This window comes from Paenibacillus sp. CCS19, assembly GCF_033239625.1.
Classification (GTDB): Bacteria; Bacillota; Bacilli; order Paenibacillales; family Paenibacillaceae; genus Paenibacillus_T.
The window spans coordinates 115,343-217,360 of the sequence record NZ_BTCK01000006.1 but is presented as its reverse complement, the minus strand read 5'-3'; the positions used below and the strand labels follow the sequence as shown (position 1 = coordinate 217,360).

Sequence of the window (102,018 nt, the reverse complement as noted above, 5' to 3'; positions counted from 1 at the left end):
AAAAAATGCACCCCCTAGAATTTCATCGGATAAACCAGGGGTTTTATCCAATGTCCATTCTAAGGGGTGCACTCCATAGGGAGCGGATGGCTTCTTTGTTGTGCTGCGAATAATGTTCGACTTATGCAGGTTACAGCTTCTTGGTCATGACTACATGCGGAATACCAGCTTCATGGAAAATATCGGATACCGTATCATAACCAAGCTTCGAATAGAATGGAGCTGCTTGTGTCTGGCCATGCAGCTTGGCCTTCTCAGCGCCAAGTCGTTTGCCTTCCAGCTCCAGCGCGGTTGTGACAGCTGCTCCGATGCCGAATTTGCGGTATTCGGGCAGCACGCAGATTCGTTCCAACTTCGCTACGTTGTCGAGCAGGCGGACACGGCCTGCACCTGCAGGTTGTCCATTATAAGTAGCGAGCACATGTGCAGAGGACTGCTCATGCTCGTCGTATTCCTCCTCTTCCGACACACCTTGCTCGTCGACGAATACTTTCTTGCGAATGTTGTATACTTCATTCAAATCGCGTTCCGATTGTGCTCTGTTTACTTCGATCATAGCGAGGCCATCCTCTCGTCGATGTTCAATTAATTGCTCGGCTTTCGTAGTTGTACCATTTTGCAACGCTGAATGCAAATCTTGATGGCTTGGACTAGTTACCTCAAGTATAGCTGCTATCCTATTCGTCATTAACGCAATAACATTTCACGTCTTTCGTGAATAGGCTTGTTTCGATACAATAGCATAGAAGAAAGGGGATATTAATCATGCAATATAGACGTCTTGGCAACAGCGGGTTGAAAGTTAGCGAAATCGGACTTGGCAGCTGGCTTACATACGGAACGGCAGCGGAACGCGATGCGGCTGACAAATGCATTCGAGCAGCTTTCGACAATGGCATTAACTTTTTTGATACTGCAAACGCATACAACCGCGGAGCAGGCGAAGAGGCAATGGGCGCTGCATTGAAGCCTTATTCGAGAAGCAGTTATGTGCTGTCGACGAAAGTGTTTTTCGCGATGGGCGACGATGTGAACGAGCGCGGGCTCTCGCGCAAACATATTATGGAGCAATGCGATGCGAGCCTGCGCCGTCTCGGAGTGGATTACATCGATATCTACTTCTGCCACCGGTACGATAATTCGGTTCCTGTTGAAGAGACGCTGAGAGCGCTTGATGACCTGACCGCACAGGGTAAAATACTGTATTCAGCAGTCAGTGAATGGTCTGCCGCACAGATCGGACAAGCAGTCGAGATCGGACGCCGAATGAATCTACGTCCGCTTATTGCGAACCAGCCGATCTACAACATGTTCGAGCGGTATATCGAACGGGAAGTTATTCCGCTCAGTCAGCGCGAAGGACTCGGACAGGTTGTCTTCTCGCCTCTGGCGCAAGGCGTGCTGACGGGCAAATATAAGCCAGGCCAGCCGGTTCCGGCAGGTACACGAGCTTCGGATTCATCGGTTAACTTCGTCATCAACAGCTATTTGAATGATGAGGTGCTTGGCGTTGTTGCACAGCTGGAGGAGCTGGCAGGCTCGCTCGACTTGAAGCTGTCGCAGCTTGCACTGGCTTGGACTCTGCGTCAGCCGAACGTAAGCTCCGCGATCATCGGGGCAACGCGTCCGGAACAGATCGAAGAGAATGTGAAGGCAGTGGATGTGAAGCTTGACGCAGCTGTGCTGACGGAGATTGATGCTTTGCTTGCGCAAGTATCACATTTTGCACCGCTTCGTTAATATTCGAAATGTTTACAATTACGCATCAGGCGCTCAGAGCCTGATGCGTTTTTTTTGTCGTCAGACTATGTTGTGTCCGATCTGGTGTGGTGCCAGCCTGCCAATCGTTAGTCATTGACGATATCCAGTCCATTCTTTTACAATAGGTCTAGTTAATAAGACCCATCGCAGCTGGTTACGGAATGATGGATGAATAGAAAGGTTGAATCATGTCTAAGACTCGTGCAATCATGGCTAGTTTGTATATGATGTTTATTTATTGGGCTTCTACTCAGTTTCCGGATGTACATACTTTGTTTTTCCCGACCCTCGGGGCTTTCTGTTTGTTATTCCTGAAACGTTCGCAAGAACGCAAGGCACAAGTGAACATTACGTTCGGCGCTATTATCGGTGCTTGCATCGGCTCGACGCTCTATGCGATTGATCATGGGCCGCTGACATTTTTCATAAATGCGCTTCTGATGATCGGCTTGATTACGAAGATGAAGTGGAATGCGCCGCCGATTATGGCGATTTCGTTTATTCCATTCTTTACGCATCCGCAGGTGTTGTGGTCGCTGCCCGTATCGGTTGCAGGCTCTTTAGTGGGACTCATTGCGATGTTGTGGCTGACGGAAGCGATTGAACAAGGCATTAACGTTCGCGTTCTCAAACGCGAGGAAATAGAAACGGGCTTATAATTCCATTTCGTGCTTACTGCGAATGGAGACGCGTATACTGTACTGTATGTAGCATCTACGGGAAAACGGAGGAGACAGGAGAGATAGGCGTGGCGATAAGCACACAAGCAAGGATTCCTAATAAGGCAGGCTGGCTGCGACTCGCGTTCGCAGCCGCGCTCGTCTTGCTGATCGGTATGCAGACGTCTGCTTCTGCTGTTGTTATGGCTGCGCCCGCCACTTCTGAAACCGTTGGCGATCAGACATCGGCGACGGAAGCAGAGGTCGTTCAGAAGCCGGAAGTAGCCGCAGAGTCTGCTGTATTGATCGACGGAAGAACAGGGACAGTTTTATATTCGAAGAATGCAACGGAACAGATGTACCCGGCGAGCATTACGAAGATCGTAACGGCGATCGTAGCGCTTGAGACTGCTGACGTTTCTGATACTGTAACCGTTTCCAAAGATGCTCGGTGGGAAGAAGGGACTCGCGTCTATCTTGAAGAAGGCGAGCAAATGTCCATGTGGCAGCTGCTGCTCGGCATGATGGTCAATTCGGGCAATGATGCGTCAACGGCGATTGCCGATCATATTGACGGGTCGAAGGAGAAATTCGCTGAGCGGATGAACGCTTTCGTTCGCGAGCATGCGGGAGCGATGAACAGCCAGTTCCGCAATCCGCACGGCCTGCCGGATCCAGACCACTACACGACGGCGGAGGACATGGCGAAGATTGCGCGTTATGCCATGCAGAATGAGCAGTTCCGCGAGCTGGTCGGAACGAAGAAGGTCAATTGGACGGGGGAAACGTGGCAGACAACGCTCGTTAATCACAACAAGCTGCTCGGCACGTATGAAGGCGCAACCGGCATTAAGAACGGCTATACGACCGCAGCTGGACAGACGCTCGTCGCATCCGCCAAACGAGGCGATATGGAAATTATCGGCGTCGTGCTGAAGTCGCCTTCGAGCGACCAGCTGTATAAGGATATGCGAGGTCTTCTCGATTACGGATTCGCAGCGTTCGAGCAGAAGCGGTTGTTCGATGAGAACGAGGTCTACCATATGGAAGGCATGCCGAACGTAGATTACGTGGCAGAGAAGCCGATCTGGACGGTCGTACCCAAGGGAGAAGAACCAGAGCTGCTTGTGGACACGACAGGCAGCGTTCGCGTCCTCACTTCGCAAGGAATGACGGAGGCTGGTCACTTCCTCGTGTCCCATCATGACAATGAGGTCAAGATGCTCGCTGCAGCGACCGCCGCAGCTGCCGAGACACCGGCTGCCGTCGAAGAGGACGGCAGCAATCCGGGCCGCGCATGGACGCTCGCCGGCGCGTGCCTCCTCGGCGTCCTGGCCGGCGCCACGATGGTCTATCGCATGCGTAAGCGCAATGGCACGTCGGTGGGCTAAGTTATATAGCTTGAACAGAAAATTCAATTCCTACGGCGATTGTTTCCCGGTGTGCTACCGGTAGGCAATTGCCTTTTTTAGTTGAGTGTAATGGATTAATTTGATTTGAATTTGATGAGCGTATTCCGATATTAGTTAATAAAGGTAATATTCTTAATTTTTTCAGAAGGGGAAGTACTCCATTGAAATGAGGCGAAGAGATGTTATGACAAAATATAAGGGAGTTGTAATCGTCCCGATCGCAGCTGTATGTTGGTATTTGTGGGGATTTTATTTGTATGCGTTTATTCCCTGGCCAGACTTTGACACTACCGACAGCAAGAGTATATACGAGATCATATATACATTAGGGTTATGGTCATTTATTGCGTTCACTTTGTTTCTACTAGGGTACATTATAAATTTCTTCTTTGTGAGCAAGGAGGTACGATGGAAAACTAAAATCTATACGTTATTATTCGGAGTTTCATTCTCTTTGGTCGTTGGTAACCTTAATCATTATTGGTGGTATGAAATCCCGCCTGTATCCGAGCTGAAAGCTATTCAAATTGCAGATGCGAAAATAGGAGTTCGTTTAGAGCGTTATGAATATAAGAGAGAAGTGTATTGGGACAGGATAAATCATGAATGGGATGTGATATACGTATGGGCTGAAGGTGGGGATTGTGATGAAGTAAATATTAATAGAGTGTACACAATGACTGGTAGTGGAACTTGTAAGGATATGTTAGCAAGAGCTGTAGCAAGTGCTAACCAAAACTAACGTTAGAGTGACTCGCATACATAATCCCGCGCGAAGCGCTATATAACAACGAAGGCTGAACAGGAGTTCTAGACCTGTTCAGCCGATATGTTTTTACCCCAGGTCGCGAAGCGACGAGCGCGTGTGAAGGAACGGAGCAGGTGTATACTTCCGAAGAAGCGTCAGCGGTCGCCTTTGTCACTCGGATTGTTACCACATCTGAATTCATATAATCAGAACAATCCGAGGACAACAGCGATCGTAGGAAGTATACCTCTGCGCAGTGATGGCCGCACGCAATGGCGAAGCCCTTTTTTATCAGAACTAGTCTTTAGATTTTCGGCTAGTCATACCACCGCAGCTCATCTTCCAAGCTCGACGTCTTCACTTCCGCTTTCTTCTTCTTCTCCGCCTCATACAGATGCAGCGCATACTCCAGTGGACGCGTGATCGCGCGTTGATACGTCTTCGTGTCCCCCGCCTCCACGAACACTTCACGTGCCGGCTTCGGATTTACTTCAAGCAGCCACACACGCCCTTGTTTATCGATAGCGAGGTCCAACGCAAGCTCGCACAGCCTTCCGTATGACTGCTCGAGATGCTGCGCGACCTGCACCCCGAAAGATTCGGCATCGCGCTTCACGGTCTCGATCTTCGACTCGTTCTTAATCCACCGCTTCAACAGCGTATCCATCGTCGCGGCGTGACCGCCGCCATGCAGGTTCGAAGTGACGCTGTTCTGCGCTCCGATGCGACCTGCGCAGCCGGTTACACGCCATGCACCTTCGCCATCTTTCTGTACGAGCATCCGATAGTCATGCACGCGGCCATTGGGCAGCTTGATCGGGATGCCCTGTTGAATGAGATAACGTTTCTCCTTCAAGTGCCACGAGGACAGCTTATCAGCCAGCTCCGCTGCCGCGATGCGCTGCGGTGCAACGATGCGTCGCTGTTGATCGCGCCCTTGAAGCAGCACCTTATCGCCATCGATCCGTTCGATTCGCAGAATGCCGCGGCCGCCTGTTCCGTTAATCGGCTTCAGGTACAGCAGCGAATGTTTGCGGAGCATGGCATTCAGATCGGCAATCGATTCATACATCCGAGAGTTGGGCAAATGGTTCGAGAACCGCTTATCGCGCGACAGCGTGCGATGCACCGTCATTTTGTTTCGAAGCGGTCGATTGAGAAATGTCAGATGGCCGTACTGCTGCCGGAATCGTTTCAGCTCATCGAAGCGGCTCGATTTCTGAATGCGGCAGCGATCGTAGATCATGTTGGGAAATGAAGTCCATCGCTTCGACCACTTTTTCGTCTCTGGGTCGTAGAACTGCGCGTTGATTCGGTTTGTTTTATAATTAACGTCGCGCGGAGTGAACACGTACACATCCAGTCCGAGCTTCTTAGCTGCGGTCGTCATGCGTTGATAAATCGGCCGCTCCTCGAGCGTGCCGCTGTCATTCAAATATAAGGTCAAGATGCCTAGCACGGGCTTTGCCATGCGGTTGCCTCCTTTATAGGCACGGAAGGCTGATGATCAGTTGGTTGGAATCGAGATCCATCGGTCTGAAATCGTAAGGTTGGTTTGCCTGTCGGCCCAGTATGAAGACCAACGGCTTTTAATCCCGCTCGGAAAAATAATTGCATGCTTGCATAATTATCGCAGGCAACCGAACAGCACAGTCCACCGCATGCTTCGATCAACTCAGCGATAAGCCTGCGTCCAACGCCGCGGCCGCGCGATTCCGGATGGACAGCGATTACACAAGCGGACTCGCCGGCATCCTGTGCGAAAGCGAAGCCGACAAGTTTGCCGGCTTCGCGTGCAATGACGATGGAGGTAGGTGCTAATGGATTCGCTTCTGCGTGCATGAGCGCATGCAGCCCTTCGGCGGTTAGCCTGCGGTCACCGTAACGCTTGGCGAATGAGACGAGGCGGCTGCGCCACTGCAGCCATTGCGATGGCTTTAACCGCACAATGTCCATTTACGCCCCTCCGATCTTCGTCTTCTTCTTGCCGTATAGATATAAGCCGTAGTGGAAAATGCGCTCCAGCGACTTTTTGCGAATATGCGGTTCGTCGAACTTCATGGGTTTCGCGTTCGCCTCGAAAAACCACACATTACCTGTTAAGTCGACCCCTAAATCCATCGACATCTCGCCGAGCTCTTGGCCGGAGCCGCGTTCAATCTGCTTGGCGATAATAAGCGACGTATTTTTGGCTTTGATCATAATTTTACGCGCTTCATCCTCGCCGAATGATTGCACGAGCAGCTTCTCCGGATCCTCGATGCTGCCGCCTCTTGGCACATGCGTCGTAATGCTCGTTGTGCCTGCAAGACGTGCGCCTACGCCGGTAATATCCCATTGTCCGCGTTGATTTTTTTGAATAAGGGCACGGAGATCAAAGCGGCGTTCATTGACGGTCGCAAGCGCGATACCTTGCTGAACGATATAAGCGTCGCCCATGCTCTGCTTGCGAATTCGCGACCACAGTTTAGGGATCGTAGCGCAGTTATACGTAACGCTCTTCTTATCCATCTGGATTCGAAGGCGATAGGGCAAGTTTTTCTCGGGCGTCACTTTAACCGTCATAATGCCTTTGCCGGCTTTGCCGCTGACCGGTTTCAAATAGAGATAGTTGTATTTCCGCATCAGCTGAGTCAGGCCGGTACGGGAGAGCATCCGCTTCGTCGTTGGGATGAACGGCTTCGTCGACTTCGACAAGCGGAGCCATTCGAACAGGCTCCATTTGTTGAAGAAGGTTGGATTGAACAGCTGCGTTCTAGGATGCTTCATGCAGGCGTTGATTTTGCCGCGGACGGAAGGCAGCAGCTCATCTTCGCGAAGCGGGATCCGATTATAGATAACGTCGGGGAACGGGAAGAGCTGATTGTACCACAGCTCCTCGCGATCGTTGAACGTGTAGCCTACAAGCTGATTCTTGGACAGGTTTAAGTTCTTCGTCGTCAGCACGTAGACGATAAATCCCATGTCGCGTCCAGTCCGTATGATATCGGCGAAGTTCTCGCGATTTCCGCGAAACAGCAGCAAATCGTCTTCCATCGTCAGGATGGCCATGACGGGACGACGGGACTGAACTTCTGCCGTCTTCTCTTCTATAACCGACTCAAGATCCATCTGTTTTACCCCCCTGGAACCGGCTCAGGTATAGACAGTGGTCCAGAATATACGAGAGTGAGGCACGGCCTTGCTCCTTTAATGCCGGATGCTTGAAGATCGACCGACCAGGCTTCGAGTTCGCTTCGAACATCCAGACATCGCCGTCTTTGTCGATGCCCAAATCAAGGCCCAATTCACCCAGACGATGCGGATAGTTGCGTTCGATCGCTTCGGACAGCTTCACTGCGACCTTTTTTGCCTTATCCAGAACCTCGTCGGCATTGTCGCCGAATACACGGGACAACGCTTGCTCCGGCGTCATCAGCGATCCGCCGTTCTTCACGTGCGTCGTTACGCTGCCGCGTCCGGCCTTCTTCGCTCCGATGCCCGCAGGAACCCATTCGTTATTGATGTTCTTGTGCATGTGGAAGCGGAAGTCGATCGGACAGCCGTCGATCTCGATCAAGCGGATGCCCTGCTGGCTGACGTAATTGTTAAGCGATACGCCATGATTGTTTTGCAGCATGCGCATCATCGAGTTGAAGTTCGAGAAGCGGAGCAGCACGTTGCTGCCGCCTTTGCGATAGCGGGCGAAGTAGCCGCGCTTCGGATGGTAGGTGAGTCGGTAGATCCCGATGCCAAGACTGCCGCCTGTCGGCTTGAAGTAAAGGAATTGGTGCTTCTCGAGCATTTCTTTGATTTTGTCGGGACTTGGTCTCGACGCAGAATCCGGGAGATGCTTGAGCGCCTCAACATCGTTGTCGAGCAATTTGTACACATCGGATTTATTGAAGAACGTCCAGTTAAAGAACGGGATATTGCGCTTAACGAAACGTTCACGGAAATTCACGATGGCCGAAGTCGTTTCGGCTCTTCTGCTAGGCAGACGGTTGTATACGACGTCCGGCAGCGGAACAACGCGGCGCACCCAGCCGCCCGATCCATTCAAGAAATAGCCATTGATCGTTTCTTGCTGCCAATTAACATCGCGAGGCGTGAAGGCGAACAAATACGCCTTCTTCTCTCCTGCGCGGAGCAGCTGCCGGATATAACCGGTGCGTGAGCCGAACGGCATCGTATCGGAACGGAATGCCGAATCGCATAATACGCCAATGAGAGGTCCCAGCTGGAGCTCATTGCCGCTTCCTTGCAGCAAATACACATTGCCTGACTTCGGCACCCGAATCGATTGGCGAACGCCTGCTGACAGATACATATAGTTGCCGGAACGTTTGAGCGGCTTAACCGCTGCCGTAATGGATTCTTTGCCGAGCTTGATGTGAACCGTTTTTTGACCAGCAAGACTCTTCAGCACCGGATTCGATAAATAGACGACACGATCGGATTGTTGCGAGAATTGCACGTTACATAATGTCAAACTCATGGATGAACCTCCTGAACGTAGTCCGATGGGAACGGGGCATTGAGATGATGGCCGCTGGAAGCTCTCGACTGGAGCCGCATTCCGCCCTGCAGCTTGCGTGCATAGGACAGGAGACGACTAGCGGAAAGTTGCTCAGCCCGCTCATCTCCCGTGAGCTTAAGAGACTGACGGCCTGGCTTCGAGTTCGCCTCCAGCAGCCACAGTGTGCCGCCTTGCGAAAGTCCGAAGTCAAATCCAAATTCAGCGAATCGTCCGTAATGCTGCTCGATTAAAGGAGCAGCCTGCTGCCCTGCGTTAATGATGGTTCGCATCAGAACTTCGGCTTTGTCACCGCCATACAGACGGGACAGTCTTTCCTTCGCGGACTGTGCGGTGCCGCCGCCATGCAGATTGGATGTTACGCTGCCGCTCTGACCTACACGGCTTACGGTACATGTGCTGACCCAGCGGCCGCGGCCGTCCTTCTGCATGAGAAGCCGGACATCATGGGGCTGGTCATCAGCATCGTTCAGCGGCAGCAACGGCTGAATCAGGTAGCGGCTGGTTCCGACGAACCGATCCACCCGGTCGGCTGCTTCCTGTGCACTTGCATATCGGAAAGAGAACATCCGATTGGCTCTCGTGCGTCCTTCTACGATAACGGCTTCGCTCGTTTGGCGAATGCGCAGCGCACCACGACCTTGCGAACCGGCAGCCGGCTTCAGGAACAGTCCTTCGGGTCTGCGCCTCAGAAGCCGGAGCAGCTGATATTTGCCTCGATAAGGCCATGTAGGCGGCAGCAGCGGCACGAGCTCCGGATCGCTTACCAGCGCATGCTGCACTAGCAGCTTATCGGGAAGCTCGCTGCTGAGCGGCCGAGCGCCAGCATGGATAAGTGTCTGCAGCGCCTTCCGAATCCGAACGCGATCTTCGGCGTTCCTCGCAAAACTTCGGTCATAGACAAGATCAGGCAGCGGACAGGAGCAAGGCTCCCACCTTCCGTTTGTTCGCTCGAAGCCTTGCATGGTTCCATCCTGCACGGAACCAAAGTCGGCATCGATGACAACGACGCGAATGCGCTGCTGAGCGCCTGCGGCAGCAAGCATTCGGAGGAACCGATCCTCTGGCATTCGGATGCGAGCTGTGGATTCGGTATCCTTGCAGCCTGCTCCGACGAGCGATGCGGGAAGACGTGTGATGAAGACGGCCAGCAGCAGCCACAACCGATCCATAGTCGACCTCCGAATTAAAAGCCGGACAAATACCGGCTGTATTGAATCATTCTTAACACTGACGGACGAATTTTGAGTTCGGTCAGCGGCGTATTATCATTCTTGGAAGGCTTAGAGTTCACTTCGAGCAGCCAGACGCGTCCGGATGTATCGACGGCGAGGTCGATGCCAAGCTCGCCGAAGTGAGCCGGGATATGCTGATCGATTCCTTCTGCGATCTCAAGCGCGGCCCGCTGCAATCGTTCAGGCGCTTCCTGTCTTGCAGCGAGCAGATTCGACTTCCCGATCGCTTCTTTCACGGTGCTCAGCGTACCGCCGCGCGCAAGATTGGATACGAAATGCGCGCCGCCCGCAGTCCGTGCGACAATGGAAGTCACCGTCCATTTGCCAGAGGCGTTCTTCTGTACGAGCGCACGGAAATCGACGGGGCGCTTCGCGATGTCGATAAGCGTTAGACCTTGCTGAACCTGGTAACGGACCGTTTTCATTTTGACATTAATAGAGGAGAACAGCTTCACCAGAGATGCGAATTGCTGCTTGCGTGTGCCCGCTGTCGTTGTGAACATCGCTTGATAGCCGCCGTTATCCGTGCGCGTAATCTTGATGATGCCTTTGCCGAGGCTGCCCCTGACCGGCTTCAGAAAGACCGAATCATATTTGGAACACATCGCCTTCAGCATCGTATAATTGCGCAGCAGGTGGGACTCAGGCAAATACCGGATCAGCTTGTGATCACTCTTGAGCGCATCGAATACCTCGTGCTTGTCGAGAAACTTCTCATTGAAGACGTGAGCGGAATGGCGCATTTTGATTTCCTTCAGAAACTGCTGCACATTCGGTTTGTTCTCGAGCTTGCGCGACGTAAGCCGATTGTTGACGATGTCCGGGTACGGCATCGATATTCGCTTCCAAGCATTGTTGAATACCCAGCCTTCAACCGTTTCCGAGTCTTCGGTAATTCCGTTAGGGGTGAAAAAAAAGACATGTGCGCCTTCATTCGCGCAGCCGTCAACGAGCTCCTTACAGAACATCGTAATAGAGCCGAACGGCCGATCCGGAAGGTTCGGGTAATCACGGCTAATGAGTACGCCGATGATCGGACCAAGCGAGAGAGTCGACGTTTTCTCGGAATAGTGCAGGCGCAGTGTAGCGCTGCTCGAGAGACCGATTCGCCGGGCAAGGCTTTGATTGATGCGCATGCCGTCATAGCGGGCGACAGATACGACCTTGATTGGCTGGCGATAAGCGCCAAGCCGGAGTGTAATCGGCTGGGCTGTCGGGATTTTCCACTGCTTCAGATAAGATTCGCCCAGCATGATCGCATCGTCCGGCAGAAGGCCGAAGCTGACCGCATGGACGGCGACTTTGGATTTGAGCATCGTAAATCTCCTTCCAAGCGGGAGCGTTGACGTTGAATAGAAGGGCTATAGGTGTTTTGCACGAATTAGTTCATCATATGAGGACATCTATCCCTTGGTGATTGGCCACATTGCGACTTTCGTAAGTAGGACGACTGATTACGAGCCCAACGTTTGGCGAAACAGCGTGTTCAAACGTACGGTTGTCAGCACCAACAAAATTTTGACCAACCTCTTAAACAATTGCTTACAATATCTTGGCTGAGCAGCATGCAGAGTGGTATGATCGATGTAGTATGATGCAATTCGCGGTCATTAGGAGTGGATAAAGATGAACGTATACGATAAAGCCTATGAATTGGCGAAGTCGCTTCGCGAATCGGCAGAGGCGCAGGCGCTTCAAGCAGCTAAGCGTGCGGTTGATGGCGATGCAGACGCCAAGCGCTCGCTGGAAGGCTTCATGGAACGGCAGCATATGCTGCAGCATCAGATGATGAGCGGAGAAGAGCCATCGCCTGTTGAGCTAGAACAAATGAATAAGTTGTATGAGGTACTGACGCTTAATCCGCTGATCAGTCGTTATTTTGAAGCGGAACGGCGGTTTTCTGTCCTGTTCGAGGACGTGAATCGGATTCTAGGCGAAGGCTTGAAGTCGCTGCTCGATTAACCGCAAGCAGGGCGGCGGACGAACGGTCTAATGCGTGAATCGCTCGCATACGTTAATAGGGACAAGCGCATCGATACGTCTTATATGGCGAATGGAATGTGCTTACGCCTATTAGGGTAATGCGAGGAGGATTCTCAATGTCTGGAACAATCCGCAACGTCATTTATCTGGCTGTCGCGATTGCGATGGTGCTGTACGCGCTGCCTCGTATAGAGTTTGGGCAGAGCTGGACGCTTAGTACGGTATTCGGAATTGTATGGCTTGGCTTTGCTCTCATTGTGATTAGCGCGCAGCTGTATCTATTGTTCGGGGTCAAGGAACGGCAGAAGCAGCGGCTTGCGCAGATCAAGCGTGAACGCAACGCGATGTGGGAACGTCGTCTGCAGCAGCCCGTTCAAGCGCAGATGCGCTATCGTCGTTCGAAACAATGAGCAAAGCCCGATGCCCGGCAGGGTACCGGGCTTTTGTTGTGCATGAAGCGTTCGCGGTGAGCAGCAGGATAGATCATAACAGGGGGCTGTCAGCATGACGAAGAACGGGGGCACAGGCATCGACGGCGATGCAGCTCTAACGAAGCACGAGCAAATCTTGGCGGCCATTGAACAGCTGGAGATCGGCTCCAAAATATCGGTGCGCGCCATCGCCAAATCGCTCGGCGTCAGCGAAGGTACAGCCTACAAGGCGATCAAGGAAGCGGAAGCTTCCGGTATCGTCAGCACGCGCGAGAGGATCGGAACGGTTCGAATCGAGAAGCGCAGCAGAGGCAATTCGATTCAGCTTACCTTCCGCGAGGTAGCGGAGATGGTCGAAGGGCGCGTGCATGGCGGCGAGAACGGTTTGGACAAAACGTTGAACAAATTCGCCATCGGCGCCATGGAGCTTGAAGCGATGCTTCGCTATATCGATGAGGGCAGCCTGCTTATCGTCGGCAACCGCGAGAATGCGCATCGCGTTGCGCTGGAGCAGGGAGCTGGCGTGCTTGTCACCGGCGGCTTCGCACCAGGCGAAGAGATGAAGCGGCTCGCAGACGAACGGGAGCTGCCGATCATCGTATCTCGTTATGATACGTTCACCGTTGCGTCGATGATCAACCGCGCGATGTACGACCGTCTCATCAAGCGCAAAATCATGCTCGTCGAAGACATTGTCGCGATGAGCAAGCCGGCGCAGGTGCTTCGGCCAACGGATGTTGCGTCGGACTATCATCGGCTGTCTGCCGACTCCGGCATGTTCCGCTTCCCCGTCATTGATGAACGGGGCCGCGTTATCGGCATGATCGCAAGCAAAGATGTGATCGGCGCACAGGATGACACGCTTGTTGACCGATTGATGACGAAACATCCGATTACGATCGCGCCGAACATTGCCGTTATATCGGCAGCCCATACAATGGCTAACGAAGGTATCGATCTGCTGCCTGTCGTTGACCGTCATCGGAAGCTGCTGGGCGTCGTCAGCCGCAAGGACGTACTGGATGCGATGCGATATGCAGGCAAACATCGGGAGACGGGCCAGACATTCGATGATCTCATGTGGGATGGCTTCGTCCAGGAAGAAGTGGAAGTTGGCGTCGATCAGTACGAATATCATTATACTGGCAAAATAATGCCGCAAATGTCAGGGCCGCTCGGCACGGTGTCCGAAGGCGTGCTTGCCGCGCTCATGATGGAGGCGGCAAGGCGGTTCGTGCGCATTGTCGGCAAACACGATTACGTCATCGAAAGCTTGACGACCTATTTCATGCGTCCGGTGCAAATCGACAGCGACATTCGTCTGACCCCTCGCGCGCTAGAGATCGGACGCAAGTTGTCCAAGCTGGAGGTTGAGGTTGCGGACAGCCGCGGATTAGCGGCTAAGGCGATGCTGACGGTACAGACCATTGAGCCATAGTCGAATAGAAGAGGAGGCAGAATGATGCCATCAGGAGCGGAAATGGACAGTAAAGAAAGGTTCTCGAATCGGGTGGATGCTTATGTGAAATACCGGCCTAGTTACCCGGTTGAGGCGATTGCACATCTTTATAAAGGAATTGGCTTGAGCGAGACCAGCATCATTGCCGATGTTGGGGCAGGTACGGGCAAGTTCTCCGAGCTGCTCCTGAATCAAGGCAGTCAAGTGATTGCCGTAGAGCCGAACAAAGAAATGCGCGAGGCAGCGGAGCAGAAGCTTGGCGCCAATCCGAAGTTTCAAGCGGTTTCGGGTTCTGCAGAAGCAACCGGCCTTCCGGACAGTTCCGTTGATTTCATCGTATGTGCGCAAGCGTTCCACTGGTTTGACCGCGCTGCAGCGCGTCAAGAGTTTGCACGTATCCTGAGGCCAGGCGGACAAGTCGTTCTGATCTGGAATTCGCGCATCATTAGCGGCACGCCGTTTCGCGAAGCTTATGATCGGCTGCTCCATACGTATGGCATCGATTATGCGAAGCTGATGCATAAGAATATATCGCCTTCGGATCTCGCTGCTTTCTATGCGCCGAAGCCGATGGAAGAGGCAAGATTCATTTATAGCCAGTCGTTTGATTATGAAGGATTAAGCGGCCGTATGCACTCGTCTTCTTATATTCCTACGCCAGAGCATCCACAGTATGCACCGATGATGAAGGAGCTCCGTTCGATCTTCGATCAGAATGAGCAGGACGGACTCGTGCCTTTCGAATACGAGACCGAGATTTATTGGGGCGAGCTGTAAGGACATTCATTGATTGCAGAAAAAAGGGTTGAGCAGAAGTAACACGACTGCTCAACCCTTTTATTGTCCAACTAGAAATCCTTATCCTCGCTTCGCAAGCTGGCGATACGTGCTCTGATTGCGCAGTCCGGCGAAGATGTTGAATACGCCTAGAACGAGCAGTACAGCGCCGATTACGACCTTCAGCGTAGAACCGGAGAAAGCAAGCATCTGGAACAGTGCGATCATAATCAGCATCGCGCCCATGCTGATGTTCGTGCGTGCTCCATTCAGTCCGCGAACGATCGGATCGGGAGAACGTCTAGCTTTGAAGCTGTAAGTTACAGATACAACCGAAGTGACAATAATGGCTATGGTCAACAGCCAGTGCAGTATGTACATGGTGTTAGCTCCTTCATTCTTAATAGACTTATTGTAGCATAAAAAGGGGCAAGCCCCGCAATGTGCGTAAAGAGCGACGTTGCAACCCGGTACATCAGAATAAAGTGCCTATTAGCGGTCTGTTAACTTGGTGAGTCAAGCAGCTTGCGCAGCTTGCTCTCCGTTGGTGTATCCGGTGCTGGCGTATACACGCTGAGCCGGAGGTCGGTGTCGCCATGCTGCTGCAGCGAGCTGAGCTGGAATTGCATTTTGCCCGCCTTCGCGTGGCGGAATTCGATAATCACTTCAGGAGCCGTGCTCACATGGCTGCGCTCCCATAACGGCTGAAAGTCGGGATGCTGTTCGGACATGTCGCGAAGAAACTGCTCATACCAGCTGTCCTCCACATACTGGCCGTAGTACGAACGGAAGATGGCTAGAAAGCCGCTGGCGAAATGTTCCCAGTTGATCGCAAGCCGCTTCAATTCCTGGCGGGAGAACAGCAGCGAGATCATATTGCGCTCTTCTGCCGGTATAAGACCGAAATCCAGAAACACATGTGCAGCCGCTTCATTCCAGCCTACGATTCGGCATCGTCGATCCGAAACGATCGTCGGGCAATATCTCAGTTCCTTCAGAATGCGCAGCAGCGAATGCGATAACTCGGGTGTTGGCTCAGGCTGAGAGGCTGCGGTCCCGCTGCTGCTTCCTGCATCCAGTGCCAGCGAGAATAAGTAGCTGCGCTCATCCCGCGTCAACCGAAGCGCGCCTGCCACCGCGTCCAGCACTTGCGGGGAGGCTTGAATATCTCTCCCTTGTTCCAGCCATGTATACCAAGTCGTGCTGACGCCCGCCAGCTGCGCCACTTCTTCTCTTCTAAGTCCCGCTGTCCTTCTCCGAATGCCCGCAGGCAATCCGACCGTCTCCGGCGATAACTTCGAGCGCTGGTTCTTTAAGAAAGCGGATAGAGCTGCCAGCCGCGCCGCATGATTCATTGTCGGTCATCCTTTCGAATTGGAATCGAACAATCCCCTTATTAAATCAACATCTCATTTGCTGAACGGATTCATATCAGAGATTTCTTGTTTCGGATTAGAAGTAGTAATAGTACTCATTATACTAGGATAACCAACAACTTGTAATAGGATAATCCCTGTGACATGATACTTAATACCAGGTACTAAGTCAATCATAAGAGATGAAACGATGAAGGGAATGATTGCAATGGAAAGAGCGGTCGTAACAGGGATGGGAGTCATTTCACCGTTAGGTCAAAATACAGGTTCCATGTGGGAGCGGCTTATTCGAGGCGAGTCGGGCATCCAGGCAATCGAAGGGATCGATGCGAGCAGGCTGCGCAGTAGAATCGCAGGTGTTGTAACGGGATTCGATGCGGAAGGCCGCTTCGGCCGGAAGGATGCTCGGAAGATGGACCGTTTCGTTCAATTCGCACTGGCAGCTGCGGAAGAAGCTGTTGCAGACGCGGGATTAAACATGGAACAAGCGGATCGAGAGAGAGTAGGCGTATATGTCGGTTCTGGTATAGGCGGGCTTACTACGATGCTCGAACAAGATGGGACATTGAGAGAGCGTGGACCGGAGCGGGTATCGCCACTACTCGTGCCGATGATGATCTCGAACATGGCGGCAGCGACGATCAGCATCCGGTATGGAGCGCTTGGTCCAACGCTCTCTCCTGTTACAGCCTGCTCCATCGGCAATACCGCGATCGGTGAAGCGCTGCGGCTTATCCGGCTTGGTCTTGTAGATATCGTAATTGCAGGTGGGGCGGAGGCGGCGATTACGGAGCTGTCGCTTGCCAGCTTCGGCAATGCAACAGCATTGTCTACCCGCAACGAGGAACCGGCGTTGGCAAGTCGTCCGTTCGATGAACAGCGGGACGGGTTCGTTATGTCCGAAGGCGCGGGCATAGTCGTTCTCGAATCGTTGTCCCATGCGAAGCGGCGCGATGCGCGAATCTATGGTGAAATCATCGGTTATGGCGCAAGCTCGGATGCCTATCATATGGTTGCCTCGCATCCGGAGGGAGCGGGCGCTCAGCTTGCCATGCGCCATGCGCTTGCAGACGCCGCCATTACACCTGAGGATGTAGATGTAATCAGCGCACATGCGACAAGCACAGGCGTCGGCGACCATTCGGAAGGACAGGCGATCAGCCGATTGTTCGGGGAGCGGGCGGATCACATTCCAGTCACAGCGAATAAATCGATGCTCGGCCATATGCTAGGCGCAGCAGGCGGCGTAGAAGCCGTCGCGCTTATTCAGAGCCTGCGCGAAGGCATCGTCCCGCCAACTGCCAATCTGGAGAAGCTTGATGCGTCATGCGGGTTGACGAACGTACCCAATCAGGCGATCAAGCGTCCGCTCGCCATCGGATTGTCCAACTCATTCGGCTTCGGCGGGCATAACGCGGTCATCGTTGCCAAACGATATGACGAATAGAGGCAGCGGACTGTAGGTGCAAATCTGCACCTATGAGAGGTCGATTGGCTATAGGAGCTGAATGTAGGTGCAGATCTGCACCTATGAGGAGCCGATCGGCTTTGAGGGCTGAATGTAGGGGCATATCTGCACCTTCTTGGGCAGGCCTAGTGACGAAGACTGACGTTGGCGTCCTGTCGAAAGAAGAAAAAGCGTGCTTAGCTAAGGCTAAGTCACGCTTTTTCTGCATATGAGTCAATTACTTATAGACTTTGGCTTTGACCTATTGTTATCACTCGGCTCCTAAGCCGGCGGCCGCTCGTAAATAGTGGCACGCACCCACACCTGCAGCACGTTATCTACGACGAGCACCGTGCGAATGCTGACCTGGTAATCGGCGCCGCGAATGCCGGCGTACAGCTTGTTCTTCAACAACGTCCGCGCCATGTCGGCGTTCTCATCGATCGAGTAGATGCTTTTGCCAATGAATACGGACAAATCTTCCTTCAGCCGCTTCTTCAGCTCGGTTTCCACGAGCACGTTGAGCGGCTTTTCGTCATCCTCAATGATAGGGACAATGCTCTTGATGACGGTGTGCTTTTTCTGCAGCTTCTGAAGCTCGTAGATGTCCCGCCCGCTTTGTTCAAGCTGCTCCTTCAACTGACCATTTAATTTAGCAACGGTATTGAAATTGTTCATGAAGATCGAATGGTAGACCGCCGCCCCTATGACGCTGCCGAGCAGCAGTACGACGCTGTAACGGACATAACGGTAATACCGCTCAAACGGGGGGATACGCATGCTAGTAAGCCCCTTTGCATATTGCCTTGATCAGCTCCGTTCCCATATGCGCACCTAGGAAGGAGCAGAGGATGTAGAAAATTTGAACGACCACCGGGGACAAATGTCCATCCAGCATGTTGCTCTCGATGAGACGCATCGGATCGACTGAGCCGCCGATTGCTGCGACGATCGCCCATATTTTGAGCTTCGTGGCTGTTTCTACCATGATTACTGCAGGGGGAGCTAGCACGAATACAGAGCCAATACCTGCGAGTATAGAACCGCCAACGACGACGCCGAAGGCGATCATCATATCTACAATAGCTTTAGCCAGAACACTGTTCAGCATCTCATGCAACCTCCTGTTCCGCTCAGCCGCCATTTCTGCGCAAGGACGACTCTCTTGGCCTGTCCGGCCTCTGCTTCATTGTATGGGCTCCTAGCGCTGCAATATGATGAGAACTTTTAGAGGTCGTGCAAAAAGTCCGTTTTTTGATTACGAAGCAAGTCAGTTGCTGAGGTAGAGCGTCGAGGGCCAGTCCAGCTCGTCAATAAGAATTTGATCTTTTCCTGTTGACTAGGAAACTTATAAATTCTTATGTGGTAAAATAGAATCATATTCGATCCATTGCACGGCAAGGGAGGTATGAGGCGTCATGAACGCTGCGGAACAAGAACGGAATCGATTCGTGCATTTGCACGTTCATAGCGAATACAGTCTGCTTGACGGCGCTGCGCGCATTCGCGAGCTGGCAGCAAGAGCGGCGGAGCTTGGGATGGATGCGCTTGCGCTCACCGACCACGGAGTGATGTACGGTGCCATACCGTTCTACAAAGCATGCCGAGAGCATGGTATCCGGCCGATTATCGGCTGCGAGGTTTATACGACGGCAGGGTCGAGGTTCGACAAAGGAACGAGAAAAGAAAACCCGATCTATCATCTTATTCTGCTAGCGAAGAACGAGATTGGTTACCGCAACCTGATGAAGCTCGTTTCGATCGGCCATTTGGAAGGGATGCACTATAAGCCGCGCATCGATATGGATGCGCTTGCGAGCCATGCAGAAGGACTTATTTGCTTAAGCTCATGCCTTGGCGGCGAGGTGCCGCAGCATTTGCTCCACGGCAGAAGCGATGAGGCGAAGGCGGCCGCGCAGCGGCACCAAGCGATTTTCGGCGACGATTATTATATTGAGCTTCAAGATCACGGCCTGCTTGAGCAGCGCAAAGTGATGCCGGAGCTTATCGCACTTGCCCGTGAACTTGGAATCAAGCTGGCGGCAACGAACGACGCGCATTATTTGCAGCCAGAAGATGCAGCTATGCAGGATGTGCTGATTTGCATCGGAACGGGCAAAACCGTCGACGACGAAGATCGTCTGAAGATGGCTACGGACCAGCTCTATCTCAAGAGCGGCGACGAGATGGCGGCGCTGTTCCGGCATGTGCCTGAGGCGATTGCGAACACGCTGGAGATTGCGGACAAATGCCATTTGGAGCTGACGCTCGGACGAGCTGCTCTGCCTACCTTCCGGCCGGTGCCGGAGGGAATGACGAGCGCTGATTATCTCGAGGAGCTGTGTCTCAGCGGGCTGGAAGAAAGATACGAGGGGATGCCGAGCGCGGAAGCGAAGGAGCGTCTTCAGTATGAGCTTGCCGTCATTGAGCGGATGGGATACAGCGATTATTTTCTCATCGTATGGGATTTCATTCGGTTCTCGCATGAGCGGGGCATTCGAACGGGCCCTGGACGGGGCTCGTCGGCAGGAAGTCTCGTTGCTTATGTGCTGCATATTACGGATGTCGATCCTCTCAAATACAAGCTGCTCTTCGAGCGTTTCCTGAACCCGGAACGGATCTCGATGCCCGATATCGATATCGATTTCAACGACGAGCGTCGGGATGAAGTTATTGCTTATGTGAGCGCCAAATATGGCGAGGAGCATGTGGCGCAAATCATTACTTTCGGTACGATGGCTGCGAAGGCGGCGGTACGCGACGTGGGACGTGCCATGAATGTGCCTTACGGAGAAGTCGACCGCGCGGCGAAGCTGATTCCGAATCAGCTCGGCATTACGCTGGAAGAGGCGCTGCGCACGAGCAGCGAGCTGCGGGACGCATGCGCGAAGCAGCCTCGCACGGATGCGCTTCTGAAGATGGCGATGAAGGTGGAGGGGATGCCCCGCCATGCTTCCACCCACGCGGCAGGCGTCGTTATTTCGCAGGAGCCGCTGACGCATTATGTGCCTTTGCAGGCAGGTACGGAGCGGACAGCTCTTACCCAATACTCGATGGAAAATTTGGAAGCAGTCGGTCTGCTGAAGATGGACTTTCTCGGTCTCCGAACGCTATCGATCGTCGAGCGTACGCTTGGTTGGGTGAAGGAACTCTATGGCCGCGACATTGACTTCCGTCATGTGCGGGATGACGATCCGTTGACCTATGCGATGCTTGGCCGCGGAGAGACGACGGGCATTTTCCAGCTTGAGTCGGCTGGCGTTCGCCGCGTGCTGAAAGAGATGAAGCCTTCGGCCTTCGAGGATATCATCTCCGTGCTCGCGTTGTATCGTCCAGGTCCGATGGAGTTTATTCCGAAGTATATACAAGGCAAGCATGGAATTGCCGAAGTCAGTTATCCGCATCCTTCGCTTGAGCCGATTCTGTCCGATACGTATGGCATTATCGTCTACCAGGAGCAGATCATGCAGATCGCCTCGTCAATGGCAGGCTTCTCGCTCGGCGAAGCGGATTTGCTCCGCCGAGCGGTCTCGAAGAAGAAGCGTGAAATACTGGACGAGGAGCGGGCGCATTTTGTCGCGGGCAGCTTGAAACAAGGCTACGCAGCTGATGATGCGAACCTTGTCTATGACATGATTGTAAGGTTCGCCGATTACGGTTTCCCGCGTGCGCATGCCGCAGCTTATGGCGTGCTGGCGTTCCAGACCGCTTATCTGAAGGCGCATTATCCGGTGCCTTTCATGGCGTCCATGCTTGCCTCCGTGACGGGCAATCAGCGCAAGACAGCGGAGTATGTGGACGAATGCCGGCGGATGGGCATCGCGGTGCTGCCGCCTGATGTCAACGAGAGCGGCATTACGTTCACGCCTGTGAATGGAACGGTTGGTGCAGTCCAACAAGAGCAGGAGAATGGCGCGGATGAATCGGAACGATTAGCCGTGTCGCAGGATAATTCGGATCTGGATGCAGAGCGTCATAAAGGCGCCATTCGATTCGGTCTTGCGTCCGTGAAGAACGTAGGTACGCAAGCGATCGATTCTATTATGAAAGAACGGGTGGAGCGTCCATACGACAGCTTAGCCGATCTGTGCCGACGCGTTGATCTGCGGGTCGTGAACAAGCGTGTTATGGAGTCGTTGGTCATGTCCGGCGCGACGGATTCGCTGCCTGGGCATCGCGCGCAGCTGCTTGGCGCTCTGGATGAGGTGGTCGAAGCGGCATCCAAATGGCGGAAGGACCGAGAGGAGCTGCAGCTCGATCTGTTTGGCTTTGAAGAGGTCATCAACTGGGAGGTAGAGCTTCCTGAAGTACGTCCGTACACGACGGGGCAGAAGCTCGAGCTTGAACGGGAACTGCTTGGCTTGTACTTGTCCGGCCATCCGATCGATGCGGCGGAGGAATCGCTTGCGCCGCATGGCGTCGATCGGCTTGTCGATCTCGCCGAACAACCGGATGGTGCGCTGGCCGTTCTGCCGGTGATGGTCGTATCGATGAAGCCGATGATGACGCGCAAAGGCCAGGCCATGGCGTTCCTCGAGGTCGAGGATCGGATCATGCGCGTCGAAGCGGTCGCGTTCCCGGCGTTCTGGAAGCGGCACGCGGACAAGCTGGAGAAAGGCGGCATCGTGCTTGCCCTCGCCGCCGTCCAGCATCAGGACGACGACTTCAAGCTGCTGCTCGAAGACGTCGTCCCCCTGGGCGGCCCTGACCCTAATCTAGCGGGTCAGGTACGCCGCCTGCGGCAGCAAGCGCGCGTGCGATCGCCGCGCGCCGCTGCCGAGGCCCCGGCGCGCACAGGCGGACCCGCGCCGGGCCCGGCTGGCGCCACGCCGCGAAGCGGCGGCACCGCCTGCGGGGGCGAAGCCCGCAGGCGAGCGGCCCCCGCAGGGGGCCGGCGGCGGGGCGGCTGTGCAGCCCCGCCAGGCGCCACCCGCTAAGCGTGCGCAGCGGGTGTACGTCAAGATCGCAGCCGGACGCGAGCATTCGTCCGTGCTGGAGAAGCTCAAGCAGCTGCTCGTATCCCATCCCGGGCCGCTGGCCACGGTATTGTTCTACGAGCTTGACCAACGTATGCTCGCCCTAAGCGAACAATACAGCGTCAAGCCTTCGCCAGAGCTGTTCAACGCCGTAGAAGAGCTGCTAGGCAAAGGCGCAATAGCTGTCAAATAGGGGCTTCCCCTATTGATCCCCTTTTACTTTTTATAAAACCAAACAAAATGAAGGTTTCTACCCACCTAAATCCTCCCTGCTAGGGAGGACCCCCGGGGTTAAAGCGTATGCTCTCGATGTGGTTTCCTAACGGAAACCTTTACCCCGGAACGGGGCGTGGGATAAGTGACTTCCTGCTGGCAGCCGCGTGCGTATCAGGCACAGCTCAAATGTTCGGCGGTTTCTTGAATAGTGTGTTGTCGTACGAGAATAAGCGCTGCATGCAACGCTTATTTTTTTGTTTAATCCCTTATCCCGCAACACATTTTCAACCCGCAAAAAGTAAGCTGTGCCTAAAGGGCACGCGAGTCCCACCACACCGTACGCGATTCCGCCTCTGTTATTCCAACGTTCCTCATCCGGGGTCCAGGCGTTGGAATCCCATGGGGTCCTCACTTGCAGGGAGGAGTTAGGCGGGTAGAAAAATTGGGTCCAAAAGGGGCGCAGCCCCTGATCTGCTCGAACAAGAGTTGTACCCCGCAGGGGTACACGACTCTTAGCACAAAGTAACTCAGCAGCGCCGTAAGCCGGTCACACGCTTATTCCGGGGTCCAGGGGACGGGAGTCCCATGGGGTCCTCCCTAGCAGGGAGGATTTTATGTGGGTAGATCAATTGGGTTATATAAGCGACGCAGTCATGATTAGAGAAATAATGGGTCTCAGGGGCAAAGCCCCTGAATCCTCCCTAGCAGGGAGGATCAGCCGGGTAGATTTTTATGCACAATTTGTCAGCCTCCTGCATACATTTATGAGACACCGGGCATCCGCCGAGGATCAGCTGAAGCGGGACTTGCCTGTATAGCGGCTTAAAGCCGTAAGCGACTTGCCGGCAGCATCCAGACATTGACGAAGCTCCGGCTACGGAGGGATGACGATTGGCGAGCGAAAGCGGAATCGAAGCGTGGTTGTTGAAACGAGGCGTATCGATCGGAGATGTTGCCGAAATCGTGTTTGCGCTGCAGCACCCTTATAATGCCGATCTGACGATGGTGCAGTGCGAAGAAAGCGTACGAGCTGTACTGGTGAAGCGCGAAGTTCAGTATGTCATGTACACCGGCATTGCACTGGATGAATTGGCGGAGCGCAAGCTGCTGCCACAGCCGCTGCAGGCCATCATGGAGACAGACGAATCGTTATACGGCGTCGACGAGACGCTTGCGCTCGGAATTACGAACGTCTATGGCATGATTGGATTGACGAGCTTTGGCTATCTTGATAAAGTAAAGCCTGGCATTATCCGCAAGCTTAACTTGAAAGGCCCTCATATTCATGTTTTTCTAGATGATCTTGTCGCAGGTCTTGCGGCAGCTGCATCCGCGCGGATCGCTCATCAGGATCCGAAGGCGACACGTTACGAACTGCCTTAGATATTTCCCCTTATGAATAGGGTGATTGCATCCCCTGGAAACATCGGCTCATACCGCTTTGTTGCGGCCTTAAGAGAAGTTATGCTATCATAAGTTCATTATAGGGCCTGGAAACCGATGTTTTTAGGGGGTACAACCTTTCATGTGGACGGTCATCTATATCGCGCCTACAACTAGAATTGCAGAGAATATCAAGAACCGGCTGACAGAGGAAGGATTCCTCGTCCAGGTCAGGCCGATCAACCTTTCGAAACAGCAATATGAGATTTTGGTTCCGTCCGGCGAGCTCGAGGAAGTGCAGGAAGTGCTTAATTCCATCCTTCATCCGTGACTCGACCTAATAACTGCGCCGTGAGAGGTGTCATTCGTGTTTAAGGACTTATTCCATAAGAAGAAATATGCGACTGTTCCTTCCGTGCCCGCACCTGCGGAGCGACCGAAGAAGGATATTCCCGAAGGGCTTATGAACAAATGCCCGAAGTGCGGGAATATCGCATTCTCTAAAGAACTTGAAAAAAACTTGAAAGTATGTCCGTCATGCGGGCATCATTTCCGCTTGTCCGCTTGGGAACGTATCGGAATGACGCTTGATGACGGACGTTTGCTTGAAATCGACGCTCATCTGGAATCCGGCGATCCGCTGTCGTTCCCGGACTACAAGAACAAGCTGCGCAAACAGCAGGAGAAGTCTGGCCTTACCGAGGCTGTCGTTACGGGCGAAGGTACAATCGGCGGCGTTCCGGTTGTTGTCGCTGTGATGAGCTTCGACTTCTTCACAGGCAGCATGGGTTCGGTTGTAGGGGAGAAAATTACGCGGGCGATCGAATACGCAGACGCGAAGAAACTGCCTATCATTATTTTCTCGACTTCGGGCGGCGCTCGTATGCAAGAGAGCATATTGAGTCTGATGCAGATGGCGAAGACGAGTGCAGCACTGGCCAAGCTTCACAACAATGGCGGTCTGTTCATCTCCGTCTTCACAGATCCTACGACAGGCGGCGTGTCGGCGAGCTTCGCAAGCCTTGGCGACATTAATTTGGCCGAGCCTGGCGCATTGATCGGCTTCGCAGGTCGTATCGTCATCGAACAGACGATTCGTCAGAAGCTGCCTGACAACTTCCAGACGGCGGAGTTCAATCTGCAGCATGGCCAATTGGATAAGGTTGTCCATCGCAAGGACATGAGATCGATGCTGACTAAGCTGCTGGAACTGCACACCGTAAGGGGGGATTGGTCCGATGGCGAATGAGCTTCCATTCGAGAAACCACTAGTTGATTATCGCAAGAAGGTCGAAGAACTGAAGCGGTTCGGTCAAATGCAAGGGATCGATTTCTCGGAAGAAATAGCACGTCTCGAAGAGAAATGCAAGCAACTAGAAGACGAAATGTACAGCGAGCTGTCGGCTGCGCAGAAGATGCATCTGGCGAGACATCATCAGCGTCCGACTTCGCTTGACTATATCCAGACGATTTTCACTGATTTCGTGGAGCTTCACGGCGACCGCTTGTTCGCTGACGATCTGGCGATCGTCGGCGGCATCGCGCGTCTTAACGGAGTGCCTGTGACGGTTATCGGCCATCAGCGGGGCAAAGATACGCGCGACAACATCGCTCGCTTCTTCGGCAGCCCGCATCCGGAAGGCTTCCGCAAGGCGCTTCGTTTCATGCAGCAAGCAGTCAAATTCAATCGTCCGATCGTAACGTTCATCGATACGAAGGGCGCTTACCCAGGCAACACTGCGGAAGAACGCGGTCAGTCAGAGGCAATCGCACGCAACCTGCGCGAGATGGCTGCTTTTGGCGTTCCGATCGTCTGTGTCGTTATCGGCGAAGGCGGAAGCGGCGGCGCATTGGCGCTTGGCGTCGGCAACCGTGTCCTTATGCTTGAGAACGCGATCTACTCGGCGATTTCGCCGAACGGAGCCGCGTCGATTCTGTGGAAGGATGCATCCCGTGCCGACGAGGCTGCAGAAGCGATGAAGATTACAGCGAAGGACCTGCTCGCGTTCCAGATTATCGAAGAGATCATTCCAGAACCGCAGGGCGGTGCGCACCGCGACCTGGCGGAGCAGGCTCAATCGATTCAAGAAGCGCTGGTTCGCCACTTGAAAGAATTGTCGGCCATGTCCGCTGATCAGCTGATCGAAGACCGTTATAACAAATTCCGTAAGATAGGCGAGTTTTATGAGCGCCAAGAAGCGGAAACAATGAATGATAAGAAGCAAGAACTTGACAGCAGCTCAATGAATGATCAACAACCAGAACTTGATCTTGTTAAAAGTGTAAACCCAATTGTGTAGTTACGTACCCCAAACGGAGGTTAGAACCAATTTATGCGTAAAACCAAGATTGTTTGTACGATCGGCCCGTCGAGCGAATCGCTCGAGAACACGAAGAAGCTGATCGAAGCTGGTATGAATGTTGCGCGTCTCAACTTCTCCCATGGCGATTTTGAGGAGCACGGCAATCGTATCAAAAACCTGAAGCAAGCTCGTCAAGAGCTGGGCAAGACCGTTGCCATCCTGCTTGATACGAAGGGCCCTGAGATTCGTCTCGGCAAATTGAAAGAAGAGCCTATCGAACTCGAAGCAGGCAAAGCGATCACGCTGACGACGGAAGAAATTCTCGGCGATATTAACCGTATTCCGGTTACATATAAGAACTTGCCGAACGATATTTCCGAAGGCTCGACCGTACTGATCGACGACGGCCTTATCGGCTTGACGGTTGAACGCGTAGAAGGTACGGAAATTCACTGCCGTATCGTAAACAGCGGTCAAATCAAGAGCAAGAAAGGCGTTAACGTACCAGGCGTGCACATCTCGCTGCCAGGCATTACGGAGAAGGACGCGGCCGATATCGTATTCGGTATCGAGCAAGGCATCGACTTCATCGCAGCATCGTTCGTTCGCAAAGCTAGCGACGTGCTCGAAATCCGTGAACTGCTTGAGAAGCATAATGCGAGCCACATTCAAATTATTTCGAAAATCGAGAACCAACAAGGCGTTGACAACCTCGATGAAATTCTTGAAGTATCCGACGGCCTGATGGTTGCCCGCGGCGACCTCGGCGTTGAAATTCCAGCTGAAGAAGTTCCACTTGTTCAGAAGCGGATGATCGAGAAATGTAACCGCGTAGGCAAGCCGGTTATTACGGCTACGCAAATGCTCGACTCGATGCAGCGCAACCCGCGTCCAACGCGCGCTGAAGCAAGCGACGTTGCGAATGCGATTTTCGACGGTACAAGCGCAATCATGCTATCCGGCGAGACGGCTGCTGGCAAATATCCAGTGGAGTCGGTACAAACGATGTCCCGCATCGCTGAACGTGCCGAAGCGGCTCTGGAATACCGCGAGCTGTTCGTGAAACAAGCGAATGCACAACAAACGTCAGTAACGGAAGCGATCAGCCAAGCTGTTGCGAACTCAGCGCTTGATCTGGAAGCTGGTGCAATCGTAACGTCGACGGAGAGCGGCTACACGGCACGCATGGTGTCGAAGTACCGTCCGAAGTCGCCGATTATCGCTGTGACGCCTAACGAGTCTGTTATGCGCCGCCTGGCACTCGTATGGGGCGTTGTCCCTGCGTATGGTGCTGAAGCAGAAACGACGGACGGTATGTTCGAGACGGCTGTCAAAGGCGCGCTTGCAACGGGTATCGTAGGTCTGGGTGACACGGTCGTTATTACGGCTGGCGTTCCAGTTGGCCGAGCAGGCACGACAAACCTGATCAAAATTCACCATATCGGTGAGCTTGTAGCCAAAGGCCAAGGCATTGGCACGCAATCGGCTAAAGGTAAAGTCGTTGTTGCGCGTACGGCTGAAGAAGCAATTGCGAAGACGACGGAAGGATCGATTCTTGTAGTCGTCGCTTCCGATAAAGAATATATGCCGGCCATTGAGAAGGCTGCCGCTATCGTAACCGAGCAAGGCGGTATTACGAGCCATGCAGCAATCATTGGTCTCAACCTCGGTATCCCGGTTGTGCTCGGTATTGAGCGCGCAACGGAGCTGCTGCATGACGGTATGGAAATAACGCTGTACGGTGAGACAGGCGTTATCTATACGGGACAATCCAAAGTACTGTAATACGTGATGTTATTCAAGCGACGGTCTATTAGCCGTCGCTTTTGTTCTACCAGATAACCATTTATTCGATTGTTTCAATAAATCATTAAATCAAGAAATGCAGGGATGAAAATGAACGAGCAGCAACAATGGCATGTTCATCCGCTCAGGGTTCGTTATGAGGAGACCGATCAGATGAGCGTCGTCTTTCACGGCAACTATCTGACTTGGTTCGAGATCGGACGCACCGAGTGGATCCGGCATGCAGGTTATGCCTATCGCGATATCGAGGCGGCGGGTTTGCTGCTGCCTGTAATCGATATCGATTGCAAATATATAAAGTCGGCTCGCTATGACGATGTTGTGTTAGTGTGCACACGAATTGCGGATTATTCACCGGTACGGTTAGCCTTTGAGTCGCAAATTCGGCTCGGCGACGCTTCCGATCTGGCCGCTGGCGGCGATCTTCAAGATAGTCGAGCTTTAGAGACGCGAGAATTGCTCGCAGCAGGCGGCACGCGGCATATGTGGGTGAACGGTTCGTTCAAGCCGGCAAGACTGGATCGGGCAATGCCGGAGCTCTACGCAATGCTGAAGCAGCTTACGCAAGGGGATTAATAGCATTAATTAGCATCTAATAATTTGCACCGAATGATCAGTTACCTACGTAGTAACAAGAAACAAGCATATTACTGACTGACAATAGTAATGAAGAGCAGGCAAATTGCTGCTCACAGGTTGTCGTAGCGAGAAGCAAGCAAATTGCTAAGTATATGCTTACGAAGTAAGCAATTTCCTTACAGGCAGTATTTCATGAAGTAAGCAAATTGCTTTTAGGAGGTTATGTCATCATGCGCAAATGGCTTCTTATCGTAATTGTCGGCTTATTAATTGATTGGTGGACTATTAGCGCGGTTGGGGCTTGGCTCGGCGGGGGAATTTCGTTCCTGCTGCTGCTCTTGTCGGCCTTTGCCGGGTTTTACTTAATGCGATTCGAGGGGCGCAAATCGTGGCTGGAAATGCAGCAGCAGCTTCAACAAGGCTTGCCGCCGGGACATGCGATGCTCGATGGCTTCTGCGTGCTCCTAGGCTCGATTCTGCTCATGCTTCCAGGCTTCCTGTCCGACATAATCGGCTTGACGCTGCTCTTTCCTTTCACGCGGCCGCTCTATAAGGTTTATATGCTCACCTTTATCGAGAGAAAGCTTCGCAACGGCGGCTCTTTCACGATTCGACGCTGGTAAAATCGTGGAAGGTAATGCTTCGCTGCGATGTCTCCTCAAGTCGCGCTTTGCGAAGCAGGGGGAGGGGGAAAATAAAAAAAGGTTGAGCAGATGCTCGACCTTTTTTGAATCTGAATATCAATCTTGGTAGAATGGAAGAAGTAAGAACTTCCATTTACTAAATTTTAATAAAAAGAAGTAGCCGCTAAACGGAGCATGCAAATGATTCTGGAGAAACGAAGTGGTCGCCTTTGTCACTCGGATTGTTACCGCATCTGAATTTATATAATCAGAACAATCCGAGGACAACAGCGATCGTAAGAACATTTGCATGCGCAGTGCATTCGGCTCTACAAGCCAGCTCCGTTTTACCAGGCTACTTCGCTCCGCGCATGATGAATTGGTACAGGTCTCGGAACACATTGGCTCGTTGGAAGGCGAACAAGATGACGAGCGATACCGGGCCTATGATGAGACCGAGCACGCCGAACAGCTTCAGACCAACGAACATTGCGATGAGCGTAGGCAGCGGGTCTAGACCAACGCTGCTGGCGAGCACTTTCGGCTCGATCATCTGACGAGCGACGAGGATGACGCCGTACAGGATCGAAAGGCCGATGCCGAGCTGCACATCGCCGTAGATGAACGTGTAGGCGATCCAAGGCACCATGACAGCGCCGACGCCGAGGTAGGGCAGCAGGTCGACGAGGCCGATCAGCAGGCCGATCGTAATGGCGTAATTTACGCCGAGCAGGAGAAGACCGATAATAACGACAACCGCTGTAATCGAGATCATAATAAACTGTGAGCGCAGATAGCCGAACAGCGCCTTTTGCAGGTCGACCCATACGGTTGTGATGGACTTCATGAGGCCGCTAGGCACCCAGCCGGTAAGTACATTGGCATGTTTCTGCCAGTCCTTGCCGATGAAGAATGAAGCGAGCAATACGACAACGGTAATGGTCAGGACGTTCGGCAGCGAGATCAGAATCGATGTCAGCCCATTGAAGAAATGGGTGACGATGTTCGTGCTCGCTTCTGCCAGCAGGCCTGCGGTATCTTCGATCTTGTTGTTGATCGGCTGCTGATACTTCGGATTATCGTTATAGAAGGTGCTGATTTTATTAATGAGATCCTGCATTTCGGGGGTGTTTATAAACTTATCGAACTCATCGCGCCACCAATTGATCGTACCGTTAATGGACTGGGAGAGATGAATGACTTCCGTTACAATTCGGGTTATGAGGGCAGAAACAATCGTTACGGCAACAATAACGAATAGGAATAAGGAGAAGGTAACTGCGAGCCATCTTGGAAAACGGGCTCTCTTCTGTAGGAAGCGGACGAGAGGATTAAGCGCATAAGCGAGAATCCAGCCGATCAAGAATGGATAAACGAGCGGTGTTACATACACAACGGCTAGCACAAGCAGAGCGAGCATGACTGCGACGAATAGGCCACGCCATAAGCGCATGGCAACGATTTTGTTCAAGCTGCCGCACCTCCTAAGGATGAGTTCCAAATAAGTACGTTCGAAAGTCAAGCTGTACTAGAAAGTTTATCATGAATCAGAAGCTTTTTCCAAAGCTCGATGAGACATCTTGTCCGTTATGTACAATGCTGGACCCCCTTTTTGAACGATCTCTTTAACAATAGGTTTACAAATCTTTAACATTGTACAAATATTCGACAAGCATAATGAGGACAAGAATGGAGGCGCTCGTCCGTATGAGCAAGCAAATAATGTCCCACTATGTCAACCGCGATCTAAGCTGGATCGAATTCAATCGCCGCGTACTGCGCGAGGCGCAGGATGCTACAACACCGCTGCTGGAACGAGCGAAATTTCTTGCTATCGTATCCAGTAATCTGGACGAATTCATAAGCGTCAGAGGAGCAGGCGTTCAGAGTCAATTGAAAGCCGGTCTGACGAAGATGGATTTCACCGGATACACGCCGGCAGGACTATGGAAACGATTGATCAAACGTACGTCGCAAATGGTTACGGAACAATATCGCACATTCCGTGAAGTTGTACGCGGCATGGCGAAGGAAGGCATCGTCTTCCGCAGCATCGATGAGCTGAACGTGACGCAGACGACGGCAATGGAACGATATTTTCACGATATCGTCTTCCCTGTTCTGACGCCGATGGCCGTCGACCAGAGCCGTCCTTTCCCGCTCGTACATACGAAGGAGCTGTACATGTCCGTCCTGCTTCGCAAAGACGACGATGCGCCGGATGAAGAGCCCTATTTTGCAATTATCCAAATCCCGTCCATACTGCCTCGCCATATCCCGCTGCCTGTGCGTTCCGGTACGAAACGTTCCGAATTCGTGCTGCTCGAGGATCTGATCGAGAAGTATATCGACACGCTATTCAAAGGGTATACGCCATATGCGGTGCATCCGTTTCGGATTACGCGCAACTCCGACTTGACGTTGAACGAGGAGAATGCGGAGGACCTGCTGGAGGAGATCGAGAAGGAGCTTCGCCGCCGGCGCTGGGGGATGACGGTACGGCTGGAGGTGGATAAGGAAATTGACCCTTATGCGCTTGCCGTACTGAAGGATGAGCTGGAGATTAACGATAATATCGTCGAGATCGACGGGCCGCTTGATTTGAGCTTCCTGATGAAGTTCGCGGTGACGCTGCCCAATTACGATAATTTGCGATATGAGCGAATGGATCCGGTCTATCCGCGTGAATTCGACGATACAGAGGATATGTTCGAGGTGCTGCGCGAGCGCGATGTGCTTGTTTATCACCCGTATGAATCTTTCGAGGCGGTAACCGATTTTCTCGTACAGGCAGCCTATGATCCTGAGGTTCTCGCGATCAAAATGACATTGTATCGGGTCAGCGGTCAATCGGAGCTTGTCCAAGCGCTTGCCAAAGCAGCCGAATCCGGCAAGCAGGTTACGGTCGTCGTGGAGCTCAAGGCGCGTTTCGATGAAGAACGTAATATCGCGTGGGCGCGCCAGCTTGAGAAAGCAGGCTGTCACGTTGTATATGGCCTGATCGGCTTGAAGACTCATGCCAAGATTTTGCTGGTCGTTCGACGTGAACTGGATGGATTACGTCGTTATGTGCATGTCGGCACAGGAAACTATAACGATAGTACCGCCAAGTTATATACCGATATCGGGTTATTCACTTCGCATCCTGTAATTGGCGAGGACGCTTCTGCATTATTCAATGAGATGACAGGTTATTCGGCTCCCTATGATTGGCGGGCTTTCGGTGTCGCACCGACGTCGCTTAAGGATAAGCTGTTTGCCTTAATCGATCGGGAGAAGGAGCATGCAATAGAGGGGCGTCCCGCGCGCATTATTGCGAAGATGAACTCGTTGTCCAATCAGGAGATGATCGATAAGTTGTACTCCGCTTCGCAAGCTGGGGTTAAGATCGATCTGATCGTGCGCGGCGTATGCTGTCTTCGCCCAGGCGTAGAAGGGCTCAGCGAGAACATTCGTGTCATCAGCATCGTGGACCGTTATTTGGAGCATTCACGTTTGACGCTGTTCGCTAATGGCGGCGAAGAGGAAGTCTATCTATCGAGCGCCGATTGGATGACGCGCAACTTGAACCGTCGCATCGAACTGATGTGCCCGGTATTCGACGGCAATCTTCGCCGAATGATTCGGAACATTCTGTTCATGAACCTGGAAGACAATGTGAAGGCGCATGAGCTGCAATCGACCGGCGTATACCAGCGTGTAACGAACGAACTGGCTCCGATGCGGAGCCAGTTCGAGGCGAAGCGGATAAAGCGTTGGAAGTCGCATCAATAGTTAGGCACCACAAGAACAGGCGTCAGATGCCATGCTTTATGAAAATCTTTGCTTAACTCTTCTACTTCGGCCCGCTCGACATCGAGCGGGCTTCCGCTTGTCAACGCTTCAAGTTTAAGTGTTCCTTGTACGGTTGCTATGGATAGACGTCCAATTGACTGCGTCTCAGTACGATCCAGCGCGATTGCTAGCTGCAGCAGCGTGCCGAGCAGTGTGATATAGTCGAGATCCTTGTCCTCAAGCAGCTCGCGGAATTCGGCGATTTGCTGGCGCAGCCGGCTTTTTCCTTTGAAGGAGGCAATCGCAGCGACCAGAACCATCTCACGATGAGAGAGCCCGTTCAAATGCGAATTGACGATGAGATAAAAGGAATGCTTCGCGTATTGATAATAATCGATGGATGCACCGATTCGGAACAGCGACGAGGCGGTATCCATCAAGCGGTATGCACGTTCCGGCAACTCTGTCTTAGGGCTCAAGTGTTCGAACAGCTGCATCGCAAGTCGATTCACCTGCATGACGTGAGGCTGCGGTGCTTCAGGGTGCAGTAAGCTTAGGTTGCGCACGCTGTAGCCGAGCACATCGTCCATCCGCGGCTGATTCGGGAACCGGGTATCGTAGAACAAGCCATCTCTTAGACCAGCGCCACAGACGAGGTAGTGGGTCGCCTGCAGCTTGCGGAACAGGCAGCGAAGGATCGCAAGACCCGATACGATTACATCGGCGCGGTCTTTGGACAAGCCCGGAAATTTATTCCGTTTATCCGTAGGGATTGGACGGAGCTGTTCGAACAGCTCGTCCGTTCGTTCGCTTGTCATCTTATAATTGTGTGTAAGTGGGAAAGCATACTTGCTATCCGCTTGGTCGACCTTGCTCAGCGCTCGAACGGTGCCGCCCACGCCGATCAGCGGCATTCCCGGCGTCCAGCTTAGCCACGCTTCATGGCGAATTGTGCGCTCGACTGCTTCCTCAAGCTCTTGAAGCCCTTGATTGGACAAGGTGCCGTCTTTGGCGAGAAATTGGGACATATTTACGCAACCGATAGGGAACGATACGCTCTGTACGAGTGTCCGGTCGCGAAACAATGATATTTCGGTGCTCCCGCCGCCGATATCGATCAAGAAGCCTTCACGGACATCGAGGGTGTTGATCATGCCAAGGAAGCCGAACCGAGCCTCCTCTTCGCCGGAGAGTACCTCGATGGTAAGTCCTGCCTCTTCCTGCACGCGTTCCACAATCTCGTCTCGATTAGCGGCATTGCGAATCGCTGCAGTGGCGACAGCGCGTATATAGCCCGTGCGATGATGGGCGCAAATGAGTCGGTAATGGTTCATTATGTCAATAAGTTCATCGATTTTCTCTGGCCGCAGACGACCGTGATCATCGATACTGCCGCTTAGCCTCGCGGGTCGTTTGCTGCCGTCAATGACGCGGTGAGCTCCATTAGCGGTACGTTCATAGACGGCAAGTCGAATAGAGTTGGAGCCGATGTCGATAATGCCTAGGCGTTGTTCCTTCATAATTGCTTCCTCCGAATACGATTAGACTGCCGCTGCCCAAGTTTCAATGACGGCTAATGTCACCAGTTTACCATTTTCTAGTCTCGAATCCTAACAACATTGCCGATGATAAGGGAAATATGTTATTTTTTTTAACTGTGGCAAAAATACTTTATTAAGTCGATAAAGGAATTCTATTCGGCGTTTTGTGCGGTTTTGTTCACTTCATGGGCAAAATTCGGTATGATTAGATAGTTGAACATACGACGAGATTCCTTTTTCATTGGATAATTCCGAAACCGAAGGAGAGAAAAACATGACAGCAACCAAAGGTCTGGAAGGAATTGTCGCTACGACTTCCTCCATCAGTTCCATCATCGACGGCGTACTTACGTACCGTGGCATTAATATCGATGAACTGGCAGAAAACGCCTCGTTCGAAGAGGTTGCTTACTTACTCTGGTTCGGCAAGCTGCCTACCCAAGCTGAGCTTGACGATTTGAATCGTCAATTCAGTGAATATGCTGCACTGCCTAAACAAACCATTGAGCATCTCAAGCTGCTGCCAAGCAACAGCAACTCCATGGCTTCTCTGCGCACAGCAGTTTCGAGCCTCGCTCTGTATGATGCAGAAGCGAACGATATGTCGCGCGAAGCGAATATTCGCAAAGCGATCCGTCTGCAAGCTCAACTGCCAGCAGTTGTAGCTGCATACTCGCGCATCCGTCAAGGACTTGAGCCGATCGCGCCGAAGCAAGGCGTATCCATCGCTCATAACTTCCTTTACATGCTGACTGGCGAAGAGCCAAGCGAAGTCGCTGTTAAAGCACTTGACCAAGCGCTTGTTCTTCATGCAGACCATGAGCTCAACGCTTCGACCTTCGCAGCACGCGTAACGGTTGCAACGTTGTCCGACATCTATTCGGGCGTAACGTCGGCAATCGGCGCACTGAAAGGACCGCTGCATGGCGGCGCTAACGAAGCGGTTATGGTTATGCTCGAAGAAATCGGTTCGCTTGCAAACGTTGAGTCCTACATCAACGACAAGCTGAACAATAAAGTTAAGATCATGGGCTTCGGACACCGCGTCTACAAGAACGGCGATCCGCGCGCGAAGCATCTCATGAAGATGTCCCGTGAGCTTGGCAAACAAAAGGGCACGTTGGAGCTTTACGAAATGTCTGTTAAAATTGAAGAGCTCGTAACAGGTCAAAAGGGTCTGAAGCCGAACGTTGACTTCTACTCGGCATCCGTTTACACGACGCTTGGCATTCCGCGCGACCTGTTCACACCAATCTTCGCAATCAGCCGTCTGTCTGGCTGGACAGCCCATATCCTTGAGCAGTATGAGGACAACCGCCTCATTCGTCCACGCGCAGAATATACGGGACCGACGAATGCGAAGTACGTACCGATCGCTCAACGTTAAGCTGAGCTATAAGTGCGAGTTCAAAAAGTTCGGTTGTCAGCACCGAGAAGATTGCGAGAACCTGAAGGAGGAGGAACGGAGTGTAGGCAACCCCTACATGAGTACCGGACGCCGAAGGTGAACGCAAGCTTCGACGTCGAACACACTTCCTGACTCACTTCGTGATCACAAGCGGACTTTTTTGAACAACCTCTATAAGCTTCATCAGCATCATCATTTATTATTTTCTAGGAGGAACCAAAGACCATGCCACAATTCGAGAAATTCGCTCTTCCAACGGAAGGCCAACCAATCACGATTCAAGACAGCAAACTTCAAGTGCCTAACAATCCAATCATCCCTTTCATCGAGGGTGACGGCACGGGCCGCGACATCTGGCGCGCATCCGTACGCGTTCTGGACGCTGCTGTAGAGAAAGCATACAAAGGCGAGAAGAAAATCGCTTGGTACGAAGTATTCGCAGGCGAGAAAGCATTCAACCAATACGGCGAATGGCTGCCGGCTGACACGCTGACGGCTATCCGTGAATATATCGTTGCGATCAAAGGTCCACTGACGACGCCAATCGGCGGCGGCATCCGTTCCCTGAACGTTGCGCTTCGTCAAGAGCTCGACCTGTACACTTGCCTCCGCCCAGTACGTTACTTCGACGGCGTGCCTTCGCCAGTTAAACGTCCTGAGCTCGTGGACATGGTTATCTTCCGTGAGAACACAGAAGACATCTATGCAGGTATCGAGTATCAATCCGGTTCCGAAGCGGTTAAGAAAGTGCTGACGTTCCTTCAACAAGAAATGGGCGTTAACAAAATCCGCTTCCCAGAAACTTCCGGTATCGGCATCAAGCCAGTATCGTCCGAAGGTTCGAAACGTCTCGTTCGCGCAGCGATCGAATACGCAATCAAGCATGGCCGCAAATCGGTTACGCTCGTGCACAAAGGCAACATCATGAAATACACGGAAGGCGCGTTCAAGAACTGGGGCTACGAAGTAGCTGAGCAAGAGTTCGCTGAACAAACGTTCACGTGGGGCCAATACGACGCAATCAAAGCAGAGCAAGGCGAAGAAGCGGCTAACGCTGCTCAGAAGGCTGCTCTTGATTCCGGCAAAATCCTCGTTAAAGACGCAATCGCAGACATCGCGCTGCAACAAGTTCTGACGCGTCCAACGGACTTCGACGTAATCGCAACGCTCAACCTGAACGGCGACTACCTGTCCGACGCACTGGCTGCACAAGTTGGCGGTATCGGCATCGCTCCAGGCGCTAATATCAACTACCTGACGGGCCATGCTATCTTCGAAGCTACGCACGGCACGGCTCCTAAATATGCTGACAAAGACGTTGTTAACCCAGGTTCGGTTATCCTGTCCGGCGTAATGCTCCTCGAGCACCTCGGCTGGCAAGAAGCTGCAGACCTGATCTACAAAGGTCTGGAAACGTCGATCAACAACAAAACGGTTACTTACGACTTCGCTCGCCTGATGGAAGGCGCGACAGAAGTGAAGTGCTCGGTGTTCGCGGATAAAGTTATCGAGAACATGTAGTTTGTAAGGGGAGACCCTTACGAACCCTGACTTTCAATTATCCCGCAACCCCCTAAATCCCCCTTCCCCAAGGAAGGGGGACCCCAAAGGGCTCCCGCCCTCTGGACACCGGAAGGTATTCGCATGTGCGCGCCTGGGTGACTGGAGAGTAGGGAGCCGCTTTTGTCCAATCCCCCAAAGTCCTATTCTGTGGAATAGGACTGTGGGGGATTGGACACGCTCTACTGTGGCGGATGTGAGTGGCGCTAGTGGTTGGCGAGTTCGAACGTTTGGTGTGGGTGCGTGCTGACGTGTTTGCTCAAGATTGGGATTCGGCACTCGCGAGGCTCGTGCAATGCGTGGCGTGGGTAACGCTTCGAAGACGACGATGGTTCCCTGCGGGAACGGCCCTCGTCGAAAGGCGATGAGGGTAATGCTCCGAAGGGGCGATGGTTCCCTGTGGGAACATCCATCGCCTATGAGGGCGAAGGCATGGAGCATTTTGAAAACAAGAGCAGGTGGTGATTGCATGGTTATTTGGGTGGTTAAGGTTGTTGTGGTGCACGCATTGATCCATGCGATCATGACGTCCGTCATTGGTGGTTAGTTGCGCGGAGTGAGCTAATTCAAGGAGGAATCCGAGATGGCGATTAAACGGAACAAGATTACGGTTGTTGGGGCTGGCTTCACGGGGGCAACGACGGCGCTGATGCTTGCGCAGAAGGAATTGGGCGACATCGTGCTTGTCGATATTCCGCAGTTGGAGAATCCGACCAAGGGCAAAGCGCTTGATATGTTGGAATCGACCCCGGTGCAGGGCATTGATGCGAGAATTACGGGGACGTCGAATTACGAAGATACGCGGGATTCGGATGTAGTAATTATCACGGCGGGTATCGCGCGCAAGCCTGGGATGAGCCGGGATGATCTTGTGAACACGAACGCGGGCATCGTCCGTTCGGTGTGCGAGAACATCAAGGCGACGAGTCCGAACAGCTATGTGATCATTTTGTCCAACCCCGTTGATGCAATGACGTATGCGGCTTTTCATGCGCTTGGTTTTCCGAAGAACCGTGTTATCGGCCAATCCGGTGTACTGGATACGGCTCGTTACTGCACCTTTATCGCGCAGGAGCTGAACGTGTCGGTTGAGGACGTTCGCGGCTTTGTGCTTGGCGGGCATGGCGACGATATGGTGCCGCTCGTTCGTTATTCGAACGTTGGCGGCATTCCGATTGAGAAGCTTATTCCGGCTGACCGCATCGAAGCGATTGTTCAGCGGACTCGCGTCGGCGGCGGCGAAATCGTTAATCTGCTTGGCAACGGCAGTGCTTATTACGCGCCTGCGGCTTCACTTGTTCAGATGACCGAAGCGATCCTCAAGGATAAGAAACGGGTTCTGCCCGTTATCGCGCTGCTGCAAGGCGAGTACGGCTATCGCGATCTGTTCATGGGCGTCCCGACGATTATCGGCGGCGACGGCATTGAGAAGATTTTCGAGCTGGATCTAACGTCTGAAGAGAAAGCAGCCCTTGATCAGTCCGCAGAGTCTGTACGCAGCGTCATCAAGATCGTTCAAGGCTAATCAGAGCTTTATCGATTACTGTTCATAAAGTATAATTATAGCTACAGGAAGACCCTGACGAGCTGCACTACGGTCAGGGTCTTATTTTGTGTCGAGAAAGGTAAGGAAGGAGGGACTTCGTCATGCAAGAAGCAAGACAACTGCTAAAGCAGGTATACGGCTACGATACGTTTCGCAAAGGGCAAGAAGCGATTATCGGCGGCATTATTGACGGCCGAGACACGCTGGCGATTTTGCCGACAGGCGGGGGCAAGTCGGTCTGTTACCAAATCCCCGCACTGCTGATGGACGGGACGACGCTTGTCGTATCGCCGCTTATTTCACTTATGAAGGACCAGGTGGACGCGCTCAATCGGTTGGGCGTGAAGGCTGCCTATCTGAACAGCTCCATGAGTGCCACCGAGTATCGCGATGTCATGCGCCAAGCATTCATGGGTGAATATAAGCTGCTTTATGTAGCGCCAGAGCGACTTGATGCACCGATGTTCGCTTCACTATCGGAGCAAATGCATATCCCATTGATTGCGATCGATGAGGCGCACTGCGTATCGCAGTGGGGGCATGATTTCCGACCGAGCTATCGACAGCTCGCAGGCTGGATTGCACGAATGAACAATCGGCCGCTGGTCGCTGCGTTCACGGCTACGGCAACGGAAGAAGTGGCTCGCGATATCGCGAGCATGCTCGGCCTGCACGATCCAAGCATTCATGTCAGCGGCTTTGCCCGGGATAATTTATCGTTATCGGTCGTGAGCGGGGCGGACAAGCCAGCTTTTCTACGAAAGTTCATAGCGGAGCGCAAGGATCAATCCGGCATTATATATGCAGCTACTCGTAAGGAAACGGAACAGGTACATGCTGTTCTTGAGAAAATGGGCATTCCCGCAGGCAAATACCATGGCGGGCTTGGCGATGCAGAACGTGCGGAGATGCAGGAAAAATTCCGTTTCGACGATGTCCGTGTCATGGTGGCGACCAACGCATTCGGTATGGGCATCGATAAGCCGAACGTCAGATTCGTCCTGCACTGGCAGATGCCCGGCGACATCGAATCGTACTATCAAGAGGCGGGCCGGGCAGGCCGTGACGGCGAAGAGAGCGAATGCATTCTGCTGTTCGAGCCGCAGGACGTCCAGGTGCAGCGTTTTCTGATCGATCAAGGTGCAGGCGACGGAGACCGGAAGTCGATTCAGATGGCGAAGCTGCATACGATGATGAATTATTCGCGGACGCAGCGCTGCTTGCAGCAGTTTATCGTCGAATACTTCGGCGAAGCGGATGTTCCGCCATGCGGCAAATGCAGCAGCTGTCTCGATAAGAGCGAGCTGATTGACCGCACGGACGATGCGCTTAAGGCTTTGTCATGCGTCGCACGTCTCAAAGGAAAGTTTGGCGTCACGACGGCAGCGAAGGTATTGAAAGGTTCTCGCGATAAGCGGGTGTTGGAGTGGGGGCTTGATAAGCTTTCTACATACGGGCTGTTCTCCCGCTGGCCCGAGAAGGAAATTTCGGATTGGCTGTACTGGCTCGTTGCGGAGGGGTATCTCGTCATGAGCGATGGACAGTATCCGACCGTGTCGCTCTCTTCGGGCTCGCTGCCTGTACTGGAGGGCAAGGAGCGGGTCATGCAGCGAAAACGGACGACCATTCGTCAAGCTTCTTCTCAGGCGGTCAGCTCGCCGCTCTTCGATGCTCTGCGCGAATGGCGGCGGACGGCGGCGGCGCGCGAGAAGGTGCCTCCGTTCATGCTGTTCTTCGATGCAACGCTGCGAGAGCTTGCGGACGCAGCGCCAACAACGCGCGAGGAACTGCTGTCTGTCAAAGGGATCGGTGCAGCGAAGGCGGATAAGTACGGCAGCGATATTTTGACCATCATCGGTTCCTTCTCCTCGGGAGGCACTGCAGCAGAAGGGACGTCATCAACGCCTGAGCAATCTGTATTCATAAGTGCGGCTGCCCTGTCTCATCCGGAAAGCGGATCGAGCACGAAGACGGAGACCAGCAAGAAGACTGCTGCAATCGCAGAAGCGGATGGAGCAAGCCACTTCCAATCACTCGAGCAGTTCGAATCAGGTGTGAGCGTGAAGGAGATTGCCGCGGCTAGAGGGTTGAGCGAGGTGACGATCGAAGGACATCTGATCCGCTGTGCGTTGGAAGGGCACCCGGTAGATTGGGAACGGATGCTGCCTGCTGCTTATGAGGCTCAGATCCTGGACGTTGTCGAACAAGTCGGAGCGGATAAACTGAAGCCGATCAAGGAAGCATTGCCTGCTGATATCAGCTATTTCATGATTAAAGCCGCTCTTGCGAAGCGCAGTCTCCAATAAAACGGCAATATCGTGACAATGTGCGATGTTCTTTGAGTAATGGGACAGATTTTAGTATACTAAAGAAGATACAAAGGCAACGCTTTCTATTCCTACTTTCGAAGCGAGCGATTTGCTCTAAGGGAGTAGATCGAAGAGGAGAGCAGCCATTTGCTTACAGGAGGAATCGACGTGTTGGACATTATGATTTGGCTGCACGTAATCGGTGCGGCAGGCATGGGCATTTACTTGTTGATGCCAGTGCTTGTTGGACAAGCAACGAAGCTTACAGGCGCAGGCCAAGAAGGTCTGGCGGCAGGCCTGTATACGGCTAACCGGATTGCACAGTATGCACTTATCCTGCAGCTGCTGACTGGCGGATACCTGATGTCGCAAGGCGAGTACCCGACGCTGTGGATGATCATCATTACGCTTATTTTCGTAGCGATCGGCGCACTTTCCGGCATTATGGGCAAACCGCTGAAGCGGATCGGCACATCGATTCGCGAAGGACAAAGCGCAACGGCGCATATCGCGAAAGCGCGCGTTCTGAGCATCATCGTTCTTGTGCTTTATGCTGTTATTATGTATTTGATGACCAATCCTTTCAGCTAAAATGTACGTGTTCAAAAAGTCGGGTTTTCAGCATCGAGAAGATTGCGAGAAAGTCGACTTTTTGAACAACCTCTAAAAGGTAAAGCTATCATGGGAGGTAGTTCCGCATGACGCAAGCATCGCCCGATTTGATTACATTCGGCGAATCGATGGCCTTGTTCATGCCGCCGGAGCACCGAGCGCTCGAACGTGCATCCACGCTCGAGCAGGGATTCGGCGGGGCAGAGAGCAATGTGGCAGTAGGGGCCGCACGACTAGGCGTGTCGGTAGGCTGGTTCGGAACATTGGGCAACGATCCGTTCGGCCATATGATCGTGAAGACCCTTCGCGGCGAAGGCGTAGACGTCTCGCGCGTGAAGCTGAGCAGCGAAGCGCCAACAGGTCTTATGTTCCGTGAGACGGTCGCTGGCCGATTGGCCGTTCACTACTATAGGAAGCATTCGGCAGCAAGCCGTGTGCAGCCTGAAGATTTAGATGAAGCCTACATACGGGGAAGCAAGCTGCTCCACGTCACCGGCATTTCGATGGCGATCAGCGAGAGCAGCCGTCGCACGGTTGAGCGGGCGGTCGACATTGCGCTCGATGCCGGCGTACCGGTTAGTTTCGATCCGAACCTGCGTTTGAAGCTGTGGTCGATCGAGGAAGCGCGTGATGCACTTCTGCCGCTCGCGGCGAAGGCGGACTACTTCCTGCCAGGCTGGGACGAGCTTCAGCTGCTGTACGAGACGAGCGATTGGGATCATGTCGTAGAGCGTCTGTCGGCGCTTCGGGCTATTTCGATCGTCAAGAGCAAGGGAGATCAGACGGTAATCCTGAACAATGGCGCGACGGAAGAGGTTCCTTTCTACCCGGCTGACAACGTTGTCGATACGGTTGGAGCAGGCGACGGCTTCTGTGCCGGCTTCTTGGCCGGCATTGTGAAAGGGATGACACCGGTTGAAGCAGTGAAGCTTGCAAGCGTTACAGGCTCGCTGGCTGTCCAAATGCGCGGCGACTGGGAAGCGCTCCCAACATGGGCGGTTGCCTCCTCGCGGCTTGGCGGCCAAGCTTGGGTTGAACGATAAGAAGAGAGGCTCTCGTCTACTGTTTATCAGCATAGACGGAGCCTTTTTTTGTCGGCGCATTAAACAGTTCGGGGGTTGGACCTCCTGCTGCTTCCCCGATTAGGGAGGATTTAGGAGGGGAAAACTCATCGATTTGCTCTACTACATCTAGCTGCGCTATCATGTACGGTAGGTTGTTGTGAAACAGGGGGAATTGAACCGTGACGAATAGATCGCGAGAGTCGGCGGAACAAGCCGCGTTAACCGCGAAGCGCAAAGGGGAGCATATCCGAATCTGCCTTCAAGAGGATGTGGAAGGAGAGGGGATCTCGTCAGGCTTTGAACGTTACCGCTTCGAGCATAACGCGTTGCCGGAGCTTCGATTCGAATCCATATCGCTGGAAACATCGTTCTTGGGCAAAAAGCTTCGTGCGCCGCTTCTTGTCAGTTCAATGACGGGCGGCACGGAAGAAGCATCGGCAATCAATATACGGCTGGCTGAAGCAGCGGAAGCAAGGGGCTGGGCGATTGGGTTGGGCTCGATGCGCGCCGCAATCGAAAGCGAAGAGCTCGCGGACTCATTCCGCGTTCGTCATGCCGCGCCAACTGCGCCGGTAATTGCGAATCTCGGCGCTGTCCAGCTAGCGTTAGGCTATGGCGTCGACCAATGCCGCCGTGCCGTGGAGCTTGCGGAAGCGGATGCTCTGGTGCTTCATCTGAACGGCATGCAGGAGCTGTTCCAGCCCGAAGGCGATACCGATTTCAGCGGGCTGCTGCAGCGATTCGGCGAAGTATGCAGCAAGCTCGACATGCCTGTTGGCGTGAAAGAGGTCGGCTGGGGAATCGATGGACGGACTGCCAGACAGCTGTATGATGCTGGCGTAGCTTTCATCGATATAGCGGGAGCGGGCGGAACATCGTGGAGTCAGGTCGAGAAATTCCGTACGACGGACCCGATGCGCCGTGCAGCGGCGGAAGCGTTCGCGGATTGGGGCATCCCTACGGCGGATTGCATTAGCGATGTGAGAAGACATTTGCCGTATGAAGCGGTCGTTATCGGCAGCGGCGGTCTGAAGAACGGCGTCGAAGCTGCCAAGGCTATTGCACTTGGCGCGAATGTTGTCGGCTTCGGTCGTACACTGCTTCCATACGCATCACGAGCCGGAGATGCGGGTCTGCTGCTTCAGCAGTTCGAGCAGATCGAATTTGAACTCAAGGCAGCAATGTTCGGCATCGGTGCGGCATCGATTCGAGATCTAGCGATGACGGATCGTCTGCTGGTCAAGAACGGAACGGCGCAATGAACCTGCATACGATAGTAGTTGCAGGCAGCATCAATATGGACGTTGTCAGCAGAGTCGGCCAGTTTCCGCGCCCAGGCGAGACGGTGCATGGCAGCGAGGTCCAATATATGCCCGGCGGCAAAGGAGCGAATCAAGCGGTTGCTGCTGCACAAGCAGGCGCGGCTGTCAGGATGATCGGCGCTGTCGGAACAGATGGTTTCGGCCGCCAGCTGTTGAATGCAATCGAAGCAAAGGGTGCATTTGTCTCAGAGGTGAGCGTCATTGACGGGGCTTCGGGTATCGCACTTATTACGGTGAGCGAGTCAGGCGAGAATCAGATCGTGTTATGTGCGGGCGCTAACGGCAAGGTAGCGGGCGCGGAGGTTGAAGCATTGGATCGACTGCTAGGAGAAGCAGGGGCGATTTTGCTGCAAAATGAGATCCCATGGTCGGCTAACGAAGCATTCATGCGCAAGGCGGCAGCGGCGGCGATCCCCGTTATTTATAATCCGGCGCCAGCGGCGAAGCTTCCGGATGAAGCATTGCCGCACATTGATACGATCGTGCTTAATGAGACGGAGACAGAAGTGATCACCGGCATTGCGCCGATTGATGAAGCAAGCCTAGAGGCAGCAGCTAATTGGTTTCTAAGCAGAGGGACCAGAGCTGTCATTGTTACGCTGGGAGCGGAAGGATGCTTCTATCTAGATGCGAACGGGATGAACCTGCGTCTGCAGGCTTGGCCTGTTCAGCCGGTCGATACAACAGCAGCAGGGGATACCTTCATTGGTGCTTATGCGGCAGTTCGATACGGCGGTACGATCGAGGATGCATCGCCGCAGTCGGCACTGCGCTGCGCAACGGCAGCGGCAGCGCTGTCTGTGACGAAGCTGGGGGCTCAAGCGTCCATACCGACATGGCAGGAAGTGCTTGCCTTCATATCGGATCAAGAGTGAGTACGCGCTATTCGGGTTGTGGCGCGCCGGTGGAGCTTCCGATGATTAACTCATTGGACAGTACCTTGCGTCTTGGCTGTATTTCGGCTCTGCCCTCGATTCTTTCGATCAGCATCGTAATGCCGAGCTCGCCGAACTGATAAGCAGGCTGCTCCGCAGTCGTGAACAGCGGATCAATGAGATCGCGATAGCCAAGGGAATCGAAGGTGACGATGGACATCTGACCGGGCGTCTCGATGCCGCGGCGTCGGAATGCTTGAAGCAAACCTAGCGCAAGCAAGTTATTGCCGGCCAGTATAGCAGTCGGAGCCGGATTGACGGCGAGCAGCTGCTCTACCGCGTGTTCCATATCGTGCAGCCGATAGCCGGTCTCGAATACAAGCTGCTCATTGTAAGACAGACCGTTGGCTGCAAGCGCTTCGCGGTACCCTTCGTGCCGCTCGCGTGCGGTCGACACATCGAATGTGCCGCCGACCAGCGCGATGACGCGATGACCAAGTCCGACGAGATGATCGATCAGCTTGCGGGCACCGCCGACGCTGTCACCAACGACAGCGTCGCATACGATGCCTGGCACATCACGGTCAATGGCTACGAACGGCGTACCATGCCGCATGAGGGCTTCCAGCTGCTCCTTGGAATTGTCGCTTGCAGGGGTGAGCAGCACCCCATCCACGCGAGTCGACAGAATCGTTTCGATATATTCCTTCTCTTTGATCAAATCCTCATCACTGTTGCCAAGCAGCAGTTTGTAGCCATGAGCGCGTGCCGCATCTTCCGCTCCTCGAGCAAGTGTCGTATAGAATGGATTGGTAATATCCGTCACAAGCAGAGAAACGATATTCGTTTTCTGCAGGACGAGCGAGCGGGCCATGGCATTAGGGACATAGTTCAATTCCTCCATGACATGACGGACCTTGGCTCTTGTTTTATCGCTAATTCGTCCGGTATTGTTAATGACGCGCGACACTGTCATCGCGGATACATTCGCTTGCTTCGCAATATCGTAGATCGTAACCATTCGCTTAAACCAGCCTTCCTAACGAACCTATGTAGAAGTCCATTCCCTAGTCATACATTATGACTCCATCGTACTCAATTTATGGATTGACAGCAACAGCAATGCTTTGTTACTTTGCCGGGCAAGTAGATATTCTCGTCAACAACATAGGTATCGCACTGTTCGAACCGTTCAGCAGCGATTTGTACGCACATGCCAAACAGAGGGGTTATCATGTCGATACGGGCATGATAACCCTTTTTTTCTCATGCGAGCAGGTTGTATCCTCTTTGCCCCTCCGGCCCATTATAAAGTACAATGAACCTGTACGAAGGATGATCGATCGATGAAAGAATGGTACGAGCGGAGCTTCGGCGACGATTACATGGTCGTATACAGACATCGGAATTGGGAGCGGGCGATCGAAGAGGTCAGACAGCTAATAGGCTGGCTGCAACTGCCGCAGGGATCTGCACTGCTAGACGTCGGATGCGGGATGGGCCGGCATGCGGTCGCACTCGCTGAGATGGGCTACCAGGTCAGCGGCATTGATCTGTCGCAGCCGCTGCTGGAAGAAGCGCGCGAGCATGACGTGAATGAGCATGTACGCTGGCAGCAGGGGGATATGCGGTCGCTGCCATATGGAGACAACGTCTTCGATGCGACGGTGAATCTGTTCACGTCATTCGGTTACTTCAGTGATCAGGACAATAAGAGCGTATTGCTTGAGCTGCGCCGCGTGCTGCGCCCTGGCGGCTATTTCGTCATTGACTTTCTTAACGCGGATGAAGTATCGCGTAAGCTCGTTCCGTTGTCTGAACACGTAGATACGCAGACGGGCTGGTTGATACGCGAGCAACGACGGATCGAGTCCGGGGAGGTATGCAAGAAGATTACGATTGTGACGAAGTCAGGGGAAGAGCGTCACTATGAAGAATGTGTGAAGCTGTATGGACTGGATTGGTTCGAGGAGGCGCTTGCTGCGGCCGGCTTACGAATAACTCGCACTGCTGGCAGCTATGACGGCGCGAACTATATCAGATCCGAATCGAAACGGCTTATCATTAGCGGGAGAGCGGATGAATAATGACGAATGAACATCAATCAGAAGCAAATGAGATAACAGCAGCAACCAATGTGCTAGACAATGGCTGGATACAGGTAAAGGTTCCGCTGCCGTTCTCGCTTAAATATGTGAATGCGTATTTGGTGCCGGAACCTGATGGCGGATATACCGTCATTGATCCTGGGCTGCATACGCCTGAAGCCATCGCTGCGTGGGAGCTAGTGCTTGAGCGGCATGGTCTAACGTTTCGTGATATCGCGCGTATCGTGCTGACCCATCAGCATCCCGATCATTACGGGCTTGCGGGGTTGTTCCAGCAGCGTTCGGGAGCGCCGGTATGGATAAGCCGCGCCTCACATCGATACGCCGAGCGCATGTGGGGAACGAATCGTCCGCTGGCTGATCAATTAGTGGAGACGTTCCGCCTGCACGGTATGCCGGCAGAGCTGAGGCAGGGTATTAAGGACAATCTGGAAAGCTTCGTTCCGATGGTTACCCCCTATCCGGAAGTCACCTACATGGAGGCGGGGCAGCCATTCCGTCTCGGTGGAATCGATTGGACGACAATCGAAGGCAATGGCCATGCTGAGGGCCAAATCCTGTTCTATGATGAGGCAAGCCGAGTGATCGTATGCGGAGATCAGGTTATGCCGGGCATCACACCGAATGTGAGTGTCGTACCCGGTGAAACGGAGGATCCATTGGAAGCATTCATAGACAGCTTGCAGCAGTTGAGCAAGCTGGATGTAGCGCTGGCGCTGCCAGGTCATCGGGAGCCTTTCACCGATTTTGTTGGACGCTGCGAGGGGCTTATTGCGCATCACGAACGCCGTCTGGACAAAATGATTGATTTGCTGCAGGAGCAGCCGGAAGCGAAGGCGACCGGCTTCGCGATGTGCGAGCTGTTGTTTGGCAGCCGTATCACCCTTAATATGCATAACCTGCGCTTCGCGATGGCAGAGACGCTCGCTCACCTTGTTCGTCTGGAGAAGCAGGGAAGAGTGACGCTGCTAGAGCGGAACGGGCAATACATCTATCATGCCATTTAACTAAACGAAACGTCCGGCTTCTCATCGGAAGATGAGAGACCGGACGTTTTTTATTTGTTACGACGGCGTAGTCATTATGGTTTGCAGTCTCAAAGCTCTCGGTTGCGGGCGGCATAGTAATCGTATGCCTTCGTCAGCAAATCAGCGAGTTGAAGGGTCTGCTCTTCGCCGAGATGTTCAGCCAGCCCGCCTAACGATCGTTTGAAATGCTCGTCCGCTTCTTGGGCAATCTGCATCCCCTTCGGCGTCAGGATGAGATCGAAAGACCGTTTGTCCTCGGGGTCGACCGTCCGCTCGACTAGGTTATCTTCGATTAATGTTTTCATCAGCTGCGTAACGGAAGGCGGCGTCACCATCAGCCGCTTACTGATTTCCGACAGCTTCATGCCGCGATTTCCGTTCTTGGTTGCTTCCATAATGCAGAACAGCACTCTAATTTCACTTCGCTTGTATCCGCTGACGGGACGTTGTTTCCATTCGGCTTTGGAGAAGCGTAAAAACGCGTCATGCAGTGCTTGTATCAAATCATTCTTGTCCATAGATTCTCCTGTCTCTCATGCATTTGTATAAGTTAATAATACTTGAATTGTGCCCATTTGTTCATTATTATTATAGTTAGGTTACTAAACTAAATATATTATTTCATTAATGAATGTTCAAGTTAACGACGGGTCGCAATAATGCGAGTTCAAAAAGTACGGTTTTCAGCAAATGTGCCGAAATCACTTCTCGTGAAGCCTCGTGATCAAAAGCGTACTTTTTGAACTACCTCTAATAATGCGAGTTCAAAAAGTACGGTTTTCAGCACCAAGAAGGTTGGATCAAGCGGGGAATGAGGATCGGAGCGTAGTGGTTTGCTACGTGAGAACCGGAAGTCACAGCTTGATCCAAGATTCGATGCCGAAATCACTTCTCGTGAAGCCTCGTGATCAAAAGCGTACTTTTTGAACTACCTCTATCACGCAACGGGGTGGATTTTATGAACATCGGCATTATGGGGACCGGATATGTCGGATTAGTCCATGGCGCTGTTCTTGCAAGTTATGGTTTTAATGTTTCATGTATGGATGTAGACGAGCATAAAATAAATCAATTAACCGCGGGCGTGCCCTCGATCTACGAGCCAGACCTGGAGCAGCTGATCCAGCGCGGCATCGCGGGCGGCACGCTGTCGTTCACTTCGGATGCACAGCAGGTCGTACAGTCTAGCGATGTGATCTTCATAGCGGTAGGAACCCCATCGAAGAAGGATGGCAGCGCCGATCTCTCTTACGTGAAAGGCGTCGTGCAGACGATCAGCAAGTTTGTGAACGGCTATAAAGTCATCGTTTGCAAGTCGACGCTGCCCGTTGGCGCGAGCAGCCGTATAGCAGAGCAGCTCAATGGAGCGCTCCAAGCGTCCGGCGCATCGTTCCGTGTGGATGTCGCATCCAATCCAGAATTTCTTCGGCAAGGACAGGCGGTTAGCGACGCAATGTCTCCATCGAGAATTGTAATCGGGACAGATTCAGAAGCTGCTAGACAGATGCTGCAGACCATTTATGCTTCTCAGATTGCGCGCGGTGTACCGGTTCTATACACGAATCAGGAGACGGCAGAGATGGTCAAATATGCAGCGAATTCATTCCTGGCGGTCAAAATTTCATTCATCAATGAACTTGCACTATTGGCGGAGAAGGTAGGTGCTAAGATTGATGACATTGCAGTGGGAATGGGGCTCGACAGCCGAATTTCTCCCCATTTTCTACAGGCTGGACCAGGCTACGGCGGAAGCTGCTTCCCGAAAGATACAGAAGCCGTTGTCGACATAGGCAGACGGAACGGCGAGGACTTGTTCGTCGTGCAGGCAGCCATTGAAGCCAACAAGAAACAGAAACAAAAGATGGTAGCGAAGATCAGCGAGGCGCTGGCTTCGTACAATGGCACGCTGAAGGGAAGGACGATCGGCGTTTGGGGCCTTTCTTTTAAACCAGACACAGACGATATTCGCGATGCGCCTAGCCGCGATATCATTCAAGGCCTGATTGACCAAGGGGCGTCTGTCAGAGTCTATTGTCCGCAAGGGATGAGACAGGCAAGACGCATGTGGACGGAATTGAACGGAGCTATCCAGTATTGCAGCAGTGAAGCGGAATGTGCAGCGAATGCCGATGCGATCGTAATTATGACCGAATGGGCGCAATTCAGGACAGTCGACTGGAAAGCAATAGCCAGCAGTATGCGATGCGATCGAGCGCTATTTGATTTAAGAAATATGTTCGCAGCGAATGCAGACGTCCAGCGGTTATTCTCGTACTATGGCGTCGGCGCCAACGCGGAGCCTAAAGTGTATTCGCTGCAGGAGGCCAAATGACGACTTATTGTGTTACGGGAGGGGCGGGTTTCATCGGCTCCCACTTATGCGAACGGCTGCTTAATGAAGGCCACCGCGTTGTATGTATCGATAGTTTCAATGATGTCTATGATTACAGAATAAAGATCGATAATGTGCTCAAGAGCACGAATGCAGACAAAACGTTTCGCAGCGTTGACAAACGAACCGATCTGCAGCAGCTGCCTGGAATCGTGAATAGCAGCCGCTATAAGCTGATCGCAGCGGATATCCGCGATCAAGCTGCAGTCGATGCGGTCTTCGCCGATGAGCGGATTGACGTCGTCATTCACTTAGCGGCGATGGCGGGGGTAAGGCCGTCCATCGAAGATCCGATGCTTTACGAGGAAGTGAATGTGAAAGGTACGATGCATATCCTTGAAGCGATGCGCAAGCATCAAGTCCGCAAATGGCTGTGCGCTTCAAGCTCGTCCGTGTACGGCAATCAGAAGAAGCTTCCTTTCGCCGAACAAGATGTCGTGGATCGAATGATCTCGCCTTATGCTGCGACGAAGAAGTCCTGCGAGATAATGGGTCACACGTATTACCACCTGTTCGGAATCGATACGGTCATGCTGCGCTTCTTCACGGTGTACGGAGAACGCCAGCGTCCTGATCTTGCCATTCACAAGTTTATGAGAATGCTGGACAACGGGGAAGAGCTTACACTGTACGGCGACGGCTCCTCGAGACGAGACTATACGCATATCGATGATATTATTCAGGGCATACTTGGCGCGCTTCACTATGTCGAACAAGAAGAGCGAGTCTATGAGATTGTTAACCTGGGCACACATCGTACCGTCACCCTGCTTGAGCTTGTACAGACGCTGGAGCGCAACGCGGGTCGGGTTGCGAACATTCGATGGCTGCCGGATCAACCTGGCGATGTGGAGCAGACGTATGCAGATGTGAGCAAAGCGGGCCGCCTGTTCGGGTATGATCCAACAACTGATTTTGAAGAAGGCATTGCAAGATTCGTGACATGGTACAGGGGTGAACGTAAATGGTGAAGCTGTCAATTGTAGCGCCAATTTATAATGAAGAAGAAAATATTCGTCTGCTGCATGAGGCGATAACCGGCGCAGTTAAAGATCGGGTGGAGAGTTACGAGATCGTGCTCGTCAACGACGGCAGCAAGGATCGGAGCGCCAGCATTCTGAATGACCTTGCCGTTGAAGACCCCTTCGTGCAAGTTATTCATTTCGTCTCGAACTGCGGTCAGACGGCTGCGATCTATGCAGGCCTTAAGCATGCGAAGGGTGATCTCATTGCGCTCATCGATGCGGATCTTCAGACGGACCCGCGAGATATTTTTAAGCTGATGCCGTACATCCCTCAGATGGATTTCGTCAACGGCAAACGGGTCAAACGCCAAGATACGCTGGTGAAGAAAGTATCCTCTCGCGTCGGCAACGGCGTCCGCAATTGGCTGACTGGCGATCAGATTTATGATACGGGCTGCCCGATGAAGCTGATGAAGCGGGAAGTGGCGGAGAGCTACTATCTGTATGAGGGCATGCACCGCTTCCTGCCGACGCTGGCGAAGATTAATGGCTTCAAAGTGATTGAGGTTGCAGTGTCGCATCGCGAACGGCAGCATGGGGTGTCCAAGTACGGCGTCTTCAATCGTGCATTCGTCGGATTGATGGATGCGATTGTCATCGGCTGGTTAAGAAAACGGGTTATTCGATATCAGGTCAGAGGCCAATAAATGCGGGACTACTTCTTCGGCAGCCTGTCGATAACTCAAATTTGTTGGATCGTGTTCGGGTTTGCCGGGCAAATCATGTTCACGATGCGCTTCATAACCCAGTGGCTGGCCAGCGAGAAAGCGAAAGCGACCGTCATCCCGCTGTCGTTCTGGGTGTACAGCATATTGGGCAGCGCCGTCCTGTCTGCGTATGCGATTCATCGCAAAGATCCGGTCTTCCTGCTCGGTCAGCTGCCAAGCGTATTTATTTACTTCCGGAATATTATGATTAACCGGAAGGCGACTCAGAAAGCGGATAAAGATGCTGCAGTCAGCAATCATGTGCAGAACAGCAGTGTACGGTCCATTGATTCATAAACAATAGAAGAAGGCTGCCATACAGCAGGTTATAGGCCATAACCTGCTGTATGACAGCCTTTTTTTTGTGCGTAAGCGTAAGTATGCCTAATCAGTCAGTCAATTGGGAGGCCCAGCCTTCTCATGGTCGGCCTGCATCCGGTGTGCGATCCGGCTTGCCGCTGCTGCTGCGACAGCGCCGACGAGGTCATCGAGAAACGTATGCACATCGCGCCCGTTCTTCTCGTTGAGCCGCTTCACGACACCAGGCTTCAGCTTGTCGATGTAGCCGAAGTTCGTTAGACCGATGCTGCCGTAGACGTTCACGATCGATAAAGCTAACACTTCATCGCAGCCGTACAGCGGTTCATCATGGAACAACATGTCCTGCAGCGGAGGCAGCAGCATTCGCTGCTCGGCAAGCATATCGAGCTGAATGCCTGTCAGCACCGCATTGTGCACTTCTCGCTTGGACAATACCGCTTCTACATGCTCGATGCATGCTTCTTCCGTCAGTTCAGGATAGTAATCCTTCTGCAGCATGTAAGCGAGCTCTGCAATTTCTTGAATGGAGACGCCGCGCTTCGTCAGCCATTGCCTAGTCGCTTCAGCGACCGCTCGGCTGTTCAGTCTGTATGGCTCCGTGTTATACATCGTGCAATAGCCTCCTCCATGTGCTGTTGAAGATTGAAAATAATATGACGCTAGAACGCTCTGTCGGCAAGTAAGAAACTTTGTCCAATGGAATGGACAAAACTGGTCTAAAACAGCAGAGGGCTCGTATACATAGTACTACAAACCGAGCCAATGAACCAATAACGCCGTGGCGCGGCGCGAAGATGATGGGAGGAAAAAACGGATATGAATCGAAATCGTTGGATTCGCCGGGCAGCATGGACAGGAGTTATCGCACTGCCGCTATTGACAGCTGGCTGCGGAATCTTCTCGCAAAACACAGCGCAGGAGATCGATCCTCCGCCTGTTGAAACACAAAATGGGACAACGGGCAGCCTGCAGCAAAATGGAACAAGCAGTGAAACAGGGGCAAGCATTGATCTGCAAACAGGCGAAACGCAAATGACGGTGTATTTGCTCGACTCGCATGGTTACCTGGCGCCTGTTACCCTTCGGACAACCTTAGGCGACCAGGAGCAGCTGGGACAAAAAGCGCTAGAGATGATGACGGATGGAGGTGCCTATGCGGATCAGCTGCCGTCTGGATTTACCGGCGTTTTTCCGAAAGGAACTTCGGTCATTAAGTATACAGAGTCGAAGGATACGAAGCTGGCAACGATCGACTTCTCCCAAGCGTTCACGGACTATAACGCAGGCGATGAGCGGAAGATCGTAGAGGCGATTGCGTGGACGCTGACGGGGCTCCCGGATGTGTCTGGCGTAGAGCTGATGCTGGAAGGAACGAAGTTGACCGAGATGCCTGAGCGCGCGTATCCGCTGGACCGCCCGCTGGATCGTTCGGTTGGCATTAACCTCGAAGCGGCCGATGGCGTTGATTATGGACAATCGGTGCCGGTCACGCTGTACTTCTCTTCGGAGACGCCGGATGGCGATATGTATTATGTACCGGTCACGCGTCTCATTAACCGGACGGATGATCTGCTGAAGGCTTCCATTGATCAATTGATCGCTGGACCGCTTGGCCAAAGCCAGCTGATCGGCGTCATGACGCCGGATGTTCAAGTGAAGAGCGTTGTGCCGACTGATAATATGATTACGGTCAATCTGCAAGACGAGTCGTTTATGGAAGGAACGCTGGAGCCGGATGAAATGCTGCAGGCGATCATTCTCTCCGTAACGGAGAATGCGAATGCGAGCGCATCGAAAGTACAGATTACGTTGAACGGAGAAACGAATCTGTTGACAGAGCCGGTGACTCGTCCTTCCTTTGTAAATGCCCTCAAATCTTAATCGAAGAGGTAGTTCAAAAAAGTCCGCTTTTGATCACGAAGCATTACAAGTGGGGTAATCGGCATCGAATCTTGGATGAAGCTGCGACTTCCGGTTCTCACGTAGCAAATCACTACGCTCCGATCCTCATTCCCTGCTTGATCCAACCTTCTCGGTGCTGAAAACCGGATTTTTTGAACTTCAATTATACCGATCGCCAGATGGCTTCCAGGACAAAGTTCCTGCGAAGCCATCTTGTTGTGCTCAGCACATCCGGGAGCGAAGGTCGATTTTATCCAACGTGTCTGGTAAAATGGGGAAGGCAGTTAAAAGATGCTAAGCATCTATTTACGAAGCAAGCAATTTTAGGAGGACAAGCATGAGATCCGATGGGCGTCAACAAAATCAATTGCGGTCCGTTGTTATCACGACGGGCGTGAACAAATATGCAGAAGGATCAGTGGAGATTTCTTTCGGCGATACGAAGGTCATTTGCACGGCGACCGTGGAGGAGCGGGTTCCGCCTTTCATGAAGGGGCAGGGCAAAGGCTGGGTCACGGCGGAATATTCGATGCTGCCTCGCGCAACACAAACCCGCAACCAGCGTGAAGCCGCGAAGGGCAAGCTGGGCGGACGCACCATGGAAATTCAACGTCTGATCGGGCGCGCACTGCGTTCCGTCGTGGATCTCGCGGCGCTTGGCGAGCGGACGATTACATTGGACTGCGACGTTATTCAAGCGGATGGCGGTACGCGTACAACGTCGATTACCGGTGCATTCATCGCGATGGCGATTGCCATTCATAAGCTGTCGGAGAAACACAATTTCAGCCGTTACCCGATTACGGATTATCTCGCTTCTGTCAGCGTAGGGGTTATTAACGGGACACCGCTGCTCGATCTGAACTACGAGGAAGATTCGACGGCGAAGGTCGATATGAACGTCGTGATGACAGGGACTGGCCAGTTCGTTGAAGTGCAGGGCACCGGCGAAGATTCGCCATTTTCTAGACAAGAGCTCAATGATCTGCTGGCGTTGGCGGAGTCCGGTATCGGCGAGCTGATCAACAAGCAGCGCGAAGCGCTTGGAACGATCGGCGAGAAGATCGGGGGCAAAGCATGAGATTTGCGGTTGGACAAGTCGTTGTCGTCGCAACTGGCAATGCCGGCAAGGTGAAAGAATTCGCGCATGCATTCGCGGAGCTTGGCTTAGAGGTACGCAGCCTGCGTGACTACGAGGGCCTGCCGGAGATCGTGGAAGACGGGGAGACATTCCAAGCGAATGCCCGCAAGAAGGCGAAGATCATTGGCGACGCGCTCAATCTTCCTGTATTGGCCGATGATTCGGGTCTATGCGTCGATGCGCTTGACGGCGCCCCAGGTGTTTATTCCGCACGTTATGCCGGGGAAGGTGCGACGGATGCCGATAACAATGCGAAGCTTCTTCGCGAGTTGTCCAAGCTAGCAGGTGCACTAGGTGACGTGCCTGCTGCTGAAGCGCATGGCGTAACCTTATTCGGCGGTGGTCAATTCCGGTGCGCACTGGCGCTGTATGACCCGGCGGACGGGTCGTTCGTTGATGCGGAAGGCGCAGTAGAGGGCCGCATTCTTTCAAGTGCCAAAGGATCGGGCGGCTTCGGCTATGATCCGCTGTTCTGGCTGCCGGAGCTCGGCCGATCGATGGCAGAGCTCTCGACGGAAGAGAAGCAGGCAATCAGTCACCGCGGCGCAGCGCTTCGCGAGCTGTTGGCGAAGCTTCGGTAAATTAGTACATGAAAAAGGCTGTTCGATCGAGTCATTGTGAACCACATGACTTGGATCGAACAGCCTTTTTCTCAACCTATGTTATTTCACCTGCACCGCATTACCCGATAGAGACGTTATATTCACGCAGCCACAGATCGGTCTGCCACAAGTAGGCGAACAGCTGCGGTCCGCTCATCAACTGGCCGAACCATGGAATGTTCGAGCTTGCATCGGCCGACGCGGCAATCTCCCGCACCTTGTTCACATTAATGAGCTGGAGCAGCGGCGAGCTAGGATCATCCAGCACATTAAGCAGCTGGCTGCGCACTGCATCGAGATAGTTCGGATTATGCGTCTTCGGATAAGGGCTCTTCTTGCGCCAGAGCACGTCGTCGGGCAGAACGTTAGTCAGCGACTTGCGCAGGATCCCTTTCTCGCGAGCGCTTGCCGTCTTCGTCTCCCAGGGAATGTTGAACACATAATCGACAAGACGGTGATCGCAATACGGAACGCGCACCTCGAGACCAACCGCCATACTCATCCGATCCTTCCGGTCGAGCAGCGTCGGCATGAAGCGCGTAATGTTCAGATAGGACATAATACGCATCCGTTGCGCAGCCGCGTCTTCGCCATTCAGATGCGGCACCTCTGCAACTGCATCGGCGTAACGGTCGGCCAAATATTGCTGAGGCTTAAGCCAGTCGGCGATTTCCGGATTGAGCAGATCCGCTCGCATGCCGGTAGCCAGCGACCAAGGGAATGTATTGGCGTTTAACGCTTCATCGCGATGGAACCAAGGGTAGCCGCCGAAAATTTCATCTGCCGCCTCGCCTGACAGAGCGACGGTCGCTCCTTTCTTAATTTCCCTGCAGAAAAGCAGCAGGGAAGCGTCGACGTCCGCCATACCCGGCAGATCGCGTGCGAGCGTGGCCGCACGCAGAGCATCTACCAGCTCATCCGTATCGAATTGGATGTTGTGATGTATGGTGCCGAGATGCTCGCTCATTCGCTTGATCCACGGAGCATCCGCATTCGGCTGGAAAGCATGCGCCTTGAAGTGTTTATCATTATCGACATAGTCTACGGAATACGTATGGATATTGCCCTGTCCCGTGCCTTGATAATAACGGACCGCAAGCGCAGTGAGCGCGCTTGAGTCAAGTCCGCCGGACAGCAGCGTGCATACGGGCACGTCGGAGACGAGCTGGCGTTCCACCGTATCCTGCAGCAGTTCGCCTACTCGCGCTGCCGTTGCATCGACATCGTCTGTATGCGGCCGGCTTTCCAGCTTCCAATAAGTGCGAATGGAATTGCCTTCGCGTCTTACGGTCATACATTGTCCAGGACGCAGCTCGCGGAGCTGCTTGTAGACGCCGTGGCCTGGCGTTCGCGCTGGTCCGACAATGAAGATCTCGGCTAATCCTTCGGCACCTACGCGCGCAGGCACTTCGTCATGCGCAAGTATCGCTTTGGGCTCGGATCCGAACATGAACTTGCCTTCTCCCTCGCTATAGAAGAGCGGCTTGACGCCAAGCCGGTCCCGCGCAAGGAACAGATGCTGTTCTGCGGAATCCCAGATTGCGAAGGCGAATATGCCATTGAATCGTTCGATGCACGCTTTGCCCCATTCCATATAAGCGACCAGCAGCACCTCAGTATCGCAGTTCGTCGTAAACGTTCTGCCTCTGCTCTCCAGATCTGCCCGCAGCTCCAGCGCATTATACAACTCGCCGTTATAGACGATTACGCATTTCCGCTCGCCCTCATTGCGAATCATCGGCTGCGCACCATTCTCCGGATCGATGACGGACAGCCTGCGATGCCCGAGGCCGCAATGGGATGATATCCATGTACCCGCTGCATCCGGACCACGAGGGGCCAACGTTTCTGTCATCCGTTCGAGCTGCTCGCTGAATTGCGTCAGATCACGGCTCCAATCGATCCAACCGGTAATACCACACATACTAATTCATCCCTCTCTCCAGGATGTTGTTTGTTGTTGCTCGCTCGTCCGCATCCTGCGGTTCAACTGGCACAAGGGCCGGGGGGAACGGCAGTTGTCTATTTTGTCGAGATAATACCAGTTATATGCGGAAATATAGGATAAAATGTCTGTCCATAGGGGGAAGCTAGAGAAGAGTGTCCGTCATCCGGACGAGGAAGGAAGGGGGCTATTCCTGATGTCGCACAACAACCATACCCATTACAATGGCCATAATCACGATCGCAGCCATGATCACGCTGCGGGTGATGCTGGCGAACGCCGAACCTATTATGTATCCGTAGGTGCAGGGCAAGTGCTCGAGGATCAGCATGCAGCCTCTTACGAGCTTGTCATTGAGGCGAATGCGGACGAGGTGAACAAGCTGAAGGAGCTGTTCGGCGAATATTCGAGCATGGACGAAGCCGAAGCGTTCCATTTTACCCGCCATCCGTATGAGACCAACGACGATCGTGCGTTGAGCGGGGGAACCAACGCGATTATTAATCAAATTTACAATCTGCTGCATGAGTTGGGGACCGCAGAGACGCGGCAGTTTATCGAAGAGAACCATTTGGGGTAATGGAGTAATTAAGAAAGGCTACCAACCGATGCTCAGCGAACGCTGATTTCGGTTGGCAGCCTTGTTTCTTATAAGTTCGAGTTCAACGATCTCTATAAGGGGCTATTTCAATTCGAGTCCGATTCCTCTGTCTCGTGCAAGTTCGACCGTGTAGGCGGCTACGGCGATATCGAAGATCGCCATGCCCATCGGGCTGAACAAGAGTGAGCCTTCCTTCGGCATCGATAGCAGCTTGTCGCCAAATACAGCTTCCGAGAGCGCAATTGTCTGCTCCCTCTCCAAACCGGCTGTCAGATGCATCTGCTCGATATCGGTATTCTCGCGGCAAATCTCGTCCCAATCATCGACGACGATCGTTTCGATTGAGGAGAGCGCCGAAGGCTGATAGTCTCGCAAGGATACATGAAGCAGAAGGCTGCCAGGTGAAGGAGGGGCATCGATATAGCGGCTGCCGGAAACGGTGCACGTTAAGATAATGTCCGATCCGCAGTAAGCTTCTTCCCAGTTGGCAGCGACCGCTCCAGCGCTGCCTGCGGTCGACGCTGCTTGGCGTGCACGATCCGGAGACAAATCATAAGTTGTCAGTTTCCCAAGCCGCGAGCCAAGAATGACCGTCAACATTCGAGCATGCCATTGACCGATTGGACCGCAGCCGATGAGTCCTACGTTGAGCGGTCGGTCATGGTGTTGGCCCGGCAGCTCCAGCCATCGTCTTAGCATCACTGCGCTGACAGCTGCTGTTCGCATGATGCTCAGCAACGGACTATTGATGAATGCGACCGGCTGGCCTGTTGCCGCATCGTTGAGTACGACGACGCTGTGCGCGCGAGGAATGCCGAAGGATGGATTCGTTGGGAAGCTGGCAATCCATTTGATGCCGGCTGCATTGAAGGCTCCGCCGATATAGGCAGGCATTGCAATGATTCGGTTGGCAGGGTTCTTGAAACGCAAATAGGGCTTAAGCGGCTGGACATAATCGCCGGCGGACATGCTGGACAACGCATTCGTGACCGTATCGGCCAATCTGCTCCAATCTGCTCCAAGCGCGAGCAGATCCTCTTCGTTCAAATACAGCATATCAGCGCTCAGCTGCCAATCTTGCCGCTGCTTCTTCGCCGAAGCATTTCTTGACCCATTCATCGCTGTATACCGTATCGAGATAACGGTCGCCGCGATCGGCCAGAATCATGACGACATTAGCGCCTGACGGCAGTTGATCAAGTCTTCTTCCCAGTGCGGTCACGACGCCTCCGGCTGAACCGCCGACCATAATCGATTCCTTGCGAAGCAATCGTCTGCAACCGCTGACACAGTCCAGATCGCTTACGGTTTCATGTCCGTCTGCAAGACCTGGTGCGAACAATGGCGGTACAATGCCAGCTCCAAGCCCTGGCAGACGCCGGCTTCCCGGGCCGCCGAATATAACGCTGCCCGCTGCGTCGACGCCAATAACAGCTGTGCCCAGCCCGTTATTGCGAACATAGTCGGCCATGCCGCGCAGGCTGCCGCAGCTGCTTACACCGACGAGCAGCATATCGATCCGGCCGATGGCAGCTTCGATTTCTGGCATCGTCGTATCACGATGGGCAGCGGCGTTGAATTCGTTCCCATATTGATTCGGCCAGAATGCATCGCCAATCTGCCGTACCAATTCATTCACTCGAGCGATTCGAGCAGGGAGGAACTCGCCTGTTGCTGGATCCGGTTCGGTTACATAGTTGATCTCTGCGCCGTAAGAGCGAATGATGCGCAAATTCGTCTCCGCTGTGCGAGGATCGACGACACAGATGAAACGCAGGCCAAGAATGCCGCATATCATGGCAAGCGAGATGGCCATGTTGCCAGAGCTGGACTCTATAATTGTTGTACTCGGACCAACCTTGCCTGCCGCGATCGCTTCACGCATCATTCGCAGCGCTGGACGGTCTTTGGCGCTTCCGCCGGGGTTATACATTTCAAGCTTGGCATAAATGTTCGCATGTGCATCCGGATATAGTCGGCGCAGCGGCACGAGCGGCGTTCCGCCGATAAGACGAAGAACACCGGTTTCTAGCTGCTCGATTCGGAATCGGTTAGACGATGCCATTTTTTTTGCTTCACACTCCCTTGGGGCAATTCGCTCTCGCTGGTGGCTAGAACCATTTCGATTCTTGGCAGCATGCCGCCGCGAATCATGTCTCCGATCTCCGGCACTTTCCGTTGGATTTCTTCCTCTATTCGTTGTGCTGTCTCTGGCGTTGCATCAGGGCCATGCAAATAAACGACGAGCCGATTGCCATCCGATGCGGCTCGCGCTTGGATGCGGGTGGCATGTGCGAATACAGCGGCTTCGATATCGTGAATGCTGATTTTCTCGCCGTGCTTGAGCTCCGGTCCGATTCGTCTCACGATCGCCTCGAATGTTGCCGTTGTTCCATCCTCTCCGCTTCTCTTGAAACCTCTAACGACATCGCCAGTCGCGAAACGAATAGCAGGAAAGGCTGCGCGCATGGTCGAGGTCAATACGAGCGCTCCCTCATCGGGCGCCAGTGAATCATGCAAGCCTAACGCAGCAGGTTCCGCGATTTCTGCGCTAATGCCATCAACGAGCCGATAAAAGCCAGCCTCGTGATCGAACCACGCAATCGTGCCGACTTCGATCGATCCAAACGTGTCAATGACATCGGCTTCCGACAGGCCGAAGCTCGCTGCCATCGCGCTGCGCCACTGCGGCGATGCGGGTTCGCCAACGGTAACGATGCAGCGAATACCGAGTGCTGCGGGATTGTCGAGCGCGCAGACGAGCCGGTCTAGCAGTGAAGGCATCGTATAGAGCAGGTCAGGCCGAACCGTGGTCAAACGCTCGACATGTACGTCTAGCGGTTCGTTGTAGGCGACCCCTTCTGCCTCCCATCCGAGCGTACGGAACACATCGAGCGCTGTAGCGGCAGCATGTCCAGTGCCCATATCAGCAAGTGCCCGCCTAATGGGACGATTACCGGCGAGCTCGGCGAATAGACGGACTTTCACTTGCAAGTAGCGGCGTTCATCGGCATGAGAATACTGGATCGCCTTTCGAGCGCCGCCGCTCGTTCCCGAAGTGCGATAGACGAAGTGATCCTCTGGTGCTGGAGCGCTGTAGTAGTGCTTTTCTAACAGCTCTGCAGTCATATAGGGCGGCTCGCTGGCGGCTGAGCTATCGCGATCGTATTGCAATAGCTTGGCATACCAAGGAAATTGGCGCGCGTAAAAAGCGGCCAGCCTTTTAAGATGTCGATTTTTCAAGCACATTCCTCCCCGATTGGATATCTTATGCCAGTCCGATTGGACCTGCATGGGCTTGCGCACACGATGGGACCACCTATATGACATATGCTATAGAAACCATCCCTTTAGCGGAGGCGACCTACGATCATGGTGAAGTTCGACCATAACAAAATGAGAAAAACACGAATCCTGCTCGGTGATCCTCATGTACGGGCAGCGATTCCGAAGACGGTAACCTTGTCGGCCTCCAGCTTGAAACGGATGCTTGGAACGTACGGTACCGTCTATGTGAAGCCTAATGTCGGTGCATTAGGCGTTGGCGTTATGCGTGTTCGAATGCTGGCAGCGAATAAGTATGAGTGGCGTTATAAGCTGCAGCGCAAGAATGTTTCTTCTATTAGTCAACTGATTGCCTTGATTCGCTCGTATAAAAAATCGGGCAGCTACCTCGTGCAGCGCGGGATCAATCTGATGAAGTATCGCGGCAGCAGATTCGACTTGCGCGTCGTAACGCAGCGTAGAAATTCGCAAGATGCTTGGCGGGTCACAGGCGTTCTCGCTCGTGTAGCAGCGCCTGGTAGAATCGTAACGAACGGCAGCCAAGGCGCGTCGATTCACCCGTACCAGCAAGTATTTGGTGCGAATATGTCTGCGAGTAAGACCGGTATGCTCAAGGGCTCGATTGATCATCTTGCACTGCGGATCGCGAAACGTTATACCCTCACGTATACCAAATGTATCGAGCTTGGGTTGGACATTGCCGTAGACGATAAGCGTCGTATCTGGCTGCTGGAAGTGAACACGAGGCCGCAGATCAAACCATTCACGCGGCTGAATGATCTCTCCATGTATCGCACGATTATGGCTTATAGGGGCAAGAACAAGGGTAATTGATACTGGTTTCGCGAAGGCAATTGGAGCGTTGATATCGGATAGGAATTGTGTCCTAAGATATTGGCGCTCCTTTTGCTGCATAGCTTACAATATTAGGATAAAGGTTGGATGATCCATAAGCGGGAGGGGAAACGCTTGGGGAATACGTTAATACGGGATGCTAGTATCGTAACGATGAATGCCGCAGGAGCAATTATTCGTGGTGATGTTCGAATAACGGATGATCGAATCGTGGGCATAGGCAATGAGGATGAGCATTTTGTACCCGATGAGGTTGTGGAGGCGAAGGGACGCTTGCTTCTGCCTGGCTTCATCCAGACGCATGTGCATCTGTGCCAGACCTTGTTTCGCGGCAGAGCGGATGATATGGAGCTGATGGATTGGCTTCGGACTCGAATCTGGCCGCTGGAAGCTGCTCATGACGATGAATCGGTATACATATCGGCGATGCTCGGCATCGGCGAGTTGATTCAGAGCGGGACAACGACACTGCTGGATATGGAGACGGTGCATCATACCGATGCGGCATTCCGAGCGATGGCCCAGAGCGGTATTCGTGCGATCAGCGGCAAAGTGATGATGGACCGAACGAGTGACGATATTCCAATCGCTCTGCAAGAGGATACGGATCGTTCGCTGGCCGACAGCGTGGCACTGCTAGACCGATGGCACGGTTATGATGGCGGACGGCTGCAGTATGCCTTTTGCCCCCGATTCGTTGTATCTTGCACCGAACGTCTGTTAGTCGAAGTGCGTGACTTGGCTGAACGGCGCAACGTGCTTATTCATACGCATGCGTCGGAGAATAAAGGCGAAATCGAACTGGTCGAACGGGAGACGGGCATGCGGAACATCGTCTATTTGGATCATCTTGGCCTTGCTTCTCCCCGATTGGTATTAGCGCATTCGATCTGGCTTGATGACATGGAACGCGCGATTATTCGGCGGACGGGGACAAAGGTTACCCATTGCCCGGGGTCGAATCTGAAGCTTGCATCCGGCATCGCTTCCATACCGGGACTGCTGAGCAGCGGCGTGCAAGTTGGTATTGGCGCAGATGGGGCACCTTGCAACAACAACCTGGATATGTTCCAGGAGATGAAGCTGACAGCGATGATTCATAAAGTACAGCATGGCCCTACCGCAATGGATGCAAGGACCGTGCTGCGAATGGCGACGATAGGTGGAGCCGAAGTGCTTGGGCTGGAGCGGGAGATTGGTTCGATCGAGGTTGGCAAGAAGGCAGATCTGGTGCTGCTCGACTTGAACAAATTTCACGCCTTTCCTTCTTATGAAGCGGACCTTTATTCGAGAATCGTATATGCGGCTGGACGCGGCGATGTGGATACGGTGTGGATCGACGGGCGCGTTGTGATGCGAGCAAGAGTGATGAAGACAATCGATGAGTCCGCTGTCTTGCATGAGTCTGATGCTGCGATAAGCCGATTGCTTGGCAGAATGGCATAAAATAAAGCAACCCGTCTTCAATAAGGCGGGTTGCTTGTTTGGCTCACAATTGCAGAGCGGCTCTGCATCCACAATTAACATTAACCTTACGAGCGGCGAAACTTATTATTTCTACGCTTATGCAACGTCTTCCAGTGCTAACTTCAGCTATCCTTCCTTCATCTACGTTAAGGAACAGCGGCGAATATTGAAACGGAAATGGACAATTCGCTTTCAAAAAACGTTATTTTCATCAAAAACACATCCTTCCGAGTTTGTTCTGCCGTTGGCCAACGATAAACCTAATATAACAATAGATTGCATTTATGTCATTTAATTAACATAAATGCTAATTTAGAGGGTTGTTAAAGAAAAATTCGCTCACACAATTTGCTAAAAAGTTGAGAAAAGGCATTGCGCTGACGAGATCTGCTATGCTATGATAAAAGCCTCGTGTCCCGGTAGCTCAGCAGGATAGAGCAACGGCCTTCTAAGCCGTCGGTCGGGGGTTCGAATCCCTTCCGGGACGTTCTTCATTGAATGTCGGTATCCTCGGATACTTTCCTAAACGTCTGATGCCTTGATTTTTAAGGCTATCGGGCGTTTTTTGGTTTCTGAATGATTCATCAGCCAATGTTTTCGTACCCAAACTTCACTTTGATTCGTTTAAAGCACTTAAAAAACGGACAGTACTGCAATAGTGAACTTTCGGCTGCAGTGAGAGATAAGATTGGGGCTTCGTGTGTTTCACCGCACGGCATGGTATAATGAACCAAAGTTTGGCGAAGCCGACCCGTTGTTTCGGTTTTCCCCATTGCAAGGCGGTGCTATCATTACGAATAACGAAGAACCACAGGAAGGCAATCGAGATAACGTTTATTTATTTCCTAGCATGCTCGATCATTATCAGATCCAATTGACGCACATGCTGGAGGCTGAGCAGTATGGCGAGGCTAAGAAGCTGATTCGCTTTCTTCTTCAATGCAAAGGCGAAGACGAGCGGCACTATGAGGAATGGGGCAACCTGCTCTCATGGCTGGATGTCGCTTTCCCGGAAGGCGCCGGAGAGCTGTTTGTTGAGGAAGAGGATGAAGAAGAAGAGATGCGCCGCAGTGCGTTGAAGCCAAGCGAGCTGGACGAGTCCTACGTCAAGCAGGTGCTGCACATTATTCAGCATCACCCGATGCCCGATCAGCAGATGCTTGCGCTTGAGCGTGCTATTCATCTGGATCATCCAGATGTAGCTCCTGCGATTATGGAATGGCTGTCCACCGAGGCGGTTCATCCCGCGGTACAATTCAAGGCGCTGCAATGCTTGAAGCGTCATGGCGCATCGGGGACGATTACGCTTAATCGAATGGACGAACGGGTTGATCTCGACATTGAGAGCACGCCGCTGTCATTAGAAGAGTTTCCCGATCCCGTCATTCAGGCACTTGAGCGGGTGGAATCATCTGTGGATTCCGATGATCCGACGCTGCCTCATTTTGCGCGCGAGTTATGGAAAGATTTGCTTCAATATTTATATGGCACTTCGGCGTACCGTCGAATGCTGGAAAATGAAACCTATAATATTGACTGCTGGGCGGCGGCGCTGCACCTAACGCTGCTCATTACCGTATACGGTAAAGCCGATGATGACGCGACCCGCGAGGCGTACGGCATTTCTGAGCCCATGCGCTTCAGTTATGAGCAGGCGTGCCGTGCACTTCGACAAGTAATAGGGTACGGTCCATTTGGGGGCAGTTACGAGTCTTGATAATTAGCTGGATGTTGATTATAATAGAATGGTTTATTAAACGTGAGATTTTCGCATTGAGTTGCGTAATGTTGGAGGGGACTGCAAGCCATGACAGCTACTTGGGAAAAAATAGACACGAATCTGGTTTCGCTCAGCGTTGAGGTTGAAGCGGAACGAGTTAATGAGGCGCTAGATAAAGCGTTCAAGAAAGTGGTTCAGAAAGTTAACGTTCCAGGCTTCCGCAAAGGCAAAGTGCCGCGCGCGATGTTCGAGAAACGTTTTGGCGTTGAATCGCTGTATCAAGACGCAGTAGACATCCTGCTGCAAGAAGTATACCCGCAAGCAATCGAAGAAACGGGCATCATTCCTGTTGACCGTCCTGACATCGATGTACAGCAATTCGCGAAAGGCCAATCGTTCAAGTTCACTGCGAAAGTAACGGTTAAGCCGGAAGTGAAACTCGGCGAGTACAAAGGTATTGAAGTACCAGCAGCAGAAGCAGCAGTTTCCGAAGAGGAAATCGGCGAAGAACTGAACCGTCTGCAACAGCGTCACGCTGAGCTGAACGTTGTTGACGAAGGTACGGTTGAGAACGGCGATATCGCTGTTATCGACTTCGACGGTTATGTCGACGGCGTTGCATTCGAAGGCGGCAAGAGCGAGCGTTATTCGCTCGAGATCGGCTCCGGTTCGTTCATCCCAGGCTTCGAAGATCAAGTGATCGGCATGGGCACAGGCGACTTCAAGGACGTAGAAGTTACGTTCCCAGAGAGCTACCATGCGGACAACCTGGCTGGTAAAGCAGCTGTATTCAAAGTGAAACTGCACGAAATCAAACGCAAGAGCCTGCCGGCGCTTGACGATGAGTTCGCGAAGGACGTATCCGAATTCGATACGCTCGCTGAGTTCAAGCAAGATCTCGAAGGCAAACTGAAAGAGCGCAAAGTGAAAGAAGCTGAAGGCGCTCGTGAAGCAGCTGTCGTTGAGAAAGCGGCAGAAGCGGCTGAAGTTGTTATCCCTGAAGCTATGATCGGTACGGAAACGGACTACATGCTGAAGGACTTCGAGAACCGTCTGCGCATGCAAGGCATGAACCTTGAGCTGTACTTCCAATTCTCCGGCCAGAACGAAGCTATGCTTCGCGAGCAAATGAAGGGCGACGCTGAGAAACGCGTTCGCAACAACCTCGTGCTCGAAGCAATCGCGAAGGCAGAGAACATCGCAGTATCCGATGAAGAAGTTAGCGCAGAGCTCGAGACGCTTGCTAAAGCGTACAATCGCCCAGCGGAAGAGCTGCGTGAAATCTTCACGCGCAATGGCAACTTGGACAACCTGAAGGATGACATTGCAGTTCGCAACACGGTTAAATTCCTTCTTGAAAACAGCAAAGAAGCAGTTAACGCCTAAGGCATTACATGCCGGCCCTGGCTTCATATGAGAGTAAGGCACGTTCTTTGAAACGTGCCTTATTTTTCCACTAGCATACATACCTAATAAATTTAGTACATACATATCGCTGCAACTTATTGCAGCACTCGCGCGTAACATAAATAAGTGTGCGTTCATCAAGTTCGGTTAAAGAGGGGCTTGTGAACTGCCTCTATAAGGCTATTCCCCGTACATATCGGCAGTGCCACGTCGTATACTGTAGTATCGACTGTTACTTCAAAAATGACAGCCGCGCAGCGACGTGATAATATAAGGAAGTAACCATTCCGCCTAAAGAAAGAAGGTTGGTCGCATGAATTTAGTACCGATCGTAGTCGAACAGACGAATCGTGGAGAACGTTCTTACGATATTTATTCAAGGCTGTTAAAGGACAGGATCATTTTTCTCGGCAGCGCAATAGATGATGATGTTGCAAACTCTATAATCGCTCAGCTGCTATTCCTGGCGGCCGACGATCCTGAGAAGGACATTCATCTGTACATTAACTCGCCGGGCGGTTCAGTCACCGCTGGTATGGGTATATTTGATACAATGCAGTTCATTAAGCCGGACGTCTCGACGATCTGCGTCGGCATGGCTGCAAGCATGGGTTCGCTTCTGCTTACTGCAGGCGCGAAAGGCAAGCGCTTCGCGCTGCCGAACAGCGAAGTCATGATCCATCAGCCGCTTGGCGGCGTTCGCGGTCAAGCTTCGGACATTAAGATTCACGCTGATTGGATCATTAAGACGAAGCAGAAGCTGAATCAGATTTATGTAGAGCGCACAGGTCAGCCGTATGAGAAGATCGAGCGCGATACCGATCGTGACAACTTCCTGTCAGCAGAAGAAGCCGTAGCGTACGGTTTGATTGATAAGGTGGTAACGTCACTATAGAAAGGGTGATTCTATGTTTAAATTCAACGATGAGAAAGGCCAGCTGAAATGCTCGTTCTGCGGCAAATCGCAGGAGCAGGTTCGGAAGCTTGTCGCCGGTCCCGGCGTTTATATATGCGACGAATGCATCGAGCTGTGCACGGAAATCGTAGAAGAGGAGCTCGGCCATGAGGAAGAGCTCGATCTGAAAGATATTCCGAAGCCCAAAGACATTCGTGCCATTCTTGACTCCTACGTTATCGGTCAAGACAGCGCGAAGAAGTCGCTTGCTGTAGCGGTTTACAACCACTACAAACGCATCAATTCGCAGAACAAGCTGGAAGACGTAGAGCTGCAGAAGAGTAACATTCTTCTCGTAGGTCCTACCGGATCTGGTAAGACGCTGCTCGCGCAGACGATGGCGAAGATTCTGAACGTACCGTTCGCGATTGCGGATGCAACATCGCTGACGGAAGCCGGTTATGTCGGCGAAGACGTTGAGAACATTTTGCTCAAGCTGATTCAAGCGGCTGATTATGATGTGGAGAAAGCGGAACGCGGCATTATCTACATCGACGAGATTGATAAAGTAGCTCGCAAATCCGAGAACCCATCGATTACACGCGACGTTTCGGGCGAAGGCGTACAACAGGCGCTGCTGAAAATTCTCGAAGGTACGGTCGCTTCCGTACCGCCGCAAGGTGGACGCAAGCATCCGCATCAAGAGTTCATTCAGATCGATACGACGAACATTCTGTTCATCTGCGGCGGTGCGTTCGACGGTCTGGAGCAGCTGATCAAACGGAGAATCGGCAAGAAAGTTATCGGCTTCAACACGGCTGGTGACAGCAGCAAAGAGCTGAAGCCAGGCGAGTACCTGTCGATGGTGCTGCCAGAAGACTTGCTCAAATTCGGACTTATTCCCGAGTTTGTTGGTCGTCTGCCGGTTATCTCCTCGCTGGAGCCACTCGATGAGGAGACGCTCGTTCGTATTCTCTCCGAGCCTAAGAACGCGCTCGTCAAGCAGTATCAGAAGCTGCTTGAGATGGACAATGTGAAGCTTGAATTCGAGAAGGGCGCACTGGAAGCGATCGCCCGCGAAGCGATCAAGCGGAACACAGGCGCACGCGGACTTCGCGCGATTATCGAGGGCATTATGCTCGAGGTCATGTACGAAGTGCCATCCCGCGATGACGTGAGCAACTGCCTCATCACGGAGCAGGTTGTGAACGAGAAGATTATGCCGGAATTGACGCCTAAGAAGGGCAAGAAGAAAGAAGAGAGCGCCTAAACGCTAGGCGATCCATATATTACCGTCGGAGTTTCCACCCGTTATGCGGCTTTTTGGGCTGTCTGACGGGTGGACTTTGACGTTCATGGGAGAGAAGGGCTCATGTATTTACGCAAGGATACGGTGCCGGTTAAGGTTGGTCCACTGACGATCGGCGGCAGCGACGAAGTCATCATTCAAAGTATGTGTACGACGAAGACAGCAGACGTTGAAGCGACAGTTGCAGAGATTTTGCGATTGGAAGAAGCGGGCTGCCAGATCGTTCGCGTAACGGTCAACAACAAGGAAGCGGCGGAAGCGATCAAAGAAATTAAGAAGCGGATTCATATTCCGCTCGTCGCCGACATCCACTTCGACTATCGTCTTGCATTGCTTTCGATCGAGAATGGCATTGATAAAGTACGTATCAATCCGGGGAATATCGGTCGCCGCGAGAAGATTGAAGCTGTCGTGAAAGCTTGTAAGGAGAAAGGGATTCCGATTCGAATTGGCGTTAACGCTGGTTCGCTGGAGAACCATCTGCTGGAGAAGTACGGTTATCCGACGCCTGAAGCAATGGTTGAGAGCGCTCTGTTCCATATCGGTATTCTCGAGGAGCTTGATTTCCACGATATTATCGTGTCGCTCAAAGCATCTGACGTGCCGATGGCGATTGCGGCTTATTCGATGGCTGCAGAGAAAATCAAATATCCGCTTCACCTTGGCATTACGGAAGCAGGTACGCTCCATACAGGCACGATCAAGAGCTCTGCAGGTATCGGCGCATTGCTCGCAATGGGCATCGGCAACACCGTGCGTATCAGTCTGAGTGCCGATCCGGTAGAAGAAGTGAAGGTTGCACGCGAGCTGCTGAAGACGTTTGGTCTCATCACGAACGCAGCGACACTCATCTCTTGCCCAACATGCGGCCGTCTTGATATCGACCTGTTCTCCATTGCGAATGAGGTAGAAGAGTACATCTCGAAGATTAAAGTGCCGATCAAAGTATCCGTGCTCGGCTGTGCCGTTAACGGTCCAGGCGAGGCGCGCGAAGCAGATATCGGCATTGCAGGCGCTCGCGGAGAAGGCATGTTGTTCCGCTATGGCGAGATGATCCGTAAAGTGCCGGAAGCCGAGCTGCTGTCCGAACTGAAGAAAGAAATCGACGAAATCGTACGCGTCTTCGAAGCGACTGGCGAAATTCCAGGTCGCAAACAGCACGCACCGGTCAAATAGGACATAAATGCGTGTTCAAAAAGTTCGGTTTTCAGCACCGAGAAGGTTGGATCAAGCGGGGAATGAGGATCGGAGCGTAGTGTAGTGTAGTGCTGCGTGCACAGCTTCATTCAAGATTAGATGCCGAATTCCCTTCTTGTGATGCTTCGTGATCAAAAACGGACTTTTTGGACTACCGCTTTCCCCTCCGTATATTCAAACACCCGCAGGGAATACTGACAAGTATTAGTCCTGCGGGTGTTTTTTGTATTGGCAATGCGCCAACAATTTGCTTGCAGGCAGCAATATCGAAGATGAAAGCAAATTAGGAGGCAGAGTGACTTTGATGCTGGTGTCAGGCTCAAAGGTCCTTTTGTCAGGAGGGGAATTGTAATGACTTTGAGTTTTGTGTTAATGATGATTCAGGTGTTTTTTGCTGTCGTTATCGGTCTATACTTTTGGAATTTGCTTCGCAATCAGAAGACAAGCCGGTCGGCAGTGGATCGTGAATCTCGTAAGGAGCTGGACAAGCTTCGCAAGCTGCGCTCCATATCGCTGACGAAGCCGCTGGCAGAGAAAACGAGACCGCAGGCAATGCAGGACATCGTCGGTCAAGTCGATGGCCTTAAGGCGCTTAAGGCAGCGCTGTGCAGCGCCAATCCGCAGCATGTCATTATCTACGGCCCTCCGGGGGTCGGCAAAACGGCCGCTGCTCGTGTTGTACTGGAAGAGGCGAAGAAAAATCCGACATCGCCATTCCTAGCCGACGCGAAGTTTACGGAGATCGATGCCACGACGGCTCGCTTCGATGAACGGGGCATCGCGGATCCGCTTATTGGCTCCGTGCATGATCCGATTTATCAAGGCGCCGGCGCGATGGGCGTCGCCGGAATTCCGCAGCCGAAGCCAGGTGCTGTAACGAAAGCGCATGGCGGAATACTGTTTATTGATGAAATTGGGGAATTGCACCCGATCCAGTTGAATAAATTATTAAAAGTTCTTGAGGATCGCAAAGTATTTCTTGAGAGTGCTTATTACAACTCCGAGGATGCCAACATTCCGATGTATGTGCATGATGTTTTCCAGAATGGTCTGCCAGCGGACTTCCGTCTCGTTGGCGCGACGACGCGGTCTCCTCAAGAGTTGCCAGCTGCTCTGCGTTCCCGGTGCATGGAAGTTTATTTCCGTCCGCTGCTAGCGGGTGAGATTGCTCAAATTGCGACGAATGCGGTGAAAAAAATCGGCTTCGAGCCATCGCCTGAAGCGATCGAGGTTGTTACGCGTTATGCAACGAACGGCCGGGAAGCTGTCAATGTGATTCAGCTAGCCGCAGGGCTTGCGTTGTCAGAGAAGCGCAGCGAGCTTATCGCTGCTGATATTGAGTGGGTTGTTAACAGCAGCCAAATACCGCCAAGACCGGATCGCAAAGTGCCTGCAGAACCGCAGGTCGGTTTTGTGAACGGACTTGCCGTCTACGGACCGAACATGGGCACGCTGCTTGAAATCGAGGTTAGTGCCATTCCAGTCCGCACGGGTAAAGGCACCTTTACGATTACAGGCGTTGTGGATGAAGAGGAGCTTGGCGGCGGCTCGCGTACGCTGCGTCGTAAGAGTATGGCTAAGGGCTCGGTAGAGAACGTTCTGACGGTTCTGCGCCGTTATGGACTTCGTCCGCATGATTACGATCTGCACATCAACTTCCCAGGCGGTACGCCGATCGATGGTCCGTCGGCAGGCATTGCAATGGCGACGGCGATTGCATCTGCCATTAAAGGGGAGCCGGTAGACAACAAGCTGGCGATGACCGGCGAGATCGGCATTCACGGCAATGTGAAGCCGGTTGGCGGCGTACTTGCGAAGGTTGAAGCTGCTTTCCAAGCAGGCGCGCAGCGGGTCATCATTCCGCGGGAAAACTGGCAGGCGATTTTCGATGGACTCGAAGGGGTACATATTACGCCGGTTGACCGCGTGGATGAAGTGTTCGCGATCGTATTTCCGCAATCCGAGGAGAAATTCCAGATGGTCGATTCGGCTGCCGTACAGGATCGTTTTATCGCGCCGACGGTGCCGTATTTGCAGGCTGATTCGGCAGAGTGATAAAATGGGTTAGACATCACTATTGGAGGTGCTGGAATGGGGCCTGGAAAATCGAAAGGACGCAGGCTGCCCCTGCTTCCGCTTAGGGGACTGCTCGTATATCCCAGCATGGTACTCCACCTTGACGTGGGTAGGGAGAAGTCGGTACGGGCGCTGGAACGCGCGATGGTCGATGACCACATGATTCTGTTGTGCTCCCAATCAGAAGTGAACATTGAGGAGCCTACGCAGGAAGATATATACCGGATCGGTACAATCGCACGCGTCAGACAAATGCTGAAGCTGCCTAACGGTACGATTCGTGTGCTCGTCGAAGGTGTCGTTCGTGCAGAGGTATTGGACTACATGCCGAACGAAGAGTTCTACGAGGTTATGATTAAGGAACTTCCGGAGCAGGAGACGGATGATTCCGAGACAGATGCGCTTATGCGAACGGTGCTTACCCAGTTCGAGAATTATATCAATCTGTCTAAGAAAGTAACGCCAGAGACGCTTGCGGCCGTCTCTGACATTGATGAGCCAGGCCGTCTGGCTGACGTCATTACGAGCCATCTCTCGCTTAAGATCCGCGATAAGCAGGATATTCTTGAGACGATTGACGTTCGTCAGCGGTTGGAGAAGCTGCTCGACATTCTGCATAACGAGCGCGAGGTGCTGGAGCTGGAGCGCAAGATCAACCAGCGCGTGAAGAAGCAGATGGAGAAAACGCAGAAGGAGTATTACCTTCGCGAGCAGATGAAGGCGATTCAGAAGGAGCTTGGCGACAAGGAAGGGCGCGCCGGCGAGGTCGAAGAGCTGCGCAGTCAGCTGGAGGAAGCGGGACTGCCGGATAAAGTGAAAGAAAAGGTCGAGAAAGAAATTGATCGGCTGGAGAAAATGCCGTCCACCTCTGCTGAGGGGGGCGTCATCCGCAATTATATTGATTGGTTGTTGTCATTGCCTTGGCGCAAAGGGAAGGACGAAGGGATCGAGCTTGATCTCGATAAAGCGGAAGCGATCCTGAATGATGATCATTACGGTCTGGATAAGCCGAAGGAGCGTGTGCTCGAGTATTTGGCCGTACAGAAACTCGTACAGAAGCTGAAGGGGCCGATTCTCTGTCTCGTAGGACCGCCTGGCGTCGGCAAAACATCGATAGCGCGTTCCATCGCGAAGTCGCTGGGCCGCAAATTCGTGCGCATTTCGCTCGGCGGCGTGCGTGACGAAGCGGAAATTCGCGGCCACCGCCGGACTTATGTCGGCGCAATGCCCGGCCGCATCATGCAGGGCATGAAGACGGCAGGAGCGATGAATCCCGTGTTCCTGCTCGATGAGATCGACAAAATGGCGATGGATTTCCGTGGAGATCCTGCTTCCGCCCTGCTCGAGGTGCTGGATCCAGAGCAGAACTCGACGTTCAGCGACCACTTCATCGAAGTGCCGTACGATCTATCCAACGTCATGTTCGTGACGACGGCGAACTCGCTGCATAACGTGCCGCGTCCGCTGCTGGATCGGATGGAGGTGCTCTACATTCCGGGGTACACCGAAATCGAGAAGCAGCAAATCGCTGAGCGATATCTGCTGCCGAAGCAGAAGCGGGAGCATGGATTAGAAAACGATCAACTCGTCGTCGAGAACGAGGCGCTTCAAGGGATTATACGCGAATATACGCGCGAATCCGGTGTGCGTAATCTAGAGCAGCAGCTTGCAGCGCTGTGCCGCAAGGCAGCCAAGCAGATCGTGTCTAAAGACCACGAGGGACCGATAACGGTTGATCTTGCGAAAGTGAAGGAATGGCTTGGACCAGCCAAGTTCCGTTACGGACTTGCGGAGCAGGAAGATCAGATCGGCGCGGTAACCGGCCTCGCATGGACGGAGGTCGGCGGCGATACGCTCGTGATCGAAGTTACCGTGCTGCCGGGCAGCGGCAAGCTTACGCTCACAGGCAAACTTGGCGACGTCATGAAGGAATCGGCGCAGGCCGCATTCAGTTATACGCGCAGCAGAGCGGCTGAGCTTAAGATCGAGCCGGATTTTCACGAGAAGAACGATATTCATATCCATATTCCAGAAGGGGCCATTCCGAAGGATGGACCATCTGCAGGCATCACGATGGCGACGGCACTCATCAGCGCATTGACGAACCGACCTGTATCGCGCGAGGTTGCAATGACCGGCGAGATTACGCTGCGCGGCAGGGTGCTCCCGATTGGCGGACTGAAAGAGAAATCGCTCGCAGCGCATCGGGCAGGCATTCGCAGGGTGCTGCTTCCGAAGGAGAATGAGCGCGATCTCATCGACGTACCAGAGAGCATTCGCGAAGAGATGACATTCGTACCCGTTGGCCATATGGACGAAGTGCTGCAGCACGCATTGCTGCCGGCAGCCGATCATGCTGAAGGTGCCGCTTCAGCACAAGAACAGAAAGCAGGGACAACCGTTACATGAAAATCACATCAGCAGAATTCGTAATAAGCGCAGTAAGACCGGATCAATATCCGACGGACGCCTTGCCAGAGATCGCTCTGGCAGGGCGTTCGAATGTCGGGAAATCCTCACTCATTAATCGAATGATCAACCGCAAGAACCTTGCTCGGACAAGCTCCCAGCCGGGCAAGACGCAGCAACTGAACTATTATCGTATCAATGAACAAGTGTATTTCATCGACTTTCCTGGCTATGGTTATGCCAAGGTGTCGAAGACGGAGCGCGAAGCCTGGGGCCGAATGATCGAGCGGTATCTCAAAGAACGCGAAGAGCTGAAGCTCGTGCTTCTCATTATCGATATTCGTCATGCACCGTCCAAGGACGATTGCTTGATGTACGGCTGGCTCAAACATTTTGAGATTCCGACCTGCATCGTTGTAACGAAAGCGGACAAAATTCCAAAGAGTCAATGGGACAAGCAGATTAAGCTCGTCAAACAGACGTTGGAGGCTGATCCGCGTGATACGATCATCCGGTATTCATCCGAAACTGGCGAAGGCCGCGATCAGCTGTGGGGCCATATCATGCAGACGATCGGTGAAAAGGATAACTAAAGCACTTATTTGATGGAACAGCCATCCTAGAAAACGGCCATGGGTCTCCATGGTCGTTTCATTTTTTGAACTTATTTTTCCGCAGCTGGTCAACCTTTGCGAATAATGGAAGTTTCAGCTGACCACACTAGGGACAGATCGTGTTTGTTTCAAACATTTTTCATATTTGAAGACGGAAGTACCATTGAACTATGCTATAATGTTCGTGACCGATTGGATACATATTCGAATAGAAGGGAGGCAGGCTCGCATGCATATCATCGTTGTCGGTTTGAATTATCGCACGGCGCCTGTTGAAGTACGGGAACGATTCACGTTTGCCGAACAAGACTTGCCCGAAGCATTGCGGCAATTAAAACAGACCAAGAGCATCTTAGAAGGTGTCATCGTCGCGACCTGCAACCGAACGGAATTGTACGCGGTCGTCGATCGGCATCATCTGTGCGGTCATTACATTCGAAGCTTTATGGAGAAGTGGTTCGCACTGCCTAGACAGCAGTTTACGAATCATCTATATATGTACGAGGATGATCAGGCTATTGAGCATCTATTCCGCGTGACTAGCGGTCTGGACTCGATGGTGATCGGCGAAACACAGATTCTGGGTCAAGTGAAAGAAGCGTTCGCGCTTGCGCAGAAAGAGAAGGCGACGGGAACGTTGTTCAATATGCTGTTCAAGCAGGCCGTTACGATGGCGAAGCGCGCTCATTCGGAGACTTCGATCGGCGAAGCGGCTGTTTCGGTCAGTTATGCGGCTGTCGAGCTCGGCAAGCGCATATTCGGCAATTTCGGCAAGAAGACGGTCATGATCATCGGCGCTGGCAAAATGAGCGAGCTCACGGGCAAGCACCTTTCATCGAATGGTGCAGAACGTGTCATCGTGGCGAATCGCACACTCGAACGGGCCGTGGAGCTGGCGGACAAGCTGGGCGGTACGCCATGCACGATGGAAGAGGCGATCGCACGGCTGCATGAAGCAGACGTGGTCATTAGTTCGACCGGAGCCAGTAAGTATGTGCTGATGCGAGAGCAGGTTGCTGCTGCCATGCAGCGCCGCAAATCCCGTCCGCTGTTTATGATCGATATCGCAATGCCGCGGGATCTCGATCCAGCCATCGCTGCAGTCGATAATGTGTTTTTATACAATATTGACGATCTTGAAGGCATCGTCGGCAGCAATCTTGAGCAGCGCCGCAGGGAATCGCTCAAGATCGAAGCGATGATTGCCATTGAGCTTGAAGCATTCCGCAGCTGGTATAAGACGCTTGGCGTTATTCCGCTTATTCGTGCGCTTCAGACGAAGGCGGAGACGATTCATTCGGAAACGATGGACAGCTTGGAGAAGAAGCTGCCAGACCTCGACGAACGTGAGCTGAAAGTTATTCGCAAGCTGACGAAGAGCATCGTTAATCAAATGATGAGCGATCCGATCCTGCGAATCAAAGAAATGGCTGGCGAGAAGCACGCCGGCGAAGCGATGGATATGTTCGTCAAGTTGTTTGCGCTTGAGCATTCGATCGATAATGGCCGCGAGTCCGCTCCAGCGGCATCGAAGCCTTCGCAAGCAGCAGAGCCGCAGGCTGCTGCTGATTCAGCATCCGTTCCAATGCCGGCGGGCATAGCTGCTGCAACGCCATGAGAAACCTCTATCGGTGCCATCTTAAGATGAGCGACCTACAGCTTGCGGAGCAAAGCAGCTTCGTAAGCATAGAGGTAGGGTTAATCGCCAATAGCAATTGGATGGTCCGATGAATTCGGAGCTGTACATTGTTATGCGGTAAGAAGCCGCCGCTCGCAAGCGGCGGTTTTTCTCATTGTTGGGTAACAGTGAAGGATGGGGGCTGCTTATGATAACATCTCATTGGTTTTATGATGCCATGCTATACGTATACGCCCTGACCCTGCTGTTTTACTTCTCTGACTTCGTAGATGCGAATCGGAGCGCTAGACGGATTGGTACAGGGCTGCTTATGTTTGTATGGGCTCTGCAAACCGGGTATTTGGTGTATCGCATGATGTCTCACCTCGACGTTGGTTATATATCGGGGTTTGAATATTGGTTTGCTGTCTCTTGGCTGCTAGTAACGATTTCTTTAGTCATCAGTCAGTTTTTCAGAATTGAATATTTGGTCTTTATCGTCAATTTAATCGGCTTCGCCGTACTTGCGGCGCTGCTGCTGGTCAATCCGCGTCCGTCGCAAACGATCGAGCCATATGAAGCAGCTCGCAATCTGCTTATTTTACATATTAGCTTGATGATTTGCGCATTCGCTGCGTTGACCATATCGGCCGTTTTCTCCGGCATGTATTTGTTCCTCCACCGCAAGCTGAAGAAGAAGAGCTGGACGATGCCGATGAAACGGCTGCCGAGTCTCGAAGTCATCGAAATGTACGCATACCGCTTTGTTTCCGCAGGCGTGCCTCTGCTGGCCATTGCATTGTCGCTGGCAATCGTGTCGGTTGCAATTGAAGGACGCTGGGTGTACCTCGCTGATTTGAAAGTTATTATCTCACTCATTGCGCTCGTTCTGTATATTGCTAACTTCATCCGTCGCAGTACGCATGGACAAGTCGGTTACTTGGCGGCAAGGTATAACCTGCTCGCGTTTGGCATTATGATTCTTAATGTTCTGATCAATCCGATTTCAAGCTTCCATTGATTATAGAGCAGAGTGGGCAGAGTGACTTTGAACTCCGTTCAAAGATCCTGATGTAGCAGCAGAGTGACTTTGAACTCCGTTCAAAGATCCTGATGTAGCAGCGGAGTGACTTTGAACTCCGTTCAAAGATCCTGATGTAAGGAGGGAACCTCTATGCCGGAAGGCGCATTGTATCCAATCATGCTTCGGCTTACAGGCAAGCGATGCGTCGTCATTGGCGGCGGCAAAGTTGCCGAACGTAAAACAGCTGCATTATTGGAAGCAGGGGCTGATCGCGTAGAGGTTATCGCCGAGCAAGTGACAGAGACGTTGGCTGAGCTTGGGCAGTCGGGGATGATAAGCATTGTTCAGAGGATCTATGATACGAATGACATTCGGCAGGCTTCGCTTGTTATAGCCGCTACGAATGATTCGGCGCTTAATGCACGGATCGTTAGAGAGGCTGACGAGTGCGGCATCTGGGTGAATTCAGCAAGTGACGGCGATGAAGGTACTTTCGTTACTCCTGCGGTCGTGCGCAGAGGCGATCTTGTTCTTGGCATCACGACCAGCGGGGCGAGTCCGTCGTTTGCATCGAAGCTGAAGGCAGAGCTGGAGCAGCAGTATGGCGGCGAATATGCCTTCCGACTGCAAGCACTTCGGCTGCTGCGTGAGCGGCTGCTGGATCCGAACTACTCTATGAATTTGGATACAGAACCAACGTCTTCGAGGCAGCGGTTACTGCGGTCAGCAGCTTCGGATGCAAACGGTTGGCAGGAGCTGGCGCATATGCTTGAGAATGCAAAGCATACAGAGCCGGATCTCACTATAGCAATAGATAGATGGATAGATCGGCTGAGCAAGTCGGATAGGTAGGCGAATGCTTACGAAGAAAGCAATTTGCTTTCCAGTTTGTAATTTACTAAGAAGTAAGCGCAAATTGCTAAGCGTATGCTTAGGAAGAAAGTAATTTGCTTGCAGGAAGCAGTTCGAAGAAGTTAGCAAATTGCTTTTAGGAGGAGAAGCTTGTGACTAATGAGACTCATACACCAGAGCGCGTCATACGAGTAGGGACACGGCAAAGCGCGCTGGCTTTGACACAGACGGGGCAAGTCATTGATCAGCTTAAGCAGCTAAGCGAGCAGCATGGATTGCCTTATACGTTCGAAGTTGTCAAAATCGTCACCAAAGGCGATCGGATTCTGGACGTCACCTTGTCCAAGGTTGGCGGCAAAGGGCTGTTCGTCAAAGAGATCGAGCAGGCGCTCATCGACGGCGAGATTGATATGGCCGTACACAGCATGAAGGATATGCCATTCGAGCTGCCGGAAGGATTGATGAACGGTGCGGTTCCGAAGCGGGTCGATCCGCGTGATGTACTGATTACGTCGACTGGCGGCGGACTTGAGACGCTGCCGAATGGAGCAAAGATCGGTACAAGCAGTCTGCGTCGCGCCAGCCAGCTGAAGAGCCATCGCCCGGATATCGAGCTGTTGTCGATCCGCGGCAATATCGATTCGCGCATTCGCAAGCTGGAAACGGAAGAGTTCGACGCGATCGTGCTTGCTGCAGCAGGTTTGCAGCGGATGGGTTGGGAATCGCGCATTCATGAACGGCTGCCGATCGATATTTGCGTTCCAGCCGTAGGGCAAGGCGCGCTTGGTATCGAATGCCGCGAATCGGATGCTGGCGTTCGCGAGCTGCTGTCGCTCTTGAACGATCCAGTATCGGAGCTGGCAGTTCGTGCGGAGCGCAGCTTCCTTGGTGCATTAAACGGGGGATGTCAGATCCCAATTGGCGCGCATGCTGTCGTAACGCTGCCAGAGGGCGTGGAGGAGAAATCGGTTGAAGGCGCAGTTATCGAGCTGGTCGGCATTGTTGGATCGCCAGATGGTGCGGTTTTGCTGAAAGAAATAGGCAAAGATTCTGATCCGGAAGCACTGGGCTTATCCGTTGCGGATAAGCTGCGTGCATCAGGGGCAGATGATATTCTGGCGCAAGTAAGGGGCTGATGAGCGATGAAGGGGAAAGTATATCTGGTAGGTGCAGGACCTGGTGATCCGAAGCTGATCACTGTTCGCGGATTGGAATGTATTAAGCGCGCCGACGTCGTCGTTTACGACCGACTGGCGAGTCCGAGGCTGCTGGCTCATATGAAGCCTGGCGCAGAACGTGTGTATGTTGGTAAGCTTCCAGATCGTCATACGATGAAGCAGGAAGAAATCAATCAGCTTCTCGTTGATCTCGCGCTCGAGGGCAAGACGGTAACGCGCTTGAAGGGCGGCGATCCGACGATCTTCGGACGTGTCGGCGAAGAGGCGGAGCTGCTCGTCCACAATGGAGTTGAGTTTGAAATCGTACCAGGCATTACGTCGGCTATTGCAGTACCTGCTTATGCAGGCATCCCTGTCACTCACCGAGATATGGCTTCCTCGCTGTCGATCGTAACGGGACATGAGAGCCCGGAGAAGCTTGATCAGTCGATTCATTGGGATAAAGTAACGAATGCGACAGGAACGCTCATTTTCCTGATGGGCGTCGCTAAGATCGGTTATATTAGCGAACAGCTGATGTTTCATGGCAAAGCGCCATCTACACCGGTTGCTCTCGTTCGATGGGGCACGCGCGTCGAACAGGAAACCATTACAGGCACGTTAGCCGACATTGCAGAGAAGGTTGAAGCAGCAGGCTTCAAACCGCCTGCTGTTATCGTTGTGGGTGACGTCGTGAAGCAGCGCGATATGCTGCGCTGGTTCGATAAGAAGCCGTTGTTTGGCACACGCATCCTCGTGACGCGTGCGCGTGCACAAGCGAGCGAACTCGTTCAATTGATCGAGGAGCTGGGCGGCGAACCGTGTGAATACCCGGTCATTCAGACACGCGATGTATCGGAAGCCGTACAAACGCAGGCGATTGAACGTGCCTTCGATGAAGCGGAATCGTTCGACTGGCTCATGTTTACAAGCGTGAACGGCGTCGAATCGTTCTTCCGCTGGCTGCGCCGATACGGTACAGACATTCGGCGTTTCGGACGTGCGCGGGTTGCCGCAGTCGGACCGAAGACGGCCGAAGCGCTGCAGGAGCGCGGCTTAACGGTTGAAGAGCTGCCATCGAAGTTTCAACAGGAAGGCTTGCTTGATCAGTTTGGGACTGAGGTTCAGGCCGGACAGCGAGCACTGCTGGCAAGAGGCGATCTTGCGCGCGAGGTGCTGCCTCGCGAGCTAAGAGCGCTTGGCGTAGATGCTGTCGAGCTTGACGTCTATGAGACCGTGCTTGCAGATAATCAGGATGAGTTAGCGCTTGAACAGCTAAGAGATGGAGAAGTCCATGTCGTCACGTTCACGAGCTCGTCGACGGTTACGAACTTGCTGGCGCTGCTGCGGGCCAACGGTGTCGAAGACCCAGTGTCATTGCTTGCGAAGACGCAAATCGCCAGCATCGGACCGATTACGACACAGGCTGTGAAAGCAGCTGGCTTAGAGGTTGCGATCGAGCCGGAAGAGGCGACGATCGATGCATTGGTCGCTGCTATTGTAGCAAAGCGATTAGCTGATCGGACGAATGCAAACGGCGTTAACATGCTATAGGTAGTTCTCAAGATTAAGTAAGCTCTGTTTTAGCCATATTATTTTTGATTTTTCAAGCTCGAACAAAAGTTGTGACCCACAGGGTCACACGACTCCCATAACGCAGTAATTTACGCACACAATAGTTCCTCCCATCGCCAAACATCCGGGGTCCAGGGGTTAAGGTTTCCGTAAGGAAACCACTTCGGGAGCAAACGCTGAAAATCCCTGGGGCCCTCCCTTGCAGGGAGAGTTTGGGTGGGTAGAACTCCCGCAGGAGGTATTCCACATGAGTTTCCCAACAGTTCGCAATCGCCGGCTGCGCGGATCTGCTGCGCTTCGCAGCATGGTGCGTGAGACGGTGCTTACAGTGAATGATTTTATCTATCCGATCTACGTCGTTCATGGAACGAATATCAAAGAAGAGATTCGGTCGATGCCGGGCGTTTACCATTTCTCGCTCGACCTGCTGGAAGCCGAGATTCGCGAAATTGTCTCGCTGGGCATTCCATCGATTATGCTGTTCGGAATTCCGGCAACGAAGGACGCTGTCGGATCTTCTGCTTATGATCCGAATGAGATAGTACAGCAAGCTACACGTCTGATTAAACAATGGGCGCCTGAGCTTGTTGTCATCGCCGATACTTGCCTATGCCAATATACGGATCATGGCCATTGCGGCGTTGTCCATGTGAATGAGCATAACGGTACGGCAGATGTCGACAATGATGAATCGCTGCCGCTGCTCGTTCGGACGGCTGTGTCGCAGGCGGAAGCAGGAGCAGACATCATTGCCCCTTCGAATATGATGGACGGGTTCGTTACAGCCATTCGCGAAGGACTTGATGCTGCGGGCTATAGGAATGTCCCGATCATGTCCTATTCGGTCAAATATGCGTCCGCGTACTACGGCCCATTCCGCGAAGCGGCACACTCGGCGCCGCAGTTCGGTGACCGGAAGACCTATCAAATGGATCCGGCAAACGCGCGTGAAGCGCTTCGTGAAGCGGAATCGGATGTGCTCGAAGGCGCTGACTTCCTAATGGTCAAGCCTGCGCTGGCTTACCTCGACATTCTCCGGACGCTGAAGGACCAATTCGATCTGCCGCTTGTTGCTTACAACGTCAGCGGTGAATATGCGATGGTCAAAGCCGCCGCTGCGAACGGCTGGATCGACGAACAGAAGATTGTGCTGGAAACGCTCATCGGCATGAAGCGCGCCGGTGCAGACCTCATTATCTCGTACCATGCGAAGGATGCAGCACACTGGTTGAAAGGTTAATGCATTCCCATTAGATATAGGCAACAGCTATAAATGCGTGTTCAAAAAGTCGGGTTTTCAGCAAGCTTTCTGATTCACTTCGTGATGACAAGACGACTTTATTGGACAACCCCTATAAGGAGACGTAAAACGATGAGCGAAACATTCGATCGTAACCGCCAGCGCCGCGATGAGCGGTCCAAAGCTGCATTCGAGCTGGCGAAGCAGTATATTCCTGGCGGCGTTAACAGTCCCGTCCGGGCATTCAAATCGGTTGGTCTGACACCGGCTTATATCGAGCGCGGAAGCGGCTCGCGCGTGTATGACATCGACGGCAACAGCTATATCGACTATGTTGCATCGTGGGGGCCTCTCATCATGGGCCATGCTCATCCCGAGGTTGTTGAAGCGATCAAGAAGACCGCGGAGAAAGGGACAAGCTTCGGCGCGCCAACTGAAATCGAGACGTTGATGGCGCAGCTTGTTTGCGAGCGTGTACCTTCGGCCGATATCGTTCGGATGGTTAACTCCGGTACCGAAGCGACGATGAGCGCGCTTCGTCTGGCGAGAGGATATACGAAGCGGAGCAAAATTCTGAAATTCGAAGGCTCTTACCATGGTCATGCGGACAGCTTGCTGATCAAAGCGGGCTCCGGCGTCGCGACGCTTGGCCTGCCTGACAGCCCAGGCGTGCCAGAGAGCGTAGCAACCCATACGATTACGGTGCCTTACAACGATATCGAATCCGTTAAGCTCGCATTCGAGAAGTTCGGCGAACAGATTGCCTGCGTTATCGTTGAGCCGATTGCCGGCAACATGGGTGTCGTTCCACCGCTCCCGGGTTTCCTGCAAGGGCTTCGCGACGTTACAACGAAGTACGGCAGCCTGCTTATTTTTGACGAGGTCATGACGGGCTTCCGCGTAAACTATCACTGCGCACAAGGCTTGTATGGCATCACGCCTGATTTGACTTGCCTCGGCAAAGTCATCGGCGGCGGACTGCCAGTGGGCGCATACGCAGGCAGACGAGACCTGATGGAGCAGATGGCTCCCGCAGGTCCGATCTATCAAGCTGGCACGCTGTCCGGCAACCCGCTCGCAATGGCAGCCGGCTACACGACGCTGAAGCTGATGACGCCAGAGCGGTATGAACATCTGGAGCGTCTGTCGAAGCGTCTGCAGCTTGGCTTCGAGGCAAACGCTGCGAAGCATGGCATCGCATCGACGATCAATCGTGTCGGCTCGATGGTATGTCCATTCTTCACGGATAAGCATGTTATTAACTTCGAGACGGCGAAGTCGTCAAATCTCGATCAGTTCCGCGCTTACTTCGGTTCGATGTTGAATCTTGGCGTCAGCGTAGCGCCGTCCCAGTTCGAGGGGATGTTCGTCTCCGGCGTACACACCGAAGAGGATATTGACCTGACGATTGAGGCGAACGACGAAGCGCTGTCGCGTCTATAATAGCTGACATGCAGAGCGGAAACAGCAATAGCTTTAACTGGCAGATCGGCGCGCGCCGTGATGGGCGCAAGCTGATACTTCTGCCTCAAGGCATGACCGTTGCTGACAGCGAGTTGGCAGCGCGGCAATGGCCAGCTGCCGAAGTCAATCCGCATGCGGTGAAGCAGTGGTTGATTGCGTCTGGCTGGTTCCCGGTCAAATGGATCAATCTTCTATTCTCGGTAGGCGGGATTCGCATGGAAGAAGAACGTATCGTTCTGGATGCGTTCGTCCCGGTCGACCCGGCAAAGGATCCGCTGTACAAGCTTGCAGCGACCGCACTGGGCGGCGTGAGCAGCAGTCTCGCTGCGGAGCCATTGTACGAGGATGATTACGTGCTTGTCATGAATAAGCTGGCCGGCATGCCGGTGCATGCTTCTCAGCCGGGCGAACGCGGCACGTTGGACGAAGCAGCCGCCCTACATCTGTTGAGACAAGGCGATCCGCTGCCGGTTCGTCATATTCATCGGCTCGATAACGAAACGTCGGGACCGGTCCTGTACAGTAAGAATGACCTTGCTCAGCAGCGACTGGATGAAGCGATGCGCAGCAAAGCGATTGATCGGCGATACATCGCTTTCGTGCAAGGACGACTAGCTCGACGTTCGGGTGTAATAGATGCACCGATCGGTCGCGACCGTCATCATTCGGTGAAGCGTCGTGCGGGTGCAGGCGGTGACGCTGCCATTACGCATTACGAGTTGCTGGAGCAATACAGCAGCGCAGCGCTGGTCAGTGTTCGCCTCGAGACAGGCCGAACGCACCAAATTCGCGTACATATGAGTCATATCGGACATCCGTTAGTTGGCGATAGTCTATATGGCGGAAGCACGCGATTGCTTGCTCATCAAGCGCTGCACGGCGAACGACTGCTCTTCGCCCATCCGCTTCATGGCGGCCAAGTGGAGGTCCTATCCCCGCGTCCGGAGTGGTTCGATCCGCTCAGGCGTGCATTAACTTAATGAATGGAATGAACCGCGAACAAGATACCGCTCTTGTTCGCGGTTTTTTGCGCTGATAACCGTATGGATATCGTTAACTCCATTGCAGCCACAGCCGTGCAATACGAATTTCATAGTCATGCGCTATACTGCGCTGCCATATGATAGTTATTGAATGAGAAGATTGCCCAAGCTTGCAAGGCGGAAGGGAGGACTGAAGCGTGCCGGATCAAACGAGCGGTTTGCGCTTTGATGTGTACGAACGCGTCCATTTGCCGGACGATGTTGCTGCGATTGAGGAGCTGGAGGAAATCGAGCTTGTTCCTCGTATTCAAGTCGTCCAGCAGGGTGAACAGGCATTGTTGAAAGGGCAGTTGCTGCTGACTGGTGTTTATCGGTCGCATAACGATTTGCAGCAGCCGCAATCACTGGAGCATTGGATTCCGGTCGAAATTACGCTGCCGATGAATCGGGTGCACAGTCTGGATGATATATCAGTCGAAATCGATCATTTCGATGTCGATCTGCTGTCATCGCGGACGCTGAACATTACAGGCATTTTATCGCTTCATGGCATTGCCGCTCCGTATCGGGAGGAAGCAGACAACGTCTGGGATGAAGAAGAACCGATTACAGTCGTACACCGGCGGGAAGAGTCGAGGCAGGTTGAGCCATCGTTTCAATCAAGCTTCTATGACAGCCCGGAATCAGTAAGGGATCATGACTACGGACAGGCTCAATTCGCGGAGGAAGAGGAGGAGCTGCAGCCTGATTCAGAGCAGTCCGTGCAGCAGCCGCCATTTTCCGTGCCATGGGGACAGCCGCAGCCATTCGTCCGCAGCGAAGCCGCTGTACCGCAGCAGCAGCCTGAACAGGAGCCATATACGCCTGTCATCAACTGGTCTGCTTTCGCTGCGCAGTCGGTGACGGAGCAGGCGCCTGAACAGCCGATTTACAATTCATCGTACGGCAGACCGGATGATCCATGGTCGGTTCCTGCGGCTAACGAAGAATTTGCGGCTAACAATGCTGCTGATTCATTCCGAAATGCGGACGAATCATTTGGCGATATCTCGTCTTCCGCGCGTCAGGATGCAGTGGTCGAGGCAGTTGAAGTGAATGTGGATGACGGTTTTTATACGCCGCCGGAGCTTGCGCATGATCAGGCAGATCAACCTCAACAAGAGCTCGCATCGCAGCGTCCCAGTGCCGCATCGTTCTTCGAGCAGGCCCAGCAGGCTCAGGCTGCGATCGAAGCGCCGCGTCAGGAGGATGCTGACGTTGGTCGCAAAGAGCTGAAGGTCGCCTTCGGTCGTAAGCGGGTGGAAGATGCGGAGCCAGCGAAGGAGCCAGTAGGCATTCGTTCCCTATTGCAATCGTCACGTCGCGAGCAGGAGATACGTGAAGCGGCGGAGATCAGTTCTGCGGAAGCACGAGAGAAATCGAGAGTGACGACAGGCGATGAGATTGAGTGGAAGACGCTGTTCCTAGGTAAGCTGGCTGATGAGCAGTCGTTCCGCAAAGTTCGGATGTGCATCGTTCAGAAGGAAGAAACGCTCGATGATATTGCAGTACGGTATGGGAAAAATACGAGGGAGTTGTCTCTCTACAACCGACTGCAGGATCAATCGATCTCAGAGGGGCAAGTCATTTACATTCCGTGATGGTCCCTAATGATAACAAGGCGCTGCCGTACCCGATGAGGGGAAATGGCAGCGCCTTGTTTATTAGTTCGATGACGGGGTTACCTTCACCGCATTAATCTTCTGAACGATGACAAGCCGCCTCTTCTTCAGCTCAGACAGCTTCGTGCGGATCGCTTCCAGCTGCTCCCGGTCTAACGACTGCGTACGAATTTCCTCGAGCAGTTGAAGCATGGACTGATTAATTTCATTGAATTGCCCCCACAGCCGTTGATTCTCTTGCTCCTTGAAGAGCTCCTGCAAGTAAGCATCTTTATTAGACAAGGTTTCTAGAATGTGCTGCTGCCAATGCGCATCGCCGATCTGAAGAGCATAGTTATACAGATCCAGCTGGTCATTGACCCAAGTCTCGATCTGATTCGATATGTTCGTTTTCATCTGGCATCACCCATCTTGTTTGATTTACCTAGTATTATACTCGGAATTAAAGGATTCGCAATAGCCGAATTGATTGAATCGTTAGATAATTAACAATAAACGCACAAAACCATTCAACCGAAATGCTGAGGCTTGACTGGACATCCCTCACAGCGCTACAATGACGGAGTATCCTACATTTATATGCGTAAGGGGAAATAAATATGTCGACGGGTGTTCTTAACTAATAATTGGATAAAGCGAGTGTCTGTCTAAGCGAGACAGCTTTCTGCAAAACTTTCGTTTTTGAAGGTTTTATTTGAGCTGTAAGTTTAGGGGAACTCGTGCCAATGAGTTAAGAACATGCGACGAAATTTCCGCCTGAACGCGTACATTGCCGTTCGGTCCGATTCGCCGTGCTCTTGCAGCACGGCTTTTTTGTTGACCGAAATGGTGATACGTCCAGCAGGGATGGAACGTTTATTCGCGTTCTGTCCCTGTTTTTTTGTGCCCAATTTATGATTGAAAGGAAGATTGAACGATGATTAATGATTCCGCCAAGCGAATGTTGGAACTGGATAAAATGCTGTTGATGGCAGCCGAGCATACGGTATCGCCAGCAGGAAGAAGACTTGCTGAACGTCACGCGCCAAGTACAGACGAGCGGCAAGTGCGGGCATGGCTGGAAGAGACGGAGGAGGCTGCGCGGCTGCTTGGAGCAGGCGCAAGCATCCCGCTGTCTGCGATGGAAGGCATCGATGAGATCGTTGCGCTGCTTGGCAAAGGCAGAGTTTATGTGCCGTCCGAGCTGTATCAGCTCAACATATGGCTAACGTCGATTGCTCAGATGAGACGATATATGGACAGCAAACGCCAGGCTGCTCCTCGCATTGCCTCTTACGCTGATTCAATGGATGATTGCCCGGAGCTAAGACAAGAGCTTCACCGATGCCTGCGTGGCAGCGCATTGGCTGACGAGGCAAGTCCTGAGCTGGGCCGCATCAGGAGGCAGCTGTATGCGCTTGAAGGCAAGATCGAGAAGAAGTTGGAGCAGACGATGGTCAAGTACAAGAGCGCGCTCCAAGAGGCGATTATTAGCAAACGGCGTGGCCATTACGTTATTGCCGTGAAGCGGGATTTGCGCAAGCAGGTACCAGGCACGGTATGGGATGAGTCATCCAGCGGGCAGACCTTGTTCGTAGAGCCGGCCGATATAGCGGCGCTGCAGCAGGAGTGGGACAGCTGGAAGGCGGATGAGGAGAGCGAGTGTTATGCGATTCAAGCACGGTTATCCGCGATGGCGGAGACGCGTACGGCCGAGCTGGAGTGGAACGTCGAGGCGATGGCAGCATTCGATTTCATAACCGCTCGGGGCAAAATGTCACGTTCTTACAACGGCACACGTCCCGCGATGAGCAGCCAGCCGATCGTGCGGCTCGTTCAAGCGCGCCATCCGCTTATCGCGACAGAACGCTGCGTCCCGCTCGATGCGATAATCGGCGACGATTGGCAGCAATTGATTATTACCGGGCCGAATACGGGCGGCAAGACGGTTGCCCTGAAGACGTTCGGACTGCTTGTGCTGCTTCACCAATGCGGTTTTCTTATACCGGCAGATGCCGCGAGCGAGCTTGGCATCTTTCATAAAGTGATGGCGGATCTTGGAGATGGGCAAAGCCTGGAGCAGTCGCTCAGTACGTTCTCCTCGCATATGACGAACGTAGCTTTGATGGTCCGAGAAGCGAATCATCGATCGCTGCTGCTGCTCGATGAATTGGCAGCGGGCACAGACCCCGGCGAGGGCATTGCGTTGTCGGTTGCCGTTCTCGAGCATCTGATGGAGATGAAGGCACGCGTGGTGGCGACGACACATTTTAACGAGATCAAACGATTCGCCTCTAACACGCCGGGTTGTATGAACGCCAGCATGACCTTCGATCCAGAGACGCTGCGGCCGCTGCATCGGCTGGTAACCGGAGAAGCGGGGGAGAGCCGCGCGTTCGCCGTTGCGAGACGGTTCGGCTTGTTGGAGCGAATTGTCGCCCGTGCAGAATCATTGGCTTCGCAGAGCGGTAGTCAGCAGCAGCTGCTACATGTACCAGTCGTGCAGCAAGCTGGAGTACAGACCCGTAACGACAAACAACAGCGCAACAAGAAGCAGGCGGGTGATCAACAGGAGAAGAGTGAACGGGCTACTGCGAAACAGCCGAGAGCGCAGCATCTCGCAGGGGACTGCGTCTGGATCCATCCGCTCAAGCGAACCGGCATCGTCTATCGCGAAGCGGATGAACGAGGCAATGTTATCGTGCAGGTCGAAGATCGGAAGCTGACCTTTAACCAGAAGCGGCTTGCTCGCTACATCGATCGAAGCAAGCTATATCCCGGACAGGATTATGACATGGACATCGTATTCGAAACAAAGGAGAACCGGAAGAAGCGTCATTTGATGAATCGTAAACATGCACAGGATGTAACCATTGTTACGAAGTCGGAGGAAGGCGAATCGTAGGCTTGGATTTCTTCGGAATGTACCGAACAGCGCTGCCTAATTGTAGCTGCAGAAGGTTCACCTCGAAATCCAAGAAAGTATAAGTATGCCATTTATACTTAAGCTTGGATTTCTCCGGAATGAACCGTACTGCGCCGCCTAAAAACGGCAACAGACGGTTCACCTCGAAATCCAAGAATGTATAATTTGAACCCTATACGTAATGCTTGTATTTCTCCGGAATGAACCGTACAGCATCGCCTAATTGGGGTTGCAGACGGTTCACCTCAAAATCCAAGAAGGCTCAAGAATACCACTTGTTCTTAATGTTTGGATTTCTCCGGAATGAACCGTACTGCGCCGCCTAAAAACGGCAACAGACGGTTCACCTCGGTTGACTTGTTTCGCCAAGAGAAGTATTATTACCATATATGCATCTGACGACAAGAATCGATGGTTCGGTCTGTTCAGATCTCGCGAACTATATGAGCAATAACAAGGAAAGGGAAGCGCCGTATTCGTGCCTTCAGAGAGCGGAGCCGTTACGCTGAGAGGATCCGTAGGAATGACGATGCCGCGTGTCGCCCCGGAGTTGCCAGGACTGAACGCTGCCTATTACTATGCAGCTGATAGGTTCGGCCGGACACAGCCGTTATCTGTTTGAGTGCCATGCAGTGCGAGCCATTCGCAGCAATCTGCATGGAATGAAGGTGGTACCACGGAAGCTAGAACCTTTCGTCCTTTGCGACGAAAGGTTTTTTTTATTTTTCTAATAGTTGATGGAGGTTGTGAACATGTCTGACAATCAAGCAACGACCGCGATGCCGACGACATACGATCCGAAGAGCGCGGAAGCTAAATGGTACGACTACTGGATGAAAGGCCGCTATTTTGAAGCGGGCAAGCGTCCTGATGCGCCGAAATATACGATCGTAATTCCACCTCCGAACGTAACGGGCATGCTGCATATCGGTCATGCGCTGGACTTCACGCTGCAGGATATTATGACGCGCGCGAAGCGGATGCAGGGTTATGATGCGCTCTGGCTGCCGGGCAGCGACCATGCCGGTATTGCTACGCAGACGAAAGTTGAGCAGAAGCTGCGCGAGCAGGGACTGTCCCGCTATGATCTCGGCCGCGAGAAGTTCCTGGAGAAAGTATGGGAATGGAAAGAAACGTACAATAATACGATCCGCGAGCAATGGGCGAAGATGGGCTTTGGTCTTGACTACTCCCGCGAGCGTTTCACGCTGGACGAAGGTTTGTCCCAAGCTGTTCGTCAAGTATTCGTCCGTCTCTATGAGAAGGGCCTGATCTACCGCGGCAAGAAAATCATCAACTGGGACCCTGCCGCTCGTACGGCGCTGTCCGACATTGAGGTTGAATATAAAGAAGTAACAGGTGCGTTATATCACCTGCAGTACCCGCTGGCAGACGGCAGCGGACATATTATCGTTGCAACGACACGTCCAGAGACGATGCTCGGCGATACGGCGGTTGCGGTTCATCCAGAAGATGAGCGTTACAAGCACCTGATCGGACGTACGCTTGTACTGCCGATTATCGGCCGTGAAATTCCAATCATCGGCGACGAGTATGTAGAGAAAGACTTCGGTTCCGGTGCGGTGAAGATTACGCCAGCACACGACCCGAACGACTTCGAAGTAGGTCTTCGTCATGACCTGCCGCAAATTACGGTCATGGATGAGAGCGGCAAAATGAACGAGCATGCCGGCCCTTACCAAGGGCTGGACCGTGCGGATTGCCGCAAAGCAATCGTGAAGGATATGCAGGAACAAGGCATCTGCATCCGCATTGAGGAGCATGTACACCAAGTTGGTCACTCCGAGCGCAGCGGCGCTGTTGTTGAGCCATACCTGTCGACGCAGTGGTTCGTATCCATGAAGCCGTTGGCTGATCGTGCGATCGAAGCACAGAAGAGCGGTAACGGCGTTAACTTCGTACCGGATCGTTTCGAGCGGACGTATCTGCAATGGATTGAGAACGTACGCGACTGGTGTATTTCCCGTCAGCTATGGTGGGGTCACCGCATTCCGGCATGGTACAACACGGCGACGGGCGAAACGTTCGTTGGCGTAGAGGCTCCGGAAGGCGCAGACAGCGAAGGTTCACCATGGAAGCAAGATGAGGACGTACTTGATACGTGGTTCAGCTCCGCGCTGTGGCCGTTCTCGACGCTCGGCTGGCCGGATGAGAATCATGAAGATTTCAAACGTTTCTACCCAACAGATGTGCTCGTAACGGGCTACGATATTATTTATTTCTGGGTAGCGCGCATGATCTTCACGGCGCTGGAATTCACCGATCAAATTCCGTTCAAAGACGTGCTTATGCATGGTCTTGTTCGTGACGAGAACAACCAGAAGATGTCCAAGTCGCTGGGCAACGGCGTTGACCCGCTGGACGTTATTGAGAAGTATGGCGCTGACGCTATGCGCTTCATGCTCTCGACGAACAATACGCCAGGTCAAGACCTCCGCTTCCGTTGGGAGAAGGTTGAGCAGGCGCGCAACTTCGCGAACAAGATCTGGAATGCTTCGCGCTTTGCGCTCATGAACCTCGAAGGTGTTACGGCTGCCGATATCGACATTACGGTGCCGCTGGGCACAGCTGACCGCTGGATTCTGCACCGCCTGAATGAGACATCCCGCGATATTACGCGTCTGATCGACAGCTATGATTTCGGCGAGACGGGACGTCTGCTCTATAACTTTATCTGGGATGACCTGTGTGACTGGTACATCGAGTTCGCTAAGCTCAACCTGTACGGCAGCGATCCAGCTGCCAAGAAAGCTACGCAATCCGTACTCGCATACGTACTTGATCGTACGCAGCGACTGATCCATCCGTTCATGCCGTTTATTAGCGAAGAGATATGGCAACACTTGCCGCATGAAGGCGAGACGATCACCCTTGCAGCATGGCCGACGTTCGATCCGGCGCTGGAATCGCCTGAAGCGGTTCGCGAGATGGAGCTGCTCATGGATATGATCCGTGCGGTTCGCAACATTCGTGCAGAAGTGAACGTGCCGATGAGCAAGAAGGTCGAGCTGCTGATCAAGCCTTCCAGCGAAGCGGAGCTTGCAATCGTGGAACGCAACCGCGAATTTATCGAGCGTTTCTGCGGGACGTCGAAGCTGGATGCAGGACTTGCGATCCAGACGCCAGACAAAACGATGTCGGCTGTTGTGACAGGCGCAGAGCTGCTTCTGCCGCTTGCAGGACTGATTGATATTGCCCAGGAAATAACACGTCTTGAGAAAGAACTGAAAACGCTGAACGGTGAAGTTGAGCGAATCGAGAAGAAGCTCGGTAACGAAGGGTTTGTTTCGAAAGCGCCGGCGAAGGTTATCGAAGAAGAGAAAGCGAAGATGGCAGACTACGCGGACAAACGCGATAAAGTCATTGCCCGAATCGCTGAACTTCGCGCGTAAGGTGCAATAAGTGTGTGTTTCCTCTATCAGGAAGGAAAGTGAAACAGATGAGCGAACAACGCATTGATACGGCGGCAGCGGCGGACAACGCCGCTCCGTTCTCTACATATCAAGAAGCGGCTGATTGGATTAACGGCCTTATTCCATTCGGCGTCCGTCCAGGTCTGGAGCGGATGCAGCTGCTTATGGAGCGCCTGGGCAATCCCGAACGGAGACTGCGCTTCATCCATGTAGCGGGCACGAATGGCAAAGGCTCGACATGTGCTTATTTGACGTCGGTACTGATCAAGAGCGGTTATGATGTCGGTACGTTCACATCTCCGTATATTACGAAGTTTACGAATCGTTTTCAGTATAATGGCGAGGACATTCCGGAGGACACGCTCCGCGATCTGTCCAATATGCTGAAACCGCATGTTGAGGCTATTGCAGCGACCGAGCTTGGCTCGCCTACCATGTTCGAGGTTTCGACTGCGATTGCGATTTTGTATTTTGCTAAAGTAACGTTCCCTGATTATGTGGTGTGGGAGACGGGGCTAGGCGGCAGGATGGACGTCACGAACATCGTATCTCCTGCGATTTCGCTTATTACGAATGTTGGCCACGACCATATGGATATTCTCGGCGATACGATCGAGAATGTCGCATGGGAGAAAGCCGGCATTATTAAACCAGGCGTGCCGGTCGTCAGCACGGCGACACAGCCAGAAGTCATTGCGATTCTGAAGGAGAAGGCTGCGCAGTCGAAGAGTACGCTGTACTTGCTGGGCGAGCAGTTCAACTACGAACAGATTGAGGCACAGGAAGATCGGCAGTCGTTCCGTTTCCGCGGACCGTTCCGTTCGATTGAACCGCTCGAGATATCGCTTAATGGCGCGCATCAAGTTGCGAATGCGGCCCTGACCATCATGGCGCTTGAAGTGCTTCGTCAATACAATGCGCTTCTCGTTGATGATGACCAATTGAATGATGGACTTCGTGCATCTGCATGGCCTGGCCGTCTCGAGATGGTGACGCGCAAGCCGCGGATTTTGCTCGATGGCGCCCACAATCCAGAGGGTGCTCAGACGCTGGCAGCTGCACTGAAGTCTACTTATACGTATAATCGGGCACATGTCATGATGGGAATGCTCGAGAATAAGAATCACACCGAGACTCTTAAGCATATACTGCCAATAGCGGATTCACTGATCGTGACCGAGCCTGATTTTCGCAAAAAGATGAATGCGGAGTCGTTCGGATCAATCGTTCGGGAAATAGCGGCAGAAACTGGCTCCTCGGTTAATCTCATCGTAGAGCCGGATTGGCGTGCGGCGCTCGATAAGCTTAAGCAATTAATAGGTGAAGGCGATCTTGGCGTCGTGACCGGCACGCTGTACTTGATCTCGGACGTACGCGCCGAACTGCTTCATATTACGGATTCTGAAAAAGGTTGGTGAACCGTCTTTGAATACGGCTGAACATGTGCATTTTATCGGCATCGGCGGTTACGGGATGAGCGCGATTGCGCGAGTCATGCTAGAAATGGGCTATAAAGTAACGGGGTCTGACGTTGTCAAAGGCGAGTTGGCCGAGAAGCTGGCGCAGAAGGGCGCTGGCATCTACATCGGTCACGAAGCGGACAATGTGAAGGGCTCCGATCTTGTCGTGTACTCGACAGCACTTCCGAAGGATAATGTTGAACGCCAAGCAGCAGAAGCGCTCAATATTCCAATCCTTCACCGTGCACAGATGCTCGCTAGATTGATGAATGCGGGCAAAGGGGTGGCGGTGGCTGGCGCGCACGGCAAGACGACTACATCCTCGATGATTGCGCTCGTCATGGAAACTTGCGGGATTGACCCTACTTTCATTATCGGCGGCGAGATCGTTAACGTCGGAACGAATGCGAAGGCAGGCAAAGGTGAGTATGTTGTAGCAGAAGCGGATGAGAGCGATGGATCGTTCCTGCAATACCACCCTGCCATGGCGATCGTGACGAACATCGAGCCGGATCATCTTGAAAACTATGACGGCGATTTCAATAAATTGAAGAGCGCTTATGTCCAGTTCCTTCAGCAAGTGAAGTCCGATGGCAAAGCGATCGTGTGTATCGACGATGCCAATCTGCAAGAGTTGCTGCCGCAAGTAAACAGCGGGTCGCTGCGGGCTGACCAGGTTATAACGTACGGCATTGATTGCGAAGCGCAGTATCGTGCTACGAATATTGAGCTCGGCGACCGGAAGGTAACCTTCAAGCTCCATCGCGAAGGTGCAGAGCTTGGCCAAGTTGAGCTGTCGGTTCCAGGACGTCATAACGTCTACAACGCCATGGCAACCATCATTACTTGCTTGGAAGCAGGTCTGCCATTCGCAAGCGTTGCGGATGCCATCAAACAGTTCCGCGGAGCGAAGCGCCGGTTTCATGTGCTTGGCGAGAAGAACGATATTCTCGTCATCGACGACTATGCGCATCATCCGACGGAGATTCAAGCAACGATCAGCGCTGCGAAAGCGACAGGCAAGCGGATCGTAGCGGTGTTTCAACCGCAGCGCTATACGCGCACTTATTTCCTGCTCGAGCAGTTCAGCTGCGCGTTCGGGGAAGCGGATGAAGTCATCATTACCGATATTTATTCCCCTGCCGGCGAACAGCAGATCGAGGGCGTCAGCTCCCGCAGGCTCGTGGAATTGATTATTCAGAACAGTAACGCGAACACGCACTACGTTCCGACGAAGGAAGAAGTGCTGGAGCGGCTGAAGGCTTCCATGAAGCCGGGCGACCTGATCATTACGATGGGCGCAGGCGATATCTGGAAAGTTGCCGCGGCTCTGGCGGAAAGCTTATAAGAGCTGTTTAGATAAGTGTTCGAAAGAATAAGGCTGTGGCGAACGTCGTGTTAATCGACCTCGCCACAGCCTTTTGCATGGAGCCGGCCGCTCATGTGGTCGGCCTTTTGTTGTTTTCGCACATTTATTTCCTTGATGCATCGACTATTTCTTTACAAACATTTCATCTTATTATTGTGTTTGGCTTAACATTTTGTAAGCGAATGACGATAAAGTAATAGAAAATATGGAAGGGAAGGGTTATAGAAATGAAGAAAAGTTTATCGATTTTCCTGTTATTGAGCTTGGTCTTGATGCTAGTCCCTGTGTATGCCTCCGCTGCTACTCCAACGGTAACGGTTGCGTATGACGGCAAGGCGATCAAGTTCACGCAGCCGCCGGTTCGCAAAGCGAACTTGACTTTCGTTGAGGCGAAACCGCTGTCAGCGCAGCTTGGCGCAACCTATGCGTTTGATTCGAAGTCGAAGTCGGCAACGATCAAGAAAGGCTCTACATCGATCAAGCTGACTGTGGATAGTAAAGCTGCATACGTTAACGGCGTCAAACAAGCATTGGCTGCAGCGCCATACGTCGTTAAGGGATATGTCATTGTTCCCGCTGAAATCGTTGTGAAATCGTTCGGCGGAGCAGCTGCATGGGATGCGAAGAACAGCAAGCTGAGCATCACTTCCCCGGCTGCAGTGGAAGCGCAAAGCAAGCAGAAGGCGATTAACGTAGTGAAATCGTACTTCGCTTCTATGTCCAAACAAGATCTGAAAGCCAGCAAGGCGGCATGGCTGCCGTCCAGCTGGAACGAAGAAGACGATGAAGACCTGCTTCTCGCGTTTGAAGAGCAGGCTGTTATTTTCACCGTCAACTCCGCGAATGTAACAAGCTTCACGAGTACGCAAGCTTCGATTGAAGTGGAAGTTAAGATTGATTATCCGAGCCCATATTCGATTGATGAGATCTATTTGATTACTTATAAAATGGTCAAGGATAGCGCGGGAGCTTGGAAGATCAAACAAGAAAACGTGGAAGATTACAGCTATGACCTTCCTTCTGAGCCCGTTGCAACGACTGAAGCGTTCGCATCAAGCGTAGATGCACTTGTCAATCAAATGACCGACAATTTGAATGCAGAGGACTTGGAAGCATTAAGCGGGATGTTCGCTGATGATTCCACGATTGCTGACGCAATGATCGATTTCTGGTCCTATGATTTCGATGAATATGATACGCGTTATACGCTGTCCGATCTCACGATCATCGGAGCGGATGAAGCTAAAGGTACTGCCAAGGTTCTTGTTTCATGGGATGCGGAAGATGAGGAGTATGAATATCCATACGAAGCTGTACTGTATCTGGTTCAAGACGCATCCAAACAATGGGTGATCCAAGAGGTTGTTGAACTGTAAGCAGCTGTTACAGCCAACGTGTGATTTTAAGCTAACGTAAACATACGAATGCGGAATCGAATTGTGACCCGCAAGATGGACACTTGTTGAAGTGACATCTTGCGGGTCTTTTTTCGCTTCCATGCGATTTTCTTCTATAAAGTACCAATAATGCCATCAGAAAGTCATCAAATTGCCTATAACAAACCTGCGATTCACGATAAGTTTTTCTAAGTGAAAAGTGGCGGGCTTTAATACCTGCCTAGAGCACATGTGGAGAGGAGGGATAGAAATCGCGCTGCGATAAGAGCGAGCAAGATAACCGGTTAGAAGTACATACGATAAACAGATCGCTTGTATAAGCGAATTGTGGGGAGTTAATCGTGGTAATACGGTAACGTTTTCGATATCGGCAGGGAAGTGCAGCACAGGAGAGGCAAATAACGAAGCATACGCTTCCGAAGCAAGTTATTTGCTTGCTGGAAGTGATTGCTGTGTAGTAGCAAATAACGAAGCATACGCTTCCGAAGCAAGTTATTTGCTTACTGGAAGTGATTGCTGTGTAGTAGCAAATAACTTTTAGGAGGTTTAAACAAAATGGAACTCATTCGAAAACAACTATGGCTGGTGCTCTTGCTGATCGGACTAAGCGGGTTTGCGTTTGTATGGCTGGTCATCCCGCGCGAGCCGGAAATTGAAAATGTATGGCATCTGTTGGCGAAGCTGGTCAGTTACTTGTTTATAATCGGCAGCATTTCTTTCTTCCCTAACAAGTTGAAATACGGTCATCTGATGGTTTATGTCCCATTCCTGGTGTTCCTCGGATACTTGATACCTAGAGTCAGCTTCTTCGGCGTAACGGGGAACGTAATCGTAACGAATTTTGAATCGGTCGGAGAATGGTATACGCTGCTGTACTTGCTAGTCGTTCAGATGATCAACTTCACCGTGTCCTTCGCTTACCGAATGGGCGGCGGCACGCCGGGCAAAACGATGAAAATCTCGCTTCTTGCAACCGTTACGTTGTTCTCCGGTTTTCTCGACTTGGCATTCTATACGATCAATCCGGTCGAAATTCCTGAAGAGGGTCTGATCTATGCGCATCATATTATCGTATTGACGGGCACGCCGCTCTCTTACAATGAGACGATCGTGTTCGCCCTCTGCCATCTGCCTCTGTTCCTGTTTGTGATGTGGATGCCGCTTGATCGGTGGTTCAAGCGTATCTCTGAGCGGGTGCAGAACAGAGAGCAGCAGAAGTCGGTCCCAACAATCGCATCGTAAATGTTGTGTTAGAATCCGTGATCGGCAAGGTGTTGTTGCAGGTTCGACAGCCGGGAATTGCGCGCTTTCTGAGAAATCTCGGCGTCACCTTTATTTTTAAAGCGGCATCTCTGCTCCTGACGCTTGTCGTCTATGTCATGTGTGTACGCGAGCTTGGTGTCATCACTTGGGGGCAGGTTGCGCTAATCGGCAGTGCAGCCAATATCGTTCTTATTCCGCTGACGCTTGGTTTGTATAACGGTGTCGTCAAATATGTGCCGGTCTCATCCGAGGAAGAGAGCCGGGAGCTGATGGGAACGGCTTTAGCCGCCAACCTGGTTCTGTCGTCTATCGGATCAGCCTTGCTTATTGCAGCAGGGCCGTTCATAGAGCGGTTGTTTGGATTATCATCGGCTTCATGGATCGGTGCGGTGGCGCTTGGGATGTGCATGAACTTATATATTCTGACCGAGTCGTTCCTGCGCGGCCAACAGCAGTTTGTACGACTGGGCGTCTATAAGCTGATCGGGTCGCTGCTGTTTCTGGCCGGAACGCTTACGGGTCTGTATATGCTAGGCGTCAAGTCGATGTTCTGTTATTTGATCCCGCTTATGGTTCAGCATTTGTCCTTCTTCCTTCTCACGCTGCGCAGCAGTGATCTGAGACATATGCGGGTTACATGGAAGGCGCTGAAACAATTGTTCGAATACGGTTTGTTCATCATGCTGTCTTGGCTGGTGTCCACGCTGCTGTTCTCGAGCGACTTGTTTATGATGGCAAGGTTCGGCACGGACTATGAACTGGGAGTCTATTCCGTCTATCAGAATACGATCAGAGGGCTGTGCACCATTCTGTTCCAAGACGTGTTCGCCGTCGTATTCCTCCCGATGATTGCAGGGGTAAGCAAGCGCCATGTGGATCGGATCATAGTGAAATACGCTATTCCGATTTATGCTGCAATCTGGTTTGCCGCAGCTTTATTCACTACCTTGCTCATCGTGCTGTATGGCAAAGCATTTCCTCTCGATTGGATGTACGTCGGATTGACCTCTGCAGGCATTGCAATGAATATGATGTACCTGCTGTTCACCTCCGTTATTTCATTGGATGGGGTACGGGCAGCGAGACTAGCGTTCATATCGCTCATGATTCCGATCCCGCTCATTCTCTATCTGCAATACGCCCTTGTGGAAGGCCGAGGGATGATCGGCGGAATGGCTTCGGTCGTTATATTGAACATTGGTTTGATCGTTGTATTCCGATTAACGATTCGATTCTTTTATCAATTTCAACCTGCTCCAGAGAAAGGAGTGTTGTCTAATTGATCAAATACAGCGTCGTGATTCCTACCTATAACAATAAAAGGCTGCTCAATAATACGTTGGAATCGCTCAACGACCAGCTTGGATTCGAGCAAGGCGGTTACGAGGTTATCGTCGTAGATGACGGCGGAACCGACAATACGTTACGCGAGGTGGAGAGAACGCCGAGAACGTATTCCTTCCGCTACATTTACTTGGAACGGTCAGCCGATTCTTGTCGGTCAAAGGTGCGCAATACAGGCTGGCGGCATGCAGGCGGCAGATTCGTAATATTCCTCGACTCCGATATGATTGTCTCCCGGAGTTATTTGCAAGAGCTTGATCGGTATTTTTCCAAGCATGAGGATCTGCTTGTCATTTCGTATCGGTACATGTTGAAAGATCCGGTATCCATGGAGGATGTGAGGTCGGGGAAGGTGTTCGACACTAACTATACCGCGCTCGAATATTTGGAAGCCCGCCATTTCGACAGCCAGCTCCATTCGTTCAATATTGCGGCTCTCGTGCATCCGTGGCACTGCGTCTATTCGTGCAACATGGCGCTCTCGAAGAGCAGGCTCGAGCAACTCGGAGGATTCGATGAAGGGTATAAAGGCTGGGGAATGGAAGATACGGATATCGGCTATAGA

At 52.7% G+C, this 102,018-nt stretch carries 85 protein-coding genes and 1 tRNA gene (1 of these 86 running past the window's edge); 65 read left to right on the top strand and 21 right to left on the bottom strand.

All coding sequences use genetic code 11. The features are described 5' to 3' along the window. Nucleotides 1–130 precede the first annotated feature (130 nt). A complete protein-coding gene (locus SBI19_RS07590) occupies nucleotides 131–556 on the bottom strand; it encodes a GNAT family N-acetyltransferase (protein WP_317966632.1) in 426 nt (141 codons plus the stop codon). Between the two features lie 209 nt (nucleotides 557–765). Here SBI19_RS07590 and SBI19_RS07585 point away from each other — a divergent pair, with 209 nt between their 5' ends. From SBI19_RS07585 to SBI19_RS07570, 4 genes are all read left to right on the top strand, one after another. Then, nucleotides 766–1,740, top strand: coding sequence for an aldo/keto reductase family protein (locus tag SBI19_RS07585; RefSeq protein ID WP_317966630.1), 975 nt, complete (start codon nucleotides 766–768; stop codon nucleotides 1,738–1,740). A 209-nt stretch (nucleotides 1,741–1,949) separates the two neighbouring features. After that, the gene (locus SBI19_RS07580; RefSeq protein ID WP_317966628.1) at nucleotides 1,950–2,420 is read left to right on the top strand and encodes an HPP family protein; all 471 of its coding nucleotides are present in this window, start codon (nucleotides 1,950–1,952) and stop codon (nucleotides 2,418–2,420) included. A gap of 89 nt (nucleotides 2,421–2,509) precedes the next feature. After that, entirely contained in the window at nucleotides 2,510–3,811 is a 1,302-nt protein-coding gene (locus SBI19_RS07575) for a D-alanyl-D-alanine carboxypeptidase family protein (RefSeq protein WP_317966626.1), read from the top strand. A gap of 205 nt (nucleotides 3,812–4,016) precedes the next feature. Next, nucleotides 4,017–4,574: a hypothetical protein gene (locus tag SBI19_RS07570; protein WP_317966624.1), complete on the top strand. Its 558-nt coding sequence runs from the start codon at nucleotides 4,017–4,019 to the stop codon at nucleotides 4,572–4,574. A gap of 322 nt (nucleotides 4,575–4,896) precedes the next feature. Here the strand turns inward: SBI19_RS07570 and SBI19_RS07565 are convergent, their stop codons facing one another. The 6 genes from SBI19_RS07565 to SBI19_RS07540 are packed head-to-tail and all read right to left on the bottom strand — an operon-like array spanning nucleotide 4,897 to nucleotide 11,647. After that, nucleotides 4,897–6,051 carry a YheC/YheD family endospore coat-associated protein gene (locus SBI19_RS07565; RefSeq protein WP_317966622.1) on the bottom strand — a complete coding sequence of 385 codons (1,155 nt, stop codon included), beginning with the start codon at nucleotides 6,049–6,051 and terminating at the stop codon, nucleotides 4,897–4,899. After that, nucleotides 6,033–6,536, bottom strand: a complete 504-nt coding sequence (locus tag SBI19_RS07560) for a GNAT family N-acetyltransferase (protein ID WP_317966620.1) — start codon at nucleotides 6,534–6,536, stop codon at nucleotides 6,033–6,035. The genes SBI19_RS07565 and SBI19_RS07560 overlap by 19 nt, the downstream gene beginning before the upstream one ends. Next, complete coding sequence (locus tag SBI19_RS07555) at nucleotides 6,537–7,691, bottom strand: YheC/YheD family endospore coat-associated protein (RefSeq protein ID WP_317966618.1); 1,155 nt, start codon at nucleotides 7,689–7,691, stop codon at nucleotides 6,537–6,539. Continuing rightward, entirely contained in the window at nucleotides 7,681–9,057 is a 1,377-nt protein-coding gene (locus SBI19_RS07550) for a YheC/YheD family endospore coat-associated protein (RefSeq protein WP_317966616.1), read from the bottom strand. Before SBI19_RS07550 ends, SBI19_RS07555 begins: the two co-directional genes overlap by 11 nt. Then, nucleotides 9,054–10,268 (bottom strand): YheC/YheD family endospore coat-associated protein, encoded by a 1,215-nt coding sequence (locus SBI19_RS07545; protein ID WP_317966614.1) that lies wholly within the window; start codon nucleotides 10,266–10,268, stop codon nucleotides 9,054–9,056. The genes SBI19_RS07550 and SBI19_RS07545 overlap by 4 nt, the downstream gene beginning before the upstream one ends. A gap of 14 nt (nucleotides 10,269–10,282) precedes the next feature. Beyond that, nucleotides 10,283–11,647, bottom strand: a complete 1,365-nt coding sequence (locus tag SBI19_RS07540) for a YheC/YheD family endospore coat-associated protein (RefSeq protein ID WP_317966612.1) — start codon at nucleotides 11,645–11,647, stop codon at nucleotides 10,283–10,285. 310 nt (nucleotides 11,648–11,957) lie between these two features. Here SBI19_RS07540 and SBI19_RS07535 point away from each other — a divergent pair, with 310 nt between their 5' ends. The 4 genes from SBI19_RS07535 (at nucleotide 11,958) to SBI19_RS07520 (ending at nucleotide 14,981) form a co-directional block, all read left to right on the top strand. Beyond that, on the top strand, nucleotides 11,958–12,293 hold the full coding sequence (locus SBI19_RS07535) for a YlbF family regulator (RefSeq protein ID WP_317966610.1): 336 nt from the start codon (nucleotides 11,958–11,960) through the stop codon (nucleotides 12,291–12,293). Nucleotides 12,294–12,430: 137 nt separating this feature from the next. Further along, complete coding sequence (locus SBI19_RS07530) at nucleotides 12,431–12,724, top strand: hypothetical protein (RefSeq protein WP_317966608.1); 294 nt, start codon at nucleotides 12,431–12,433, stop codon at nucleotides 12,722–12,724. Nucleotides 12,725–12,818: 94 nt separating this feature from the next. Beyond that, nucleotides 12,819–14,183, top strand: a complete 1,365-nt coding sequence (locus SBI19_RS07525; RefSeq protein ID WP_317966606.1) for a DRTGG domain-containing protein — start codon at nucleotides 12,819–12,821, stop codon at nucleotides 14,181–14,183. Nucleotides 14,184–14,225: 42 nt separating this feature from the next. After that, nucleotides 14,226–14,981, top strand: a complete 756-nt coding sequence (locus tag SBI19_RS07520; protein WP_317966642.1) for a class I SAM-dependent methyltransferase — start codon at nucleotides 14,226–14,228, stop codon at nucleotides 14,979–14,981. An 81-nt stretch (nucleotides 14,982–15,062) separates the two neighbouring features. On the opposite strand, the gene SBI19_RS07515 is transcribed toward SBI19_RS07520, so the two are convergent. Further along, a complete protein-coding gene (locus SBI19_RS07515; RefSeq protein ID WP_317966604.1) occupies nucleotides 15,063–15,362 on the bottom strand; it encodes a YtpI family protein in 300 nt (99 codons plus the stop codon). Nucleotides 15,363–15,484: 122 nt separating this feature from the next. Then, the gene (locus SBI19_RS07510) at nucleotides 15,485–16,336 is read right to left on the bottom strand and encodes a helix-turn-helix transcriptional regulator (RefSeq protein WP_317966602.1); all 852 of its coding nucleotides are present in this window, start codon (nucleotides 16,334–16,336) and stop codon (nucleotides 15,485–15,487) included. Nucleotides 16,337–16,565: 229 nt separating this feature from the next. On the opposite strand from SBI19_RS07510, the gene fabF reads away from it, so the two are divergent. After that, a complete protein-coding gene (gene fabF / locus SBI19_RS07505) occupies nucleotides 16,566–17,804 on the top strand; it encodes a beta-ketoacyl-ACP synthase II (RefSeq protein WP_317966640.1) in 1,239 nt (412 codons plus the stop codon). A 282-nt stretch (nucleotides 17,805–18,086) separates the two neighbouring features. On the opposite strand, the gene SBI19_RS07500 is transcribed toward fabF, so the two are convergent. Further along, complete coding sequence (locus tag SBI19_RS07500; protein ID WP_317966600.1) at nucleotides 18,087–18,584, bottom strand: sporulation membrane protein YtrI; 498 nt, start codon at nucleotides 18,582–18,584, stop codon at nucleotides 18,087–18,089. A gap of 1 nt (nucleotide 18,585) precedes the next feature. After that, complete coding sequence (locus SBI19_RS07495) at nucleotides 18,586–18,912, bottom strand: YtrH family sporulation protein (RefSeq protein ID WP_317966638.1); 327 nt, start codon at nucleotides 18,910–18,912, stop codon at nucleotides 18,586–18,588. 310 nt (nucleotides 18,913–19,222) lie between these two features. Between SBI19_RS07495 and SBI19_RS07490 the strand changes: the two genes are divergently transcribed. The 9 genes from SBI19_RS07490 (at nucleotide 19,223) to SBI19_RS07450 (ending at nucleotide 29,690) form a co-directional block, all read left to right on the top strand. After that, nucleotides 19,223–22,741 (top strand): DNA polymerase III subunit alpha, encoded by a 3,519-nt coding sequence (locus SBI19_RS07490; RefSeq protein WP_317966598.1) that lies wholly within the window; start codon nucleotides 19,223–19,225, stop codon nucleotides 22,739–22,741. Beyond that, on the top strand, nucleotides 22,713–22,973 hold the full coding sequence (locus tag SBI19_RS07485; RefSeq protein ID WP_317966596.1) for a hypothetical protein: 261 nt from the start codon (nucleotides 22,713–22,715) through the stop codon (nucleotides 22,971–22,973). Before SBI19_RS07490 ends, SBI19_RS07485 begins: the two co-directional genes overlap by 29 nt. A 914-nt stretch (nucleotides 22,974–23,887) precedes the next feature. Further along, entirely contained in the window at nucleotides 23,888–24,379 is a 492-nt protein-coding gene (locus SBI19_RS07480; RefSeq protein ID WP_317966594.1) for a phosphatidylglycerophosphatase A family protein, read from the top strand. A gap of 142 nt (nucleotides 24,380–24,521) precedes the next feature. Further along, nucleotides 24,522–24,710: a glutamate decarboxylase gene (locus tag SBI19_RS07475; RefSeq protein ID WP_191201964.1), complete on the top strand. Its 189-nt coding sequence runs from the start codon at nucleotides 24,522–24,524 to the stop codon at nucleotides 24,708–24,710. Nucleotides 24,711–24,746: 36 nt separating this feature from the next. Continuing rightward, the gene (accD, locus tag SBI19_RS07470) at nucleotides 24,747–25,628 is read left to right on the top strand and encodes an acetyl-CoA carboxylase, carboxyltransferase subunit beta (RefSeq protein ID WP_317966590.1); all 882 of its coding nucleotides are present in this window, start codon (nucleotides 24,747–24,749) and stop codon (nucleotides 25,626–25,628) included. Beyond that, a complete protein-coding gene (locus SBI19_RS07465; RefSeq protein ID WP_317966588.1) occupies nucleotides 25,618–26,679 on the top strand; it encodes an acetyl-CoA carboxylase carboxyltransferase subunit alpha in 1,062 nt (353 codons plus the stop codon). The genes accD and SBI19_RS07465 overlap by 11 nt, the downstream gene beginning before the upstream one ends. A 33-nt stretch (nucleotides 26,680–26,712) precedes the next feature. After that, nucleotides 26,713–28,467, top strand: a complete 1,755-nt coding sequence (gene pyk / locus SBI19_RS07460; protein ID WP_317966586.1) for a pyruvate kinase — start codon at nucleotides 26,713–26,715, stop codon at nucleotides 28,465–28,467. A gap of 111 nt (nucleotides 28,468–28,578) precedes the next feature. Beyond that, nucleotides 28,579–29,064: an acyl-CoA thioesterase gene (locus tag SBI19_RS07455; protein WP_483312254.1), complete on the top strand. Its 486-nt coding sequence runs from the start codon at nucleotides 28,579–28,581 to the stop codon at nucleotides 29,062–29,064. A gap of 233 nt (nucleotides 29,065–29,297) precedes the next feature. Next, a complete protein-coding gene (locus SBI19_RS07450; protein ID WP_317966582.1) occupies nucleotides 29,298–29,690 on the top strand; it encodes an FxsA family protein in 393 nt (130 codons plus the stop codon). A gap of 355 nt (nucleotides 29,691–30,045) precedes the next feature. Here the strand turns inward: SBI19_RS07450 and ytvI are convergent, their stop codons facing one another. After that, nucleotides 30,046–31,161, bottom strand: a complete 1,116-nt coding sequence (ytvI, locus tag SBI19_RS07445; RefSeq protein ID WP_317966580.1) for a sporulation integral membrane protein YtvI — start codon at nucleotides 31,159–31,161, stop codon at nucleotides 30,046–30,048. A gap of 236 nt (nucleotides 31,162–31,397) precedes the next feature. Between ytvI and ppk1 the strand changes: the two genes are divergently transcribed. Next, nucleotides 31,398–33,464 (top strand): polyphosphate kinase 1, encoded by a 2,067-nt coding sequence (gene ppk1, locus SBI19_RS07440; protein ID WP_317966578.1) that lies wholly within the window; start codon nucleotides 31,398–31,400, stop codon nucleotides 33,462–33,464. Here ppk1 and SBI19_RS07435 read toward each other — a convergent pair. Continuing rightward, nucleotides 33,458–34,984 carry a Ppx/GppA phosphatase family protein gene (locus tag SBI19_RS07435; protein ID WP_317966576.1) on the bottom strand — a complete coding sequence of 509 codons (1,527 nt, stop codon included), beginning with the start codon at nucleotides 34,982–34,984 and terminating at the stop codon, nucleotides 33,458–33,460. The two genes, ppk1 and SBI19_RS07435, sit on opposite strands and share 7 nt — an antisense overlap. Nucleotides 34,985–35,279: 295 nt before the next feature. Between SBI19_RS07435 and citZ the strand changes: the two genes are divergently transcribed. The 8 genes from citZ (at nucleotide 35,280) to rbsK (ending at nucleotide 45,701) form a co-directional block, all read left to right on the top strand. After that, on the top strand, nucleotides 35,280–36,392 hold the full coding sequence (gene citZ, locus SBI19_RS07430) for a citrate synthase (RefSeq protein ID WP_317966574.1): 1,113 nt from the start codon (nucleotides 35,280–35,282) through the stop codon (nucleotides 36,390–36,392). 246 nt (nucleotides 36,393–36,638) lie between these two features. Next, nucleotides 36,639–37,934, top strand: a complete 1,296-nt coding sequence (icd, locus tag SBI19_RS07425; protein ID WP_317966572.1) for an NADP-dependent isocitrate dehydrogenase — start codon at nucleotides 36,639–36,641, stop codon at nucleotides 37,932–37,934. Nucleotides 37,935–38,556: 622 nt separating this feature from the next. Then, entirely contained in the window at nucleotides 38,557–39,498 is a 942-nt protein-coding gene (mdh, locus tag SBI19_RS07420) for a malate dehydrogenase (protein WP_317966570.1), read from the top strand. Nucleotides 39,499–39,620: 122 nt separating this feature from the next. Then, nucleotides 39,621–41,825 carry a DNA helicase RecQ gene (gene recQ, locus SBI19_RS07415; protein WP_317966568.1) on the top strand — a complete coding sequence of 735 codons (2,205 nt, stop codon included), beginning with the start codon at nucleotides 39,621–39,623 and terminating at the stop codon, nucleotides 41,823–41,825. A 171-nt stretch (nucleotides 41,826–41,996) separates the two neighbouring features. Beyond that, on the top strand, nucleotides 41,997–42,419 hold the full coding sequence (locus tag SBI19_RS07410; protein ID WP_317966566.1) for a hypothetical protein: 423 nt from the start codon (nucleotides 41,997–41,999) through the stop codon (nucleotides 42,417–42,419). 107 nt (nucleotides 42,420–42,526) lie between these two features. Beyond that, entirely contained in the window at nucleotides 42,527–43,483 is a 957-nt protein-coding gene (locus SBI19_RS07405) for a sugar kinase (RefSeq protein ID WP_317966564.1), read from the top strand. A gap of 200 nt (nucleotides 43,484–43,683) precedes the next feature. Beyond that, entirely contained in the window at nucleotides 43,684–44,766 is a 1,083-nt protein-coding gene (gene fni / locus SBI19_RS07400; protein ID WP_317966562.1) for a type 2 isopentenyl-diphosphate Delta-isomerase, read from the top strand. Beyond that, nucleotides 44,763–45,701 (top strand): ribokinase, encoded by a 939-nt coding sequence (rbsK, locus tag SBI19_RS07395; protein WP_317966560.1) that lies wholly within the window; start codon nucleotides 44,763–44,765, stop codon nucleotides 45,699–45,701. Before fni ends, rbsK begins: the two co-directional genes overlap by 4 nt. A 7-nt stretch (nucleotides 45,702–45,708) precedes the next feature. Here the strand turns inward: rbsK and SBI19_RS07390 are convergent, their stop codons facing one another. Beyond that, on the bottom strand, nucleotides 45,709–46,722 hold the full coding sequence (locus SBI19_RS07390; RefSeq protein ID WP_317966558.1) for a LacI family DNA-binding transcriptional regulator: 1,014 nt from the start codon (nucleotides 46,720–46,722) through the stop codon (nucleotides 45,709–45,711). Between the two features lie 325 nt (nucleotides 46,723–47,047). Between SBI19_RS07390 and SBI19_RS07385 the strand changes: the two genes are divergently transcribed. Continuing rightward, a complete protein-coding gene (locus SBI19_RS07385) occupies nucleotides 47,048–47,788 on the top strand; it encodes a class I SAM-dependent methyltransferase (RefSeq protein ID WP_317966557.1) in 741 nt (246 codons plus the stop codon). Then, on the top strand, nucleotides 47,788–48,816 hold the full coding sequence (locus SBI19_RS07380; protein WP_317966556.1) for an MBL fold metallo-hydrolase: 1,029 nt from the start codon (nucleotides 47,788–47,790) through the stop codon (nucleotides 48,814–48,816). The genes SBI19_RS07385 and SBI19_RS07380 overlap by 1 nt, the downstream gene beginning before the upstream one ends. 89 nt (nucleotides 48,817–48,905) lie before the next feature. Here SBI19_RS07380 and SBI19_RS07375 read toward each other — a convergent pair whose 3' ends face one another. Further along, nucleotides 48,906–49,355: a MarR family winged helix-turn-helix transcriptional regulator gene (locus SBI19_RS07375; RefSeq protein WP_317966555.1), complete on the bottom strand. Its 450-nt coding sequence runs from the start codon at nucleotides 49,353–49,355 to the stop codon at nucleotides 48,906–48,908. Between the two features lie 440 nt (nucleotides 49,356–49,795). Between SBI19_RS07375 and SBI19_RS07370 the strand changes: the two genes are divergently transcribed. The 4 genes from SBI19_RS07370 to SBI19_RS07355 are packed head-to-tail and all read left to right on the top strand — an operon-like array spanning nucleotide 49,796 to nucleotide 53,258. Further along, the gene (locus SBI19_RS07370; protein WP_317966553.1) at nucleotides 49,796–51,169 is read left to right on the top strand and encodes a UDP-glucose dehydrogenase family protein; all 1,374 of its coding nucleotides are present in this window, start codon (nucleotides 49,796–49,798) and stop codon (nucleotides 51,167–51,169) included. After that, entirely contained in the window at nucleotides 51,166–52,200 is a 1,035-nt protein-coding gene (locus SBI19_RS07365; protein ID WP_317966551.1) for a GDP-mannose 4,6-dehydratase, read from the top strand. Before SBI19_RS07370 ends, SBI19_RS07365 begins: the two co-directional genes overlap by 4 nt. Then, the gene (locus SBI19_RS07360) at nucleotides 52,194–52,901 is read left to right on the top strand and encodes a glycosyltransferase family 2 protein (RefSeq protein ID WP_317966549.1); all 708 of its coding nucleotides are present in this window, start codon (nucleotides 52,194–52,196) and stop codon (nucleotides 52,899–52,901) included. Before SBI19_RS07365 ends, SBI19_RS07360 begins: the two co-directional genes overlap by 7 nt. After that, entirely contained in the window at nucleotides 52,902–53,258 is a 357-nt protein-coding gene (locus SBI19_RS07355; protein WP_317966547.1) for a lipid-A-disaccharide synthase N-terminal domain-containing protein, read from the top strand. Nucleotides 53,259–53,357: 99 nt separating this feature from the next. Here the strand turns inward: SBI19_RS07355 and SBI19_RS07350 are convergent, their stop codons facing one another. Continuing rightward, nucleotides 53,358–53,891, bottom strand: a complete 534-nt coding sequence (locus tag SBI19_RS07350; protein WP_317966545.1) for a phosphatidylglycerophosphatase A family protein — start codon at nucleotides 53,889–53,891, stop codon at nucleotides 53,358–53,360. 207 nt (nucleotides 53,892–54,098) lie between these two features. Between SBI19_RS07350 and SBI19_RS07345 the strand changes: the two genes are divergently transcribed. The 3 genes from SBI19_RS07345 (at nucleotide 54,099) to rdgB (ending at nucleotide 56,906) form a co-directional block, all read left to right on the top strand. After that, entirely contained in the window at nucleotides 54,099–55,163 is a 1,065-nt protein-coding gene (locus tag SBI19_RS07345) for a GerMN domain-containing protein (RefSeq protein ID WP_317966543.1), read from the top strand. Between the two features lie 358 nt (nucleotides 55,164–55,521). Beyond that, nucleotides 55,522–56,265, top strand: a complete 744-nt coding sequence (rph, locus tag SBI19_RS07340; RefSeq protein WP_317966541.1) for a ribonuclease PH — start codon at nucleotides 55,522–55,524, stop codon at nucleotides 56,263–56,265. After that, entirely contained in the window at nucleotides 56,262–56,906 is a 645-nt protein-coding gene (gene rdgB / locus SBI19_RS07335; protein ID WP_317966539.1) for an RdgB/HAM1 family non-canonical purine NTP pyrophosphatase, read from the top strand. The genes rph and rdgB overlap by 4 nt, the downstream gene beginning before the upstream one ends. Before the next feature lie 100 nt (nucleotides 56,907–57,006). Here rdgB and asnB read toward each other — a convergent pair whose 3' ends face one another. Further along, the gene (gene asnB, locus SBI19_RS07330) at nucleotides 57,007–58,851 is read right to left on the bottom strand and encodes an asparagine synthase (glutamine-hydrolyzing) (protein WP_317966537.1); all 1,845 of its coding nucleotides are present in this window, start codon (nucleotides 58,849–58,851) and stop codon (nucleotides 57,007–57,009) included. A gap of 217 nt (nucleotides 58,852–59,068) precedes the next feature. Here asnB and SBI19_RS07325 point away from each other — a divergent pair, with 217 nt between their 5' ends. Continuing rightward, entirely contained in the window at nucleotides 59,069–59,452 is a 384-nt protein-coding gene (locus tag SBI19_RS07325) for a hypothetical protein (RefSeq protein ID WP_317966536.1), read from the top strand. 102 nt (nucleotides 59,453–59,554) lie between these two features. Here SBI19_RS07325 and SBI19_RS07320 read toward each other — a convergent pair whose 3' ends face one another. The 3 genes from SBI19_RS07320 to SBI19_RS07310 are packed head-to-tail and all read right to left on the bottom strand — an operon-like array spanning nucleotide 59,555 to nucleotide 62,716. After that, a complete protein-coding gene (locus SBI19_RS07320) occupies nucleotides 59,555–60,592 on the bottom strand; it encodes a 2,3-diaminopropionate biosynthesis protein SbnB (RefSeq protein ID WP_317966534.1) in 1,038 nt (345 codons plus the stop codon). Continuing rightward, the gene (sbnA, locus tag SBI19_RS07315; protein ID WP_317966532.1) at nucleotides 60,531–61,538 is read right to left on the bottom strand and encodes a 2,3-diaminopropionate biosynthesis protein SbnA; all 1,008 of its coding nucleotides are present in this window, start codon (nucleotides 61,536–61,538) and stop codon (nucleotides 60,531–60,533) included. Before sbnA ends, SBI19_RS07320 begins: the two co-directional genes overlap by 62 nt. Further along, a complete protein-coding gene (locus SBI19_RS07310; protein ID WP_317966530.1) occupies nucleotides 61,502–62,716 on the bottom strand; it encodes an AMP-binding protein in 1,215 nt (404 codons plus the stop codon). Before SBI19_RS07310 ends, sbnA begins: the two co-directional genes overlap by 37 nt. A gap of 129 nt (nucleotides 62,717–62,845) precedes the next feature. On the opposite strand from SBI19_RS07310, the gene SBI19_RS07305 reads away from it, so the two are divergent. The 20 genes from SBI19_RS07305 to SBI19_RS07210 all read left to right on the top strand — a co-directional run bounded on the left by SBI19_RS07305 (nucleotide 62,846) and on the right by SBI19_RS07210 (nucleotide 88,260). After that, entirely contained in the window at nucleotides 62,846–63,592 is a 747-nt protein-coding gene (locus tag SBI19_RS07305; protein ID WP_317966528.1) for a YheC/YheD family protein, read from the top strand. 135 nt (nucleotides 63,593–63,727) lie between these two features. Continuing rightward, on the top strand, nucleotides 63,728–65,059 hold the full coding sequence (locus SBI19_RS07300) for a 5'-deoxyadenosine deaminase (protein WP_317966526.1): 1,332 nt from the start codon (nucleotides 63,728–63,730) through the stop codon (nucleotides 65,057–65,059). A gap of 434 nt (nucleotides 65,060–65,493) precedes the next feature. Then, nucleotides 65,494–65,567: transfer RNA gene (locus tag SBI19_RS07295), tRNA-Arg, on the top strand. Nucleotides 65,568–65,768: 201 nt separating this feature from the next. Then, the gene (locus SBI19_RS07290) at nucleotides 65,769–66,797 is read left to right on the top strand and encodes a hypothetical protein (RefSeq protein WP_317966524.1); all 1,029 of its coding nucleotides are present in this window, start codon (nucleotides 65,769–65,771) and stop codon (nucleotides 66,795–66,797) included. 90 nt (nucleotides 66,798–66,887) lie between these two features. Then, nucleotides 66,888–68,186: a trigger factor gene (gene tig, locus SBI19_RS07285; protein ID WP_317966522.1), complete on the top strand. Its 1,299-nt coding sequence runs from the start codon at nucleotides 66,888–66,890 to the stop codon at nucleotides 68,184–68,186. 334 nt (nucleotides 68,187–68,520) lie between these two features. Then, entirely contained in the window at nucleotides 68,521–69,102 is a 582-nt protein-coding gene (clpP, locus tag SBI19_RS07280) for an ATP-dependent Clp endopeptidase proteolytic subunit ClpP (RefSeq protein ID WP_317966520.1), read from the top strand. A 13-nt stretch (nucleotides 69,103–69,115) separates the two neighbouring features. Then, complete coding sequence (gene clpX, locus SBI19_RS07275; protein ID WP_317966518.1) at nucleotides 69,116–70,372, top strand: ATP-dependent protease ATP-binding subunit ClpX; 1,257 nt, start codon at nucleotides 69,116–69,118, stop codon at nucleotides 70,370–70,372. 102 nt (nucleotides 70,373–70,474) lie between these two features. Then, entirely contained in the window at nucleotides 70,475–71,587 is a 1,113-nt protein-coding gene (gene ispG, locus SBI19_RS07270) for a flavodoxin-dependent (E)-4-hydroxy-3-methylbut-2-enyl-diphosphate synthase (protein ID WP_317966516.1), read from the top strand. 372 nt (nucleotides 71,588–71,959) lie between these two features. Next, nucleotides 71,960–73,663 (top strand): ATP-dependent protease LonB, encoded by a 1,704-nt coding sequence (gene lonB / locus SBI19_RS07265; RefSeq protein ID WP_317966512.1) that lies wholly within the window; start codon nucleotides 71,960–71,962, stop codon nucleotides 73,661–73,663. A gap of 36 nt (nucleotides 73,664–73,699) precedes the next feature. Then, nucleotides 73,700–76,093, top strand: a complete 2,394-nt coding sequence (gene lon, locus SBI19_RS07260) for an endopeptidase La (protein WP_317966510.1) — start codon at nucleotides 73,700–73,702, stop codon at nucleotides 76,091–76,093. Further along, the gene (gene yihA / locus SBI19_RS07255) at nucleotides 76,090–76,686 is read left to right on the top strand and encodes a ribosome biogenesis GTP-binding protein YihA/YsxC (RefSeq protein ID WP_317966508.1); all 597 of its coding nucleotides are present in this window, start codon (nucleotides 76,090–76,092) and stop codon (nucleotides 76,684–76,686) included. The genes lon and yihA overlap by 4 nt, the downstream gene beginning before the upstream one ends. A gap of 250 nt (nucleotides 76,687–76,936) precedes the next feature. Continuing rightward, on the top strand, nucleotides 76,937–78,325 hold the full coding sequence (gene hemA / locus SBI19_RS07250) for a glutamyl-tRNA reductase (RefSeq protein ID WP_317966507.1): 1,389 nt from the start codon (nucleotides 76,937–76,939) through the stop codon (nucleotides 78,323–78,325). Nucleotides 78,326–78,533: 208 nt separating this feature from the next. After that, nucleotides 78,534–79,346, top strand: a complete 813-nt coding sequence (gene ccsA / locus SBI19_RS07245) for a cytochrome c biogenesis protein CcsA (protein WP_317966505.1) — start codon at nucleotides 78,534–78,536, stop codon at nucleotides 79,344–79,346. 153 nt (nucleotides 79,347–79,499) lie between these two features. After that, nucleotides 79,500–80,201, top strand: coding sequence for a precorrin-2 dehydrogenase/sirohydrochlorin ferrochelatase family protein (locus SBI19_RS07240; RefSeq protein ID WP_317966503.1), 702 nt, complete (start codon nucleotides 79,500–79,502; stop codon nucleotides 80,199–80,201). A gap of 152 nt (nucleotides 80,202–80,353) precedes the next feature. Next, nucleotides 80,354–81,337, top strand: a complete 984-nt coding sequence (gene hemC, locus SBI19_RS07235; RefSeq protein ID WP_317966501.1) for a hydroxymethylbilane synthase — start codon at nucleotides 80,354–80,356, stop codon at nucleotides 81,335–81,337. 6 nt (nucleotides 81,338–81,343) lie between these two features. After that, nucleotides 81,344–82,912 (top strand): uroporphyrinogen-III C-methyltransferase, encoded by a 1,569-nt coding sequence (gene cobA, locus SBI19_RS07230; protein WP_317966499.1) that lies wholly within the window; start codon nucleotides 81,344–81,346, stop codon nucleotides 82,910–82,912. 268 nt (nucleotides 82,913–83,180) lie between these two features. Next, on the top strand, nucleotides 83,181–84,173 hold the full coding sequence (gene hemB, locus SBI19_RS07225) for a porphobilinogen synthase (RefSeq protein WP_317966497.1): 993 nt from the start codon (nucleotides 83,181–83,183) through the stop codon (nucleotides 84,171–84,173). Between the two features lie 132 nt (nucleotides 84,174–84,305). Next, nucleotides 84,306–85,616: a glutamate-1-semialdehyde 2,1-aminomutase gene (gene hemL / locus SBI19_RS07220; protein WP_317966495.1), complete on the top strand. Its 1,311-nt coding sequence runs from the start codon at nucleotides 84,306–84,308 to the stop codon at nucleotides 85,614–85,616. Between the two features lie 8 nt (nucleotides 85,617–85,624). Continuing rightward, a complete protein-coding gene (locus SBI19_RS07215; protein ID WP_317966493.1) occupies nucleotides 85,625–86,617 on the top strand; it encodes an RluA family pseudouridine synthase in 993 nt (330 codons plus the stop codon). 200 nt (nucleotides 86,618–86,817) lie between these two features. Then, entirely contained in the window at nucleotides 86,818–88,260 is a 1,443-nt protein-coding gene (locus SBI19_RS07210) for a LysM peptidoglycan-binding domain-containing protein (protein WP_317966491.1), read from the top strand. A gap of 63 nt (nucleotides 88,261–88,323) precedes the next feature. On the opposite strand, the gene SBI19_RS07205 is transcribed toward SBI19_RS07210, so the two are convergent. After that, a complete protein-coding gene (locus SBI19_RS07205) occupies nucleotides 88,324–88,677 on the bottom strand; it encodes a hypothetical protein (protein ID WP_317966489.1) in 354 nt (117 codons plus the stop codon). A gap of 520 nt (nucleotides 88,678–89,197) precedes the next feature. Between SBI19_RS07205 and SBI19_RS07200 the strand changes: the two genes are divergently transcribed. The 8 genes from SBI19_RS07200 to SBI19_RS07165 all read left to right on the top strand — a co-directional run. After that, nucleotides 89,198–91,165, top strand: a complete 1,968-nt coding sequence (locus SBI19_RS07200; protein ID WP_317966487.1) for an endonuclease MutS2 — start codon at nucleotides 89,198–89,200, stop codon at nucleotides 91,163–91,165. Between the two features lie 773 nt (nucleotides 91,166–91,938). Beyond that, on the top strand, nucleotides 91,939–94,599 hold the full coding sequence (locus tag SBI19_RS07195; RefSeq protein WP_483312253.1) for a valine--tRNA ligase: 2,661 nt from the start codon (nucleotides 91,939–91,941) through the stop codon (nucleotides 94,597–94,599). Between the two features lie 47 nt (nucleotides 94,600–94,646). Continuing rightward, the gene (locus tag SBI19_RS07190; protein ID WP_317966483.1) at nucleotides 94,647–96,038 is read left to right on the top strand and encodes a bifunctional folylpolyglutamate synthase/dihydrofolate synthase; all 1,392 of its coding nucleotides are present in this window, start codon (nucleotides 94,647–94,649) and stop codon (nucleotides 96,036–96,038) included. A 7-nt stretch (nucleotides 96,039–96,045) separates the two neighbouring features. Next, a complete protein-coding gene (gene murC, locus SBI19_RS07185) occupies nucleotides 96,046–97,428 on the top strand; it encodes a UDP-N-acetylmuramate--L-alanine ligase (RefSeq protein ID WP_317966481.1) in 1,383 nt (460 codons plus the stop codon). A gap of 248 nt (nucleotides 97,429–97,676) precedes the next feature. After that, on the top strand, nucleotides 97,677–98,825 hold the full coding sequence (locus tag SBI19_RS07180; RefSeq protein ID WP_317966479.1) for a copper amine oxidase N-terminal domain-containing protein: 1,149 nt from the start codon (nucleotides 97,677–97,679) through the stop codon (nucleotides 98,823–98,825). A gap of 576 nt (nucleotides 98,826–99,401) precedes the next feature. After that, nucleotides 99,402–100,088 (top strand): hypothetical protein, encoded by a 687-nt coding sequence (locus tag SBI19_RS07175; protein WP_317966477.1) that lies wholly within the window; start codon nucleotides 99,402–99,404, stop codon nucleotides 100,086–100,088. A 5-nt stretch (nucleotides 100,089–100,093) separates the two neighbouring features. Then, nucleotides 100,094–101,392, top strand: a complete 1,299-nt coding sequence (locus SBI19_RS07170) for an oligosaccharide flippase family protein (protein ID WP_317966475.1) — start codon at nucleotides 100,094–100,096, stop codon at nucleotides 101,390–101,392. Continuing rightward, nucleotides 101,389–102,018: the 5' portion of a glycosyltransferase family 2 protein gene (locus SBI19_RS07165; RefSeq protein ID WP_317966473.1), read on the top strand. Its footprint extends 594 nt past the window's final position; the window shows 630 of its 1,224 coding nt (coding positions 1–630); its start codon is at nucleotides 101,389–101,391; its stop codon lies beyond the right edge, outside the window. The genes SBI19_RS07170 and SBI19_RS07165 overlap by 4 nt, the downstream gene beginning before the upstream one ends.

What these genes read in the sequence shown, in the direction of transcription:
- SBI19_RS07590 (WP_317966632.1), bottom strand. Translation starts at nt 556, where the DNA reads ATGATCGAAGTAAACAGAGCACAATCGGAACGCGATTTGAATGAAGTA.
- SBI19_RS07585 (WP_317966630.1), top strand. Translation starts at nt 766, where the DNA reads ATGCAATATAGACGTCTTGGCAACAGCGGGTTGAAAGTTAGCGAAATC.
- SBI19_RS07580 (WP_317966628.1), top strand. Translation starts at nt 1,950, where the DNA reads ATGTCTAAGACTCGTGCAATCATGGCTAGTTTGTATATGATGTTTATT.
- SBI19_RS07570 (WP_317966624.1), top strand. Translation starts at nt 4,017, where the DNA reads ATGACAAAATATAAGGGAGTTGTAATCGTCCCGATCGCAGCTGTATGT.
- SBI19_RS07565 (WP_317966622.1), bottom strand. Translation starts at nt 6,051, where the DNA reads ATGGCAAAGCCCGTGCTAGGCATCTTGACCTTATATTTGAATGACAGC.
- SBI19_RS07560 (WP_317966620.1), bottom strand. Translation starts at nt 6,536, where the DNA reads ATGGACATTGTGCGGTTAAAGCCATCGCAATGGCTGCAGTGGCGCAGC.
- SBI19_RS07555 (WP_317966618.1), bottom strand. Translation starts at nt 7,691, where the DNA reads ATGGATCTTGAGTCGGTTATAGAAGAGAAGACGGCAGAAGTTCAGTCC.
- SBI19_RS07550 (WP_317966616.1), bottom strand. Translation starts at nt 9,057, where the DNA reads ATGAGTTTGACATTATGTAACGTGCAATTCTCGCAACAATCCGATCGT.
- SBI19_RS07545 (WP_317966614.1), bottom strand. Translation starts at nt 10,268, where the DNA reads ATGGATCGGTTGTGGCTGCTGCTGGCCGTCTTCATCACACGTCTTCCC.
- SBI19_RS07540 (WP_317966612.1), bottom strand. Translation starts at nt 11,647, where the DNA reads ATGCTCAAATCCAAAGTCGCCGTCCATGCGGTCAGCTTCGGCCTTCTG.
- SBI19_RS07535 (WP_317966610.1), top strand. Translation starts at nt 11,958, where the DNA reads ATGAACGTATACGATAAAGCCTATGAATTGGCGAAGTCGCTTCGCGAA.
- SBI19_RS07530 (WP_317966608.1), top strand. Translation starts at nt 12,431, where the DNA reads ATGTCTGGAACAATCCGCAACGTCATTTATCTGGCTGTCGCGATTGCG.
- SBI19_RS07525 (WP_317966606.1), top strand. Translation starts at nt 12,819, where the DNA reads ATGACGAAGAACGGGGGCACAGGCATCGACGGCGATGCAGCTCTAACG.
- SBI19_RS07520 (WP_317966642.1), top strand. Translation starts at nt 14,226, where the DNA reads ATGGACAGTAAAGAAAGGTTCTCGAATCGGGTGGATGCTTATGTGAAA.
- SBI19_RS07515 (WP_317966604.1), bottom strand. Translation starts at nt 15,362, where the DNA reads ATGTACATACTGCACTGGCTGTTGACCATAGCCATTATTGTCACTTCG.
- SBI19_RS07510 (WP_317966602.1), bottom strand. Translation starts at nt 16,336, where the DNA reads ATGAATCATGCGGCGCGGCTGGCAGCTCTATCCGCTTTCTTAAAGAAC.
- fabF (WP_317966640.1), top strand. Translation starts at nt 16,566, where the DNA reads ATGGAAAGAGCGGTCGTAACAGGGATGGGAGTCATTTCACCGTTAGGT.
- SBI19_RS07500 (WP_317966600.1), bottom strand. Translation starts at nt 18,584, where the DNA reads ATGCGTATCCCCCCGTTTGAGCGGTATTACCGTTATGTCCGTTACAGC.
- SBI19_RS07490 (WP_317966598.1), top strand. Translation starts at nt 19,223, where the DNA reads ATGAACGCTGCGGAACAAGAACGGAATCGATTCGTGCATTTGCACGTT.
- SBI19_RS07475 (WP_191201964.1), top strand. Translation starts at nt 24,522, where the DNA reads ATGTGGACGGTCATCTATATCGCGCCTACAACTAGAATTGCAGAGAAT.
- SBI19_RS07465 (WP_317966588.1), top strand. Translation starts at nt 25,618, where the DNA reads ATGGCGAATGAGCTTCCATTCGAGAAACCACTAGTTGATTATCGCAAG.
- pyk (WP_317966586.1), top strand. Translation starts at nt 26,713, where the DNA reads ATGCGTAAAACCAAGATTGTTTGTACGATCGGCCCGTCGAGCGAATCG.
- SBI19_RS07455 (WP_483312254.1), top strand. Translation starts at nt 28,579, where the DNA reads ATGAACGAGCAGCAACAATGGCATGTTCATCCGCTCAGGGTTCGTTAT.
- SBI19_RS07450 (WP_317966582.1), top strand. Translation starts at nt 29,298, where the DNA reads ATGCGCAAATGGCTTCTTATCGTAATTGTCGGCTTATTAATTGATTGG.
- ppk1 (WP_317966578.1), top strand. Translation starts at nt 31,398, where the DNA reads ATGAGCAAGCAAATAATGTCCCACTATGTCAACCGCGATCTAAGCTGG.
- SBI19_RS07435 (WP_317966576.1), bottom strand. Translation starts at nt 34,984, where the DNA reads ATGAAGGAACAACGCCTAGGCATTATCGACATCGGCTCCAACTCTATT.
- citZ (WP_317966574.1), top strand. Translation starts at nt 35,280, where the DNA reads ATGACAGCAACCAAAGGTCTGGAAGGAATTGTCGCTACGACTTCCTCC.
- icd (WP_317966572.1), top strand. Translation starts at nt 36,639, where the DNA reads ATGCCACAATTCGAGAAATTCGCTCTTCCAACGGAAGGCCAACCAATC.
- mdh (WP_317966570.1), top strand. Translation starts at nt 38,557, where the DNA reads ATGGCGATTAAACGGAACAAGATTACGGTTGTTGGGGCTGGCTTCACG.
- recQ (WP_317966568.1), top strand. Translation starts at nt 39,621, where the DNA reads ATGCAAGAAGCAAGACAACTGCTAAAGCAGGTATACGGCTACGATACG.
- SBI19_RS07405 (WP_317966564.1), top strand. Translation starts at nt 42,527, where the DNA reads ATGACGCAAGCATCGCCCGATTTGATTACATTCGGCGAATCGATGGCC.
- rbsK (WP_317966560.1), top strand. Translation starts at nt 44,763, where the DNA reads ATGAACCTGCATACGATAGTAGTTGCAGGCAGCATCAATATGGACGTT.
- SBI19_RS07390 (WP_317966558.1), bottom strand. Translation starts at nt 46,722, where the DNA reads ATGGTTACGATCTACGATATTGCGAAGCAAGCGAATGTATCCGCGATG.
- SBI19_RS07385 (WP_317966557.1), top strand. Translation starts at nt 47,048, where the DNA reads ATGAAAGAATGGTACGAGCGGAGCTTCGGCGACGATTACATGGTCGTA.
- SBI19_RS07380 (WP_317966556.1), top strand. Translation starts at nt 47,788, where the DNA reads ATGACGAATGAACATCAATCAGAAGCAAATGAGATAACAGCAGCAACC.
- SBI19_RS07375 (WP_317966555.1), bottom strand. Translation starts at nt 49,355, where the DNA reads ATGGACAAGAATGATTTGATACAAGCACTGCATGACGCGTTTTTACGC.
- SBI19_RS07370 (WP_317966553.1), top strand. Translation starts at nt 49,796, where the DNA reads ATGAACATCGGCATTATGGGGACCGGATATGTCGGATTAGTCCATGGC.
- SBI19_RS07365 (WP_317966551.1), top strand. Translation starts at nt 51,166, where the DNA reads ATGACGACTTATTGTGTTACGGGAGGGGCGGGTTTCATCGGCTCCCAC.
- SBI19_RS07360 (WP_317966549.1), top strand. Translation starts at nt 52,194, where the DNA reads ATGGTGAAGCTGTCAATTGTAGCGCCAATTTATAATGAAGAAGAAAAT.
- SBI19_RS07355 (WP_317966547.1), top strand. Translation starts at nt 52,902, where the DNA reads ATGCGGGACTACTTCTTCGGCAGCCTGTCGATAACTCAAATTTGTTGG.
- SBI19_RS07350 (WP_317966545.1), bottom strand. Translation starts at nt 53,891, where the DNA reads ATGTATAACACGGAGCCATACAGACTGAACAGCCGAGCGGTCGCTGAA.
- SBI19_RS07345 (WP_317966543.1), top strand. Translation starts at nt 54,099, where the DNA reads ATGAATCGAAATCGTTGGATTCGCCGGGCAGCATGGACAGGAGTTATC.
- rph (WP_317966541.1), top strand. Translation starts at nt 55,522, where the DNA reads ATGAGATCCGATGGGCGTCAACAAAATCAATTGCGGTCCGTTGTTATC.
- rdgB (WP_317966539.1), top strand. Translation starts at nt 56,262, where the DNA reads ATGAGATTTGCGGTTGGACAAGTCGTTGTCGTCGCAACTGGCAATGCC.
- asnB (WP_317966537.1), bottom strand. Translation starts at nt 58,851, where the DNA reads ATGTGTGGTATTACCGGTTGGATCGATTGGAGCCGTGATCTGACGCAA.
- SBI19_RS07325 (WP_317966536.1), top strand. Translation starts at nt 59,069, where the DNA reads ATGTCGCACAACAACCATACCCATTACAATGGCCATAATCACGATCGC.
- SBI19_RS07320 (WP_317966534.1), bottom strand. Translation starts at nt 60,592, where the DNA reads ATGAATGGGTCAAGAAATGCTTCGGCGAAGAAGCAGCGGCAAGATTGG.
- sbnA (WP_317966532.1), bottom strand. Translation starts at nt 61,538, where the DNA reads ATGGCATCGTCTAACCGATTCCGAATCGAGCAGCTAGAAACCGGTGTT.
- SBI19_RS07305 (WP_317966528.1), top strand. Translation starts at nt 62,846, where the DNA reads ATGGTGAAGTTCGACCATAACAAAATGAGAAAAACACGAATCCTGCTC.
- tig (WP_317966522.1), top strand. Translation starts at nt 66,888, where the DNA reads ATGACAGCTACTTGGGAAAAAATAGACACGAATCTGGTTTCGCTCAGC.
- clpP (WP_317966520.1), top strand. Translation starts at nt 68,521, where the DNA reads ATGAATTTAGTACCGATCGTAGTCGAACAGACGAATCGTGGAGAACGT.
- clpX (WP_317966518.1), top strand. Translation starts at nt 69,116, where the DNA reads ATGTTTAAATTCAACGATGAGAAAGGCCAGCTGAAATGCTCGTTCTGC.
- ispG (WP_317966516.1), top strand. Translation starts at nt 70,475, where the DNA reads ATGTATTTACGCAAGGATACGGTGCCGGTTAAGGTTGGTCCACTGACG.
- lonB (WP_317966512.1), top strand. Translation starts at nt 71,960, where the DNA reads ATGACTTTGAGTTTTGTGTTAATGATGATTCAGGTGTTTTTTGCTGTC.
- lon (WP_317966510.1), top strand. Translation starts at nt 73,700, where the DNA reads ATGGGGCCTGGAAAATCGAAAGGACGCAGGCTGCCCCTGCTTCCGCTT.
- yihA (WP_317966508.1), top strand. Translation starts at nt 76,090, where the DNA reads ATGAAAATCACATCAGCAGAATTCGTAATAAGCGCAGTAAGACCGGAT.
- hemA (WP_317966507.1), top strand. Translation starts at nt 76,937, where the DNA reads ATGCATATCATCGTTGTCGGTTTGAATTATCGCACGGCGCCTGTTGAA.
- ccsA (WP_317966505.1), top strand. Translation starts at nt 78,534, where the DNA reads ATGATAACATCTCATTGGTTTTATGATGCCATGCTATACGTATACGCC.
- SBI19_RS07240 (WP_317966503.1), top strand. Translation starts at nt 79,500, where the DNA reads ATGCCGGAAGGCGCATTGTATCCAATCATGCTTCGGCTTACAGGCAAG.
- cobA (WP_317966499.1), top strand. Translation starts at nt 81,344, where the DNA reads ATGAAGGGGAAAGTATATCTGGTAGGTGCAGGACCTGGTGATCCGAAG.
- hemB (WP_317966497.1), top strand. Translation starts at nt 83,181, where the DNA reads ATGAGTTTCCCAACAGTTCGCAATCGCCGGCTGCGCGGATCTGCTGCG.
- hemL (WP_317966495.1), top strand. Translation starts at nt 84,306, where the DNA reads ATGAGCGAAACATTCGATCGTAACCGCCAGCGCCGCGATGAGCGGTCC.
- SBI19_RS07215 (WP_317966493.1), top strand. Translation starts at nt 85,625, where the DNA reads ATGCAGAGCGGAAACAGCAATAGCTTTAACTGGCAGATCGGCGCGCGC.
- SBI19_RS07205 (WP_317966489.1), bottom strand. Translation starts at nt 88,677, where the DNA reads ATGAAAACGAACATATCGAATCAGATCGAGACTTGGGTCAATGACCAG.
- SBI19_RS07200 (WP_317966487.1), top strand. Translation starts at nt 89,198, where the DNA reads ATGATTAATGATTCCGCCAAGCGAATGTTGGAACTGGATAAAATGCTG.
- SBI19_RS07195 (WP_483312253.1), top strand. Translation starts at nt 91,939, where the DNA reads ATGTCTGACAATCAAGCAACGACCGCGATGCCGACGACATACGATCCG.
- SBI19_RS07190 (WP_317966483.1), top strand. Translation starts at nt 94,647, where the DNA reads ATGAGCGAACAACGCATTGATACGGCGGCAGCGGCGGACAACGCCGCT.
- SBI19_RS07180 (WP_317966479.1), top strand. Translation starts at nt 97,677, where the DNA reads ATGAAGAAAAGTTTATCGATTTTCCTGTTATTGAGCTTGGTCTTGATG.
- SBI19_RS07175 (WP_317966477.1), top strand. Translation starts at nt 99,402, where the DNA reads ATGGAACTCATTCGAAAACAACTATGGCTGGTGCTCTTGCTGATCGGA.